This is a genomic window from Lentzea sp. NPDC051208 (assembly GCF_040682435.1).
Taxonomy (GTDB): domain Bacteria; phylum Actinomycetota; class Actinomycetes; order Mycobacteriales; family Pseudonocardiaceae; genus Lentzea; species Lentzea kristufekii.
On sequence record NZ_JBFBAW010000001.1, the window covers coordinates 863,590 to 975,558 of the forward strand.

The window sequence follows — 111,969 nt, forward strand, 5'->3', positions numbered from 1 at the left end:
CCACCGTTGGTGCCGAGTTCCTTGATGACCTCTTGGCTGGCGACGGGTGCGTTCGCCACGACCTGCCCGTCGACGTCCACTCCGGACCTGAGCGACATCGTGACACCGAACGCGACCAGCACGATCGCGCCGATGAACGCGATCGGCAGCAGGATCCGGAGGGTGCCGCGCACGAGGTCGACCCAGAAGTTGCCCAGCCGGTCGGTCTGGTGCCGCACGAATCCGCGGACGAGCGCGACGGCCACGGCCAGGCCGACCGCCGCCGACACGAAGTTCTGCACGGTCAGGCCGATCATCTGGACCGCGTGGCCCATCACGGCCTCCGGCACGTACGACTGCCAGTTCGTGTTGGCCACGAAGCTGATCGCCGTGTTGAACGCCATGCCGGGACCGACGTCGCCGCGGCCGAAGCCGAACGGCAGCAACGATTGTGCGCGCTGGAACACGTACAGGAACACGATGCCGACGAACGAGAAGCCCAGCACGCCGTACGCGTAGGTGCTCCACTTCTGCTCGGCGTCCGGGTTGATGCGTGCGAAGCGGTAGATGACTCGCTCGGCTTTTAAGTGGCCCTTGGCGGTGAAAACGCGGGCCATGTAGTCGCCGAGGGGCCGGTACACGACCGCCAGGGCCGTGACGAGGATGCCGGTCTGCAGGAGGCCGGCCACGAGGGGTGACATCAGAACTTCTCCGGCCTGACGAGTGCGATGAACAGGTAGACGACGAGCCCGAGTGCGATCACGCCGGCGACGGCGTTCGCGACGAGTCCCGTGCTCACAACTTCTCCAGTCCACGCACCGTCAGGCCCAGCACGACGAAACTCCCGATCAGCAGCAACGCATAGGCCAGGTCGGCCATGACGCCGCTCCCTTCAACGACAAGATGTTCTTGATGACGCTCGGCAGCGTGCATCAGGAAATGCCTGATCAGGGGGTGCCTGACAGCGTCCTTACGGGGGCGGGTCCGGCTTTTACGCGTTCTTGAGGCCGGAGAGACCTGGGTCTCAGCCGATCGGGCCTCACGCGGTCACGATGTGTGAAATCGTGCCGGGGTGTTGAACGAAGTCGCCGCTCTGCTGCCCGCACGTGGCCTGGTCGCGGTCGACGGCGTCGACGGGGCGGGCAAGACGACGTTCTGCGACGAGCTGGCCGGGGTGTTGCGTTCCGCGGGCCGCGAGGTCGTGCGGGCCTCCGTGGACGACTTCCACCACCCGCGGACGATTCGCTGGCAGCGCGGGAAGACCTCGCCCGAGGGGTTCTTCCTCGACAGCTTCGACTACCCGCGGTTCGTCGACCACCTGCTCACGCCGTTCGCCGAAGGGCGGCCGTTCCGGCGAGCGAGCCACGACCTGGAGACCGACGAGTACGTCGACCCGCCCGCCGAGGTCGCGTCACCGGACGCGCTCCTGCTGGTGGACGGGATCTTCCTGCACCGCGACGAGGTCGTGACGCACTGGGACTTCTCGGTGTTCCTCGACGTCGGCTTCGCGGTGTCGGTGGCGCGCATGGCCGGGCGCGACGGCAGCCCGTCCGATCCGGACGATCCCCGCAACCGCCGCTACGTCGAGGGCCAGCGGCTGTACCTGGCGACGTGCGACCCGGCGTCGCGGGCCAGCCTGGTGGTCGACCACTCCGCGCATCGACCCCCGAATCGTTACCGGACGTGATAACGCCTGGTGGCTTCAGGACGACGTATCGGCCACAGCGTCCGAACGGCGTAACGAGGAGGCCGCAATGGCGACCACGTTCTGGGCTTGGATCGTGTCCGCACTCGTCATCGTGCTGCTCGCGGTGGTGGTCCCGTCCCGTCTCAGTGCGCAGAACGTGCTCAGGGACGCCCGTGGCCGCTACAGCCTCTCGCGGGTGCAGGTGATGGTGTGGACGGTCGTGCTGCTCTCGCTGGTCAGCGGCATGGCCTTCGGCCGGTTCGCGGCCGGGCAGGTCGACGTGGCCGGGTTCCAGATCCCGGACCAGGTGCTCTGGCTGCTGGGCATCTCCGTCGGTTCCGGTGTCGTGGCGGTCGCCATCAAGGTCACGAAGAGCACGACCCGGCCCGACTCCGTGGCGGCCTACCCGCTGGGCGCGGAAGGCGGGCGGTTCTGGGAGATGCTGACCGTCGAGGAAGGTGCGTCGGCGGGCAAGTCGATCGACCTCGCGAAGTTCCAGAACTTCGTGGTCACCGTGCTGCTGGTGCTGATCTACGTCGCGCAGGCCGTCTCGGCGTTCAGGGCCGTGGACAACCCCGCCGGCATCGCCGGGCTGCCCGCGTTCTCCGGCGCGTTCCTGGTGCTGCTCGCGGTGAGCCACGCCGGGTACCTGCTGGGCAAGGTGCCGTCGCCGGTCGGGACCCCCGCGGGCGGCACGATGGCGCAGCGGCTCGCTTCCGTCGCATCGGAGAAGAAGGTGGCGAAGACCCTCCCGGAGGTGCACCCCGCGTGATGTCCCTCGCGGGTGATTCTCACAAGATGCGAACGTCGTGGGCCGGAAGGCCGTTCCACCACCGCGCATAACGCTTGTACACCTGCGGTTCCCGGTCGCCGAGGAGCTTGCGAAGCGACGTCGCCTCGTCGGCCAGCCCGGCCCAGTGCTCCTCGTCGAGGGCGTGAAAGGCAGTCGCCTCAACGCCTCCGTCCGCGGTCGGACGCCACACCCCGGCCACGTACCCGTCGACGAGCAGGGTGGGCAGGGTGTCCCCGTTGTTGCGGATGACGAGCTTGCGGTACTCGTCCGGAATGATCCGGCTGCGGTCGGCGTAGGCGAGCAACGTGCTGTCCCACATGGCCATCAGCCGCGGCGGCGCCACAACGTCCTCGTCCGGCACCGTCCGGCCAGGAACGTCGTAGTGGTCGCCGTCCCGGACGAGGTCCAGCGACGCCAGCGCCTCCCGGATCGCAGTGCGCGGCAGCATGCTGAACTGGTTCATGTCGAGGACGGTCGCCGGCCCGAAGCCGGTGAGGTAGCGGCGCAGCATCTCGGCGACGGCGGCCCGTTGGTCGCGCGGCTCGGTCGTCACGGCCTGATAGGACGGCCGCAGCCCGAACGACCAGGGCCCGCCCGTCGGCGCGTGCACGAGCCCGCCGTAGGTGCGCAGCGCCCACCAGACGCCGGGCTCACCGACGTCGCCGACGTGCGAGTGCAGCAGTTGCTCGATCTCCGCCTTCTGCCGGGGCGTCGCGGCGAACTCGAGCAGGTGCTCCAGCAGTGCGTCGGCCTGGTCGATCGTGACGTTCATCGACTTGAACCGCTTGTCGTACAGCCGTGACGCCCGCAACGCGGGCAGCATCGCGTGGTGGAACACCTCGTGGTCCGCGGACGTCACGGCGTGCAGGGTGATCCGCATCAGCGATGCCTTGCGGACCACCCCGTTCACGAACGCCTCGTCCAGGTCGGCGGGGTCGAAGCCCTCGATCCGGTTCCACAGCGCGATGTACGGCGAGGCGGGTTCCTGCGCCTGGATCGCCACGACCCGGTCCACGGCCGTCAGCACGTCTACCGGTTCGCGCCGCAGCAGCATCTGCCGGTCGAGCGTGGCGCGGTTGAGCTGACGTGCCGTGAAGGTCATGCCGAGATCCTGGCTCACCTCAGCTTCGACGGCCACCAGATTCGCCCGCCGACGTCCACGGACAGCGCCGGCACGAGCAGCGACCGCACCAGCAGCGTGTCCAGCAGGACACCGAACGCGACGATGAACGCGATCTGCGTGAGGAACAGGATCGGCAGCACGGCCAGCGCGGCGAACGTCGCCGCCAGCACCACGCCCGCCGACGTGATCACGCCACCGGTCAGGCTCAGGCCGCGCAGCGTCCCCTCGACCGTGCCGAGCCGCTGGGTCTCCTCGCGGACGCGGGTCATCAGGAAGATGTTGTAGTCGATCCCCAGCGCCACCAGGAACACGAACCCGAACAACGGCACCACGGGATCGGCACCGGGGAAGTCCAGGACGTGGTTGAACACCAGCGCCGACACTCCCATCGTGGCCGCGAACGACAGCACGACGGTCGCGATCAGCAGCAACGGCGCCAGCAACGACCGCAGCAGCAGCGCCAGGATCAGGAAGATCACGACCAGCACGATCGGGATGATCAGCATCCGGTCGTGCTCGGACGTCGTCCTGGTGTCGAGCAACGTCGCCGTCGGCCCGCCCACCAACGTCGCATCGACGCCGTCGACGGCCGCACGAAGCCGTTGCACGGTCTCGACCGCGGCATCGGAGTCCGGCGCGTCCTTCAGGGTGGCCTCGATGCGCACCAGGCCTTCGGCCGTTCCGGACGGCCGCACGTCCGCGACACCGTCCACCTTGGACTTCTGCACGACCTCGGCGGTCTTGTCCTCGGCGGCGATGATCACGATCGGCGAGCCGGTGCCGCCGGGGAAGTGCCGGGACAGCAGCTCCTGTCCCGCAACGGACTCGACCGGGGTCAGGAACACGTCGGACTGCGCGGTGCCGGACGCCTTGAGCTGCGGCAGGAACGCGGCGCCGGCGAGCAGCACGAGCGTGGTGACGATCCAGATCGCGCGCGGCTTGCGGCGCACCAGGTTCGCGACGCGGCCCCAGAGCCCGCTCGTCTCGGGGTGCTTCGAGCCGAACTTCGGGGCGAACGGCCAGAAAGCGCCGCGGCCGAGCAGTGCGAGGGTTGCGGGCAGGAAGGTCATCGTGGTCAGCAGCGCGGCGCCGATGCCGATGGCGGCGACCGGGCCGAGGCCCTTGTTCGAGTCGAGGTCGCTGAACAGCAGGCACAGCACGCCGAGGATCACCGTGCCGGCCGAGGCCGCGATGGGCTCGACCGTGCCGCGCCAGGCCGTCTTGACGGCCGCGAACTTGTCCTGGGTGTCGCGCAGTTCCTCGCGGAACCTCGACACCAGCAGCAACGCGTAGTCCGTCGCGGCGCCGAACACCAGGATCGAGAGGATGCCCTGACTCTGGCCGTTCAACGCCAGGACGTCGTTCTTCGCGAGCAGGTAGACGACGAAGCTGGCCAGCCCCAGCGCGAACACCGCCGACACCAGCACGACGACCGGCAGCAGCGGACTCCGGTAGACCACCAGCAGGATCAGCGCGACCACGGCGCCCGCGACGATCAGCAGCAGCCCGTCGATCCCGCCGAACGCCTCGACGAGGTCCGCGACCTGCGCCGCCGGGCCCGTGACCAGCACGGTCAGTCCCTGAGGCGCACCTCGCGTGCCGTCGCGGAGCTGGAAGACCGAGTCCTTGACGTCCTTGGCCGGGTCGAGCAGCAGGACGACCTGCGCGGCCTGGTCGTCGTTCGGCGAGGGGATGACCGGCGACGCCTGGAAGCCCTTGACCTGGTCGGCGAGGTACTTCTTGTCCTCTTCGGTCAGTCCGCTGGACCGTTCGACCACGACGATCGCCGGGATGGCGTTCTCGCGCTGGAACTTCTTTTGCAGCTCGGCGACCTGCGTGGACTCGGCGGAGTTGGGCAGGAACGCGCTGCTGTCGTTCTCCGCGACCTCCGACAGCTTGCCCGCGTACGGCCCGGTGAAGCCGCCCAAGGCCAGCCAGACGACGAGCAGGACCCCGGCAAGGACTCGCATCAGACATTCCTTCGATCGCCGAACGTTTCGATGGTCGAAACAGTAAGCTGTGCGCGTGAGCGATGCAACCGACTACGAGCTGAGCATGATGCTGCGCGCGCTGGTGATGGAGTCGAACCGGTTCCTGGAGATCTTCAGCGCCGCCCACGAGTTGCATCCCACGGACATGACAGCGCTGAACCTCATCATGACCGCCCCGATGACACCCGGCACGCTGGCGAAGGCGCTGAACCTCAGCGCGTCGGCGACGACGTCCGTCCTCGACCGCCTCGAGAGGGCAGGGCACGTCGTCCGCGACCGCGACCCCGGCGACCGTCGCCGTGTCGATCTCCGGGTGCTCGACACGGCGACGGAACTCGCCTCCACGTTCTTCCAGCCCCTGGCGCGCGGCTACGCGGCGGCGTGGGGGCGGATGAGCGCGGAGGAACGGCAGGTCGTCGCGCGCTTCCTCGCCGCGACGATCGAGGCGACGGCCCGGGTGCGCGAAGAGGTGGTCAGCTGAGCCTGCCGGCCGGCAGCGTCCGCCCGCAGACCAGCAGCAACAGGTCCTGGGCCAGTCCCCTGACCGGCTCGCCCTCACCGAACGTCCAGTCCAGGTCGGTGGCCTCCAGGCGTTTGCCGCCGAGGTCCGCCCCGAAGTACTTGACGTGGGCGGGCTTCATGCCGCCGAGGACGACGCGGAGCCGGTCGTGCGGGACCCTGCGGTCCAGTCCCAGTGCGACGGTGATGTCCAGGCCGTGGATGACGTCGTGCGAGAGCGCCCCTGCCGGGCCACCACCGGGCGGCGTCCACGGGTGGTCGATGTTGTTCTTCAGCTCGTTCAGCAGGTCGCTCACCGGGAGGCGGGCGTCCTTGCGGGCCATGCGGTCGGAGGCGTGGTTGAACCGGCCGGCTGATCTCAGCATCTCCAGGATCACCCTCGTTCCGGACGCACGGAACGGCAGCGTCGTGTGCGCGACGACGTGCTTCACGGTCCAGCCCTCGCACAGGCTCGGCGCGTGCCACTGTTCCGCGGTGAGGCCACTCAGGAGTTCTGCCTGGTCACGCCGTTCCGCCGCCACCGCGGCGCGGATGTCTTCGGTCATGTCTGGATGTACGAGCCGAGCGACGGGAACTTATCGGTCCGCGTAGGGTCTTGTGCGTGATCGAGACGCTGGAGCCGTTCCGGGTCGAGCTGACCGGCTACTGCTACCGCATGCTCGGCTCCGGCTTCGAGGCCGAGGACGCCGTGCAGGAAACACTCGTGCGCGCGTGGAAGGCGTTCGACAGCTACGACTCCGCGCGGGCGTCGCTGCGGACCTGGCTCTACCGGATCGCCACGAACATCTGCATCGACATGCAGCGCAGTGCTCAGCGGCGCGCCCTGGCCGTGGACCTGGGCCCGTCCGGCGGGGAACTGGGCGCTCCTCTGCTGGAGAACGCCTTCGTGCAACCCGTGCCGGACGCCTCCGTGCTGCCGGAGGACCAGACGATCCGCCGCGAGACCGTCCGCCTGGCGTTCGTGGCCGCCCTGCAACACCTGCCGCCCCGCCAGCGAGCCGTGCTGATCCTGCGCGACGTCCTGGCGTGGCAGGCCTCCGAGGTCGCCGCACTGCTGTCCGACTCGGTCGCGTCGGTGAACAGCGCGCTGCAACGAGCCCGCGCAACACTGCGGGTAGCCGACGTCGGCGCACCGCTGGACGTGTCCGATCCCGTGCAGAAGTCGCTCCTGCGCCGCTACTGCGAGGCGTTCGACCGCCATGACGTTCAGACGCTCGTGGCCTTGCTGCACGAGGACGCGACCATGTCGATGCCGCCGTTCAGCTGGTGGCTGCGGGGCCGCGAGTCGATCTCCCTCGCGTTGAGCGCTCCCGACTCGCCCTGTGACGGCGCCTGGCTGGTGCCGGTGCGGGCCAACGCCTCGCCCGCGTTCTGGCAGATGCGACCTGGTCTGGAGAAGCCGTTCGGGCTGGTGTTCCTCGACGTGCGGGACGGGCTGGTGACCGGCAGCACCACGTACCTGAACGTGGAGGAGTTCCTGCCTTTGTTCGCCTCGTCGTCGGCCACGCCGATCATTTCCGGGCGGCCGTCCCGTACGTATGTGGACGACTAGTTCTGGAGGAAGTCCATGGCTGTTCAGCCCATCATCGTGACGCCCGACCTGGACCGGGTGCAGGCGTTCTACTCGCAGGTGTTCGGCGCCGTCGAGGTGTTCCGCCACCCCGCCGACGGACCGGTCTTCTACAAGACGCTCAAGATCGGCGACGGGGAACTGGGGCTTGTGGCCGAGAAGGTGGACGTGTCGGCGCCCGCGCGCATCGTGCTGAGCATCGGCGTGGAGGACGTCGACGCGGCGCTGCCGCTGGTCGAGGCCGCCGGCGGACGGGTGCGGGGGCCCGCGAACGACATGCTCTGGGGACAGCGCGTGGCGCACGTCTTCGACCCGGACGGCAACCCGGTCAACCTGACCCAGGAACTCTAGCCAGGCACGGCTTCGGCGGGGCGGCGGGCACTTCCTACAGCTGGACCGCCCCGGCGAGGTCGCGCCGCCGGCGCTCGACCGGTTCCGCCGGCCTGCGGATCCGGCCCCACGGCTTGAAGACCGAGAGGAAGTAGGCGAACAGCAGCAGCGTCGGCGCGACCACCACCGGGTGCAGGACACCGGACGGGATCACCGCGGCCGGGTCACCCGCCAGCATCCGCTCGCCGATCTCGGCCGCCTGCGCGACGCCGGGCCGGAGCGCGAACGCGATCAGCAGCGACATGCCCGCGTTCAGGACGAGCTTGGTCGCGACCCACCAGTACCTCACGAGCCCGTACTTGCTGCCGAGACCGAGCACGACGCCGGAGATCATGCAGACGACGCTGGCACCGAACATCGGCCAGATCGCGAAGAGGTCGACGGCCTGGATCGCCACCCCGGCGGTAGCGCGGTCCTCAGTGGACAGTGCGACCACGACGAGGATCCCCAGCGCGAGGTCGATGCCGAGCCACGCCGCCGCCGACAGGACGTGCACGAGCAGCACTGCCTTGCGGGCGCGGCCGCTGAGCTTGCGGATGGTGGCCATCGCGATGCACTCCTTCTCTCGTGGTGTCGCGTCCTACTCTCGCCACCACGAGCGGCTGCATCATCCGCTCACGTTCTGATCTCGCGTACGTCAGATTGCGTACGGCCTAACCGCCTGGAGTGACGATCCCTCTCTCGTACGCGAACACCACGGCGTGCGTTCGGTCGCGCAGGCCCAGCTTGGTGAGCACGCGCGACACGTGCGTCTTCACGGTGGTCTCCCCCAGGAACAGCGTCGCGGCGATCTCCGCGTTCGACGCGCCCTTGGCCAGTTCCACCAGCACCTCGAACTCGCGATCGGTGAGCTCGGGCGGGCGGGTGCGTTCCCTAGGCGCCGTGCTGAAACGCGCGATCACCCGCCGGGTGACCTCGGGCGAGAGCAACGCGTCCCCGCGCGCGACGACCCGCACGGACTCCACGAGATCTTCTGGGGAGGCGTTCTTGAGCAGGAAGCCGCTCGCGCCCGCCTGCAGTGCCTCGAAGAGGTAGTCCTCGCGGTCGAACGTGGTCAAGATGACGACACGGGTGCCGTGGCCTGCGGAAAGGATGTGGCGGGTGGCTTGCAGGCCGTCCATGCGGGGCATCTGGACGTCCATCAGCACGACGTCGGGGCGCAGCTCGGCGACGAGTGCCACGGCCTCGGCGCCGTCGCCCGCCTCGCCGACCACCTCGATACCGGGCTCGGTGCCGAGGATGACCCGGAAGCCGGCGCGGACCAGGTCCTGGTCGTCGGCCAGCACTACTCGCAGACTCACGCCTTCTCCTCCAACACCGTCGGCAGCGACGCACGGACCAGGAAGCCCGCCTCGCGCCGCGGCCCTGCTTCCAGCGAACCTCCGTGCACGGCAAGACGTTCGCGCATCCCGACGAGACCGAAACCTGGGCTCGTGGAGGTGGAACGGCCGCGGCCGTCATCGGTGATCTCCAGCTCCAGCGCGCTGTCCAGGAACCGCATCCGCACGTCGACGTGCCGCGCGTCAGCGTGCTTCACCACGTTCGTAAGTGCTTCCTGCACGACCCGATACGCCGACAACGCGACGCCGGACGGCACCTCGCGCGCGTCGCCGTACACGCCGTGCGAGACCTCGAGGCCCGCCGCGCGGGCGCTCTCGAACAGCTCCGGCAGGTCATCGAGGCCGGGCGCCGCCTTCAGGTCGGTGTCCGCGTCCGCGCGCAGCACGCCCAGCAGGCCGCGCAACTCGCTGATCGCGGTGCGGGCGGTCTGCTCGACGGTCTGCAGGGCGTCGCGGGCCAGGCCGGGGTCGGAGTCGAGGACGCGGCGCGCGGCACCGGCCTGGATGCCCATGACGGACACGTGGTGCGCGACGACGTCGTGCAGGTCACGGGCGATGCGCATGCGTTCGGCCGCGATGGCGCCACGGGTGTTCTGCTCCTGCGAGCGGCGCAGTTCCTCGGCCTGGAACTCCAGCTGGGCCCGGCGCCGGGCACCCGACCAGGCCATCTCCCCCACCACGTAGGCGAACAGGAAGAAGAAGATGTTGAACTCCAGTCCGTAGAGGACAGAAGCGAGCACCGGGTCCATCGGCCCGGCCGCGTCCTTGAAGTCCCCCTTGGGTCCGAGCAGGGCACGCACGAGGCTGAACCCGAGCCACAGGAACATCGCGGTGATCACGCCGATGCGCGACCAGCGCGCGAAGCGGCGGTTCTGCTCCCAGGCGCCGACCGTGTAGATCGCGAGGAACAGGATCGCCGACGGCACCAGGCTGTCGGCGGCCCGGTTCACCTGCGCGGCGATGAACAGCGCGGACACCACGAGCATCACGGCGAGCGGGTAGCGGCGGCGCACCACCAGCGGCACGGACAGCACGAACATCCAGACGACCTGCTCCAGCAGTCCCGGAGGGTCCTGGAAGACGTAGGCGCCCATGCTGTTGACGAGCGTCGTGACCTCGATCGCGCACAGCAGCACGATCACGGCGATGCCGATGTCGCGCCGCCGTTGCGCGGCGGTCGGACCGGGCCGCCGCCACTCGTTCCACACGGGCTCTTCCACGCGGTCAAGGTACCCGTCGCGCGTTGTGCATCGGCGATCTGAACGCGCGCTCGTTGATCTACGGTAGAGCGATGGACCTCAGCCTGACCGTGCTCGGGTGCGCAACGCCGTACCCGAGCGTCGACAACCCGTGCTCCGGCTACCTGGTGTCGCACGGCGACACTCGCGTGTGGATGGACGCCGGCGCCGGCACGATCGGCCCGTTGCAGCGCCACACGCGGCTGGAGGACCTGGACGCGATCTGGATCTCGCACCTGCACGCCGACCACAGCGCGGACCTGCTGACCGCCTACTACGCCCTGTTGTTCGCGGACGTCTCACGCGACCCGGTCCCGCTGTACGGCCCGCCCGGCATCGCCGACCGCCTGGCCGGCTTCCTCACCAACGGCCCGGAGCGCAGCCCGGTCGAGTCGGCGTTCGCGATCACCGAACTGCACGACGGGCACGAGGCCGAGGTCGGCTCGATGCGGCTGACGTCGGCGGCGGTCGAGCACGGCATCCCGGCGTTCGGTGTGCGGATCGAGGCGGCGGGCCGCTCGCTGACCTACTCGGGCGACACCGCCCCGTGCCCGAGTCTGACGGCGCTGGCGAGCGGCACCGACGTGCTGCTGTGCGAGGCCGAGAGCGCGGTCAAGACGCCGGACATGGTCCACCACACGCCGGAGGACGCGGGCGAGACGGCTTCCAGCGCGGGCGCGGGACGGTTGGTCGTCACGCACGTGGGCCGCTTCCTGACCTCCCAGGAAGCGGTCGCCCGTGCTTCGGCCCGGTACTCGGGGACGGTCGCCTACGCCGCGCCCGGCAGCACGATCAGAGTTGGTTGATGCGGACCAGGTTGCCGGCCGGGTCGCGGAACGAGCAGTCGCGCACGCCCCACGGCTGGTCCTCGGGCTCCTGCAGCACCTCGCCCGCCCCGGACGACTCGACCCACGCCCGTGCGCGGTCGAACGTGCCCTGCAGGTCCTTGGAGGCCAGCGAGATGGCGGTGTAGACGCCCTTCGCCATGAGCACGGCGATCGTGCGGCGTTCCTCGTCGCTCACGCCGGGGTCGGCGGCGGGCGGGTGCAGCACGATGCCGGTCTCGGGCTGGCCGGGCGGGCCCACGGTGATCCAGCGCATGGCGCCCTGGCCGACGTCCTGGCGGACCTCGAAGCCGAGCGCGTCGCGGAAGAAGCCGAGGGACTTCTCGGGGTCGTCTGCCGGCAGGAACGCCGAGGCGATGATGACTGACATGGCGGTCAACCTAATCGGACGGGCCGGTCGCCGCTTCTCGATTCCTGATCGGCCGCATGACGGCCTTGGCCAGGCAGTTCGGGATGCCCTGGCCGTCCTCGGCGGCGACCTTGCGGTACTGGCTCGGGGACATGCCGACCAGTTCGGAGAAGCGGGTGCTGAAGGTGCCGAGCGAGGTGCAGCCGACCTCGAAGCACACGTCGGTGACGGACATGTCGCCCCGGCGCAGCAACGTCATGGCCCGCTCGATGCGGCGCGTCATGAGGTAGCTGTACGGCGACTCGCCGAAGGCGGCGCGGAACGCACGGCTCAGGTGCCCCGCGGACAGGTGCACGCCGCGGGCCAGCGCCGCGACGTCCAGCGGCTGGCGGTACTCGCGGTCGATCCGGTCGCGGACCTTGCGGAGCAGCACCAGTTCCTGCAGGCGCGGGTCTTGGGCGGTCACGATGGACAGCCTAAGCCCCGCGCCTGACAGAGTCCTGACTTCTACAGCGGACTAGCAGGCACCCTGGTCGCGCCAGACGCCCCACTCACCCGTGGTTCCGGGCTCCTCGTTGGTCGTCCACCACTGGGCCCGCCACTTGCGGCCCTTGTGAGACACCTCGTTGCCACCGTTGTAGACCTTGCCGGCCTCCCACGCGGGCAGCGCGCACGTCGGCGGCTTCGTCGTGGTGGTCGTCGTGGTCGTCGTCGTGGTGGTGGTCGTGGTCGAGGTGGTCGTGGACGTGGTGGTGGAGGTCGGCGGGTTGCCGCCACCGATGCGCGGGTGGTCCGCGCTGATCGCGTACGACTGACCACCGAACGTGAACACGAAGTTCGACGGCGTCGAGATCGGCAGCTGGTAGCTGACGGTCACCTCGATCGACGCGCCCGGCGCGAGCGACTGCCACGACGGCAGCGTGAGCTCCGCCTTCTGGAAGTCGCCCTTCAGGCCACCGACGTTGGGCCCGCTGTGTCCCTTCGAGACGACCTTGAGGCCGAAGCCCGACTGGTCGCCCATGCTGCCCGGCGCGCTGGTGCCGTAGTCGAACGCGATCTTCGTGCCACCGGGGATGGTGACGGTCGAGCGGTTCGTGAACTTGATCTTCGGCGTGATCGGGTAGTTGTTGTCGCCCAGCGCGAAGCCGTGGACGTCCACGTCGACCGCGAGGGACTGGGTCTGCTGCGTCGAAGCCTTCAGGTTGCCGTAGGGCGCGGCACCGTTCAGGCCGGTGTTGATGGTCGACAGCAGGGTGTCGCCGATGAAGTACTCGTTCTTCGCGGAGTCGTACCTGTAGTCGCCCGCGAGCTCCCAGATCATGATGCCGCCGAGGCCCTTGTCCTTGACGTACTTGGCCTTCTCGGCGATCGACTGCTCGGTCTCGTTGGAGAGGAACACCTTCTTGTCGTTGTTCCACAGCCACGGCGACTTCAGCGTCGAGTCGTAGTACGGCGTGTAGGTGCCGGTGAGGCGGTCGGTCGGGTCGTTGACCGGGTCGAGGCCGTACTGCGCCGCGTAGGAGCCGGTGATCTTGGCTTCCAGGTTCTTGGTGTGCCACAACGGGTTCACACCGGACGGAACCTCGGCGCCGCCCGCGGTGACGTCGTGCCAGATGTTGTCGATGCCGGCCGCGCCGTTACCGCACGGCGTGGTCGAGCCGACCGACGAACCGGTGCCGGGCGGGCACTGCGACTGGTTCGGCAGCGGGGCCTTGCCCCACAGGCCGTTCGTGCCGCCGGTGACGCCCTGCCAGCCGCGCGAGTAGAACGGCACGCCGATGTTGATGCGTCCGGCCTGCATGGCACCGCGGTAGTAGTGGTACGACCAGTCGGTGTTGAGGTACCCCATGCCCTCGTACTGGGGCGCCGTGTACACGCCACCGGCCGCGAGCTCGCCGTCCTTGCCGTCGTCGTAGAGCGCGGCGTTCGGTCCGACGAACTGGTTCCACGAACCGTGCAGGTCGTAGCTCATGACGTTCAGGTAGTCGAGGTACTTGACGACCTGGTACGCCTCCTGGCCGCGCAGCAGCCAGCCGGAGGCGGGCACGGCGGCGGTCAGCAGGTAGTGCTTGCCGTCGGCGGCACCGGCGCGGTCGAGCTTCTCGCGCAGCGTCTTCATGATCGCCTGGTAGCCGGCCCACAGCGTGCCGCGGTTGGCGTTGGAGATCCAGAAGTCGTCCGGGTTGCCGGCGTGGTTGTTCGACGTCGCGTACTCGTAGTCGATGTCAGCGCCGTTGAAGCCGTAATGGCGCAGGAAGGTCACGACGCTGTCCGCGAAGGTGTCGATCGCGGCCTGGTTCTGGCCGAGCTTGTAGAAGCCGCCCGACGCGTTGCGCGTGCCGTCGGCGTTGAAGAAGCCGCCGGTCTCCGCCCAGCCGCCGACCGAGATCAGCGTCTTGACGTTCGGGTTCTGCTTCTTGAACTTCGTGAGCTGGTTGAAGTGCCCCTTGTAGGGCAGCGACGGGTCCATCTCGGCGCCGGCGACGCCCGGCCACTCCATGCCGATGGACGAGTTGTTCGCGTCGTTCGCGCCGACCGAGATCTTGTTCTGGGCGTCGATGTGCGCGAACGCGTAGTTCAGGTGCGTGACCTTGTTCCAGGGGATGTCCTTGGCGAGGTACCCGGGCTGACCGTTCTTGCCGGTCCGCCAGCTGGTGAAGTACCCGATGACACGTCTGGACTTGTCCCCCATGATCTCGCGGCCGGCGGTGTCGTAGGCGGTGCAGTACGGCACCTCGACGCCCGGCGTCTTGTACAGCCCGTCCGGCCGGCAGTCCTCGTGGGCTGCGGCTGCGGTCGGCGCGTTGGTCACGGCTATCACGGTCCCGGCTAGCAGGGCTAGCACCGGGACCACTTTGGCGAGCAGGCGCAAGGGAAGGACCTCCTGGCTAGGGCGGCGGCCACTGCCGGGAACGGTAAAATGGTCCAGACCTTTAGGTCAATAGTCGATCACTGACAAAAGGTGTCAGTGAATCGGTTTAGCGTCTTTTGCATGAGTGAGAACGATTTCAACTTCCTCCACGGCAGCTGGCGGGTGGCCAACCGCAAGATCGCCGACATCGTCGGCCGCGGCACCGAGTGGGTCGAGTTCGAGACGCGGGCCGAAGCCAGACCCCTCCTGGGCGGCGCGGCGATCATCGACAGCGTCTTCGCGGAGGACTGGGAGGGCATGACGCTGCGCCAGTACGACCCCGCCGCCGACGTCTGGCGCATCTGGTGGGCCTCCACCCGCGCTCCCGGCCACCTCGACCCGCCGCTGGAGGGCCGGTTCACCGACGGGCACGGGGTGTTCTTCGGTGACGACGTGGTCGGCGGGCACGCGGTGAAGGTGCGGTTCGACTGGACGCCCGGCGACGAGCCCGTCTGGGAGCAGCGGTTCTCCTACGACGGCGGCGAGACCTGGGAACCGAACTGGGTCATGCGCTTCACCCGCGCCTGAGCGGATCAGCCGATCTGGGTCAGCGCGAGCCCGCCCGCCATCAGCAGGGCGCACGCCAGGCCGTGCACGACGGGGTTGCGCACCAGGAGCGCCACGAACTCCCGCAGGAACGCGCTGGGCACGAAGTACCAGGCCGTCGGCGCGCCGATGACCTGCAACCGCAGGCCCTGCTTGCGGGAGAGCACGGCGGTGCGGAACACGTGGTAGTTGTTCGTGACCGCGACGACCCGGCCGTTGAGGCCCCGCTCGGCGAGCAACGCCTTGCTGTAGCGGAGGTTCTCCTCGGTCGTGGTCGCCTGGTCCTCCAGCACGACGTCGTCCTCCGGCACACCGCGTTCGAGCAGGTACCGGCTCATGGCGAACGCCTCGGACACCTGTTCGTCCGAACCCTGCCCGCCCGACACCACGATCACCGGTGACCGGCCGGCCTCGCGGTCGCGGTGGTAGAGCCGCAGCGCGCGGTCGAGCCGGCTCGCCAGCAGCCGGGGCACGCGGTCCCCGATCAGCCCGGCGCCCAGCACCACGATGCCGTCGAACCCGTGGCGGCGGCCGGTGCGGCCGTAGATCACCGAGTACAGCAGCAGGCTCACGAACAGGAACGCGACGTACGCGGACACCAGGAACAACCCGAACGCGGAGCCGCGGATCCAGTCGTTGGGCTGGGTGATGCCCCACGCGAAGTAGGCCATCTCGCCGAGCAGGGCCAGGCCCGCGAGCAACGACAACAGGTTGCCCAGCGAGCGGCCCTCGCGGCGGACCATGACCACGCCGTTGGCGAGCAACGCGAGCGGGAGCAGCAGCAGGCCCAGCACCGCCAGCATGAACGCGAGCAGCAGCGGCATGTTCAGCACCGGGTTGTCCCGCCCGGCCTCCGCCAGCAGCAGGAGCAGCATCACCAGCGCGATGCCGAGCCAGACGGCGTTGCTCAGCCTTCGGCGGTCACGGATCACGCCGATGACGAAGAAGGTGGCGGGGATGAGGAAGAGCAGCCCGGCTAGCACCGGGCAAGGGTAGTACCGGTGATCACTCGGTGCCGTCGGTGCTCTCGGGTTGCGGGGCGGGCTTCGGGCGCGGCCTCAAGCGGACCGCGCCCGCCGTGAGGTCGAGCGGTCCGGTCTCCTCGTAGTCCTCGCCCGTGCCCGCGTCCGTCGCCTCGCGGCGGACCTTGGGGCCGGGGAACAACTCGCCCAACTGTCCCATGCACCCGACCCTACCCTCAGAACAGAGCGATGAGCAGCACGATCACGGCGATTGCCACCACGATCGGGATCCACATGGAACCCTGCGGCCTGCGGTAGTGGCTGCGGACCGTTGTGGTGCGGAACCAGCTGTACGGGGCGCTGCGGCGGTGGCGGCGAACCCAGGGCATCTCGTCCTCCTCGGCAGTGGCTGTCAGCCGTGGGTTACCCGGATTCCAAGCCGGTCCTGTACTCCAGCCAGCCCAACCTTCACCATCTCCTGGTCACCGATGTCGTTGCCGTACAGGACCTCGTGCCACGGTCCCAGCCGGTGCCAGATCAGGGCCCGCTCCCGCAGGTCGCGCGTGACCCCGTAGGTGTCGGCGAGAGCGTCGGCGAACTCGGGCGGCGTGCAGTGCAGCGCCCACGCGAGGTCGATGGCGGCGTCGCCTATGTGCAGGTCGCCGAAGTCGATCACGCCGGTCAGCACGCCGTCGCGGCCCAGCACGTGCTCGGGACCGAGGTCGCCGTGGACGAGCGTGTCGGCGGGCAGTCCGTCGAGCGCGGCGAGCAGGTCCTCGGCGCCCGGTACGCGCACCTCGGCTTGGAAGCGTTCGACCGGCAGCTCCCGGGGGCCGACGCCTCGTTCGACGGCCTCGGCGACGGGTGCGGCGTGCAGGGCACGCAGGAACTCGCCCAGCTGGCGGCCCTGAACGGCGTTGAGCGAGTGCTGCTCCTCCCCCGGCACCAGCTCGTGCCGCACCACCACCGGTGCCTCGGACACGACCACGGGAACCGGGACGGGCAGCGGCAACCGGGGCGCGAGCCACGGCATCACCACCGACTCGCGCACGAGCTGCGGCCCGATCTCCGGACGGCGCGGCCGCCGTTCCACCCAGCGTCCGCCGACCAGGACGGCCGTGCTGTCCCAGCCCTCACCCAGGTACGTCACCCGCCCAGTGTCACCGGTGACTCCCGTGCGTCCGAAACGACTTTCTCCCGGCCCTCGCCGCTCGGCGGTGCCGAGCGCCTCGTGTGCCGTGTGGACGGACCGGGCAGAATCCCCCTGGTGGCCGCCACCGTCTCCTCCAAGCTGCTGTCGCTGCTCGGCACCTTCGACAGCCGGCACCGCCGCCAGACGCTGAGCGGCATCGCGCGGCGCAGCGGGCTGCCGATCAGCACCACCCACCGGCTGCTCGCGGAGCTCGCGGAGTGGGGCGCGGTGCGGCGGCTGGACTCCGGCGAGTACGTGATCGGCCGGCGGATCTGGCGGCTCGGGCTGCTGGCCGCCGGGGAGGTGGAGCTGAGCCGGGTCGCGGAGCCGTTCCTGCACGACATCCACGCGGCGACCCGCGCCGTGGTGCACCTGGCCGTGCGGGAGGGGACCGAGGTGCTGTACCTGGACCGGGTCTCCGGGCACGCGTCGGTGCCGATCGTGAGCACCACCGGGAGCCGGTTGCCGTTGCACGCGACCGGGGTCGGGAAGGTGTTGCTGGCACACGCCCCGAAGGAAGTGCAGGAGGAGGTGCTCACGCACGGGCTGACGCGCATCACGGCGTTCACGGTCACGGAGCCCGGGCGGATGCGGGCTCAACTGCACCGGATCCGGCGGGACGGGTACGCGCAGACGTTCGAGGAGATGACGCTCGGGGCGTGCAGTGTGGGCGTGCCGGTCGAGGTGGACGGGCACGTCGTCGCGGCGCTCGGGATCGTGGTGCCCGATCTGCGCAACGTGCGGGCCCGGCTGGTCGCGGCGTTGCAGGTGGCGGCTCGGGGGATCGCGCGGATGCTGGAGCCGAGTTTCCACCCACCGGAAGCCGGGCTTGGATGATCAGGCGGTCTGCCGTTTGAATCCGTGACCGTGGCAAGCGAAAAACGTGAGCTCCTCATCGGCGGCGACAGCGTTCCGGCGCTGGACGGCCGCACCACCGACGACCTCAACCCCTTCACCGGCGAGGTCCACGCCGTCGTCGCGGCGGCCGGTCCCGCGGACGTCACGCGGGCAGTCGACGCCGCCGAGCAGGCGTTCGCCGGGTGGGCGGCGACGTCGCCGTCCGTGAAGCGCCGGATCCTGCTGCGGGCCGCGGACGGGCTGGAGGCCAGGACGGCCGAGGTCGTCGCCCTGATGGCCGCCGAGGTCGGCGGCGTCGGCGGGTGGGCGGGGTTCAACGTCGTGCTGGCGGCGAACGTTCTGCGCGAAGCCGCCGCGGCGGTCACCCAGCCCGTCGGCGAGGTGCTGACGACGGACGTGCCCGGTCAGCTGTCGCTCGCGGTGAGGGAGCCGCTCGGCGTCGTCGCGGCGTTCGCGCCGTGGAACGCGCCGGTCATCCTGAGCACGCGGGCCGTGGCGGCGCCGATCGCCGCCGGGAACACCGTCGTGCTCAAGCCCAGCGAGGACGCGCCGATCGCGGCCGGGCTGCTGATCGCCGACGTGCTGCGCGAGGCCGGGCTGCCGGACGGTGTGCTCAACGTCGTGACGAACGCCCCGGAGGACGCCGCCGCGGTCGCCGAGGCGCTGATCAGCGACCCGCGCGTGCGCGCCGTGAACTTCACCGGCTCCACCGAGGTCGGCCGGATCGTCGGAACCCTTGCCGCACAACACCTCAAGCCCGCTGTGCTGGAGCTCGGCGGCAAGAACTCGCTGCTGGTGCTCGACGACGCCGACCTCGACCACGCGGTGGACGCGGCGACGTTCGGCGCGTTCCACAACGCGGGCCAGATCTGCATGTCGACCGACCGCATCCTGGTGCACCGGGCCGTGGCCGAGGAGTTCACCGCGAAGCTCGCGGCCAAGGTCGCTTCGCTGCCGCACGGCGACCCCGCCGACCCCGGCACCGTGATCGGTCCCGTGATCAACCCGCGAGCGGCCGCACGAGTCGCCGCGCTGGTGGAGGACGCGGTCGCGAACGGCGCCACCGTCCGTGCGGGCGGCAACGGCGGCGCGACCGTGCTCGACGGCGTCACTCCGCAGATGCGGGTGTTCCAGGAGGAGATCTTCGGCCCGGCCGTCATCGTCGTGCCCGTCGCCGACGACGACGAGGCCGTGGCGATCGCGAACGACACCGAGCACGGCCTCACCGCGGGCATCCTCACCGAGGACTCGCGGCGCGGACTCGGCCTGGCGCAACGCATCCGCACCGGCATCGTGCACGTCGGCAACCAGACGGTGGACGACGAGCCGCAGGCGCCGTTCGGTGGCGTGAAGTCCAGCGGGTACGGCAGGTTCGGCGGCCGCTGGGGCATCGAGGCGTTCTCCGCGACGCGCTGGGTGACGATCGCGAGCGAGCACGGCCACTTCCCGTTCTGAGGGAGCTTCTCTAGCCGACCAGGCCCGCCTCGTGGGCCACGATGGCCGCCTGGACGCGGTTCTCCGCGCCCAGGCGGCTCAGGATCGCGCTCACGTGCCCCTTCACGGTGCCTTCGACCAGGTCGAGGCGCCGGGCGATCTGAGCGTTCGACAGGCCCTCGCCGAGCAGCGCCAGCACGTCGCGTTCGCGCGCGGTCAGCGACTCCACCTGCGACCGCGCCTGCCCGACCCGCCCGCCGCGGAACCGCGTGATCATCCGGGCCGCCACCTTGGGCGCCAGGTAGGCGCCGCCGGACGCGAGCGCGTGCACACCGGCGATGAGCTCGCGCGGATCTCCTGACTTCAGCAGGAACCCGCGCGCGCCGCCGTCCAGCGCCCGTTCGAGGTAGCCGTCGTCGTTGAACGTGGTCAGCATCGCCACGCCGAACCCGAGGCGGGCCAGTTCGCGTGCCGCCTCCAGGCCGTCGAGGCGAGGCATCCGGATGTCCATCAGCACGACGTCGGGCCGGTGCTTCAACGTCAGGTCGATCGCCTCGCGGCCGTCCGCCGCCTCCGCGACGACCGCGAGTTCGGGATCGGCGCCGAGGATGGCCCGCACACCCGCGCGCACCAGCACCTCGTCGTCCGCGAGCAGAACCCGGATCACAGCTCCCCCGTGTGCGGCACCGTCGCGACCAGCTCGAACCGGCCCTCGTCGCGGCTGACCCGGAGAGTACCGCCGGCGATCCGCACCCGTTCCCGCAACGCGACGAGCCCCAGCCGGCTGCCCGCGCCCCGGCGCAACCCGGCCTCGTTGCCCACCTCCACCACGGTGCTGCCCTCCCCCGACGTCACCTTCACCTCCACGACGGACTTCGGCGCGTGCTTGGCGGCGTTCGTCAGCGCTTCCTGCACCACCCGGTGCACCGTGCGTTCCACAGTGGACGGGATGTCACCCTCCACTGTGAACTCGACCTGCATCCCGGCCGCCACGGCGCGATCCACGAGGTCGCGCAGGTCGGCCACGGCGGGCGGTTCACCGTCGCGCAGCAGGAACACCAGGGCCGCCAGCCGTTCCGTGGCGGCGGAGGCGGTCACCCGGAGCTGGGCCGCGGCCTGCTGGTGCTCGGGAGGCAGGTTCAGCTCCAGCGCACCCGCCTGCAGGGCCAGCAGGCTGAGCTCGTGGCCCAGCGTGTCGTGGACCTCGTGCGCGATCCGGGTGCGTTCACGCAGGTGAGCGGCCTCCACCTCGGCGGCGGCCAACGCGGCCTGCTGCCCCGCGACGCGGCCGAGGAACCACGGCAGCGCCACCGACAGCCCGACGACGATCAGCTGGGTGAACCCGATGAAGCCCGCCGCGGCGAACATGATCGCGGGCCAGCCCGGCGCCATCCTCCTGCCGAGCAGGAAGGCGGCGACGAACAGCCCGGCGCACACCACGATCGTCCACGGCGGCACGTTCTCCTCCATGAAGAACGACGTGCCGAACGCGGCGGCCACGCAGACCCCGAGCGCCACGACCCTCATCGCACCCACCTCACGACCGCCAGAGTCAGGTTCATCGTGCTGGACACGCCCAACCACACCACAAGCGGCAGCGAGTAGTGCGCCAGCTGGACGAACGTGATGTCGCGCCCACCGCCGTACAGCAGCCCGAGCAACACCGGCAACGCCAGCAGCACGCCCAGCGGCACGAACCTCAAGACCTGCCACGCCTTGTGGAACCTCCGGGGCCGCCGCAACGCGCGAATCCCCAGCCCGACCGACAACAACGTCAGCCCGGCCAGCACGAGATCGGTCAGCAGCCGGTACGACTCCGGCTCCGGCGGTTGTTCGCCGTCGAGGACGCCGGCGATCGCGTTCTCCAGCACGTGCGTACCTTCGTTGCCGAGCGTGAACCCGCTGTTGGACATCACCGCGATGCCGTACCCGGACGACGTCAGCAGCTGCCCGGCCGTGCCCGTGAACCAGATGCCGCTGTGCCGCAACCGTCCCTCCGCGTCCGCTCCCCACCCCATGCCGTCACGCGGGCCGAGCTTCGGCTGCGCGGCCAGCCACTTCGCCATGTCCGCCGCCGTGCTGATCACCCCGTCCGAGCCCGTGACGAACCGGTCCGGCTCGGTCAGCGGCACCGAGAACCCGTAGGCGTAGCCGTACCCCTTGCGGAAGTCCGGCGGCAGATCCCGTGGTGTCACGTCGATCGCCACCGTGTCCTTCATGTCCAACGGCTCGAAGACGTGCTTCTTCAAGTACGCGTTGAAGTTCTCGCCCGAAGCCTGCTCGACCAGCCGCGCGAGCAGGTGGTAGTTCGTGTTGGTGTAGCGGAACTCGCCGTCGGGCACGGCCTCCCGCAGGGCCTCGCGGGCCCGTTCCACCGCCCCGGCCGCGTTGCCGGGCTGCGGCAGGCTCTTCTCCGGCAGCGTCCGGTCGCTGATCCCGGACTCGTGCGCCAGGAGCTGCCGCGGCGTGACCCGCGAGCCGAGGACCGGGCGGTCGAGATCGATCTTCCCGGCGTCCGCGAGCTGCCGGACCGCGAGCGCCGTGAACGACTTGCTGACGGAGGCGATCGCCATCCTGGAGTTCGCGGTGATCGGCGCGCCGGCCGAGTCGTGGCCGAAGCCCTGGACCGCGATCACCTGGTCTCCCTTGGTGATCGCGACGGCGACGCCCGGAAGGGACGCCTCTCCCATGTACGTGGACACCAGCAGCGTGAGTGCTGCACCCCAGAGAACCATGGGACAGAACGTAGGGATCAGCGCGGGGAGACACCCGACCTGAAAGACACGGTGGACCCCTGACGAAAGTCAGGGGTCCAGAACTTCTGGCAGGCTGCCGAAGAGGACCCCTGAAACGACTACGGTCCCGACGGCGAGGAGCGCGGCTCGACGCCGCCGAAGGCGTACGCGACTTCTCGCCTACCTCATCCGCCTGGAACAGGGCCGCTAGCCGCAGCCAGACGAACAGCTCCCGCGGCTCTGAACGCACCGAGGCCCCCGACCACGAAGGTCGAGGGCCTCGACGGAACGAACGGACTCAGTGACCCGCGGCCATCTCCGCCGCCAGCCGGTCGTCACCGCTCGTCTCCTTGAGCGGCTTCTCCTTGATGAACACCACCGCGAGCAGCGCCAGCACCGCGAACGGCGCGCCCACCAGGAAGATCTCCGCGGTCGCCGTCGCGTAGATGTCGGCGATAACGGCCTTGATCTCGGGCGGCAGCACCGAGATGTCCGGCACGGTGCCCTCGCCGCCGGTGAGACCGCCCATCGGGCCGAATTTCTCGGCCGCGAGCGACGAGACCTTGTTGGCCAGCACGGCACCGAGCGCCGAGACGCCGATCGCGCCGCCCAGCGAGCGGAAGAACGTCAGCGTGGACGTGGTGGCGCCGAGGTCCTTGGCCGGCACGTCGTTCTGCGCCGCGAGGACCAGGTTCTGCATCATCAGGCCGACGCCGACGCCGAGCACGAACATGTGCACGGACACCATGAACACGCTGGTCTGCGCGGTGATCGTGGACAGCAGCAGCATGCCGCCGACCATGAACACGCCACCGGCGACCAGGAACGCCTTCCACTTGCCGAACTTCGTGATCATCTGACCGGCCACGGTGGACGAGATGAGCAGGCCGAAGATCAGCGGCAGGCCCAGCAGACCGGCCTGGGTCGGCGTCTTGCCGAGCGAGAGCTGGAAGTACTGCGAGAGGAAGACCGTGCCGCCGAACATCGCGATGCCGACCAGGGCGCTCGCGATGGTCGCCAGTGAGACGGTGCGGTTGCGGAAGATCGACAGCGGCACGATCGGGTCGTGCGCGGTGGCCTCGACGCGGACGGCCGCCACGAGCAGCAGCACGCCGAGCGAGACGAGACCGGCGGTCCAGCCCGACGCCCACTCGAACTTCTGGCCGGCCAGCGACGACCAGATCAGCAGCGTCGAGACGCCGGACACGATCAGGAACGCGCCCAGGTAGTCGATCTTCGTCTTCTCGTTGCGCACGACCGGGAGGCGCAGCGTGCGCTGGAGCATGTAGATCGCGGCGAGGGTGAAAGGGATGCCGATGAAGAAGCACCAGCGCCAGCCGAGCCACGAGGTGTCGACCAGGACGCCGCCGATCAGCGGGCCCGCGACGGTGCCGACGCCGAACACCGCGCCGAACATGCCGGAGTACTTGCCGAGCTCACGCGGCGGGATCATCGCGGCCATCACGATCGTCGCGAGCGCCGTGACGCCACCGGCGCCCAGGCCCTGCACGACGCGGCTGACGATGAGCATCTCGACGTTCTGCGAGAAGCCCGCGATCAGCGAGCCGACGACGAACAGGCTCAGCGACGCCTGGATCAGCAGCTTGCGGCTGTAGAGGTCGGCGAGCTTGCCCCACAACGGCACGGTTGCGGTCATCGCGAGCAGCTCGGCCGTCACGATCCACGCGAAGATCGACTGCGAGCCCTTCAGCTCGGCGACGATGCGCGGCAGCGCGTTCGACACGACGGTGCCGGCGAGGATGGCCACGAACATGCCGAGCATCAGGCCCCACATGGCCTGGACGACTTCGCGTTTGCTGTGGACCGGTGTTGGTTCTGCCTCGATGCTCATGATCCCCCTTCGTGACGGCGTGGTGCGTGAGCCAGCCCGGTGCCGAACAGGTCGAGCGCCTCGCTGACGAGCTCGCCCAGCGCGACGCTGTCGTCGCGCGCCCAGCGCGTCACCGCGCAGCGGAACGCGGCGCTGCCGGCGGCGACCAGCAGCCGCGGGTACACGTGGGACTCGGGCAGCCCTGCCCGCTGTCCCACCGCGTCCGCGAGCAGCTGCTCGGACTCGGCGCTGTTCGCGAACGCGCGGACCAGCAGATCCGGCCGCTGCATGAGGACTTCCTTGCGCAGCAGCCACAGGTCGCGGGCGTTGTTCAGCTCGTCGGTGATCTCCGCGAGCACCGACGACCGGTACGCCTCGAACGGCGTGACGGCGTCGGGGAAGGCGAGGATCCGCTCGGCCATGCGCGGGCCCGCCTCGGGGTCCGCGCCGATGAGCGCCTCGTCCTTGCTCGCGAAGTAGTTGAAGAAGGTGCGCACCGAGACGTCGGCCTCGGCGGCGATCTCCTCCACGGTGACGTGGTCGTAGCCCCTCTCGGCGGCGAGACGCACGGTCGCCCGCTCGAGCGCGGCACGGGTGCGGCGCTTCTTGCGGTCGCGCAGGCTCTCCCCCGGCTGGTTCACGAGGCAAGAGTACAGGATCGTTTTGCAGTCACTGCAACTTTGCAGTGTGTGAACTACGACTCGCTCGCAGTGGCTATGACCAGGGAGTCTTCGGCTTCTCCTGGAGCTCGCCGTCGACGAAGAGGTCGACCTTCTCACTGAAGAAGCACGCCATTCCAGCGATTTTCTGGCTCTCGGGCAGAGGCGACCGGTAGATCCAGACGAGGTCGTCGTGGGTCACCCCGTTCACCTCGACCGACCAGTACGTGGCCGTGCCCTTGTACGGGCACTGCGTCTGCGTGTCCGACGGCCTGAGCAGATCGAACCGGACATCGCTCAACGGCAGGTAGTAGCGCGGTGGACACAGCGTCTCGAACAGGATCCGCGGCTGCGAGGACGCCGCCAGCGTCACACCGTCCAACGCCACTCGCACGTGCCGTGAGCTGCTCAGCACGTCGACGCGCGTGTACGGGTCACGCGGGTGCACGTAGATCGGTTCGTCCTCTTCGAGCCACTCGTCCATCGCCGAGAACTCGAACCGGACCAGGTCCCGCAGCTCCTCGAACGGGGAGTCGGGATAGGTCAGCGCCGCCCCTTGCGCGGTGCGCCCGTTCACGACGACGTCGTGCACCACGCCGTCGCCCCGGCTCGGCGAGCGCTTGGTCTCCCCCGTCGGCTTCAGCTCGGCGCGCACGGAGGACAGGGGCAGGTAGTAGGCCGGGTAGTAGGGGATCTCCCAGACCAGGCGCGGCGAGGTCGTGTCCACGACCAGCTCGCCACCGAAGTACGCACGGACCCGCTTCGCCGAGTGCTCGACCCGAACCCGGCCACGCTCGTTGTCGCCCATGCCCCATACCAACACGGAAGCGCCGCGCGGGCTTCCCGGACCGGTCAGGCGTTGCCGTCGAACAGGCTCGTCACCGAGCCGTCCTCGAAGACCTCCTGGATGGCGCGGGCCAGCAGCGGCGCGATGCTCAGCACGGTCAGGCCGGGGAACCGCTTCTCGGGCGGGATGGGCAGGGTGTCGGTGAGGATCACCTCGCGCGCCTTGCTCGCGACGAGCCGGTCGTGGGCGTCGCCGGACAGCACGCCGTGCGTCGCGACCAGCACCACGTCCTTCGCGCCCTGCTCCAGCAACTGCCGGGCCGCCGTCGTGCTCGTCAGCGCTGTGTCGATCATGTCGTCGACCACGACGCAGGTGCGGCCCTCGACGTCCCCGACGACGCGGTTGGCCAGGACCGCGTTGGGGCGCAACGGGTCGCGCGTCTTGTGGATGAACGCGATCGGGCAGCCGCCGAGCAGGTCGGCCCACTTCTCGGCGAGCCTGGTGCGGCCGGCGTCCGGGGAGACGATCGTGAGGTCCTCGCCCCGGTAGCGGCTGCCGACGTGGTCGCAGAGCAGCCACATCGCGTGCAGGTGGTCGACCGGCCCGTCGAAGAAGCCCTGGGCCTGCGCGGTGTGCAGGTCGACCGTGACGATCCGGTCGGCGCCGGCGGTCCGGAACATGTCCGCGACCAGGCGGGCCGACACGGGTTCGCGGCCGGCGTACTTGCGGTCCTGCCGTGCGTACGGATAGGACGGCACGACCGCGGTGATGCGCTTGGCCGAGGCGCGTTTCAGCGCGTCGACCATCAGCAGTTGCTCCATCAGCGAGTCGTTGACGGGTGCGATGTGGCTCTGCATGGCGAACGCGTCCGCGCCGCGCACCGACTCCTCGAAGCGGACGAAGATCTCGCCGTTCGCGAAGTCGTAGGCGGCCTGCGGGGTGATGGCGACGCCCAGGTCCTTGGCCACGGCCTCGGCCAGCTCGGGGTGCGCCCTGCCGGTGAGCAGGATGAGCTGCCGCTTGGCGATGCCCGGCTTGCCGCTGACCATCGTCACGCTCCACGCTCGTCCGCCCTCGATCCGATCGTTCAGCATGGCCGCGAGATCACGCAAGCGCGCGTCCGTCCGGTGAGATTCCACGTTGCCGGGCAATGCGCGTTAACTCCATCGGGGGCACCCACAGGGGGTCCGGTAGCAGGTCCGAGGTATCACGCTGGGTATAGACAGGGGGAACGCGCTTCACCTCTTGGGGTACGACTGGTGTGATTCCTCGATCAGCGTCCTGAGGGGTCGATGACCATCCCTACGCTCCCTTCATGCCTGACAACCAGGACACACCCGCGGCGACACCACAGACCCCGCCGGCGAGCCCGGTCGTGATGAGCACGCCCATCCACGACCAGATCGCGGATCATCTGGGAGTTCGCCAAAAGCATCGACGCTCCGACTGAGCGCGGCTATGAACTCCCCATGCGCTTCTTCGTGCTCGGAGTCGTGGTGGCGTTCCTGGTCACCCTCACACCGCCGGCCCACGCCGCACCTCCCGCTCCGCCGATCGCCTGGGCGGCGTGCGCGCCGGCACGCCCCGGTTTCGAGTGCGCCACGATCACGGTGCCGCTCGACCACGACGAGCCGCGCGGTGCGACCACGACGGTGGCGTTGACGCGCAAACCCGCCACCGATCGGGCAGGCCGCATCGGGTCGTTGCTCTTCAACCCCGGCGGCCCCGGTGCCTCGGGCATCGACTACGTGTGGGCGTGGGGCGAGAAGATGTCGGCCGGTGTGCGGGGCCGGTTCGACGTCGTGGGCTTCGACCCGCGTGGCATCGGCCGGTCGAACCCGTTGCGCTGCTTCGCGTCCGACCAGGAGCGGGCGGAGTTCCTGGCCGCGGGACCGATCTTCCCGTACGAGCCCGCGCAGGAGCGGCCGTTCTTCGACCGATACCGCTCGCTGGCGACCAAATGCGACCAGCCGATCGCACGGCACATGAGCACCGCCGACGTCGTGCGCGACCTTGACCTGCTGCGCCGCGCGCTGGGCGACCGCAAGCTCACCTACTTCGGCACCTCGTACGGCTCGTACATCGGCACGACCTACGCGAACATGTTCCCGGACACCATTCGCGCCCTCGCGATCGACGGCGTGCTGAACCCCGAGCTCTGGTCGAGCGGGCGTCAGATCGAGGCCGATCGGATCGCCACGAAAGAGGTGCTCGACGAGTTCTTCCGGCTCTGCGACGAGGCCTCGTGCGCCTTCGGGCCGAACTCGAAGCAGCGGTGGCACGCGTTGCTGGACTCGGTGCGCGCCCAGCCGATCACGCTCGGGACCGAGGTGTGGACCTACGACGCGGTGATCGCGTGGGCGCTGTTCGCCGGGTTCGCCTCGGAGAGCTGGACGGACGTCGCCGCGGTGCTGGACCAGCTCGCCGACGTCTCCGAAGCGGGACCCTCGGCGACGACGGCGGCGCCCGCCTACGACAACTTCTTCGACGCCAACCTGGGCACCACGTGCGCGGACACGGAGTTCCCGCGCACGTTCGGCGCGTTCCGGGCGGTGTCCCGCTACGCCGAGGCTGGGTCGGAGTTCGGTCCCTACTGGTGGTGGAGCACCAGCGCCTGCGCGGACTGGCCCGCCAGCCCCGACCGCTACACCGGGCCGTGGCGGGCCCGCACGTCCGCGCCGGTTCTGGTGGTGGGCAACCGGTTCGACGGCTCCACCGACTTCCGGGGCGCGCAGGCGGTCGCGCGGCAGCTGCCGAACAGTCGCCTGCTGGAGTACGCGGGCTGGGGGCACATCGCGTACCGGCGCAGTCAGTGCGCGATCGACCACATCCACTCCTACTTGCTCACCGGTTCGTTGCCCGCGGAGGGGACGGTGTGCCCGGCGAACCCGAACCCGTTCCTCGACAACGCGTCCCAACTGGCCGGTCACGACTTTCGGCGGTCGACGGGGCCGGTGGCGAGCCGGTAGGAAGAGCGCTTCTGCGGACGAGAGGGGAGCTTGTCTATGCGATTCACCGTGCTGGCCGCCGCGGCCGCGCTCATGATCACCGGCACACCCGCCGTACAGGCCTCGGGAGGTGGCGCGCAGGTCCCGAAGATCGACTGGGCGGCCTGCGGGCCCGAACACCCCGGCTTCGAGTGCGCCTCCGTGAAGGTGCCGCTCGACTACGACGACCCGCGCGGCGCCACGACCACCGTCGCGCTGGCGCGCAAGCCCGCGACGGACTCCGCGCGCCGGATCGGGTCGCTGTTCCTGAACCCCGGCGGGCCGGGCGGCTCGGGCGTGGACTTCGCGCTCGGCGCCGGCAACACCCTGTCGGCGAACCTCCAGGGCCGGTTCGACATCGTCGGGTTCGACCCGCGCGGCGTCGGCAGATCCGATCCGCTGCACTGCTTCCAGAGCGAGGAGGACCTCGGCAAGTTCTTCGAGGGCATCCCCGGCTTCCCGTACCAGGCGGCGCAGGAGCGGCCGTTCTTCGACCGCTACCGCTCGCTCGGCCCCGAATGCCGCGACGACCAGCGGATCGCCCGGCACATGAGCACCGCCGACGTCGCACGGGACATGGACCTGCTGCGCCGCGCCGTCGGTGACCGCAAGATCAGCTACCTGGGCTTCTCCTACGGCTCGTTCCTGGGCGCGACCTACGCGAACCTGTTCCCGGACAACATCCGCGCGCTCGTGATCGACGGCGTGCTCGATCCCGAGCTGTGGTCGAGCGGCCGGCAGATCGAGTCGGACCGCATCGCGACCAAGGAGGAGTTCCGCGAGTTCCTCCGCACCTGCGACGAGGCCGCGTGCGTCTTCGGGCCGCAGTCGGAGAAGCGCTGGGACGCGTTGCTGAAGTCGGTGCGCGCCAAGCCGATCGAGCTCGGTGGTCAGGTCTTCACCTACGACGCCGTGATCAACGCCGCGATCGGCGCCATGTACTCGCCGAGCGACTGGCCGGACGCCGCCGCGTTCTTCGACCAGCTGTCCGACGCGGCCGCCGGGTCGCTGTCCGCCGCGGCGGAACCGGACTACCCCAACGGGTTCGACGCCTACAACGGCAACGCGTGCGCGGACATCGAGTACCCGCGCGACTTCCACTCCTACAGGGCGATCTCCCGGTACGCCGAAGCGGGTTCGGAGTTCGGACCGGCGTGGTGGTGGGGCAACGCGGCGTGCGCGAACTGGCCGGCCAACCCCGACCGCTTCACCGGGCCGTGGCGCACCCGCACCAGCGCGCCGGTTCTGGTGGTGGGCAACTACTTCGACGGTGTGACGGACTTCCGCGGCGCGCAGGCCGCCAATCGTCAGCTCGCGGGTAGCCGTTTGCTCGCTTACGCGGGTTGGGGGCACACGGCGTACGGGGTCAGCAAGTGCGCGACCGACCACACGAACGCGTACCTGCTCAACGGCGCGTTGCCGCCCGTCGGCACGGTGTGCCCGGCGAACCCGAACCCGTTCCTGCCGTCGGTCGCCTCAGCCGAGCCGCTGTTCAAGCCCAGCCGCAGGTAGCTCCTGGGTCAGTTCCACGGCGGCACGCGCCGGGTCGTCGCCGAACCGGCTGCCGAACGCGTCGTGCACGCGCCACCCCGCGTGGGTGAGTGCACGCCAGCGAGCGAGATGCGCCCGCACTCCGGAAGGGTGCGGGCGCGTCTCCACCGCGACGGCGTCGTCCTTCTCCCCCACCACGAGATCCACTCGCCACTGCCCGACCGGATAGCCCGTGCGCACGGTCAGGCCCGCGGCCCGCAGTTCGTGCGCGAGGCGCGTAGTCCACTCGTCCTCGGGTTCGGCACCGGCGGTCTCGGTCGGCGCGACGTCGGCGTGGCGCAGGTACTCGCCGATCAGGCCCGGCGGTTCGGGCGCGGACGTGATGACGTGCACCTTCCGGCGCGCGCGGGTGGTCAGCACGGCGAGCAGGCTGGGGTCGTTGACGAACCGCCACGCGCCCGGCTTGGCGTCCGCGGCGAGGCTGATCACCACCTCGTCGAACTCGCTGCCCTGCACGCCGTGCACCGTGCCGACGCGCACGCCACCGGTGGTGATCTCGTCCAGCGTGAGCTCGCTGAGCAGCGCTTCCTCCAGCGCGTCGGCCTGCGCGCGGAACGGGGTCACGACGCCGATCGAGCGCACGCCCGCGGCCACGCGCTTGCGGACGTGGGCGAGCACGGCGTCGACCTCGGTCTGGTTGACGCCCTTCGCGGTGCGGTCGCCGTCGACGCGTTCGGTGTCGATGCAGTCGACGTCCGCGATCGACGGGTGCGTGGTGAGCAGCGCGATCTTGCCGTCGTAGAACTTCGCCGCCGCGAACCCGATCAGGTGCGGGGCGCAGCGGTGGTGCTCGTCGAGCCAGTGCACGCCCGCCGTCGCCGCGCCCGCGTCGAACAGGCTCACCTTCGGCACGTCCAGCCGGTCGCGCAGGTCCTGGGTGCCCTCCGCGTCGACCGCCGCCTGCACCGCCTGGTCGCTGACGAACGACACGTGCCGCAGCTGCCGGGGATCACCGCCGATCACCGCGGACCGGCCGCGCAGCAACGCGGGAGCGGCCAGCGGCTGGTCGACGTGGCTGGCCTCGTCGATGATCACCAGGTCGAACATGCCGGGCACGGGCGGCAGGATGTCCTCCACATCGGACAGCGTGCCGACCCACAACGGCAGTGCCGCCACCAGATCCGCGCTGTCGATCTCGGCGAGTCCGCGCCGCCGGGCCGCCCGCCCGGACCGCAACGCCTTCGCCAGCGCCGCCACCGCCCGGCGCGCACCCGCACCCCGGCTGCTCACCGAGTACTCCTTGAGCCACGTGGCCGTGGCCGTGCGGCTCGCGGCGTCCTGCTCGGCCAGCAACGGCCGCAGCTCCCCGAACGCCGTGCCGCCGTTCGCCCCGAGCCGGACGGACGCGGCGGTCTGCTCTGCCGCCTCGACCGCGGCGCGGAGGTCCTCGACCGAGACCTCGCCCGCACCGGCGAGACCGCGGGCCTTCCGCACCGCCCATCCGGTCCGCAGTCCACCGAGGAATCCCGTGCGCGGCTGGAGAAGTCCTTGCAGCGCGGTGAAATCCACGCCCGCGTCGAACGCTTTCGGCGCCACGGCCCGATGGGCCGGCATCAACGCCTGGTGCTTCTTGGCTTCAGCGGCCAGTTGTTCGTCGGTGAGCGAGCCGCCGGCCGTGCGCTCGACACGGGCGACAGCGGCGGCGGCCGCACGCCGGACGCGATCGAGTTCGTTCAGGCGCTCGGGATTGCTCGTGGCGGTCAGCCCGTCGCTCAGTTCGCGCGCCATCTCCTGCCGCAGTTCGGAGTCACCGAACAGCACCGGCACCGGCCCGCCCGCTTTCCTCAGCGCACCACCGAGCACGTCGGCGGCGTTGCGCGTGCGGCTGGCGAGGAGCACGGACTTCCCCGCTGCCACGGCGTCGAGCGCCAACGCCGCGAGAGTGTGCGTCTTGCCCGCACCGGGAGGCCCGCCCACGACCGTGATCCGGGCCCGGCGAGCGTGCTCGACCGCGCGCATCTGGCTGTGGCTGAGCGGCAACGCCGAACTGATCGGCTCGTCGTGGTGGTCCGGTTCGGCGGCGGCGCCGTACAGGGCCGCGAACGCCGTGCCGTCGATGCCCTTCTTGCCCGACCAGTCGTACAGCGCCGTGCCGTGCTCGGTGCTCACGACGGGCTCACCCGCGTGCAGCCCGGCTCCCATCGCGACGACGAGCTCGCTGCCGGAGATCAGCTTCTTGGGGTCGTCGTGCACGATCGGCACGTCCTCGAATCCCGCGAGCCGCAACGTCCGCGTGATCCACGCCTTGGTCGGCGCGAGCGCGGCCTCCCGCTCGGCGGTCGTGGCCCAGTCGTCGATCAGCGGGAACACCCCGGCGTCACCGGCGACGTGGTAGGCGTAGCCGAGGCCGAGCCCGTGGTGCAGGCGCACCGGCCGTGACACCAGCGGCAGGCACACACGGCGCCGTTGCCCGCCGATCTGCGCCGGCCCGGCGAGGAACGCCCAGCCCAGCCGCAGCAACCGGTCCTCCTGGTGCAGCGCGTCGTACGCGGCCAGGTGCTCGACCTCGGCGCGGGCCTGCTTCGGGGCGGTCCACGAGACCGGCGTCCAGTGCGGACCCTCCTGCACGAGCGTGATCGCCCGCCACGACGGCTCGTGGTCGCCGAGCCAGAGCAGCCCGGCCGCCTTGGTGAGGTCGAGGACGAGCTTCTGCGGCTGCTCAGCGGCACTCAACCGCGCCAGGGTGCGCAACACGGCAGAAACGTTCACGCGGGACATCGTGCCATTCGAGGCGCTAACTTCGTGCACCGTGGAGGATCTTCCGAGCGGCTTGCCCGAACACGAGCTGAAGGCCGGCCTGGCCAGGTACGGCATCACCGGGAAACCGGTCTTCGCCCCCGTCGGCTTCGGCGACTACCACTGGACCGTCTACGACCGGTGGTTCACCTCGGTGTCGGACCTGACGACCAAGCCGCTGGCCGGTCTGCGCCAAGCGATGGAGACCGCGGCGAGTCTGGGCGAGCAACTGCCGTTCGTCGTGGCACCGGTGCGATCGGACGACGGCGAGACCGTGGTCCTGCTCAACGACCGCTACGCGCTGAGCGTCTTCCCTTACGTCACGGGCAGATCCGGGTCGTTCGGCGATCCGGTCCACGCCGGGGTGACCGAGCTGCTGACGGCGCTGCACCGCTGTGAACCACCGGCGGACACCCCGGTAGCCCCGATCGACGTCCCGGCCGCGGCCGTGCTGGCGGCGTTGCTCGACGAGCCCGGCGAGTGGTTCTCGGAGCAGGCGCGCGAGATCTTCGTGGCCCACACCGGGATCGTCCGCGAGAAACTGGCCGAACTGGACCTGCTCGCCGGAGAACTCACGGACGAGCGGGTGGTCACGCACGGAGAACCCCACGCGGGCAACGTGATCCACACGCCGCAGGGCCTGGTCCTGGTCGACTGGGACACCGTCGGACTGGCCCCGCCGGAACGCGACCTCTGGCTGGCCGGCGGTGACAGCGCCTTCTACGCGCTGCGGTGGGCCGTCGACGACATCGCGGGCTTCGCGGAAAAGCTCCGCGCCCCGCACGAACAGTCGCGGGACGCGGAGCTCACGTTGCACTACTTCACAGAAACGCTCAAAAGCCTTTGAAGCGTCAGCCGGCGAGCGCGAAGAGATCGTCCCGGTCGCCCGACTGCTTGAGCTGGGCGAGCGACTGCTTCTCCAGCTGACGGATCCGCTCACGGGTCAGGCCGAGCTCCTCCGCGACCTCCTGCAGGGTGCGGGCACGCCCGTCCTCCAGTCCGTAGCGCAGGCGCATGATCCGGCCCTGCCGTTCGGGCAGGACGTTCAGGAGGGAGCGAACGCCCTCGATGAACTCCTGCTGCTCCACCAGGTCCGGCGCGGACACGCCGTCGGTGTCCTGGATCAGGTCGCCCAGCACCGAGTCGCCCTCGTCGCCGACCGGCGTCTCCAGCGACACGCAGGTGCGCGCCGCGTCCCGCATGTCCTGCACGCGCGACGGCGAGCACTTGGCCTCGGCGGCGATCTCCTCGACCGTCGCTTCGCGACCGAACGACGCGGACAGCTTCTGCCCGATCTTCTTGAGCTTGTTGACCTCTTCGACCACGTGCACCGGCAGGCGCACGGTGCGGGTCTGCTCGGCCAGGCCGCGTTCGATCGCCTGGCGGATCCACCACATCGCGTAGGTGGAGAACTTGTAGCCCTTGGCGTAGTCGAACTTCTCGACCGCGCGGATCAGGCCGAGGTTGCCCTCCTGGATCACGTCCCCGAACGGCAGGCCGCGGAACGAGTGCTTCTTCGCGACCGACACGACCAGGCGCAGGTTCGCGCGGATCATGTGGTCCTTGGCGCGCTCGCCCTCGGCGACGATCCGGCGCAGCAGCCGCGGCTCGCGCGTCTTGTCACCGGTCTGGAGCAGGTGGGCGGCGTACACGCCGGCCTCGATGCGCCGGGACAGGTCGACCTCCTCGGACGCGGTCAGCAGCGGCGTGCGCCCGACCTCGCGCAGGTACTGGCCGACCAGGTCCGCGTCCTGCTGCCCGGACGCGCGGTTCTTCAGATCTGCGGGCATGCCAAATCCCCCGTATCCGTTGGCAGGTGTGTCAGCCGGCGCGGGTTCGCGCCGGTCGTCCGGTTGCCTCTTCTGGTCAACCGCCGCAGGCGATTCGGCGAGTAGCGGTGACCGGATGACCGGCTACCAGGCGAACTCGCCGCCGTCTGCGGAGCAGCGGCCCCATACCACCGCTGCACTAGTGTGTAACGGTTCAGACGTCCACTTCATTCCGCGGTTTCGCCTGTGACCTCAGCCTCACCAGGGTGATCGCGTGGTGCTCGACCTGCCGCACCTCGATCTTCCAGCCGGAGAGCTCCACCACGTCACCGGGCTCTTCCGGGATGCGGCCGAGGATCAGCAGGACCAGCCCGGCGATGGTGGAGTACGGCCCGGACGGCGCGTCACGCAGTTCGACGCCGACGTCCACCAGGTCGTGGATCGGGAACGTGCCGGGCAGTTCGATCGACCCGTCGGGTCCGGTCTTGACCCCGACCACGTCGGAGTCGGTCTCGTCGTAGATCTCACCGACGATCTCCTCCAGCAGGTCTTCCAGGGTCACGATGCCGTCCACCGCGCCGTGCTCGTCCACGACCAGGGCCAGCTGCTCGTGCTCGGCCTTCATGCGCCTCAACGCGTCCGTGACGCGCACCGAGTCGGGCAGCACCATCGGCGCCCGTGCCACGTCCACGAGGGACACGGTGTCGTCGAGCAGGTCTCGCAGGTGCACCACGCCGACCACGTCGTCGAGGTGCCCGTTCCTGGTCACCGGGGCCCGAGAATGACCGGACCTCGCCAGGACTTCCCGAGCGGCGGGGGTGTCCAAACCTGATTCGACGATCGTCACCTGCCGCCGCGGCACCAGGACCTCGCGCAGCCGCCGTTCGTGGATCTCCAGCGCGCCCGTCATGATCGTGCGTTGTTCCTGGTTCAGATGCTGTTGCACCTCAACGAGATCCCTCAGCTCCTCGGCCGACATCTGCTCCTCGTCGGCGTTCGGGTCGCCGCCGAACACGCGCACCACGAGGTCGGTCGACTTGCTCAGCAGCCACACCGCGGGCCGGGAGATCGTCGACAGCAGGTCGAGCGCGCCGGCGACGATCTTCGACCAGCGCACGGCGTACTGCATCGCGAGGCGCTTGGGCGCCAGTTCCCCGAAGACCAGTGTGACGAACGTCAGGACCACGGTCACGAGCGCGATCGCGACCCCGTTCGCGGCGTCTCCGAGGAAGCTCAGCAGCGGCACGACCGGTGCCGCCAGCGAGACCGCGGCGGTCGCCGAGGCGAGGAAGCCCGACAGCGTGATGCCGATCTGAACCGTGGCGAAGTACCTGTTCGGATCGCGTGCGAGCCGGACGAGCCGGCGGTGCCCTTCGCGTTCCAGCGAGCGCAGCTGACCTTCGCGCAGCGACACGAACGCCATCTCACTGCCCGCGAAAGCCGCGTTGAGCAACACCAGAACCGCGACCAGCGCGAGGTTGAAGCCATAGCCGTCCACACGTTTGGGGTAGCACGCACGGTGGTATTTCGCACCCTGACGGCCGTCTTGAGCAACCAGGAGGGCTTGACCTGGACGAGGTGGGATGGATATGGACACCCCCGAGGTGCTGAGCGCCTCCGCGAGGACCTTGCACACCCTGCCGGAGGACGAGCCGGATCTCAGCGCGATGCGCGCGTGGATCGGAACCTTGTTGAGGGACCTGCCGGAGGACGTCAGGCTCGACGTGCTGCTCGTGTGCACGGAGCTCGCAAGCAACGCTTACGAGCACGCCGAAGGGCCGCGTGCCGTGCGCGTACAACGGCACACGGACTTCATCCGGGTGGAGGTCGACGACCACACACCGGCCGAACTTCCGCAGCTGGGGCGGTCGCGTCTCGGTGACACGCGAGGCCGTGGGCTGCTGTTGATCGCCCAGATCTCCCGCTGCTGGGGCACGCGGGAGTTCACGGGCGGGAAGACCCTCTGGGCCGAGGTGAACGCATAGTTCTTCTGTGCGTTTCGCACAGAGAAGTCATGACAACGCACGGATGGGTCTTGCGGCGGGTCTCTTCGATTCTCGAAGCATGACGACAACGGTTTCGCCGGCGGTTCGGCCGCTGGTGCGCCACGGGGCAGAGATGCTCGTGGCGATGCTCATCGGAATGGCCCTGCTCGGGCCCCTGTGGACGCCCGCACAGGTCGAGCTGGCCGCCCTGTGGATGGCGGTCTCGATGTCCGTGCCGATGGCGTTGTGGATGCGCTATCGCGGCCACGGCCGGGTCCTCGAAATGTGCGCGGCGATGGTCGTGCCGTACCTCGTGCTGCTGGTGCCGTACTGGCTCGGTGTGCTGGACGGGCACGCCGTCGAGATGGGCGGGCACCTGCTGATGGTGCCCGCGATGATCGCGGTGCTGGTCCTCTACCGCCACGAGCACGGGACGCCCAGCACGAACCCGGTGGTCCGGGCGCTGGGTGAGCGCTGGCCCGCGGTGATCGCGCTGGCGATCTCGTTCGACTTCTGGCAGGCGCCGGTGGTGCCTCCCGTGTGGACCCTGCTGGTGTGCCAGGCCGCCTACCTGTTCTGGGGACGGCGGGCGCCCCGGACGCAGCTCGCCGTGTTCGGCCTCTACGCGGTGCTGGCCGTGGCGGTGCTCCTCGTGTCGCCGCACAACGGCGTGCTGCTGATCGCGCTCGGGTGGGGCGCGCACGCCGTCTGGGACCTGGTGCACCACGTGCGCAACGCCGTCGTGCCGCGCTGGTGGTCGGAGTTCTGCGGCGTGTTCGACCTGGTCATCGCGGTCACGATCCTGATGGTGTGGTTCTAGGCTGATGGCGATGAACGATCTCCCGCACACCGCGCTGCGCGGCACCCTCCACGTGCTGTGGCTGAGCTCGCTCGCCGTGCCGCTGATCTCGGTGCTGCGCGAGCCGTCCGCGCTGCGCTGGCTCGGGGTGCTGGGACTGCTGGTGCTGGCCGTGGCGTACGCGGTGACGTTGCGGGGCGGGCCGCTGTGGGTGCTCGTGGCCGCGACGCTGGCGACGATTCCGCTCGTGGCGCCGGTGGGGCCGGAGGAGCTGTCGACGTGGGCGTGGATCGGCGGCGCCTCGGCCGGGTTCGCGCCGTTGCTGCTGACCGGCCCCTGGAGGTGGCTGGCGGCGATCGGCTCGGTCGTGGTCTCGGGCCTGGTCGGGTTCTTCGTCGGCCGCGACCACACGGCGTACCAGATGATCGCGGCGGCGGTCGGGCTGTCGATCATCGCTATGGCCGGGCTGCCGATGTGGTTCGCGGGACTGCTCGGGCAGGCCCGGGCCGGGCGCGAGGCGCAGGCGGAGCTCGCGGTGAGCGAGGAGCGGCTGCGGTTCGCGCGGGACGTCCACGACCTCCTGGGGCATCGGCTGACGGTGATCGCGCTGAAGTCCGAACTGGCCGGGCGGCTCGCCGCCACCGACCCGGAGCGGTCCGCGGCGGAGGCGTTCGAGGCGCAACGGCTGGCGTCCTCGGCGTTGGAAGAAGCGCGGGACGCGGTGCACGGCTATCGCGCCGTGAACCTGCCAGAGCAGCTTGAGGCCGTGCGGAACGTGCTGCAGGAGGCCGGTATCCGGTGCACCGTCTCGGAGGTGCCGGTGGACGGTGAGCGCGCCACGCAGCTCGCGCTGGCGTTGCGGGAGGCGTGCACCAACGTGCTGCGGCACAGCCACGCGACCTGGTGCATGATCGACGTCGCTGTCGCCGGCGAGGAGGTGCGGATGACCGTCACGAACGACGGCACCGAGAAGCCGTCAAGTGAGGGCAACGGGGTGCGCGGCCTTCGGGAGCGGCTCGCGGCCGTGGGTGGTCAGGTGTCCGTGGAGAAGTCCGGGGACGTGTTCACGCTGCAGGTCGTGGTGCCCGCGTGATCAGGGTCCTGCTGGCCGACGACGAGGAGCTGATCCGCGACGCGCTCGCGGCACTGCTCGGCCTGGAGCCGGATCTCGAGGTGGTGGCCCGCGCCGGCGACGGCCGGGCCGCCGTGGAGGCCGCGCGGGCACACCGCCCGGACGTGGCCGTGGTGGACCTGCAGATGCCGGTGCTGGACGGCCTGGAGGTCACCGAGGAGCTGGCGCGCGTGCTGCCGTCGTGCGCCGTGGTGATCCTGACCGGCCGGGGCCGCCCGCCGCACCTGCAGCAGGCCCTGCACGCGGGAGCGAAGGGCTTCCTGCCCAAGGGATCGCCCGGCGGCACGCTGGCCGACGTGATCCGCCGCGTGCACGCCGGTTCGCGCTGGGTGGACCCGGCTCTCGCCGCCGACGCGCTCGCCGCTCCCCCGTGCCCGCTGACGCAGCGCGAGCTGGAGGTGTTGCGGCTCAGCGAGTTCGGCACCCCGGTCGCCGAGATCGCCGCGCGCACGTCGTTGTCCGCCGGGACGGTGCGCAACCACCTGTCCGCCGCGGTCGCCAAGCTCGGTGTCGCGGGCCGTTCCGAGGCGTTCTCGGTCGCGCACGAGCACGGCTGGCTCTAAAGCACCTGGCCTGAGGACTTGTCCGGGCTACCCCCACATCCCAAGTTGAGCGAGCCCGACTCAAGTTTCCAAGCGTACACGGGGACCCTACGTACCCTAGGAGGACACGCGGGGTCCCCGCGTGCCGGCCGCGGTGGCGGGAGGGCTGGCGCGAGGTGGGTTGGACGCAGCTTTTGACGGGTGCTCAGCGGCGGAGGCAGGCCGGCACGACCAGGGTGGTCGACTGACCGTTGGTGAGGTTGCGGACGCTCGCGCCGAGCAACAGTTCGCCCGCCTTGTCGAGCACGGCTCGGGCGACCCGGCTGCGGTCCTCGCCGCGTTCGAACACGCCCATGACCTTCGCGCCCGTCCTCACCGCCGTGGTCCAGCCCCGCGAGCGCGGGACCTCCAGCCAGTCCGCGACCTCCTCGTCGACGACCTGCCGCACCATCGCCGCGACCACGCCGTCGAAAGCCTTGCCGGGGATGAACTTCTCGTACAGCTCGACGAGGTTCCTGGTGAGCTCGACGCCTTCCTTCGACGGCGCGTAGGACGCCCGCACCAGGGTGTTGCTGAGCTCTTCGGCCTCGGCCAGCGTGTCCGGCATCGCGTCCGGGCGGATGCCGAGCACGGCTCCCGCGACGCGCCAGACGTGGTAGTAGTCCTCGGCCTCGGTGTCGGTCACCGAGACGCCGATGCGGCGCATGCCGTCGATCACCTGCACCGAGAAGATCAGCAGCGCGCCGAGCAGGTCCTGCTGGCACACCGGGACGCCGTCCGCCTCGTGGTCCCACTCCGGTGAGCGGCCGACGAAGTAGCGGACCGCAGCGTGGATCAGCCGCGTCTTCTGGATGGTCGGCACGAACGAGCCGCCCGTGCCGAAAGCGTTGGGCTCCATCATGTTCAGCACGAACTGCGACGTCTCCGACAGCCTGCGGTGCGGCTGGTTGAGCCGGTGCGTGAGCGTGAGGACCCGGGACGGCCTGGGCTGCGCGTAGCAGTTGACCATCGCACCGAACGACAGCACCGAAGCCACGTGCACACCGTCGTCGACGAAGAACTCGTGTGCGCGGGCGACGCGGTCCTCGTCCATCCACTCGGGCGGGTCGTCGGTGGCGACGAGGTAGTCGCGGACCACGGGCGGCAGGTGCTCCGGGATGGGCTCGTCGTTGCCGCGGAACTCCGCGAGCACCTGGTTGACCTCGTCCAGATTGCCGCTGTCGATCAGGTGCGCGATCACGGCGTCAGCGAGCGGGTCGCCCTCGTACTTCAGTGCCTGCAGGTCCACGCCGCCGAGCGTAGGAGCGCCGACGTGCGGATGATCGTCGCGATCACCTTTTCGGCCCAGTGGATCCACGCGTTCGTGAGCGGCGATGAGCCCGTTCGGAGCAACCGCGGCCGGACTCAGGACCCAGAGGCGAGGACGTCGAACGCGTGCTTGCGGTGTTCCGCGAACAGCTTCAGCGCCCCCTCCGCGTTCCCCAGCCGCAGCGCGGCCACCAGGTCCCGGTGCTCGTCGCGGATCTGCTCCAGGTACCCGTCCGCGCTCAGTCGCACCCGCGTGATCAGGAACAGGTGCACCTGCGACCGGATCGCCTCCCAGGCCTGGGTCAGGCGCGAGTGGCCGGCGGCGGCGTACACGGCGTCGTGGAACGCGATGTCGCACCGCACCATCTCGTGCGGCGTCGAGGCGCGCTCCATCTCCAGCGCCGCCGAGGCGATCTTCTCCAGTGAGGCGCCCGTGGCCACCACGCGCTGGACGGCCAGCGTCTCCAGGGCGCCCCGCAGGCTGTCCAGCTCGGCAACGTCCTCGAGGGACAGCTCGGCCACCGTGGTGCCCCGGTGCCACTCGGTGCGCACCAGGCCCTCGTGTTCGAGCACGCGCAGCGCGTCCCGGACGGGACCGCGCGAGACCTGCAGGGCCGTGGACAGCTCGACCTCGCGCAGCGCGCTGCCCGGCGGGTAGCCGCCGTCGAAGATGGCCTCGCGGATCATGTCCGCGACCTCGCTGCCCAGACCTCGCCGTCGCGCCGGACCCACTGTCATGTGAGCAATGTTAACAAGACGACATCTTGTCAGAATGTTAACATTCCTACATGCCGAACATCCCCCGCTTCCACCTCGCCATGCCCGTCGACGACCTCTCCGCCGCCCGCGAGTTCTACGGCGAGACCCTCGGCCTCGAGCAGGGCCGCAGCTCCGACACCTGGATCGACTGGAACCTGCACGGCCACCAGTTCGTCACCCACCTCGCGCCGAGGACCGAGCGCGTCAGCAACCCGGTCGACGGCCACGACGTGCCGGTCCCCCACTTCGGCCTGGTCCTGGCCGTGGACGAGTTCCAGGCCCTGGCGGCCAAGCTGACCGCCGCCGGCACGAAGTTCGTCATCGAGCCGTACGTGCGGTTCAGGGGCGAGCCCGGTGAGCAGTGGACGATGTTCCTGCTGGACCCGGCGGGCAACGCGCTGGAGTTCAAGGCCTTCGCGGACGACGCGCAGGTGTTCGCGGTCTGAAGCCGCGTTGTCCCAAGCCGGGGTAAAAATCTTGCACAACGCGCAAGTATCGGTACCGTGGATGTAACGCCGAGCCACAGCCCGGTCACACCGGGTCAGACAGGGAGAGGCCATGTCCACGGCCGAGCGGCAGCGCAGCGCGCAGGAGCTCATCCGCCCGCAGTTGCCCGCTGAACTCATCAACCGCGGCAAGTGCCCGTTCGACCCGGCCACCGGGCTGGTCGAGCTGAGCGGGCACGGGCGGATCCACCGGATCGAGCACAACGGCGACACCGTCTGGCTCGTCACCGGGCACGACGAGGCACGGGCGGTGCTCGCCGCGCCGCAGATGAGCTCGGACCGGATAAACAGCCCGCGGGCGAGGGCGCTGATCTCCCCCGAGCTGCACGCGGAGCTGTTCCCGCCGGAGCGCCGGGCCGGGTCGTTCATCTTCATGGACGCCCCCGAGCACACCCGCTACCGCCGGCTGCTGACCGGGCAGTTCACCGTCCGCAGGATGCGGGACCTCACGCCGCGCGTGCACGAGATCGTCACCGCCCAGCTCGACGCGATGATCGAGAAGGGACCGCCGGCCGATCTCGTGCACGACTTCGCACTGCCCGTGCCGTCACTCGTGATCTGCGAGCTGCTCGGCGTCGACTACGGCGACCGCGACGAGTTCCAGCACCGCACGTCCAAGCTGCTCAGCCTGAACACGACGGTCGACGAGCAGATCAAGAACACCACCGAGCTGCGGAAGTTCATGTACGGGCTCGTGCGCGCCAAGCGGCAGAGCCCCGGCGACGACCTGCTGTCCGGGCTCGTGCGCGACACCGACCTCGACGACAACGAGCTCACCGGCATCGCGAACCTGCTGCTCATCGCGGGCCACGAGACGACGGCGAACATGCTGGCGCTCGGCACGTTCGCGCTGCTGGAGCACCCCGACCAGTTCGCGAAGCTCCGTGACGACCCGGAGCTGACCGAGAACGCGGTCGAGGAGCTGCTGCGGTACCTGTCGATCATCAGCTCGGGCGTCTCACGGCACGCCAAGGAGGACGTCGTGATCGGCGGCGCCACCATCCGCGCCGGCGAGACGGTCGTGGTGTCGGTGCCCGCGGTCAACCGCGACGACAGCCAGTACGACGACCCGCACGTGCTCCTGGTCGACCGGCCGCGCGGCCACCACGTGGCGTTCGGGCACGGCATCCACCAGTGCCTCGGCCAGCAGCTGGCACGCGTGGAGATGGCGGTCGGCTTCAGCGAGTTGCTGCGCCGGTTGCCGACGCTGAAGCTGGCCGTGCCCGCCGGCGAGGTGCCGTTGCGGACCGACATGTCGATCTACGGAGTGCACCGGCTCCCGGTCATTTGGTGAACGCGGTCACCTGGTGAAACCGTCACCAAGCTGGTCGATCATCCGGCCGACCAGCTCGGTGACGTCGAACCGGTCCGTGGCCTGGGGTGTGTCCAGCCACCACTGCACGACCGCGCGCATCGACGCGAGGATCGTCGACGCCGTCACGGCCGGATAGGGGTCCACCTCGGGGTCCGCGCCGCAGCGCACCGCGATCGCCGCCGCCAGCGCCTGCTCGCGGGCGGAGTAGGCGGCGAACACGTGCGGCAGCAGCGCGGGGTCGCGCCGGAGCCGGCGCAGCTGCCGGAGGCGGTCGAGGTCGACGTAGCGCGGGTAGATCGTCCGCAGGGCCTCGCGCAGCGCGACGAGCACCGGTTCGTCCGCGGGCCGTGCGGCGAACTCCTCCACGAACGCGAGCGCCGTGGCGGTGTCGCCGGCGACGACCGCTTCCTCCTTGGAGGAGAAGTAGTTGAAGAACGTCCGCAGCGACACCCCGGCCGCTCGCGCGATCTGGTCCACCGTCACCCGGTCGAGGCCGTGCTCCACGCACAGGCTCCAGGCGGCGTCACCCAGCGCTTCCCTGGTCGCCGCCTTCTTGCGTTCACGCAGGCCCGTCATGGCGCAAAGGTTAAAGCGTGCCGGAAATTGGTATAGACCTTGTCAGCGGGGTGAGCACCTCATTACGGTCTGTGAGAACGCTCTCACAGACCCCACGGAGGACCGGGTGCGCTTACTCGGAGTCGTCGTACTGGCCGGCGCACTGCTCACCGCCGGCCAGGCTCAAGCCTCTCCACCACCAGCCGCGGCACCGGCGCCCACCGTCACGCTGATCACCGGGGACCAGGTCCTCACCGGGCAGCGCGCGATCAAGCCCGCGCCCGGCCGTGAGCGCGTCCTGTTCTCGACGTACACCGTCGCGGGACACGAGTACGTGGTGCCGCACGACGCCATTCCGATGATCGCGGACGGACGGCTCGACGAGCGCCTCTTCGACGTCACCGAGCTCGCGACGTACGGCGGCGCCCTGCCGGTCATCGCCACCTACCCGGAAGGCACCCTGAGCGCGCAGTCCGGACTCCCGCTGCGCAGCATCAACGGCGTGGCGTTCGACGCGGCCAAGACCCCGCTCATCGGCACGCTGTCCACGTCGGGCGCGAAGAAGATCTGGCTCGACGCCAGGCGCAAGGCGAACCTCGACCGCAGCGTCGCCCAGATCAACGCCCCCGCCGCGTACGCCGCGGGCCTGACGGGCAAGGGCGTCACAGTCGCCGTCCTCGACACCGGCGTCGACGACACCCATCCGGACCTCGCGGACCGGGAAATCGGGGAGCGCAACTTCTCGAACTCCCCGGACAACGGCGACCACTACGGCCACGGCACGCACGTCGCGTCCATCGTCGCGGGCACCGGGGCGAAGAGCGGTGGCAAGTACCGCGGCGTCGCGCCGGACGCGCGCATCCTCGACGTGAAGGTGCTGGGCGACAACGGTTCCGGGCAGGACAGCGGGATCATCGCCGGCATGGAGTGGGCGGTCGAGCAGGGCGCGCAGATCATCAACATGAGCCTCGGCGGCTACGACACGCCCGAGGTCGAACCTCTCGAAGAGGCCGTGAACCGCCTCAGCGCCGAGAAGGGCGCGCTGTTCGTGATCGCCGCGGGCAACAGCGGTCCCAACGCGCGCACGGTCGGTTCACCCGGCACCGCCGACGCGGCGCTGACCGTCGGCGCGGTCGACGACCAGAACGGCATCGCGGAGTTCTCGAGCCGCGGCCCGACGCAGGCAGGCACGCTCAAGCCCGACCTCACCGCGCCCGGCGTCGGCATCGTCGCCGCCCTGCACTCCGACGGCAGGATCGGCGCGCCGGTCGCCGAGGGCTACACCTCGCTCGACGGCACCTCGATGGCGACCCCGCACGTCGCGGGCGCGGCGGCACTCCTGCGCCAGCAGCAGCCGGAACTGAACGGCGTCGCCCTCAAGGCGCGGCTCACGGGCACCACCACGCCGACGGAGAAGCTCACGCCGTTCGAGCAGGGCTCCGGCCGCGTTGACGTCGCCAAGCTGATCAAGCAGAACGTGACGTCCACCCCGACGAGCATCAGCTTCGGCACGCACCAGTGGCCGCACACCGGCGAACCCGCGCTGACCAAGGAGATCACCTACTCCAACGCGGGTTCCGAGGCCGTCACGCTCGACCTCACCGCGGAGACGAACGGCACCCTGTTCAGCGTCTCCCCCGCCGAGCTCACGGTTCCGGCGGGCGGCACCGCTACGGCCACGGTCACCGCGGACATCACCAAGCAGCCCGCGGGCGGCGTGTTCGGCGGTGCGATCGTCGCGAGCGGCCTGCGCACGGCCGTCGTCGCCGACCTGGAGGTGGAGAGCTACGACGTCGAGGTCACCGGTGTCGAACGGTCCGGCGTCACGACGGCGTCGACCTTCGCGTTCCTGATCAACGTCGACACCGGCGCCCGCATCTGGCCGAACAGCACGACCGGCGTCGCCCGCGTCGCCAAGGGCCGCTACCTCCTGACCGGCAGCGTGCTGTCGTCATCCGGCGCCTGGACCCACGACGTCATCAACTACCCGAACCTGACCGTCTCCGGCGCCACGACGATCAGCCTCGACGCCCGCCAGGCCAAGCCCGTCAAGGTGACGCTGCCCGTCACCGCGCAACTCTCGTTGCTGCAGACCGGTTTCGAACGCGTCGTCAACGGCACGAGCTACACCATCGGCAACTTCTCGGTCGGCGGTTCCATCGACCACCTCGGCGTCGCGAGCCTAGGCCCCGACTCGAACGAGGTCACCGGCAAGATCGCCACGTTCTGGACCGCGGGCCCGGACTTCTACGGACTCGCCTGGTACCAGAAGGGATCCGCGCCGAACGGCCTGACGAAGACCGTCGCGAAGAAGGACCTGGCGACGGTCAAGGTCGACATGCCCGCCCTCAAGCCGGGCCAGAGCGCGTCGATCGGCCACACCTCCTCGCCCGAGGGCCGCGCCGACTGGACCTACGGTTCGCTGGACAACTTCGTTCCCGGCCAACGCACCGAGTACTACGGCGGCGAGGGCGGTGACTGGTCGCGCAGGTTCAACCTGTTCGACGGGACCGGCTACGCCGGCGCGCTCGTCACCCCGCTGCGGCACTACAAGCCGGGCAGGTCGTACGTGGAACCGTTCCACCGCCCGGTGTTCGGTCCGGCGCTGCCCCCGGCCCGCGACGTCCCGCACTCGTTCCGCACCGGCGACTTCGTCCGGATCACCGTGCCGCTGTACGGCGACAACGCGGGCAACGAGGGCTACGGCCCCGTGACCGAGGCTCGCACGACCCTGTACCGCGACGGTGTGAAGGCCGTCGAGACCGCCGAACCGGGCTGGGCGATGCTCGACGTCCAGCCGGGCACCGCGCACTACCGCCTGGAAACGTCCGCCGTCCGGAACAACGCCCTCAGCTCCGAGGTGTCCGGCGTGTGGACGTTCCGCAGCGGCACGACGGCCCGGCAGACGGCGCTGCCGCTGTCCGTCATCCGCTTCACCCCGCAGCTGGACGACGACGGCTACGCCCGCGCCGGCCAGATGCTCTCGGTGCCGATCTCCACGCAGTCGCAGGTGGACTCGGTGCGCGTGACGTCCGTCGAGGTGTCCTACGACGGCGGCACGACGTGGAAGCGCACGCAGATCACGGCCGGCCGCGTGCTGCTCGCCCACCCGAAGGACGCCAAGTCGGTCTCCTTGCGCGCCAAGGCGTCCGGCAGCGGCCAGACCGTGGAGCAGACGATCGTCAACGCGTACCTGCTCCGCTAGAGAAAGCGCCCGCGTGCTCCCGAGCCCACGAGGCGAAGGAGCGCGCGGGCCTTCCCAGCACATCCTCGACGCTCCGCACCACCGTGTACCCCTCGCCGGGCATGTCCCGCTTCCACCCGAGCACCACGTCGACCGCTTCACACGCGCGGAGTGCGCTCGTGCACGAAGGCGACATCCGAGATCACCTGCGTCGAGCAGTCCGAAGAAGAGGCGCGCCGCGAACGGCTCGCGCACTACCCCCTGCCGGCGCACCGACTCGGCCCAGACCAGCGAGTTCGACGTGAGTCCATCGGCCGCAGCACGGTCCGTTCCAGCGAACGCGCCGGCCCAGTGCGAGGAGTTCGTTCACCACCTGGGCTCCGGCGTTCCCGGTCGCCCCGTCACGAGAATCGTCGTGGAACCGACGCAGGACCTGTAGTTGACTGGAGATCAACCGAAGGGGGCCCCGGTGCGGGAACTGACTGACGAGATCGCCGTCGCCCACGGCCCGCCACCCGCAAAACCCTCGCCGACCGGGGTGAGCATCCCCGGCCGCCACGTGGCCGAGGTCGCGCGGCACCCCGACGGCCGGCTCGCGGTGATCACCTGGTCGTCACCGAAGATCGACCCCGGCCTGCTCAACCCCGCGCTGCACGTCGTGGAGACCGACGGCACCGTCACCGACCTGGGCGCGACGCCCGCGGACGCCGGTTCGCCGGTGTGGTGGGGCGACGAGGTCTGCTACCTGGCGCTGACACCGCCGCACCTGCAGGGTGGCAACGCCGTCTTCGACCAGCGCCACCGCAACCTCACCGAAGGCATGCCCGCCTGCCCGGTCGATCTCGTCCAGGACGACGGCGAGGCACCGGTCGTGGTCGTCGCGACCGGCTTGGACACCGAGTTCCGCCGCCTCGACGGCAGGTTCCTCGCCCGCGTCAGGGGATCGCACCTGCCGTCCCGCTACCGCGACCTCGACGGCATCCCCTGGGGCACCCAGGAACGCCTCGGGTATCAGGCCCACGACGGGCTGGAACTCGACGGCCTCCTGGTGCTGCCACTGGGCAAGACCAGGCGGGACGGGCCGTTTCGCCTCGTCACGCTCGTCCACGGCGGACCCTACGACCGCTGGACCGACGACCTGCAGTTGCACTGGGTGCCGTCGGCTCAGTGGTTCGCGCACCAGGGGATCGCGACCTTCCTGCCCAACCCGCGCGGCGGGCAGGGGCGCGGCCACGAGTTCGCCGCGGCCGTCGCGCACAAGGTCGGGCAGGAGGAGTGGCACGACATTGAAACCGGCATCGACCTGCTCGTCGCGGAAGGAGTCGCGGACGAGAACAGGCTGGGCATCGCCGGGTGGAGTCACGGCGGGTTCATGGCCGCATGGGCGACGACCAGGACAGACCGGTTCAAGGCCGCGCTGGTGGGCGCGGGGATCTCGGACTGGCCGCGGCTGATCGCCACGGGTGAGTGGGGTGCGTTCGAGGCCGCGCTGGGCGACGGCCCCGAGCACAGTCCGCACACCTACACGGATCGGATCCGCACCGAGATGTTGATCGTGCACGGTGCGGAGGACACGAACGTGCCGGTGGAGCAAGCCGAACTCCTGCACGCCGCCGTGAAGCACTCCGAACTCGTCGTCTACCCCGGCGAGGGACACTCGCTGCGGACGCGTGAGCACAGGCTGGATCTGCTGAACCGAGCCAGAAGGTTGTTCGCCAAGCTCTGAAACTTGCGCAAACCTTACGCAAGATCGGCAAGCCCGGAGCAAGCGACCGCAAGCCGAATCAACGGGATCCCAGCAGTTTTCCCGCCAGGTTCGGACCCGAACCTTCCGCAATGCCGTCCGTCCAGCCGCTGGTGATCGCCCTTGCCCACGCTGCGACACTGGTCGGACACGCGAACGAACACCCGTCTTTCCTGTTCAGAGCACTATGTCGCAAATTTGCGCAATTACGTCGAGATATTGCGGTAATCTGCTAGTCACTTCTACGGTGAGGCGCGCCACACCCCCTCGCGTCCCCACCGAGAAGGGCCAAGCACGCCATGTCACCGACGACACGCGTCCGCTCCCTGCTAGCCCCGACAGCCGCACTGATCACCGCGGCGGCGACCCTGACCATCGTCCCCGCCGCCCAGGCCGCCCCTGTCAGCCTGGATCTGGCCGGACAGACCCGGATCGACCAGGTCACCCTCAGCGCCCCGAAGAACAGCACCGAGACGTTCGCCGTGCAGACGAGCCTGGACGGCAGAGGCTGGTCGACGCTGGTCGCGGAACGACCACACGACTTCAAGAACGGCAAGGTCACGTTCCAGGTCGATCCGACGCTGGTCCGGCACGTTCGTGCCACGAAGACCACGGCCAAGCTCGAGGTGCGCGGGGCCGCGGTGAGCGCGAACCTCCAGGCGGCGTACAGCGCGAGCAGCACCAACCAGAACTACGGGCCGGGCAACGCCGGCGACGGCAACCAGGGCACGTACTGGGAGAGCGCGAACAACGCGTTCCCGCAGTGGATCCAGGCCGATCTGGGCGCCGCCGTGAAGGCGGACCGGGTCGTGCTGAAGCTCCCGACCGGCGGCTGGGGCGCCCGCACCCAGACCCTCGCGGTCCAGAGCAGCACCGACGGCCAGAACTTCACGGACCTCGTCGCCTCCAGGGGCTACGAGTTCACCCCGTCCGCGAACAACACCGTCACCATCGACTTCACCGCCGCCACCACGCGGTACGTGCGGCTGCGGATCACCGCGAACACCGGCTGGCCGGCGGCCCAGCTCAGCGAGTTCGAGGTGCAGGGCCCCACCGGGGGTGACACGCAGGCACCGACCGCGCCGGGCAACCTCGCCCTCACCCAGCCGCACGCCGGGCAGATCCGGCTCACCTGGAACGCGAGCACGGACAACACGGGCGTCACCGCCTACGACGTCTACGCCAACGGCACGCTGCGGACCACGGTGACCGGCACGACCCACACCGACAGCCAGTCCGACGGCCTGCGCGTGAGCTACCACGTCGTCGCGAAGGACGCGGCCGGCAACCAGTCCCCCGCCAGCAACACCGTGACGCGCGAAGGCGCCACCGGCACGAACCTGGCGCAGGGCAAGCCCGTGACGGCGAACCACAACGTGCACGACTTCGTCGCCGCGAACGCCAACGACGGGAACGTGGGCTCCTACTGGGAGTCCAACGGGTTCCCCGGCACGCTGACCGTCCACCTGGGATCGAACGCGGACGTCGGCTCGGTCGTGGTCAAGCTCAACCCCGACTCGGCCTGGGGCGCCCGCACGCAGAACGTCGAGGTCCTCGGCCGCGAGCAGAACGCCACCGGCTTCACGAGCCTCGTCGCGGGCCGCGACCACCGCTTCGACCCGGCGGCCGGCAACACCGTCACGATCGGCGCGTCCGCGCGGGTGGCCGATCTCCAGCTGCGCGTCACGTCCAACACCGGTGCCCCCGGCGCGCAGGTGGCGGAGGTCCAGGTGGTCGGCACCCCTGCCCCGAATCCCGACCTCACCGTCACCACGACGTCGATCACGCCGGCCAGCCCCGTCGAGACCGACCAGATCACGCTGAACGCGACAGTCCGCAACGCGGGTTCAGCGGCGTCCGCCGCCACCGACGTGACGTTCTTCCTCGGCACCGCCAGTGTCGGCACGGCCCCGGTCGGTGCCCTGGCGGCAGGTGCGCAGGCCACCGTGAGCACCACGATCGCCGCCCGTCCCTCGGGCAGCTACGAGTACACGGCCAAGGTCGACGAGACCAAGAAGGTCGCGGAGCAGAACGAGACCAACAACGCCCGCATCCACCCGGACCCGCTGGTCGTGACGCCCGTCCCGAGCTCCGACCTGGTGGCCGTGCCGTCCTGGTCGCCGAGCAACCCGGCCGGCGGCCAGACCACGACGTTCAGCGTCGCGATCAAGAACCAGGGCACCATCGCCAGCGCGGCCGGCGCCCACGGCATCACGGTCACGATTCTCAACAGCAGCGGCCAGACCGTGCGCACGCTGACCGGCAGCCACACCGGCACGATCAACGCCGGCGCCACCACCGCCGCGGTCAACCTCGGCACGTGGCCCGCCGCCGACGGCCGTTACACGGTCCGCACGGTCATCGCCAACGACGGCAACGAGATCCCTGCCAAGCAGGGCAACAACACCAGTGAGCAGTCGCTGTTCATCGGCCGCGGTGCCAGCGTGCCGTGGCAGCACGTCGAGGCCGAGGACGCCACCGTCGGCGGTGGCGCGCAGGTCCTCAGTCCGAACAGGACGATCGGCGACCTCGCCGGTGAGGCGTCGGGCCGCCGTGCCGTCACGCTGAACGCCACCGGTCAGTCGGTCGAGTTCACGACGTCCGGCCCCACCAACACGCTCGTCACCCGGTTCTCCATCCCGGACAGCTCCGGGGGCGGCGGCATCACGTCGAACCTCAACGTCTACGTCAACGGCCAGTTCCACAAGGCCATCGACCTGACGTCGAAGTACATGTGGCAGTACGGCAACGAGGCCGAGCCCGGCAACTCGCCGGGAGCGGGCGGACCGCGCCACATCTACGACGAGGCGAACCTGATGCTCAACTCGACGTTCCCGGCGGGCACGAAGATCAAGCTGCAGAAGGACGCGGCCAACACCACGAACTACGCGATCGACTTCGTGAACTTCGAACAGGTGACGGCCGCCGCGAACCCTGATGCAGCGCGCTATGCCGTGCCCGCCGGGTTCACCCACCAGGACGTGCAGAACGCGCTCGACCGCGTCCGGATGGACACGACCGGCGCCCTGGTCGGCGTCTACCTGCCCGCGGGCACCTACCAGACGGCGCAGAAGTTCACCGTTTACGGCAAGGCCGTCCGGGTCGTCGGCGCGGGTCCCTGGTTCACGAGGTTCCAGGCCCCGCTCGCGCAGGAGAACACCGACATCGGCTTCAGCGCGCAGTCGTCCGCGAGCGGGTCGACGTTCAGCGGGTTCGCGGTGTTCGGCAACTACACCGCGCGCATCAACGGGCCGGGCAAGGTGTTCGACTTCGCCGGCGTGCAGAACATGACCATCGAGAACATCTGGGTCGAGCACATGATGTGCCTGTTCTGGGGCAACAACGTCGACAACAACGTCATCAGGGACAGCCGCATCCGCGACATGTACGCGGACGGCCTCAACCTGACCAACGGCTCGGCGGGCAACCGGATCTCCAACATCGAGGCCCGGTCGACCGGTGACGACGCGTTCGCGCTGTTCGCCGCCACCGACCGCGGTGGCAGCGGCCAGCAGAACAACGTCTTCGAGAACCTCTCGGTGCTGACCCCGTGGCGCGCGGCCGGTCTCGCGGTCTACGGCGGCAAGCTCAACACGTTCCGCAACATCTACGTGGCGGACACGCTCACCTACTCCGCCGTGACGATCAGCTCGCTCGACTTCGGGTACCCGATGGAGGACTTCGGGCCCGAGCCGACGACGTTCAGCGGGCTCACGCTCGTCCGGTCCGGCGGCCACTTCTGGGGCGCGCAGACGTTCGGCGCGATCTGGATGTTCTCCGCCTCCAAGAAGTACACCGGGATCCGGATGAACGACGTCGAGATCATCGATCCGACGTACAGCGGAATCATGTTCCAGACGAAGTACAACGGTGCCGCCGAGAACGTCTTCCAGGACACGGTGCTGTCCAACGTGAGCATCTCCGGTGCGCGCAAGAGCGGTGACGCCTTCGACGCCAAGTCCGGTTTCGGCCTGTGGGCCAACGAGATGCCGGAGCAGGGTCAGGGCCCGGCCGTCGGTGAGGTCACGTTCAACGACCTCAGGTTCAGCGACAACTACCAGGACATCAGGAACACGACGTCCACCTTCAAGATCACTATCAACTGATTTCCCTGCCGCGAAGGACAAGTCGATGAAAACCACGCTATTCAGGCGTGCGGTGAGCGCTGCCCTCGTCAGCGCCCTCGCACTGTTCGGATTGACACCCACGGCAGGAGCGGCGGTCGTCAGGCTGTCCGCGAACCTGACCGCGTCCAGCGCCAACGGCCCGTACGGCGCCGGCAACGCCGGTGACGGCAACCAGGGCAGCTACTGGGAGAGCGCGAACGGCGCGTTCCCCCAGTGGATCCAGGCCGACCTGGGCGCCGCGAAGAGCGTCAGCAAGGTCGTGCTGCGCCTGCCCTCGAACTGGGAGCAGCGCACGCAAACGCTTGCTGTGCAAGGAAGTTCCACCGGCTCGCAGTTCAGCGACATCGTCGGCTCCGGCGGGCGGGTCTTCTCCCCCGGCTCGGGCAACACGGTGACGCTGGACTTCCCGGCCACCAGCACCCGGTACGTGCGCGTCACGATCACCGCGAACACCGGCTGGGCCGCCGCCCAGCTCAGCGAGTTCGAGGTGCACGGCGAGTCAGGACCGGTCGACCCGCCGCCTCCCGGGGACAACCTCGCGGCGGGCAAGCCGGTCGAGGAGTCCGGGCACGTGCACACCTACGTGCCGGGCAACGCGGTCGACGGCAACACCGGCACGTACTGGGAGTCCAGCGGCCTGCCCGGTCACCTGACCGCGAAGCTGGGCTCGAACGCGGACGTCACCTCGGTCGTCGTCAAGCTCAACCCCGATGGCGCATGGGGTGCGCGCACGCAGAACTTCGAGGTGCTCGGCCGTGAGGCGAGCGCGTCGGCGTTCGGCACCCTGAAGGCACGCGCCGACTACCGGTTCGACCCGGCCACCGGCAACACCGTCACCATCCCGGTGAGCGGCAGGGCCTCGGACGTGCGACTGCACTTCTACTCGAACACCGGCGCGCCCGGCGGCCAGGTCGCCGAGTTCCAGGTGTTCGGTGCCTCCGCACCGGCGCCCGACCTGACCGTCACGAACCTGACGTGGACGCCGGCGAGCCCGAGCGAGGCCGATGCGATCAGGCTCACCGCCACCGTGCGCAACGGCGGCACCGTGGCGTCCGGCGCGACGACGCTGAACGTCACGCTCGGCGGCACCGCCGCGGGCGCCGCCCAGGTCGGCGGGCTCGCTCCCGGTGCCACGGCCACCGTCACCGTCGACGCCGGCCGGCGGGGCGCCGGGTCCTACGCGGCCGCGGCCACGGTCGACCCGGCCAACCAGGTCGCGGAGACCAACGAGGGCAACAACACCTTCACCGCCGGCTCTCCCCTGGTCGTCGGCCAGGCACCGGGACCGGACCTGCAGATCGCCGGTGTCACGCCGAACCCGTCGTCCCCGGCGGCGGGCCAGCAGGTGACGTTCGCGGTGCAGGTCACCAACCGCGGCACGTCGGCGGCGGGCGCTTCGGTGACCCGCGTGGCCGTCGGCGGCAGCACGCTCAACGCCAACACCGGAGCGATCAACGCCGGTCAGACCGTCACGGTCAACGTCGGCACCTGGACCGCCACCAACGGCGGTGCCACGGCCACCGCGACGGCGGACGCCACCGGCCAGGTCGCGGAGACCAACGAGAACAACAACACCGCGACCCAGTCCGTTGTGGTCGGACGGGGCGCGTCCGTGCCGTTCACGAGCTACGAGGCGGAAGCGGGCCGGTACCAGGGCACGCTGCTGCAGGCCGACGCGGAGCGCACGTTCGGGCACACCAACTTCGGGTCCGAGTCCTCGGGCCGCAAGTCGGTGCGCCTCGACGCGCAGGGCCAGTTCGTGGAGATCACCTCGACGGTCAGCACCAACTCGATCGTCGTGCGCAACTCGATCCCGGACGCCGCCGCGGGCGGTGGCCAGGAGGCGACGATCAGCCTCTACGCGAACGACCAGTTCGTGCAGAAGCTGACCCTGTCCTCGCGCCACAGCTGGCTCTACGGCACGACCGACGACCCCGAGGGCCTCACGAACCGTCCGGGTGGCGACGCCCGCAGGCTGTTCGACGAGACCTCCCAGCTGCTGGCCTCCAGCTACCCGGCGGGCACCAAGTTCAAGCTGCAGCGCGATTCCGGTGACAGCGCCCAGTTCTACGTCATCGACCTGATCGACCTGGAGCAGGTCGCGCCGGCCGCGCAGAAGCCCGCGGACTGCGTCTCGATCACGCAGTACGGCGCCACGCCGAACGACCAGACCGACGACGCCGACGCGATCCAGCGCGCGGTCACGGCCGACCAGACCGGCCAGATCCCGTGCGTCTGGATCCCGGAGGGCAGGTTCCGCCAGGAGAAGAAGATCCTGACCCAGTCCGGCAGCGGCGGCCACAACCAGGTCGGCATCCGCAACGCCACCATCCGCGGCGCGGGCATGTGGCACTCGCAGCTGTTCAGCCTGATCCAGCCGCAGGACGCGGGCACGATCAACCACCCGCACGAGGGCAACTTCGGGTTCGACATCGACGACAACACGCAGATCTCCGACATCGCGATCTTCGGCTCCGGCCGGATCCGCGGCGGTGACGGCAACGCGGAGGGCGGCGTCGGCCTCAACGGCCGGTTCGGCAAGAACACCAGGATCACCAACGTGTGGATCGAGCACGCCAACGTCGGTGTCTGGGTGGGCCGCGACTACAGCAACCTGCCCGAGCTCTGGAACCCCGGTGACGGCCTGCAGTTCAGCGGCATGCGCATCCGCGACACGTACGCCGACGGCATCAACTTCACCAACGGCACGCGCAACTCCACGGTGTTCAACTCGTCGTTCCGCACCACGGGCGACGACGCACTCGCGGTGTGGGCGTCGAAGTACGTGAAGGACCAGAACCTGGATGCCGGCAGCGGCAACGCCTTCCTCAACAACACGATCGCGTTGCCGTGGCGTGCCAACGGAATCGCGATCTACGGCGGGTCGAACAACCGAGCGGAGAACAACATCATCTCCGACACGGCCAACTACCCGGGCATCATGCTGGCGACCGACCACGACCCGCTGCCGTTCGGCGGGACGACGACGCTCGCCAACAACGCCCTGCACCGCACGGGTGGCGCGTTCTGGGGTGAGGCGCAGGAGTTCGGCGCCATCACGCTGTTCTCGCAGAACCTGCCGATCCCCGGCGTCGTCATCCGCGACACCGAGATCCTGGACTCCACCTACGACGGGATCCAGTTCAAGGGCGGCGGCAGCGGCATGCCGGACGTCCAGATCACCAACGTCCGCATCGACAAGTCCAACAACGGCTCCGGCATCCTCGCGATGGCCCAGGCCCGCGGCTCGGCGCGACTGACGAACGTCACCATCACCAACTCCCGGGACGGTGACATCACCATCGAACCGGGCTCGCAGTTCGTGATCAACTAGATCGCATTTGAAACCACCTCCGATCGGGTATGCCCCGGTCGGAGGTGGTCTCATGTCCACGGTCGTTGTGGGATTCGACGGTTCCGACCTTGCCCGGCGCGCGGTGCACTTCGGTGCCGAGGAAGCTTCCCGCCGTGGTGCGGCTCTGCAGGTCGTGCACGCCGTACGCGCTCCCCTGCCGGAGCCCGTCTTCACACCGATGTCCATCCCGGTGCCGGAGTTCGTCACCGAGGAGACGATGTCCAGGGCAGCCGAGGACCACCTCACCGAGCTCGCGGCCGAGATCAGGCAGAACTGGCCGGACCTCGCGGTGGCCACGCACGTGCGCATCGGCCGTCCGGCCGACGTTCTCGCCGCCGAACCCGGCGACCTGCTCGTGCTCGGCTCCTCGGGTCGCACGGGCATCGCGGAGATGTTCCTGGGCTCCACCGCCATCGAGCTCGTGGCGACGGGCGGGCGCCCGGTGATCGTGACCCGTTCCGGCCCCCGTGACGGCCGTGTGGTCGTCGGCGTCGACGGCTCCGAGACCTCCACGGACGCGATCGCGTTCGCCTTCGAGCACGCCGCCCACCACGGCCGCGACCTGCTCGCCATCCACGCGTGGAACGACGTCGGCTGGGCCGAACTGCCCGAGCAGGACTTCGACCACGTCCGCGTCGACCTGGCCAAGGTGCTGGACGAACACCTGGCCCCCCACGCCGCGCGCTGGCCTGATGTGCACGTGGCACAGGAGGTCGCGTTCGACGCTCCCGCCCGCGCATTGCTCCAGGCGGCCGATGGCGCGGCCCTGATCGCGGTCGGCAGTCACGGCCGTGGCGCGATGAGGCGTGCAATTCTGGGTTCAGTCAGCCACGCTGTGCTCCACCACGCGCCGTGCCCGGTCGCCGTGGTTCATCGGAGGTGACGTGACATGCGCCGGTTAGCGGCCGCGCTGCTGTGCCTGGTGCTGGCGTCGTGCGGCCAAGTGCCGCCGCCACAGACGCCTGCGTCGAGCACTCCCACCACCGACACGTCCACGCCGAGCATTCCCGCGCCGTTGCCACCGTCGTCGACTCCGCTGTCGGCCGCGACCACGCCGCCTCCGCTGCCCACGCCGTCGCGGGCGCTGGAGCCGGTCGTGACGACGCTGCGGGGCACCGTCTCGGGCGGCGTCGAGTCCGGCTGCACTCTTCTGACCAGCGGTGGCCAGCACTACCTGCTGCTCGGCGCCGACCCCGCGATCGCGGTGGCGGGCGCCGAGGTGGAGGTGACCGGGCGGGCTGATCCCGGTGGGATGACGACGTGCCAGCAGGGCACGCCGTTCCACGTCACCAGCACCCGGAGCGGCTGACCACCCGTTCGGGTCACGCTGCGCTGCGCCGATCGGCGGATGATGGGCCGGTGGAGAGCGGAGAGCCGGACAGACGGCTCGAACTGGTGTTCTCGGAGTCCCTGCGGGCGCTGAGCTACCAGCAGGGCGCCCTCGACAACCTCCGCTCGCGGGTCACGCTGCTGACCGCGGGCGCGGCTCTCGTCAGCTCCTCGTTCGTGGGCACGGCGTTGCAGTCCCCTCGCTGGGGCGCGGCCACGGTCGTCGCGATCACCGCGATGACCGGCGTCCTCGTCCTCGCACTGGTGATCTGCGCGCCGGTCTGGCGGTGGACGTTCCTGTCCAGCGCGTCACGGCTGCTGGGTGCGGTCGACCTCGGGCACGACCTCGACTCGATGCGACGGCATCTCGCGGCCGACTTCGAACAGTGGCTCGACGCCAACGAGAAGAAGCTCCGCAAGCTGCAGTGGTGCTTCGTGGCCGCCCTCGTGCTCCTGCTCGTCGAGGTGTCGGCGTGGTCTGTGCAGCTCGCTCAGATGAAGGGGTGGCCGTGATGGCCGAGAAACCCGATGAAACAGGTGGTTCCGCCGAGATCGGCCCGGCGCCGTGGCCGGTGGTGGGCCGAAGCATGATCAATTACGACGCCCCGGCAGCCCCCGGCCCGGCGACCGGCCAGTTCCCCGCCCAGGTGGGCAGTGCGCCCCACGAGGACGAACGAGCCGGCGTGCGGTGGCCTCGGGTCGCGCTCGTGCTGACCGGGCTGGTCCTGCTCGTCGCGGCGACTGCAGCGCTGGTGGTGCTCGTGGTCGTGCCGTGGTTCTCCTGACGCCGTTCGGCCCCGCTCCACTCGGGGAACGGGGCCGGGAACCGGTGCCTACTTCTGGAGCGCCTCGCGGAGGAACGCGACGGCCTGGTTGATCGCGGCCTCGGCGGCGTGCGTGCCGCGCAACGCGTTCAGCATCACGAAGTCGTGGATCGCACCGGCGTACCGGACGGCGGTGACGGGCACGCCGGCCTCGCGCAGCTTGTCGGCGTAGGCCTCGCCCTCGTCGCGCAGCACGTCGGCCTCCGCGGTGATCACGAGTGCCTGCGGCAGGCCGGCGAGCTGCTCCCTGGTGGCGCGCAACGGGGACGCGGTGATCTCGGCGCGCTCGACCGGGTTCGTCGTGTACTGGTCCCAGAACCACTGCATGCCGTCGCGGCGCAGGAAGTAGCCCTCGGCGAACTGCAGGTACGAGTCGGTGTCGAAGGACGCGTCGGTCACCGGGTAGAAGAGCACCTGGGCCTTCAGCGCGATGTCGCCGCGTTCCTTGGCCTGCAACGTCAGCGCGGCGGCCATGTTGCCGCCGACCGAGTCACCGGCCACCGCGACGCGGGAGATGTCGAGGCCGTGCTCGGCGCCGTTGCTCTGGATCCACTGCGCGGTGGCGTAGTTCTGGTTGATCGCGACCGGGTAGCGGGCCTCGGGCGAGAGCGAGTACTCGGGGAAGACGACGGCGGCGCCGGCACCGACGGCGAGCTCGCGGACCAGGCGGTCGTGGGTGTGGGCGTTGCCGAAGACCCAGCCGGCGCCGTGGATGTAGAGGATGACCGGGAGCTGACCTTCAACACCGGCGGGCTTGACCACGCGGACCTTGAAGCCGTCCAGCTCGACCCACTGCTCGTCGATCTCGGGCTTGTCCACCGCACCCGACTGCACCTCGTCGACGGCCTTGCGGCCCTCCTCCGGGGCGATCTCGAACAGGAACGGCGGCGTGGCGGTGGCGGCGGCGAACTCGGCGGCGGCGGGTTCGAGAACGGGGCGCTTCATGGCTTCCTCCTGGCGTTCCGGGGTGATGCCATAAAGCTAGTGCGCGATTAAATCGTGCACAACGTAATCACAACCTCATCGGCTTCGGGAATAAAGGACGGCCCCTGCCCGAACGGGGCAGGGGCCGTCACTCGGCCTAGCCGACGGTGAAGGTTGTCGTGGCGCCGGTGAAGCCGGTGATCTTGCCGGTCCAGCCGCTCTTCTCGTCGCCGTGGTGCACGATCCGGTAGGTGCCGGCGGGGGTGTCCGCCGGGATCTGCCAGGTGATCGTGGCGTTGGAGAAGGCGATGCCGACCCGTTCCCACTTGTAGCGCGTCGACCAGTCGCCGTCGTCGGCGACGCGCGTCCACTGGCCGTTCACCTGCCGCTGCACCTCCAGGAAGGTGTGGTTGCGGTGCAGGTTGTTCTTCGGGTGGCCGGTGACGAACACCGAGGTGACGGTCTCGCCGCGACCGTAGGACGCCTTGGGCGCGATCAGGACGTCGCCGTACCTCTTGTCCGCGGGCTTGTCGTCGAGCACGACACCGGTCTGCAGGTTGATGTCGGTGAACGGCGGCTTGCCGGGGTTCGGGCCGGCGGGCAGGGTGGTCCCCGCCCTCATCGACGCGGCGAGCTTGGCGAACTCCTGCTGGTAGGCCGGGGTCGTGTTGCGGCCGAACAGCGTCGAGCCGCCCTCGTACTGCTGCGAGTCGTACTCCTCCGGCGTGGTGACGTACTGGCTGTAGTCGTTGGCGTAGCCCTGGATCAGCACGTTCCGCAGCGGCACACCGGCCTCGGCGGCCACCGCCTTGCGGATGCGCAGGCCCGCGGTGATCGTGACCTCACCGGGCACCGCGACGAGGTGGAACTGTCCGATGCGGACGATCTGCAGCGGCACGATGTTCGGCGTGGCGCCGATCAGACCCGTCGGCACCAGGGACGCCTTGGGGAACTGGCAGTCCCGCAGCCACTGCGGAACCTCCATCTGCAACGGCTCGAAGAGCTTCTTCCACGGCGACTGCATGCCCTCGGAGAAGCCGGGGATCGCCGGGCCGTCCTCGATGCTGCCCGCGATCGTGGACGCGCCGACGACGCCGGAGCACGTCGTGCCGGGCTGACCGGTGTCGGTGTAGCGGCCCTCGACCCGCACGGCCGACATGTCCACGAACCGCATCCGCGAGTCGACGCCGCCCGTGATCGCGGACTGCGGGCCGCGGTAGACCTCCTGCGCCTTGCGGTTCTGGCGCTCGCCGATGATCCGGGCGTTCTCCCACTCGTTCTCGGTGGGGCCGGAGCCGGGCTTCAGGTTGAGGTTCGGCGACATGTCGCCGGCGTTGGTGTTCGGGAACGCCGCCACGAAGTCCGCGGTGTCGTCCAGGTACCGCACGCCTTCGTCGTCGTGCTCCCACTGGTACGCCGCGTATCCCTTGTTGTCCGGGCTGATCAGCGTGTTGGCGTTGGTGATCGACGTGTTGTGCGTGGCGAACCAGCTGATCGCGCCGACGTTCTCGGTGCCCTGCTTGAACTTCAGCACGGTCATCTGCGGGTCGATGCCGGCCGGGAAGGCACCCTTGTCGGGGTTGCGGTCGAACGCGACGCGCGAGCGGTTGACCGACGCGTTCGTGAGCTCGCCGATGCCGAGGCTGATCGAGCCGGGCTTCACGTCCTCGTGCGCCTCGACGACCGACTCGGCGATGCCGTCGACCACGGCGGCCAGCGCCTGCGGCTGCATGCCGAGGATCGACAGGTTGTAGGCGAGGTTGTGCGACTGCCCGCCGGGGCCGCTGTGCGTGTGCGTGGCGGAGAGCAGCAGGTTGTCGCGCGTGTAGGTGCTGCCGTACTTCGCCTGCAGCTTGGTGAGCACGCCCTCCTGGACCGCGCGGAAGATCATCGCGAGGTCGGCGTTGACGTACGCGACGCGCTTGTTCGTGGCGCGGTCGACCACGACGTAGGCCCGCGACCGCAGCCGCTGGTGGATGCCCGTCGTCTTCTGGTCGAACTTGGAGTAGCCCATCATGCCGTTCTCGGCGGCCGGGCCGGTGACGTCGGAGATGCCCCGGCCCACCAGGTACGGCTCGGGTTCGGCCCACGCGAACGGGCCGCTGACCAGCGCCGCACCGACGAGTGCGGCGACCACCGTCAAGACTTTCGTCCGCATGAGCACCCCGCTAAGTGAATTGGATTCACATTTCGGGTTTGACGGTAGGTGATCCAGACCACTTCGAGCAAGTCACCGCGAGTGCGTTGGCGGTGACCACGAGCAAGATTCCAGCCCAGTGGTGGAGCTCGAGCGTCTCCCCCAGCACCACGAGCCCCGCCAGTGCCGCCAGCACCGGGTGCACGCTCATCGCCAGCCCGAACAGGCGCGCGGGCACCTTCCGCAACGCGATCACGTCGACGGCGTAGGGCACGACGCTGCAGAACACGCCCGCGCCGACCGCGTACAGGATCGACATCCCGGTCAGCTTCCCGTGCACCACCAGCAGCACCGCGACCGGGACGTAGAGCGTCGCCGACATCGCGGTCGTGACGGCGGGCGCCTGCAGGCCGGGCAGCCGGGCGCCGACCAGGCGGTTGAGCAAAATGTACGCGGCCCAGCAGCCCGCGGCGAGCAGGCCGAGCCCGACCCCGAGGTAGTCACTGCTGGGACCCGGCAGCACCAGCACGTACACGCCGACGGCGGCGATCAGCACGAACAGGAAGTCCTGGCGCGTGCGTGAGCCGGCCAGCGCGACACCGAGCGGCCCGAGCACCTCCAGCGTGACGGCGAGGCCGAGGCCGATGCGGTCGATCGCCATGTAGAGGCTGAGGTTCATGGTGGCGAACACGAGACCGAGCGCGATCGTCGGCCACCACTGCGCCCAGGTGAATCTTCGCAGGTTCGGCCGGGCCATCGGGAGCAGCACCGCGGCGGCCACGAACTGGCGCACCGCCACGACACCGGCCGGACCGATGGTGGCGAACGCGTGCGCGCCCACGGCGGCGCCGATCTGGTTGCTGGCCGCGCTCGCGGTCATCGTGGCGAATCCACCGAGGCTCTTCATGCCACCCAGCCTGCGGTCCCGGCTTTGATGCGGGAAATGCATCAGCCGCGTCAGCTATACGCTGCACGTATGGATCTGCGGCACCTGCGGGCGTTCGTGGCGGTGGTCGACGCCGGCACGTTCACCGACGCGGCAAAGGAACTCGACCTGACCCAGGCGTCGGTGTCCCGTTCGGTCGCCGCACTGGAGACAGCGCTCGGCGTGCGGCTGCTGCAACGCTCCACCCGGCACGTCGCGCTCACCGCCGTGGGCACCCAGGTGCTCGACGGCGCCCGGCGCGTGCTGGACGAGGTCGCCCACCTGCACCGGATCGCGTCGCAGTCGCTGACCGAACTGCGGATCGGCTACGCCTGGTCGGCACTCGGCAAGCACACCCGGCGCGTGCAGAAGGCCTGGGCCGCAACGCATCCGGGGCTGCCGCTGGTGTTCGTGCAGTCGAACTCGCTGACCGCCGGGCTCGCGGAGGGCATGGCCGACGTCGCGGTCGTGCGCAAGGCACTCGACGACGCGCGGTTCGAGACGGCGCTGCTCGGCACCGAGCGGCGCTACGGCGTGGTCGCGACGGACAACCCGTTGGCGCGCAAGCGTTCGCTGAAGCTCGCCGACCTCGCCCGCTACTCGCTCGCGGTGGACGACCGGACCGGGACGACCACCCTGGACCTGTGGCAGCCCGGCAAGGCTCCCGCCGTCGTGCGCAGCACCCGCAGCGTCGACGAGTGGCTGACGTTGATCGCCGCCGGGCAGGCCGTCGGCATGACGTCGGAGGCGACCGCGAGCCTGAACCCCCGTCCCGGCGTGGCCTACCGGGCCGTGGTGGACGCGCCGCCGATCGCGGTGTGGCTGGCGTGGTGGAAGGACCAGCCGCCCCGCCACCTGACCGACCTGATCACGCTGGCGTGCGACGCCTATCGCGCGGTGTGAGGAAGCGCTGCCAGACCAGGGAAATGAGTGGAAGGTTCTGCCCTCTCGCCCGCCGGGAAGCTCACTTAGGGTGATCTTCCATGGACGGGCTGATGCAACCCCGGCCGCTCACCCTCGCGCACGTTCTGGAGCGCGCCGAGCGGCTGTACGCGCACAAGCAGGTCGTGACGGCCGGGGTCGAGCGCGTCACGTACGCCGAGGTGGCCGAGCAGACCCGGCGCCTCGCCACCGCACTCGACTCGCTCGGCGTGCCGGCCGGTGCCCGCGTCGCCACGTTCGCGACCAACACACGGCGCCACCTGGAGCTGTACCTCGCGGTGCCGATCACCAAGCGGGTGCTGCACTCCCTCAACATCCGGCTGTCGGCGGAGCACCTCGAGTACCCGGGCTGGCCCCGTTACCGCGCAGGCGATCCGGACAGCGCGTCGAGCTTCACCTGCACGCGCTAGCGGTCGAGGAACTCGTGCACCACAGCGATCAACGCCCTGGCCGCCGCGGCCGGGGCGCGGTCCGCCGGTCTCGCCAGCCCGATGGGCCAGCGCAGGTCGGCGCCCGTGACCTTGAGCGTGGTGACGCCCTGCGCGTCGCCGAGGACGTAGCTCGGCAGCAGCGCGATGCCCAGTCCGTTGCGGACGTAGTCGACGCCGGTGAAGATGTCGGACATCTCCAGGGTCACCCGCCGGGGCACGGCGCAGGCGGCGAACGCCCGGTCGGCCACCGCCCGGTTGCCGTAGCCCAGCGGTGAGTCGATGAAGTCCATGCCGGCGAGGTCTGCGATCGACACCCCGGCCCTGGCGGCGAGCGGGTGGTCGTCCGGCACGACCAGGTCCATGACCGAGTGGGCCAGCTCGTCGAGGACGATGCCGTCCGGCAACTCGCCCGGCAACGACACGAAGGCGAGGTCGAGCCTGCGGTCCAGCAACTGCTCGACCAGGCCCGCCGACCCCGCGGTCGCCGCACTCGTGCGCACCAGCACCCCGGGGTGGCGGCGGTGGAACTCGCCGAGGAGCCCGGGCAGGTCGATGAGGGTCATCGCGGTCAGCGTGCCGATCCGCACGGTGCCCTTCAACCCGCCCTTGACCTGGGCCACCGCGTCCCTCGCTTCGGTGGCGGCGTCCAGGACCGCCTGAGCCTTCGGCAGCAGCGCCTCCCCCGCGTCGGTGAGCAGGACGCGCTGGGAGTTGCGGTCGAGCAGCGCCGCGCCCAGCTCGCGTTCGAGGGTCTTGATCGCGGCCGAGACGGCGGACTGCACGACGTGCACGCGGGCGGCGGCACGGGTGAAGCTGCTCTCTTCCGCGACCGCGACGAAGTACTCGAGCTGACGAAGGTCCACACCAGCGAGTATCTCAGGAAGTGATGATGCCCAGCTCCAACTTTCGTTGGACGAGATGCTTGCTGGCCCGCAACGTGGTGGCATGTCGTTGCTCCTCGATTCGCCGGCCACCGAGCGCCCCGCCGCCAGCGTGCGGCACGCGCGCGGTTTCTGGGCCGTCGCCGGCACGTTCCTCGTCGCGATGGCGTACTCGACCGTCCCCGCGCCGCTGTTCCCGCTCTACGTCGCCCGCGAGGGCTTCTCGACGTTCGCGATCACCATCGTGTTCGCCGCCTTCGCCGTCGGTGTGGTGATCAGCCTCGTGCTGGCGGGGCACGTCTCGGACTGGGCCGGCCGCAAGACCGTCCTCATCCCCGCGCTGGGCCTGGAGATCGTCTCCGCGCTGCTCTTCCTGACCAGCACGTCGCTGCCGGTCCTGATCGTCGCCCGCGTGGTCAACGGCCTGGGCGTCGGCATGATCGCCGCGACCGCCACCGCGTACCTCTACGACCTGCACGCCCGGCACCGTCCCGGTGCCTCCCCACGCCGGTTCGAGATCGTGTCGACCGCCGCGAACATCGGCGGCCTCGGCGTCGGCGCACTGGTCGCGGGCGTGCTCGCGCAGTACGCGCCCTCACCGCTGAGCACCCCGTACGTCGTGCTGGCCGTGCTGCTCGTGGTGAGCATCGCCGCGGTCGCCCTCACGCCGGAAACAGTGGTGCGCAAGCAGGTCCCGTACCGTCCACAACGGATCAGCGCCGATCACGGCGACCGCACGGGCTATTTCGCCGCGGCACTGGGGGCGTTCGCCGCGTTCGCGGTGTTCGGTGTGTTCACGTCCGTCTCGCCGGGCTTCGTGGCGGGCGAGCTGCACCACCCGTCGCGCCTGCTGGCCGGGCTCGTGGTGTTCCTCGTGTTCGGTGGCGCGGCGCTCGCGCAGACCGTGACCGGTGGACTCACTCCGACCGCGAAGCGCACGCTCGGTCTGGGCGGACAGGCTCTCGGCATCCTGCTCGTCGTCGCCGGGATGTCCGCGACGAGCTTCCCGTTGTTCCTCGCCGGTGGCGCGATCGCGGGCGTGGGCGCGGGCGTGCAGTTCAAGGCGTCGATCGGCGCGGTCTCCTCGATGGCAGCACCGGAGAAGCGCGGGGAGGCGTTGGCGACGCTGTTCTTCATCGCCTATCTCGGCCTGAGCGTGCCGTCGCTGTCGATCGGGCTGGCGACGCGGTTCCTCGCCCCGACGACGGTGATGACGTGGTTCGCCGGTTTCCTGCTGGTGCTGCTGGCGGGCGTGGCTGCGCTCAGTCGACGTGCACTTCGATCGGGTGCCTGACGTCCTCGGTGCACGTGAGGACGTTCAGGTTGCCCTCGCGGCCGAACACCCACTCCACGTCGTCGCCGGACGGTTCGTGGGTCGCGAGCGACAGCGTCTGACGTTGTGCCGCACCGCATTCCGGGCACTTGAACTCAACAGGACCGCTCTGCCACCACGGCGTCCAGCCGCCGATCTTCGTGCCACCGGAGATCTTCGACTCGTGCTCGGTGAACCGGATCGGCTCGAGCACGTTGACCGTGGGGACGTAGTCCTCCTCCTGCACCGACGGCTCGGGCTCCTCCTCGACCAGCTCGAACACCGTCGTGGAGTCGCGCCACACCAGCCGCACGTCCGGGCCGTAGGCGTGCGGGAGGTCGTGGTGCAGCGTGCAGAGGAACACCTGGAGCACATCGGCGCCGTCCGGGAACGGCAGCTCCGGGAAGTCGCGCCGGTAGAGCTGCACGGCGCCGACGAACGGCTCGGCGCCGCTCGCGGGGTCGTGGGCGGTGCCGTCGCACACGGGCCACGGCTCGTCGATCGGCCACAGCATCGGGCCACCGATGTGGCTGTCGGCGTCCGTCGGGTCGCCTTCGAGCGGGTTCAGCAGCACGGCGGGCCTGGCCCGCTCAGCCTCGGTCGACACGAGCCGGAAGACTAGCGGGGTAACGACAACGAGCCCGGCACCGACCCCGCAGGCATGAGGTTCTCGATCACAGCCGTGCTCCTCGCCGTCCTCGCGGCGGGCTGCACCCCGGAAGTCACCGGGTCCGGTTCCCGTTCGGACTCCGAGTCGCCCACCACTCCGACGACCACGACGACTCAGCCGGCGACCACCACCACGTCCGCCGCGGCCACCGCCCTGAACGGGGTGCCGCCCGAGCAGTACGAGAGCCTGCCCTCGCGGTACTGCGACAAGCTGTTCCTCGGAGCCCTCAGCAAGCCGATGCTGGCCGTCGTGGTGGAGACCCCGAAGGGCAGGCTGAACTGCGACCAGGCCGGGGCGGTGCTGTTCGACTACTACGCCGAACGCCTGGAGCCGAAGACCGGACTGCCACCGATCAAGATCGGATCGATGTCGTGCAACCAGGTCGCTGAAGGACTCCTGCCCCAGGTCGTGTGCGCCGACGAGGACAACGTCATCTACTCGATGTGGCCGCAGACCTGACGCCGGCAGGGGTGGGCGGGCCGACCCCGCCCACCCCGTGCCGTCAGTCCGTGCCGAACTCCATGGCCGCCGCGTCGAGCAGCTCGTCGGCCTCCGAGACCTCACCGCGCGAGGCGATGGCCTCCGCGCCGCCGTCCGGCACGTCGCCGATCAGCTGGGTCGGCTCCGGCTGGGCCGAGATGAGCGCCGACTGGCGGGTGCCGACCATGCCGAGGCTCGCGAAGAGCTCCAGCTTGGCGCGCGAGTCCGCGATGTCGAGGTTGCGCATGGTCAGCTGGCCGATGCGGTCGACCGGGCCGAACGCCGAGTCCTCGGTGCGCTCCATCGACAGCTTGTCCGGGTGGTAGCTGAACGCCGGGCCGGACGTGTCGAGGATCGAGTAGTCGTCGCCCCTGCGCAGCCGCAGCGTGACCTCGCCGGTGACCGCGGCGCCGACCCAGCGCTGCAGCGACTCGCGCAGCATCAGCGACTGCGGGTCGAGCCAGCGGCCCTCGTACAGCAACCTGCCGAGCTTGCGGCCCTCGTTGTGGTACGCCGCGACGGTGTCCTCGTTGTGGATGGCGTTCACGAGGCGGTCGTAGGCGATGAAGAGCAACGCCATGCCCGGCGCCTCGTAGATGCCGCGGCTCTTGGCCTCGATGATGCGGTTCTCGATCTGGTCGGACATGCCGAGACCGTGGCGGCCGCCGATGGCGTTGGCCTCCAGCACGAGGTCGACGGCGTCGCCGAACTCCTTGCCGTTGATCGTGACCGGACGGCCCTGGTCGAAGCCGATGGTGACGTCCTCGGTCGCGATCTCGACCGACGGGTCCCAGAACTTGACGCCCATGATCGGCTCGACGATCTCGATGCCCTCGTTGAGCAGTTCGAGCGACTTGGCCTCGTGCGTCGCGCCCCAGATGTTCGCGTCGGTCGAGTACGCCTTCTCCACCGACGAGCGGTAGGGCAGGTCACGCTCCAGCAGCCACTCGGACATCTCCTTGCGGCCGCCGAGCTCCGTCACGAACGCGGCGTCGAGCCACGGCTTGTAGATCCGCAGCGACGGGTTCGCGAGCAGGCCGTAGCGGTAGAACCGCTCGATGTCGTTGCCCTTGTAGGTGGAGCCGTCACCCCAAATCTGCACGTCGTCGTCGAGCATGGCGCGCACGAGCATGGTGCCCGTGACGGCCCGCCCGAGCGGCGTCGTGTTGAAGTACGCGCGGCCACCGGACCGGATGTGGAACGCGCCGCAGGCCAGCGCCGCGAGACCTTCCTCGACGAGCGCGGAACGGCAGTCGACGAGACGCGCGATCTCGGCACCGTACGTGCCCGCGCGACCGGGGACGGTCTCGATCTCGGGCTCGTCGTACTGGCCGATGTCCGCGGTGTACGTGCAGGGCACAGCGCCCTTCTCACGCATCCACGCGACCGCGACGGAGGTGTCGAGACCACCTGAGAAGGCGATGCCGACGCGTTCGCCGGCCGGAAGTGAAGTGAGCACCTTGGACACGTAGGTAATTATGCACGACAATGTATGGACATGCACGCCGGGGTGGCTGTTAGTTCTGCCTCACGCGCGTTCTCGCTGGCAGTGAGGCTTTATCAGCCTGCCGCGACTAGGCCCGATCCAGCTCGTCGGCCTTGTCCTGCATCCGCCGGAAGCCGCCCTCGCGCTCAGCCGCGCGCACCGCTGTGATGGCCGCGTACAGGTGCGCACCCGCGTACGGATCCTCTGCTTTGCGCTCGTAGACCTCACCGAGCGTGGCGTTGTACATGGCGTGCGACATCGCCGCGAGCATCGCGCGCGTACGTGACACCATCCCCTTGGGCGCGGCGGCGTCGATGATCGGGGTGACCCGCTCCCACACCTCGTCCGGCGGGCCGGGCGGGTAGAGCTGGTTGAGCGCCAGCAGGCCGTTCTCCAGCGCGCCCATCACCAGCCAGACCTCATCCCGGTCCTGCCGCAGCAGCCGCTCGACGCGCTCGGCGTCCCGCTCGTGGTAGGCGATGGCGAGCCGCAGGCCGGTGGCCTGGCTGCGGTTCTTGCTCGCGGGCTCTTCGAACCACCATTGTTGTTGCGCGGTCCTGGGGAACATGTCCGCAGTGTGCGCTCTCGATCTCGATTTCGCCCAAGGGTTTAGGTAAGCCTAACCAAACGTGTACGTTGCGAAGCATGTCGCGTTACTCCGCCTTCGACCGGTTCACCCTCAAGGCCGCCACCAAGGCCGCCGAGATGATGATGGCCCCGGCGAACCGCCGCGAGGTCTTCGACCAGTTCGTCATGACCGTCACGGCGGTGACCGAGCTCAGTGACCACATGCGCCGCATCACCTTCCACGCGCCGGAGTTCGCGTCGTTCGCGGTGACCGGCCCCGACGAGTACTTCGGCCTGCTGATGGCGACCGGCCGCGAGCTCGTCATGCCGGCCGACGACCGCATCAACGTCCACAGTTCGTTGCGCGCGATGCCGGAGGACACGCGACCGGACCTGCGCTGGTACACGGTCCGCGCGCACCGGCCGGAGCTGGCCGAGATCGACGTCGACTTCGTCGTGCACGGCGACGCCGGCCCCGGCACGCGGTGGGCCCGGCGCGCGATCGCGGGCGACAAGGCCGGGTTCCGCGCGGGCGGCTCCGCCTACCGGCCGCCCGCCGGCGGGTCCGTGCTGCTCGTGGCCGACGAGACCGCGCTGCCCGCCCTAGCGGCGATCCTCGAGGCCGAGACGCGGCCGGTGCAGGTGTTCGCCGAGGTGCCGGACGAGTCCTACCGGGTCGACCTCGAGGCGGAGTGGGTGCTGCGCGGCGACGCCGAGCCGGGATCCGCCGTGCTGAAGGCGATCCAGGACAAGACGCTGTCCACTGTGGAGTACGCGTGGGCGTGCGGCGAGTCGGCGCTCGCGACCGGGGTGCGCCGGCACCTGGTCAAGGACCGCGGGGTGGACCGCAAGGCGATCATGTTCAGCGGGTACTGGAAGGTCGGCTCAGCCCGCATGTGAGACGCCGCTGAGCCACAACGTCCTCGTCACCACCGGATCGGACGGCGCGATGCCGTACCGGTGCTCGTACACGGCGATCACGATCCGCCCGACGTCCTCGGCGGCGGCCGGGGTCTGGGCGAAGTAGTCGGCGGCCATCAGCAGCATCGGGTGGCCGGCGCTGCCCTCGGGCGGCAGGTAGCCGCGGACGGGCAGCAGCACGGCGCCGAGGCGGCGGTAGAACGCGATGCGGCGGTGCCGGATCCGTTCCTCCGCCGGGCCGATACCGGGCTGGGCCGGGTCTTCCACGTCGTAGACGATCCGGGTGTGGCCGGCACCGGTCATCGCCACGCGCAGGTGCGTCCAGAGGTGTTCGCCGAGGCCCTGACCCTTCTCCCCCACGGTGAAGTAGCGCAGGTACACCCAGCCGGTGCCGCCGAGGATCCGCACCACGGCGAACCCCAACGGTCGGGAGTCCATCAAGACGAATGCGGTGTCGGCCAGCAGGTCGTCGAACGGCGCGCGCAGGTGCGGTGCGAAGCCGTCGAAGTAGATCTGTCGTACGTCAGCGAGTTCGTCCGGCGTGAGCGTCGAAGCGGCGACGAGCTTCATCGGAACCGTCCCCCCACCATGGTGCGCAGCACCTCGATGTCCTTGATCCGACCGGCTGTCGCCGGGTTGTCCGAGAGCACGACGAGGTCCGCGAGCTTGCCCGCGGTCAGCGTGCCCTTGAGATGTTCCTGTTTGGAGGCGTACGCGGATCCGCAGGTGAAGGCGCGCAACGCTTCCAGGCCCGTCACCGCCTCGCCCGGACTGAAGGGCGTGCCCGACGACGTGCGCTGCTCGACCATGTCGTGCATGCCCAGCAACGGGGCGCCGCGCACGACCGGGCGGTCGGAGCTGCCGGGGACGATCATGCCCGCGTCGAGCAAGGAGCGTTGGCGGTACGCCCACGCGGCGCGGTCCGGGCCCAGCGCTCGCAGCATGCCGTCGCCGATCTCGTTCACGAAACGGCCCTGGGGCACGGCGATCACGCCCAGGGCGACGGCGCGCTCGACCTGGTCGGGGCGGGCGACGCCGAAGTGTTCGACGCGGTGACGGACGTCCGGGCGCGGATCGAGGCGCTGGGCCTCCTCGACCGCGTCCAGGACCAGGTCGATGGCCGCGTCGCCGATCGCGTGCGTGGCGACGCGCCAGCCGCCCCGGTGGGCGGCGACGATCCGCTCCCGCAACGCGTCCGGGGTGTCCTGCAGGTAGCCGCGATTGCCCGGGGTGTCGGCGAAGTCGTGGCACAGGGCGGCGGTGTGGCCGATCAGCGAGCCGTCGGAGAAGATCTTGACCGGGCCGATCCGCAGCCAGTCGTCGCCGAAGCCGGTGCGGATGCCCAGGTCGAGCCCCAGGCCCAGTTCGGTCACGGGGTGCAGGGCGTCGGCGGCGATCATGAGCTCGACGCGGACGTGCAGCCTGCCCTGCTCGCGGGCGCGCTGGTAGGCCTCGAGTTCCACCGGGGACTTGCCGATCCAGCCGCCGCCGATGCCCGCCTCGACGCAACTCGTGATGCCCTCGCTCAGGTACACGCGGCCGGCCCGGTCGATCGCGTCGGCCAGCGTGTCCACCGGGTAGGGCAGCACGAGCGGGTTCACCAGTTGCTGGGCCTGTTCCTGCAGCAGGCCCGTCGGCCGGCCGTGGTCGGTGACCACGAGTCCGCCGGTCACCTCGACCGGCCTCTCCGAGATCCCCAGTTCCTTCAGCACGGGCGTGTTGACGACGCACATGTGGCCGGACGCGTGCTTGATCCACACCTTGCGGCCGCGGGCGACGCGGTCCAGGCCGTCCCGCGTCGGATGGCCGCCGCACTTGTTCTGGTCGTAGCCGAAGCCGACCACCCACTCACCGTCCGGCGCGGCCTCGACCGCCGCGTACAGGGCGTCCAGGCTCGTCACCGCGCAGTCCACTTCGGACAGCGTGAGACCGAACCACGCCATGTGGTTGTGGGCGTCGTGGAAGCCCGGCGTGACGGTGGCTCCGCCGAGGTCGACCACCTCGTGCGCCGGCACCTCCTCCAGCGCCACGATCCGGTCGCCGAGCACCGCGAGAGCGGATGCCGGGCCGTCCAGCGTCACGAACTCGGCGTTCGTGAGAAGCAGGTCCGCCTTGATCATGTGAGCCCCTCGAAAGCCACGCGGTGCCAGGTGAACGTTCGTCGATCAAACCCGACCACGGGGTGAGGACGCACGGTTACGCCGAAGTGGAGCCCGCGTTGCGGGACTTGGTCGCGCGGCCGACCGCACACAGCCCGACCTGCGGTGACGGGATCACGGCCCGCAGGCGTGATCGATTCCGTTCCGGGGCTGTGAAATTCCCGGTACGGCAAAGATTCGGCCAACCACCTAGACGTGAAGGCAGTTCATGTACCACCTTCTGCCTCGCAAGCCTCTCCGCTCTCCCCTGCTCCCCGGAGGCCTGAAGTTGAGGAAGAAACTCCTGTCCGCGCTCGCCGGCGCCCTGCTGATCACGGCACTGTTCCCCGGCATCGCACTCGCTGACCCGCCCCGGGCCATCCCCGCCAACCACGAGGCGGCCGACGGCAAGTGGCAGCCGGCGTTCGACTACGACGGTGACGGCTGCTACCCCACCCCGGCGATCTCGCCGACCGGCGACATCGCGCCGGGCCTGAAGAACTCGGGCGCCCTGAACGGCAACTGCCACGACAGGTCCGACCTGGACAACACCAACTCCTACAGCCGTTCCAAGTGCAACAACGGCTGGTGCGCCTACCTCTACGACCTGTACTTCGAGAAGGACCAGGCCGTTCCGCTGATCGACTGCTGCGGTCACCGCCACGACATCGAGCACGTGGTCGTCTGGGTGCAGAACGACGTGGCCCAGTACGTCTCGACGTCGGAGCACGGCAAGTACAAGACGCACCCGCGCGCCAACGTGCAGTGGGAAGGCACCCACCCGAAGATCATCTACCACAAGGACGGTGCCAGCACGCACTGCTTCCGCCTCGCGGGTGCGGGCGAGCAGGCGGAGAACCACTACGGGGTCTACCAGTACCCCGGCCTCGTCAGCTGGGACCGCTTCCCGGCCGGCGTGCGCGACAAGCTCGTGAACGCGAACTTCGGCAGCGCGTCCCTGGCGATCAAGGACAGCGCGTTCAACCACAACCTGAGCATCTCGAAGCCGGCCGGGATCGCGTTCGACCCGTACGCCTGACCTTCGGGTCGCGCGGCTACTTCGCGACCCGATCGAGCCACTCGGCCAGGAGGGCCCGTTCCGCTGGAGACAGCATCAGGGGCGGGTCCTCCGCCAGTGCCACCCTCAGCGCGATCGCCCGGCTCGGGATGTCCGTCGGCGCGTCCGGTGCGACGTCCGTCGTGATCGCCCTGATGACGTTCTCGCGTGAGAACGTGATGAGCCCCAGATCGCGCTCCTCCTCCGGCGTCGCGAGCAACGCCAGCACCACGCCCATGCCCGCCGCGTGCACGAACTGCGCCGCCTGCTCGACCGGGACCGTCAGGCGGCCCGCCGCCGCGATGCGGCTGATGATCTCGCGGAGCATCGCGTCCGCCTCCAGCCGCGCCGCACGCTTGCGCGGCTCGCCGTACATCAGCAGGTAGAACGCGGGCCGCGCCAGGCCGAAGCCGATGTGCAGGTCCCACCCGCTGCGCAGGTCGTCCACGGGGTCGTCGCCCACACCCATCGCGTGCTTGCTCGCGAGGTAGCCGGAGAAACCGAACCCCGCCACGGCGTCGAGCAGCCCCTCCTTGTCGCCGAACAGCCGGTACAGCGTCGGCGCCTGCACTCCCGCGGCCGCGGCGACCGCGCGCGTGGAGACCGCTTCCTTGCCGCCCTTGACGAGCAGGTCGGCCGCGGCTCTCACCAGACGCTCCCTCGTGTCCATGTATCAACGATAACACATCAGTGGTAGCGCTGATTTGATATCGGTGCTACGTTCTTCTGGGTAGCGACGGAAACAGCAGCTAGGAGCACTGACATGACTCGCGTTGCGATCGTCACCGGCGGATCGAGGGGCATCGGGCGGGCAGCCGCCGAACGCCTCGCCGCCGAGGGAACGGCCGTTGTCATCGTGTACGCCGGCAACAAGAGCGCCGCTGACGAGACCGTGGAGAAGATCAGGTCGAACGGCGGTCAGGCCGTCGCCGCGCGGGCCGACGTCGGCGACGAGGAGGCCGTCACCGCCGCCTTCGAGCTGGCCGGGGAGACCTTCGGCGGCGTCGACGTCGTGGTGAACTCGGCGGGCATCATGCCGCTCGGCACCGTGGCGGACATGGACCTCGACACGTTCGACCGCATCATGCGCACCAACGCCCGCGGCACGTTCATCGTGAACCAGCAGGCCGCCCGCAGGCTTCGCGACGGTGGCGCGATCATCAACATCTCGTCGTCCGTGGTGGGCCTGCGCTTCCCCCAGTACGGGGCCTACGCCATGTCCAAGGGCGGCGTCGAGGCGCTGACCCTGATCCTCGCCCGTGAGCTGCGCGGCCGCGACATCACCGTGAACACCGTCGCCCCCGGCCCCACGGCCACCGACCTGTTCCTCGACGGCAAGGACCAGGCGACCATCGACACCCTCGCGAAGCAGCCGCCGCTGGAACGTCTCGGCGAGACCGGCGACATCGCGGAGGTCATCTCGTTCCTGGCCGGTCCCGCGCGCTGGATCAACGGCCAGACCATCCGCGCGAACGGAGGCATCATCTGATGGGCGAGGTCATCGTCGTCACGGGAGCGTCCAGCGGCTTCGGCGCACTGACGGTCCGCAGGCTCGCTCTCGCCGGCCACACGGTGTACGCGGGCATGAGGGAAACCCTCGGGCGCAACGCCACCGCCGTCGCGGACCTGAAGGCCTTCGGGGCCGAGAACAAGGCCGACGTGCACGCCGTCGAACTCGACGTGCAGTCGCAGGAGTCCGCGGACACCGCGATCAGCTCGATCATCTCGGAGCAGGGCCGCCTGGACGTGGTCGTCCACAACGCGGGCCACATGGTCACCGGCCCGGCCGAGGCCTTCACGCCGGAGCAGTACGCCGACCTGTACGACGTCAACGTCCTGGGCACCCAGCGCGTGAACCGCGCCGCCCTGCCGCACCTGCGACGCCAGCGGTCCGGTCACGTCGTGTGGGTCGGATCGAGCTCGACGCGCGGCGGCACTCCCCCGTACCTGGCCCCGTACTTCGCGGCCAAGGCGGCGATGGACGCGGTCGCCGTCTCCTACCGCGCCGAACTGCTGCGGTTCGGCATCGAGACCACGGTCGTCGTGCCGGGCGCGTTCACGCACGGCACCAACCACTTCGCACACAGCGGCACGCCCGCCGACACCGCACGCGCCTCGGAGTACGAAGAGCTCTACCCCGGCCTGATGGACCAGGTGGGCAGTCGCCTCGCGGAGCTGGAGCCGTCGTGGGCGGACGTCGGTGCCGTGGCCGACGCGATCGTGGACGTGGTCGCCGCCGCGAAACCGCCGTTCCGGGTGCACGTCGACCCGTCCTCCGACGGTGCGGAGGTCGTGAACGCGGTGGCGGACCGGGTGCGCGGCGAGTTCCTGCGCCGGGTGGAACTGGCCGATCTCATCTAGTGGCGAGGAGCGCGGACACGGTGAGGAACCGGTAACCGCGCTCTTTGAGCCCGGTGATGACGGGCCTGAGCGCCTGCCGGGTCTGCTCTCTCGCCGCGTACATGGGGTGCAGCAGGATGATCGAGCCCGGCTTGGTCCGCGCCAGGGTCTGCTGGGCGATCTCCTGCGCGGTGGGCGTGCCCTCGGAGTCCGGTTCGACGTCCCACATGACCGTCGTGCGGCCGTGTTGCTTCAGGTAGTGCGGCAGAGCGAAGAGCTTCTTGCCGTTGGGCGGGCGGAAGTGGATTTCGCCGCTGTAGCCGGTCCTGCGGATCTGGGCGTCGGTGTCCTCGACCTCCCTGGCCACCGTGCTCGGCAGAACGCCGATCATGCGCTGGTGGTTGTAGGTGTGGTTGCCGATCTCGTGCTTCGCGTCCGCGATCCGCCTGCCGAGCTCGGGATGCTTCTCGAGGTCGCGGCCCATGAGGAAGAACGTGGCCGGGACGTCCTCGGCTTCGAGCACGTCCAGGACCTGCTGGGCGCCGGCGGGATCCGGCCCGTCGTCGAAGGTGAGGGCGACCACCTTCTCGCCGGTCTCGACGCGGTCGACCAGGTCACCGAAGAACTGGAACGTGCGGGCGCTGCTGACGTTCCACAGGGCGATCGCGGCGACGAGCACCAGGATGAGGCTGGCCGCCGTGATGATCGTCGGCTTGCGCCGCAACCACTTCATGCGTCCACTATGGCCGCAGTGGATCTCCCGGTGCGCAGCACCCCGCCGTCCAGCGGCACGCACCGGATTCCGCCCTTGCCCCGAAGCGGTTTGAAAGCGCCACATGATCCGGAATCGCGCCACTCGCGCGCGAAATAGGCAGCCCCCACCCACCACCGGGGGCACGGCCCTGCTCCAGCCTATCGGGCCACGAGCCCGAGGCGCCGCCGTCCGGCGATCTGTGGACAACTCGCCGCCGCATCAGCCGATCGAGGGCGGGTCGCGCGGTCTGCGTCGATCGGCACGGCCGAGGCCTGGCGAACCGCGTGGACGGGCAACGTGCCGACCACCGATCAGACCGGGCCGGGTGAAGCACCGTGGCAGCGAGAACCGGTGCCACGACGAAATGAGGGCCGTCCGCACGGACGGCCCTCGAAATGAGGGCCGTCCGCACGGACGGCCCTCATCAGCTGGCGCGCTTCAGGTGAGCAGCGCGACGATCTCGATCAACGCTCGCCGAGCTGCCACTCCGGCCGCACGTAGTGGCACGTGTAGCCGTTCGGGTAGCGCTCCAGGTAGTCCTGGTGCTCGGGCTCGGCCAGCCAGAAGTCCGACTCCTGGGTGACCTCGGTGACGACCTTGCCGGGCCACTTGCCGGAGGCGTCGACCGCGGCGATCGTCTCCTCCGCGATCTTCTTCTGGGTGTCGTCGGTGTAGAAGATCGCCGAGCGGTAGCCGGCGCCGATGTCGTTGCCCTGGCGGTTGCGGGTCGACGGGTCGTGGATCTGGAAGAAGAACTCCAGGACCTGCCGGTAGCTGAGCTGCTCGGGGTCGAACACGATCTCGATGGCCTCGGCGTGGTTGCCGTGGTTGCGGTACGTGGCGTTCGGCGTGCTGGGGTCGCCGGTGTAACCGACGCGCGTGGAGACGACGCCGGGGTGGCGGCGGAACAGGTCCTGCATGCCCCAGAAACAGCCGCCCGCGAGAACAGCCTTCTCCGTCACAGTGTCACTCCTCTTCTCGGTGTTCACTCAGGAGAACGTTCGGTCTCCCCTGGTTCATCCCCGTCAGGTTGTGACGTAACCATTACGGACCTCGCCTCGATGACTTCGCCCAGGTAGCGCATCACGACGGCCACGGCGGCGGCGACCGGCACGGAGAAGAACGCCCCCGCGATGCCGTAGAGCGACGTGCCGGCCGTGACGACGAGCAGGACGACCGCCGCGTGCAGGCGCAGGCTGCGCGACTGCAGGATGGGCTGCAGCACGTTGCCCTCGACCTGCTGCACCACGATGACGATGATCAGCATGATGATGGCCGTGGTCAGGCCGTTGCTGACGAGCGCGACGAGCACGGCCAGCGCACCGGCGATGAACGCGCCGATGATCGGGACGAAGCCGCCGAGGAACGTCAGCGCGGCCAGCGGCACCGCCAGCGGCACGCCCAGGACGAGCAGGCCCACCCCGATGAACACCGCGTCGATCAGCGACACGACTGCCTGGCTGCGGATGAAGCTGCCGAGCGTGACCCAGACCCGCTCCAGCACCGTCGTGACGTGCCCGCCGGCGCGCTCACCGATCAGCCCGCGCACCCACGGCGTGAACCGCATGCCGTCCTTGACGAAGAAGAAGGCCAGCAGCAACGCCACGACCCCGGTCACCAGGCCCGACGTCACCGCGCCCGCCCCGGTCAGCAGTCCGCCGGCGATCGACCCGATGCTGGACTTGATCTGCTCGACGCCCTGCGAGATGAGCCGGTCGAGATCCGTGTCGCGCAGGTTGAACGGTGGCCCGGCGGCCCAGTCCTGCAGCTGCGTGACGGCCTTCTGCGCGCTCTGCGCGATCTCCGGCACACCGGACGCGATCGACGTCGAGATCGCCGCGATGACTCCGCCCAGCACGCCGAGCCCGACGACCAGCACGATCGTCGCCGCCAGGGCCGAGTTGAGGCCCTTCGACATCATCCACCGCGCCGGCGGCCACAGCACCGTCGTGATCAGCAGTGCGAGCAGCACGGGCATGACGACCACCCAGAGCTTCCCGACCAGCCAGAAGACCATCCAGAAGCCCAGCGCGGCCAGCGCCGCCCGCAGACTCCACCGCGCGAGCCAGCTCACGCCGTGCCCGATGGCCTCACCCTTGTCCGCCCACCTGCGATCCCGTTCCACGCCCACAGTCTGTCGTTACCCACCCCGAACGGGTGGCAGACATGCCGTTTCGTTAGCTGCGCACCCGCAAGGTGTCCTCCTCCGCCGCGTCTGCGACGCGCATCGGGTCGATCCCCGTGCCGTCCATCTCCACCCCGGACCGCTTGGCGGAGGTGCTGGTCAACCGCGAGGCGCGCTGACGAGCACGCCGTCGACGTCCGGCGTGACCGAACCGCGGATCAGGTTCCGCACGACGGGCAGGCCGGAGAGCCGGAAAGCCATGTCGCGCAACGAGATCCGCCACGCGGACGAGGGCGCCATCCAGCCGATGAACCGCCGTCCGAACTCCTGGGTGTGCTCCACGGCGGGCTTCATCCGGCTCTGATAGCGCTCGAAGGCGCCATCGGCACCAGCGGCAAGCTCTTCCGCCAGCACGCAGGCGCCGGTCATCGCGAGCGAAGCCCCGTGGCCGGCGAACAGCGAGACCGCCCCGCACGCGTCGCCCACGAGCACGACCTTGCCGCGATGCCACGACGGCATGTCCACTTGGGACACTTCGTCGTAGTAGACGTCCTGCGGCACCACGGAGAGCAGCGAGGGCGCGACCCAGCCGAGGTCACCGAACCGCTCGCGCAGCGCCGAAGCCGGATCAGCGGGCAGCTCGGAAGAAGCGGACCGGTAGAGCATCAACGCGGCCATCGACCCGTCCCGCACGGCGTAGCAGCCGATCATCCTGTGCGGCACGGTCAGCATCTGGTAGCGATGACCGATCCGGGCACTCAACTCCACGTCCCGGAATGAGAACGCCGCTGTGTGATGCCCCAGATAACGCACGAAGGACGACGACGGCCCGAACACCAGCTCTCGCACCCGCGAGTGCACCCCGTCAGCCCCCACGACCAGGTCGAACTCGACCGAGGACCCGTCCGCGAACGTCACCCGCCCGTCATCTACAGACGAAACCGTTGTGCCGTAGCGGATCGAAGCGCGCAGGTCGTCACGGACCACCGAGGCCAGGTGGCCGCGCAACAGGCTGATCACCCCGTCCGCCACCGCCTCGTAGGCGGCGGTGGAGATCTCGGCGCGCCGGCGCCCCGAGGAGTCCACGCTCGTCACCGACGAGATCGGCGCCCGCCGCGCCTCCAGTGCCGGCAGCAGGCCCATCCGCCGCGCGACCTCGTGACCAGGCCCGAAGAAATCGATCATGTAGCCGCCCGCGCGGAACGACGGCGCCTTCTCCACCACCGAGACGTCCCATCCGGCGCGCTCCAGCCACCACGCGGAGGTGAGCCCGGCGATCCCAGCTCCGACGATCAGCGCACGTTGTTGGGCGCTCGACTTAGGCATATGCCCAATCTAGCACCACGGGTGCGATCAGCGACTGATGCCGCGCTGGTCAGCCCGCGACGAGACGCTGAAACGGACCCGCGACCACGCGGAAGTCGACTGACGCGTCCAACGCGCGGTGCAGCACCAACCCGTCGATGGCCGCGCCCAGCAACAACGCCACCGCGTCGGCGTCCTGAACGCCCGCGCCGCGCAACCACTCGGCGACCCGCGCCCGGAAGTCCGCGACCAGCGCCGAGAGCCCCGCCCGCAGCTCGGGCAACCGGTGCGCGGCCAGGAACGCCTCGGCCAGCAGCAACGACTCGGGATCCGTGCCCGTAAAGCGGGACAGGTCCTCGAAGATCCGCTCGACACCCTCGGCCGGCGACACCGCCTCCAGCGCCTGCGCCGACTCGGCCAGCACTCGCGAGGCGAACTGCAGCGCGGCCGCCGACAGCAGCTCCGGCACCGACGAGAAGTGGTAGTGCACGAGCGCCGCGTTGACGCCCGCCCGTTCGGCGACCAGCCGTGTGGTCACCGCACCCCAGCCGACCTCGCCCACGAGCTGGGCGGCGGCGTCGATCAGTTGCTCACGGGTGCGGCGACCGCGGTCGGCTGATTTGGGCACGTGCTCAACTTAGCTTTCGGCCTTCTTCGTGAACGCCTCCAGCACCTCGCCCCAACCGCCCGTGTTGTCCTGCAGTGCCTTCGCGCGCAGCTCCTCCGAGCCTGCGAGCTGCGAGAACCCGCTCTCCACGACCTTGAGCCGAGTCGCCGCGCCCTCGGGCGTGAGGGTGAACTCGACCAGCGTCGTGTTGTCCGCGCTCAGCTCCTGCCCGCCGAAGGCACTGGCCCAGCGGTAGGCCACGTACGTCTGCGGCGTCACGGTCTCGACCCTGACCGGGAAGTCGCCGTACTGCTCGTTCTTGCAGAGGGTCGTCTCTCCTTCGACCGCGGTGCCGGACGGCTGGGTGGCCACCCAGAACCCCGGCTCGGTCACCAGCTGCCAGACCCGTGCCAACGGTGCTTCGATCAGGGTCTCGCGTTCGATCCGGTCCACGCTCACGACAACTCCCAGGTCCGCCAATAAGTGCAACCCCAGAGTTGCACATCCCCCCGAGGATGCGCAACCCCAGGGTTGCATGTCTCTCCCGCGCCCCGAACGCGGGAGAAGGTCTAGGGGCGCCCGCCCAGCGAGTTCACCACCGCGGAGGTCACCGCGTAGGAGTCGCGGACGGTGCCCTTCTCCAGACCGCCCTCGTCCTCGGGCAGGTCCTCGGCGACGGTCGACCGGCCACCGATGAAGTCGCCGTTCGCCGGGTCGATGATGATCTCGCTGAAGTCGTCGCCCTGCTTGACGCCGAGCGCGACGCCTTCCTTGCCGTCGAGGTTGGCCTTCTTGTCCGTGACGACCAGCCCCGGCACCAGCGCGACCGCCCGGAAGATGTTCGCCCGCACGTCGGCGGGGTACACGCCCGACTGCAGAGCCGCGCGAGCCGACGCCAGCACGCCCGAGTCACCGGTCCCGTTCTCGGCCTCGAGCCTGGCGTAGAGCTCCTTCGGGTCCTTCGGCAACGACGCGATGAACTCCGGCGTGGGGCTGTGGAGCGAGCCGGCGGTGCACCGGTCCGGCTGCCCCTCGGCGAAGTAGGAGTAGTTGCCGCACTTGGCGCGGAACTCCTGGCCGTCCTTGAACGACGTACCGGCGTCCGGACGGCCGTCACCCTCGTGTCCGTCCAGCCACTTCACGGAGTTGATCTTGTTCCGGAACAGCCACTCGTCGCGGCGGTCGGCGGGAATCCACTGCTCCTGGACCAGGTCGGTGGTCGAGGCCTGCCCGGAACCGAGCTCCACGGTGATGCCCTCGGAGCGGGTGCGCACGTAGCGGAACTGGCCGGGCGCGAGAGGCCGTTCGACCACGCGGGAGGCCAGGTCGGCGGCCTTGGTCAGCTCCTCGGCGGCGCTCACCGGGTTGCTGCCGACGCCGGTGAGGTCGACGGTCGACGCGGCCAGGCCACCGCCGGTCAGCACGGCCACGGCGGCCGCGGCGGCGAGCCAGCGGGTACGGCGACGCGGCCGGGTCTCCGTGCCGGCGGCGATCGGCCCGGCCACCTCGGCGCGTGCTTTGAGAGCAACGGCCAGGGCGTTCCTCCCCGCGGCCACGTCGAACTGGACGGGCTCGTCACCGGCCCGCGAGAGGGCGGCGTCGAGCACTCGGTCGAGGGTCTCGGGCTTGGTGGGTTCAGACATGGCTGTCCTCGGTGAAGTCGTGGGCGGTTGCGGCGAGGCGGGTGCGCAGTCGTGCCCGGCCGCGGTGCAGGCGGGTGCGCACGGTGGCCACCGGGACGTCGAGCGCCACGGCGATCTCGGCGGGCGTGAAGTCCGCCCACGCGTGCAACAGCAGCACTTCGCGTTCCTCGACGCGCAGTTCGGCGAGCCAGGAGGTGAGCGGTCCGGCAAGCACGTCGGCGTCCGCCACGGCGCTCACCCGGTCGCCGATGTCGGCCTCGTCGGTGCGGGCCGCGTGCTCCTTGCTCCACGCCCGCAGCTTGCGTTCCTCGGCACGCACGTGGCCGCGCAACAGGTTCGTCGCCACCCCGTAGAGCCACGCCCGCACGGCGTCGGCGTCGTAGGCCTGCCCGGCGCGCTGGTCCCAGAGCACCAGGAACGCCTCCGACACCACGTCCTGCGCGGTGTCGGGACCGACCCGCCTGGCCACGTAGCGGTGCAACCGCTCGGCCGTCGATTCGTAGAGCTCCAGCAGCGCGGCCTCGTCCAGCAAGGCCGGCGCCACTTCTGGTGTCAGCGCCACGGGCGCCGCTTCGGTTCGCACAGACCTACCTGGCCGCAGGGCCCAGGAGCGTTCCCGACGTGTGCTCACCGCCACATCGTGGGGCAGCCGGTCAGATCTCGCGCGGGTACGGGTGCCGGGCGGCGAACTCGGCCGCGGTCATCCCGAACAGCACCACGTCGTGGTGGCGGCCGGCGAAGAACTCGTGGTCGCGCAGCCTGCCCTCCTCGGTGAAGCCGAGCTTGCGGTGCAACGCGATCGAGGCGTCGTTGAACTCCCAGACGCTGGCCTCGCACTTGTGGAACCGCCGCTCGCCGAACATGAAGTTCAGCAGCAGCCGCACGGCTTCCGTCGCGTAGCCGCGTCCTTTGTGCCCGGTGCCGATCGCGATCCCGTACATGAACCGGCCCGCGCGGTGGTCGATCTCGCTGGTCGTCATCATCCCGGCCAGCACCCCGCCGGCGAGCGACTCGACGGCGAGCACCACCCTGTCGTCCTCCGGCTTCCTCAGCGCGGTCGCCTGCGCCCACTCCCTTTGGGCGGCAGCGGATCGCGGCGGATGGACCCGATCAGCGCGCCGCATGTCGTCCGTGTTCTCGTCGAACCGCTGGAACGCGTCCCAGTCCTCCGGTTCGACGCCGCGCAGCCGGACGAGTTCTCCTACCCAGGCAGAGGTCATCGCATGATCGAACGACCACCCGATCGTGTCTGGCAAGCGCATTACTACTATCGACCGATGACCGCCTACGACGATCTCGAGCTCGACACGACGGTGCTGCCGGAGCGCCAGCAGGCGATCCTGGTCGCCATCCGCGACTGGGTCGTCGAGCACGGCTACTCCCCCAGCACGCGCGAGATCGGCGAGGCCGTCGGCCTGAAGTCGTCCTCCAGCGTCTCCCGGCACCTTGCGGCGTTGGAGGACAAGGGTTTCCTCAAGCGCGGCGGCTCGGTGACGCGGCCGATGGACGTGCGGGTCTTCCTGAGCGGTGCGCCGATGGCGCCGGGGACGCTCTCCGGGGACTCGATCTCGGTGCCGGTCGTCGGTGACATCGCCGCCGGTGCGCCCATCTCCGCCGTCGAGCACGTGGACGAGGTGCTGCACCTGCCGCGCGGCCTGGTCGGCCGGGGCAGCAACGTGTTCGCGCTGCGCGTGCGCGGCGACTCGATGATCGACGCCGCGATCTGCGACGGCGACACGGTCGTGGTGCGGCAGACGCACGAGGCGTACAACGGGCAGATCGTCGCCGCGATGATCGAGGAGGAGGCGACGGTCAAGGTGTACCAGCGCAAGGGCGGCCACGTGTACCTGGAGCCGCGCAACGCCGACTACCCCGTGATCGACGGCGACAAGGCCGTCATCCTCGGCATCGTCGTGTCGGTGCTCAGGAGCGTCTGATCTTTGGTCCACTGAGGACTGATCGCTCAGAGGACACCCCAGTCGCGTGACCGCAGGTGCTCGGCGACGGCGTCGGTGGCCGGCGTGGTCGTGCCGCGGGTGACGACGTAGAGGGTGTTGAGCGGGGGCACCTCCGGGTGGTGCAGCTGCTCGACGGAACCGGCGGCGAGCGCGGGTTCGGCGAGGTAGCGCGGCAGGGCGGACACGCCCGCCCCGGCGATCACCGCGGCCAGCACGGCGCGCAGGTCGGGCACGGTGACGGCGACGGTGTTCGCCGGGCGCGTGCCGAACTCGCTGCGCCAGTAGCGGCGGATGATCGGCAGGTCGCCGTCGTAGGCCACGAGCGGCAGGTGTTCGAGGGCTCGCGCGGGGTCCGTGGCCAGCACGTCCTGGTCCACAGTCCTGGCCAGCAGGGGTGGCCCGACCAGCAGGAACTCCTCGTCGGTGACCGGTGTGGCGGTGAATCCCGCAGCGGGGCGCACCGAGGACAGCACCACGTCGAGCTTCGCGGCCCGGAGTGCGGCGAGCAGATCGCCGGCCAGGCCGAACGTCACCTCGAACCGAAGGCCCCTGCGGGTCAGCGGGGCGAGTGCGGGCAGGCCGCGCACGGTCATGAACTCGGCCGCTCCCCCGATCCGGACCGCGCCTTCGAGGGTTCCGCCGGGGTCGAGCGCGGTGCGGAGCTGGTCGACGTGCTGGCCGACGCGGCGAGCGAGGTCGTCGGCGCGGGGTGTGGGTGTGACACCTCGGCTGCCCCGTACGAACAGCGGTTCGCCGAGCTCCTTCTCCAGCTTGGCGAGCTGGCCGCTGACCGCGGGCTGGGTGAGCCCCCGCCTGGTGGCCGCGCTGGTGAGCGAGCCGCCCCGGTAGATCTCCAGGAACGTCGCCAGCAGATCCAGGTCCGTCAACTTCGCAGCCATAAGTCATCTTATAGCTCATCCAACGCGTTCTCCGGATCTGTGATGTCCTGGTCGACATGAAGAAGCTACTGATGGTCGTGTCCGCCGCCGACTCGCTCACGCTGGCGGACGGCTCGGCCCACCCCACGGGGTTCTGGGCGGAGGAGGTCGTCGAGTCCGTGCGCGTGCTGCGGGAGGCCGGTGTCGAGGTCACGCTGGCGACACCGGGCGGCGTCGTGCCGACCGTGGACAAGGCGAGCCTCGACGGCACGTTCGACGAAGCCGTTGCCTCGCTGGAGGACCTGCGCGCCCCCGCCGTCTTGTCCGATGTGGACGCGAGCGGTTTCGACGCGATCTACCTGCCGGGCGGGCACGGTCCGATGGCGGACCTGGCGTCCGACAGGTCGCTGGGCGCGTTGCTGGCGGACTTCCACGACGGCGGCAAGCTCGTCGCGGCACTGTGCCACGGACCGGCCGGGCTGCTCAGCGCGGTCCGCGCGGACGGCACGTTCGTGTTCGCGGGCAAGGAGATGGCGGTGTTCAGCGACGAGGAGGAGCGCCAGGGAGGCCTGGCCGTCCCCTACTCGGTCGCCGGTCGGCTGACCGATCTGGGCGCGCGCCTCACGACGGGTGAGCCGTGGTCGAGCACGGTGGTCGTGGACGGCCGGCTCGTGACGGGCCAGAACCCGCAGTCCACCGTGGCCACCGCCACGCGGGTCGCCGAACTGCTCGTCTGACGCAGGAAGGCGCGGCTCGCCCGGAGGAGCCGCGCCTCCTACAGCGCCAGCTGCACCAGCCCGAGCACCGCCAGCAACGCCGGACCGCGGCTGAACTGCACCATCAGGCCGAGCGGCGTCGGCCCGAACACGCCGAAGTCGATGATCGCGGCGCCGTAGTCGATCGGCGGCCGCGTGGCGATCCGGTAGACGACGGCCACCGCACCCACCGCCGAGACCAGCGCGTTGACCGCCGACACGTGCGGGGTGAAGGCCGCGGTGACGGCGCACCACAGGATCGCGCCGGCCGCGGGGAACACGAGGTGCGCCAGCCTCAGCTGCCGGTCCGGCAGACCCAGGGCGCGCCGCATCGCGGGCGAGCGGCACACGAACTTCAGCCCCGCGGCCAGCCGGTCGGTGGCCAGGAACGCGGCCACGAGGTGGACAGCGGGAACGACAGCGCCCTCCCAGCCCACGGACACCAGAGCCGGGGCGGGAAGCAGCGCCGCCCAGACGAGCGCGGCGTTGGGGCTGCGACGCAGCCGGAGCGCATCGGTCCACGCGAGGACGACGAGCCGCGAACCCCTCAACCGCACCGACTTCACGCGCCCGAGCGCACGGGCACGGCGTTCGGCCAGCACCGCACCGAGAAGGGCGAGGTCGAACCAGCTCACCGAAGCCCGCGCCACACCCGCCACCGCGCCGGCCGCCGCGAGGTCGGACCGCCGCAGGGACCGCAGCGAGGTAGCTGCCACCACCGCCAGGCCGATCGCCACCACCCAGGCAGCGCCGACGACACCGGCCCACCCGCCCGGCAGATTCGGCTCACTCAGCAGCGCGTCCAACGAACCTGGCTGGCCGACCAGCGCGTCCAACGAACTTGGCTGGCCGACCAGCGCGTCCAACGAACTTGGCTGGCCTGCCTGCCCGACCGGAGAACCCGGCTGACTCGTCTGCCCGCCCAACGAATCCGGCTCACCCACCAGCGCGCCCAGCGAACCCGGCCGACTCGCCTGGTCCGTCAACAAACCCGGCTCACCCACCAGCCCACCCAGCGAACCCGGCCGACTCGCCCGGTCCTTCAACAAACCCGGCTCACCCACCAGCCCACCCAGCGAACCTGGATGGTCCACCTGCCCGCCCAGCAGACCCGGCTCAACCACCTGCCCGCCCAGCGAACCCGGCTCACCTACCAGCCCACTCGCCGAACGCGGCTCACCCACCCGCGTGCCGACGGAACCCGACCGCACCTCGAAGCCAGCCGGTCCCTGCCCACCACCGGAGCCCGCCCAAGACCCCGGCAGCCCGAACCGACCGCCCGGTACCAGCAGCGCCACCACCGCCAGCCCGACCAACCCGCTCAACCACCCCTGCGGCCGCACCCGAGCCCGCTGCAACACCACGGCACCGGCCACCACGGCCACCCCGCAGGCGGCCCCGCCCCCAGCCGCGACCAGCGGCGGAACCACAGCCCCCACGATCCCGGACACGACAGCGGCCCAGCCGACACCCACCCCCGCACCCACCGCGAGCAGCCAGAGAAACCGAGGCCGCAACAACACACCGCGCGGCACGGGCGAACTCAGCACCCAGAACATCCGGTCCGCGCCCGCGAAGACCGGCCCGGCCGCCAGAGCCACCTTCATCAGCACGGCGACACCCAGCACCGACAACCACAGCGCAGTCCACACGCCCCCGGGATAAGAGGACTTGGTCAGCCCGGCGTACGCCCAGCCGCAACCGACCAGCCCGACGATCGAGAAGTTGACGAACGGGGCGTACAGCCGCGCGACCTGCGAGCGCCACGGCACCGGGGGTCGCAACCGGCGCCGGACGGCCGCCGCGGTCACAGCGTGACGGTCCGGCACGCCACCGCCTCCACCAGCTCGTGGTCGTGCGACGCGAACACGACGGCCACCCCGGCTGCCTTCTCAGCCAACAGGCGGGACCGCAGCCAGGTGCGGCCTGCCGCGTCGAGGCGCTGTTCGGGTTCGTCCAGCACGAGCACCGAGCGCGGCCGCACGAAGCACGACGCCAGCCCGAGCCGGTGCCGCTGGCCCGAGGACAGGGTCGGGGGCAACTGGTCCGCCACCGGCGTCAGCCCGACCTCATCGAGCACAGCCACGACGTCGGCCGAGGATCCGTGCAGCCAGGCCAGCAGCCGCAGGTGCTCCACGACGGACAAGTCCGGGAAGTAGTCGGCGTCGTCGAGCAGCGACGCGACGGCGGACCGGACGGCGCCCGACGACTCGTCCATCTCGGCGCCGTCGAGCAGCACGCTGCCGGAGTCCAGCGCCTCGGCCCCGACCAGGCAGCGCAGCAGGGTGGACTTGCCCGAGCCGTTCGCGCCCACGACCGCAACGGCCTCACCAGGGCCGACGGTGAAGGACAGATCTGCGAAAACGGGGACCCCGCCGTAGTTGAAGCCGGCGTCCCCCACCCCCAGCGACATGTGATCAGGGTAGTGGGAATAGGTCAGGCACCCAGGCGTTAGAGTAGATGCAAACGCATAAGTCACTAAGTTTGAAGGAGGCGGGTGCCGTGCAGTTCGGAATCTTCTCGGTGAGCGACATCACCAGGGACCCGGTGAGCGGCGAGACCCCGAGCGAGGCCGAGCGCATCGACGCGATCGTGCAGATCGCGGAGAAGGCCGAAGAGGTCGGGCTCGACGTGTTCGCCATCGGCGAGCACCACAACCCGCCGTTCTTCTCGTCGGCGCCGACGACGCTGCTCAGTCACATCGCGGCGAAGACGCGGAAGCTCATCGTCAGTACCGCCACGACGCTGATCACCACGAACGACCCGGTGCGCATCGCCGAGGAGTACGCGATGCTGCAGCACCTGGCGAAGGGTCGCATGGACCTGATGCTGGGCCGCGGCAACACCGCGCCGGTCTACCCGTGGTTCGGTGCCGACATCCGGCAGAGCCTGCCGCTGGCGCTCGAGAACTACAACCTGCTGCACCGGTTGTGGCGCGAGGACGTCGTGGACTGGGAAGGCAAGTTCCGCACGCCGTTGCAGGGCTTCACCAGCACCCCGCGGCCGCTGGACGACCTGCCGCCGTTCGTGTGGCACGGGTCGATCCGCACGCCCGAGATCGCCGAGCAGGCCGCCTTCTACGGTGACGGCTTCTTCGCCAACAACATCTTCTGGCCGAAGGAGCACTACATCCGCCTGATCAAGTTCTACCGCCAGCGGTACGCGCACTACGGCCACGGCACGGAGAAGCAGGCCATCGTCGGCCTCGGCGGCCAGGCCTACATCGCGAAGCGGTCGCAGGACGCGATCAAGGAGTTCCGCCCGTACTTCAACGAGGCACCCGTCTACGGCCACGGGCCGCGGATGGAGGACTTCATGGAGCAGACGCCGCTGTCGGTCGGCAGCCCGCAGGAGGTCATCGACAAGACGCTGACCTTCCGCGAGCACTTCGGCGACTACCAGCGCCAGATGTTCCTGATGGACCACGCCGGCCTGCCGCTCAAGACCGTGCTCAACCAGCTCGACCTGCTCGGCGAGGAAGTCGTTCCGGTGCTGCGCAAGGAGATCGAGGCCCGCCAGGACCCCGAGACCGCCAAGCCACCGACGCACGCCGGGCGTGTCAAGGACAAGTACGGCGACGGTCCGGTCCGCCAGCCCAAGCCGAACGCCAACCGGGGTGACAACGTCACGGGTGGCTCGCCGTACCAGGACTCGAAGTGACCCGAGCCAACGAGGCGTGGGAGTCCCTGATGAAGGCGTACGCCGTGTTGATGAAGCAGTTCAACGCGGAGGACGTCTGGGGCGACCTGACCATGCGGGAGTACGACGTGCTGTACCAGCTGTCCAAGTGCGACAGTCCACTCAGGATGAGTGAGCTGAACCGCCACGTGCTGCTGAGCCAGCCCGCCCTGTCCCGCATGGTCGACCGCCTGGTCGAACGGGGCTACGTCGACCGTTGCCCCGATCCCGGTGACCGCAGGGGTGTGCGCCTGTCGCTCACCCCCGCGGGCCGGGAGACCCAGCGGGCCATCGGCCGCCCGCACGCACGCAGCGTCACGCGCGCCCTGAGCGTGCTGACGCCGGAAGAACTCGACCAGCTCGCCGCGATCACCGGCAAGCTCAGCCAGAGCGAGGAGTAATGGGCCAGAACTTCCAGCTGGTGGTGGCGTCCGCCGGCACGAGCGACCCGTCGTCCACCCGCCTGCTCGCCGACCGCGTCGCCGGACGGGTCACCGCGCTCGCCGGCAAGCGCGGGCAGACCGTCGCCACGAAGGTGATCGAGCTGCGCGAGCTCGCCACCGAGATCGCGAACGCCCTGGTGTCCAACCACGTCGGACCGAAGCTGCAGAACGCCGTCGCGACCCTGCAGCACGCCGACGGCATCGTCGCCAGCACCCCCGTCTACAAGGCGGGCGCGAGCGGCCTGCTCACGTCGTTCTTCCAGATCCTCGACAACGACCTGCTGATCGCGAAGCCCGTCGTGCTCGCCGCGACCGCCGGCACGGCGAGGCACGCGCTCGTGGTCGACGACCAGATGCGCGGACTGTTCGCCTACCTGCGGACCGTCGTGGTGCCGACGTCGCTGTTCGCCTCGACCGAGGACTGGCAGGACAACGGCCTCAACAAGCGCATCGACCGCGCGGCCCTCGAACTGGTGGCGCTCATGGCCTCGGGTTTCGAGAAGACCGTGCGCGACGAGTCGTGGGGCAGCTACCAGCACGAGTACGGCAGCGCGGGCGGCACGGAGCTGACGATCGACCTCGACTCCGACCTGATGCGCCTGGCCGCGGGCGGCGCAGCCAACTAGAAGTCCGCGCCGCGCGAGAGCTTCTCGTGCGCGCGCAGCTCCACCAGTGCGTCCTCATGCATCGCAACGGCGGCGTCGTACGCGGCGCCGCCGAGCACGATCCTCCGCGGCGGCACAGGTGCGTTCATCGCGCTGATCACGGCGCGCACACCCCGTTCGGGATCACCCGGCTGCTTGCCGTCCTGCTCCGCGAACGTCGCGCGAATGCCCTCGACCAGCGGCAGGTAGGCGTCCACCGTCTCGCGCACCGGCTCGTCCTGGAAACCCGCGTAAGCCTTGGTGCGAAACGATCCCGGCTCCACGACGAGCACGCGCACGCCGAACGGCTCGACCTCCTGGCGCAGCGTCTCCGACAGCCCTTCGAGCGCGAACTTCGCCGCCGAGTAGTAGCCGAACCCCTGCACGCCGACGAGTCCGGCCAGCGACGACATGTTGATGATCCAGCCGTCCCCGCGCGCCCGCATGCCCGGCAGCACGGCGCGCACCACTTCGACCACGGCGAACAGGTTGAGGTCGAACGTGCGACGGACCGTCTCGTCCCGCGTGCCCTCCACCGAGCCGTACCAGCCCCGGCCCGCGTTGTTGACGAGCACGTCGATCCCGCCGAACCGCTCCTCCGCCGCCCGCACCGCCGCGCGCACCTGCTCGGCGTCGGTGACGTCGAGCTCGAGAACCAGCACGCGGTCGCCGTGGGCAGCAGCCCATTCCCGCAGCTCAGCGGGCCGACGCACGGTCAGCACCACCTGATCGCCCTGTTCCAGTGCAGCCTCGGCGTAGGCCAGGCCGAACCCTCCGGGTGTCCCTCCGGTGATGAACCAGGTCTTCATCAGACTTCTCCTTCCGCTATAGCGCTCAATGTAGCGCTACATGAGATACTATAGCGACATGCAGAACGCACGGGATCGGCTCCTGCTCGCCGCGGCCGAAATGCTCGACGGCGGCGGCACGGTGTCCACGAGGGCGGTGTGCGAACGCGCCGGCGTGCAGGCACCGACGCTGTACCACCACTTCGGCAGCAAGCAGGGCCTGATCGACGCCGTGCTGAACCACGGCTTCACCCAGTACACCGCGGTCGAGAGCTCCGGCGACCCGCTCGGCGACCTGCGCGAGGGCTGGGACCGGCACGTGCGGTTCGGGCTGGAGCACCCGTCGTTCTACGGGCTGCTCTACGGCCGCGCCGAGCCCGGAAAGCCCTGTGCCGTCACCGCTCCCGCACACGCCGCACTGCGCGACCGGTTCACCGAAGCGGCCACCCGAGGTCTGCTGAAGGTGCCCGCGGACGACGCCGCAGAACAGGTGCTCGCCGCGAACGTCGGTGTCACGCTGACCCTGATCAGCCAGCCGGAGCCGGACTTCGCGCTGTCCGAACGCGTCCGCGAGGCCGCGCTGGCCGGTGTGCTGCGCACCGCCACCGAATCTCCGGCCGGCCGGGCGAACGCCGCGCTCACCCTGCGCGCGTTGGTGGCCGACGACCCCGGCGACCTCACGCCGGGAGAACGCGCGCTGCTCGGTGAGCTGCTGGACCGTCTGGCTCGCCAGTGTGCCGCGCCGCAAGTTCGCCGTTGACGTCGCTCCACCAGTCCACGCCACCTCATCCGCGCCGTGCTTCAACCGCACGCGGGGCGCTTTCGTACTCTCATGCAGTACGAAAGGGCCCCGCGTGCGGCGAAACAGCAGGGACTTCGGCGGCGGATTTCCGGCGCGGACACTAGAGCACCCGGTGCTCCTCCGACCAGGGCACGAGCTTCCGCTCGGCCCAGATCAGCAGGTAGAACAGCGCCACGCTGATGATCGCGAGCAACGCCATCGCCGCGAACGCCAGCGAGGTGTCGGCGCTGCCGCCGGACACCAGGATCACGTAGCCCAGTCCGGCGTGGGCGCCCACGAACTCACCGATCACCGCCCCGATGACGGCCAGCGTGATCGACACCTTCAACCCCACGAAGATCTGCGGCAGCGCGTGCCACAGGCGCAGCTTGAAGAACTCGTGCGTCCGCGTCGCGTCGAGCGACCGGAACAGCTCGACCAGTTCCCGGGGCGTCGACCTCATGCCGGACGCGGTCGAGATGACGATCGGGAAGAGGCACACGAGCACCACCATCAGCACCTTCGACTCGATGCCGAACCCGAACCACACCACCACGATCGGCGCGATCGCGACCTTCGGCACGGCGTTGAGCGCGACCAGCAGCGGGTAGAACATCCGCTCCAGCACGCTCGACCCGACGATCAGCAACGCCACCGGAACGCCGATCACAATGGACAGAGCGAAGCCGGACACGGCCTCCCACAACGTGATCAGCGTCTGTTCGAGCAGGTAACCGGGCAGCTCCAGGAACGACGTGACGACGTCGGCCGGCGACGGCACGAGCAGCGGCTGGATGCCGAACACGATCGTCGCGAGCCACCAGACGCCGATGATCGCCAGCAATCCCAGTACCGGCAGCACGGCCCTCATGCCGTCACCAGGAGCCCGCGCAACTCGCGGCTCACCTCGTCCAGTTCGACCTGGCCGAGCGCGCGCGGACGAGGCAGATCGACCTCGACGACCCGGTGGATCCGGCCGGGCCGCGGGCTGAGCACGACGATCCGGTCGGCGAGCAGCACGGCCTCGTCGATGGAGTGCGTCACGAACACGACCGCGCGCGGCCGGGCGAGCTGAACCCGTTGCAGCTCTTCGGAGAGCTCGGTGCGGGTGATCGCGTCCAGCGCGGAGAACGGCTCGTCCATCAGCATCACCCGCGGGCTCTGGATCAACGACCGGCACAGCGAGACCCGTTGCTGCATGCCACCGGACAGCTCGTGCGGCAGCCGTTTCTCGAACCCGCCGAGCCCGACGAGGTCCAGCAGCTCGTGCGCGCGGTCGCGGTGGTCGTCCAGGCCGAAGATCTCGATCGGCAGCAGGACGTTGGCCAGCACGGAACGCCACGGCAGCAACGCGGGCTGCTGGAACAGGACCGAGACGTCCCGCCGCGGCCTGGTGACCGGCGAACCGGCCACCAGGATCCGGCCTTCGGACGGCGTGAGCAGACCGGCGACGAGCCGCAGCAACGTCGACTTGCCGCAGCCCGACCGCCCGATCACCGCGACGAACTCGTGCTCGGCCACCTCCAGGTCGATGCCGTCGAGCGCGTGCACGCCGCCGAAGGAGTGCGAGACCCCGCTGGTCGTGATCACTTGGGTGAGGCCCCGAAGGACACGAAGTCGCCGGGCGCCAGCGATCCGGCCGGAATCGCACCGGCCTCGGTGAGCGTCCGGAGGATCTTGCCGACCCGCTCCTCGGTGATCCCGCCGACGCGGCCGCTGTAGCCGGACGGCTTGACGTACGGCGCCATCAGCCCGACCTCGGCGCCGGCCACGCCCGCGTCCTGCGTCGGCTGGTACTTCTTCAGGATCGGCCCGACCTCGTCCGGGTGCTCGATCGAGTACTCCAGGCCCTTGAGCAACGCCGTCATGAAGCCCTGCCCCTGTTTCGGGTCGTTCGCGCCGTCCTTCGACGCGATCAGCACGTTGCCGTAGAGGTCGGGAACGAGATCGCCGTAGGGCAGCACGACCGCCTTCCTGCCCTTGGCCGCCGCCTCGATCAACGGCTTGCCGACGACGAACTGGCCGATGCCGTCGACCTGCCCGGCCGCGAGCAGCTGCGGCAACGCGGGTGGCGCCGACGGCACGAACTGGACCTTCGCCGGATCGATGCCCGCGGCCTTGGCGTACACCGGGAACATCACCTGGTTCGTGGAGCCGGGCTGGTCGCCGATCTTCTTGCCCTCCAGGTCGGCCGGCCTGCTGATCCCGCCGCCCTCCAGCGCCACGATCGCGGCCAGCGACCGTTGCTGGATCGCCGCCATCACCGAGATCGGCAGCTTCTCCTTGGCGAGAGTGATCGCGGTGGCGGTGAAGTCGGCGATGCCGAAGTCGGCCCGGCCGGTCGCGACCAGCTTCAGGACGTCGACGCTGCCGGTGCCCGGCGTGATCGTGACGTCGAGACCGGCCTGCTCGAAGAACCCCTTCTCCTTGGCCACGTACACGTAGGCGTCACGTCCGAACGAACCGAACGACGTCAGATAGCTGACCTTGGCCGGAGCCGTGTGCTCGGCCGGCGACGCACAGGCCGTGACGGCCAGCGCGGCGGCGAGCAGGACTGAAAACGCTTTCCTCATGTTCCCTCCCCCGAAGGCACCCTGATGCACGAACATAGGGGTCGGGGAGGGTTCATGAACACGTCCGATGGTCCGGTGGCCGTGATCGGTGCCGGCCCGGTCGGCCTGATCACCGCGCTGGGCCTGGTCGCGCACGGTGTCCCGGTCGTCGTCTTCGAGGCTGGGAACGACCTGTCGAGCGAGACCAAGGCGGGCACGGTCCTGACCCGCACGCTGGAGGTGCTGGACCGGTACGACGCACTGGGGCCGGTGCTGGAGGCGTCGCTGCGGCTCGACGAGATCGGCGAGGTGGACCGGGCGACCGGGACGTCTACCGGGAGCGTGCTGACCTCCGCGCTGGCCGGCGAGACGCGGTTCCCGTTCGTCGTCAACGTTCCGCAGCACGAGCTGGAGCCGGTGCTCGCGTCGGTGCTGGAGGAACGCGCGCCGGGCACGCTGCGGATGGAGCACCGGCTGGTGGACTTCTCGCAGCACGACGACGGCGTCACCCTGCGACTGTCCACTCCGGATGGAATCGTCGCGTTCGAGGCGTCGCACGTGCTGGCCTGCGACGGCGGCCGGTCGACCGTGCGGGAACGGCTCGGCGTCACGGTCGAGGGGCACACGCTGGAGCAGCGGTACGCGCTGGTCGACCTGGTGTGCGATCTCGACGTCCGCAATCCGCGCGACTACCCGTACCTCGCCTACTTCGGCGACCGCGAGGAGTGGATGGTCCTCGTGCGGCAGCCGCACTGCTGGCGGTTCGTGTTCCCGCTGGCGCCCGGCCGGGACGCGCCGGCGCCGGACGAGCTGCGCGACAAGGCGAGGCACTTCATCGGTGAGGTGGACTCGGTGGAGGTGCTGGGCAGCAACGTCTACACCGTCCACCACCGGGTGGCGTCGCGGTGGCGTGACGGCCGGGTGTTCCTGCTGGGCGACGCGGCGCACCTGATCACGCCGATGTGGGCGCTGGGACTGAACACCGGTGTGCTGGACGCGTCCAACCTGCCGTGGCGCCTCGCGTGGGTGCTGCGCGGCTGGGCCGGCGAGAAGCTGCTGGAGGGCTACGAGGCCGAGCAGAAGCCGGTGGCCGTGCACGGATCCGGCGCGATGGCGGAGGCGGCCCGTGCCGTGATGGACCGGCGTTCGGACTCGGTCGCCGGATGGCGCGACGCGATGACCCGGACGTTGCTCGGCGTGCGGCTGGGCGCGGACTGGTCGATGACGCGCTCGGGCCCGCCACAGGCCGGCGACAGGATCCCGGACCTGCGGGTGTTCGGCCGGCGCGGCCCGGTCCACCTGCACGAGCTGTGCCGCGACTCGTTCGTCGCGCTGCACCTCACCGACGCGCGCCGCCGTCCGTTCCTGCCCGCTGACGGGCCTCCCGGCCTGAGGCAGGTGGTGGTGAGCCGGTGGGACGCGCCGGACCTGCGTTCCCGCGCCTACTTCGATCCCGGTGACACGGTGCGCGAGCGCTTCGGTGACACGGTGGTCCTGGTCAGGCCGGACGCGCACATCGCCCACGTCGAACCGTGGACCGCCGCGTCGTGGCGGTCGATCCAGGACCGCTATCTGCAGGAGGTGCACCTTGCGGGGTGACGTCGTGATCTCGCCGTCCGGTGAGGAGATCGTGCTCGTCGACGTCGGCCGGCGCGTGCTGCACGACGACCCGGTGGTCCGCGTGTGGGAGGTGACGCTCGAACCGGGCGAGACCCACCCGTGGCACCTGCACCACAACCCGTACGTCGTGCTCAGCATCGAGGGCTCGGAAGGCCGCATGGACTGGCTCGACGGCAGCGACCCGCGGTTCATCTCCGAGCACCGCGGCGGTTTCGTGTACCGGCCCGTGTCGCCCGTGCACCGGCTCACGAACATCGGCACGACCTTCTACCGCAACCGGCTGGTCGAGCTGAAAGACCTCGGCGAGAACCTGCCCGAGCCGCTGGACGTCCGACCCGACGACGTCAGTGTGCACACGGTCTCGGACGTGACGCTGGACCTGGAGGGGCCGCACGTTCTCGTCGCGTTGGACGGTGAGGACGTGCGGCTCCACCCAGGGGGACCGTGCCGGCTCGACGGCGAGTGGTTCGTCGTCGAACTGGCCTACTTGGCCAGGTAGGGCTCGATGTCCTCGGACTCGGCGACCCGCCGCACCTCGACCGACATCTCCTCGACGCCCGCGAAGCAGGTGATGTACTCCTCGGCGACGGCGGTGGCCTCCGCGAGGTCCTTCGCGCCGATCAGCAGGAACCCGCCGACGACCTCCTTGGCCTCGGCGAACGGCCCGTCGGTCGACTTGATCGCCGCACCGCGCCTGCGCACCACCGCGCCCTGCTGCTGCACGCCCTCGGCGCCGAGCAGGACGCCGTCCGCCGTCAGCTTCTCCACGAACGCGTTCATCCGCTCGATGAGCTCGGGATTCGGCTCCCACGAGGCCGGGTCGTCCTGCGGGACCCGGTGCATGAGCATGAACCGCATGTTTCTCTCCTCGTTGTCGACTGGCAGCGTCCGCTGCCACCCCTGCGTCGATCGGCGTCACGGAGCTTTCGACATCTTCGCCATGATGGCCCGGTGAGACTTTCGCGGCTGGTCGTCCCCCTGCTCTGCATGTGGCTGTTCGGCAACCTCTACGAGCAGATCGTGTGGAATCCTCAGCTGCTGGCGGACCCGCGGCCCGGCTCGCTCGTGGGCGTGTTCGCGGCGGGCAGCCCGGTCTACTACTACCTGCCGTGGGCGCCGCTGGCGGTGGTCCTGGCCGTCGTCACACGTGCGCCCAAGCCCGCGCTGGGCTGCCTCGCGGTCTCGGTCGCGATGAAGGTCCTGCTGATCACGCAGGTCAACCCGGTGTTCCGCGACCCGGCCGTCTCCCGTGACGTCGTCCACGACAACGCCGTGCTCTGGGCGTTCGGCAACGGCGTCGTCGTCATCGCGGTGGCGGCCGCGATCCTGCTGGTCCAGCGAGCGCGGCACCGGGTCCCGTCCGGCACGTAGCGACGAGGTGGTCCGCGGTGCGCAGGACCAGTGCGGCCATCGTCAGCGACGGGTTGGACGTGCCGAGCGACGGCATGCTGCCGCACCCCACCGCGTACAGGTTCGGGTGGTCCCAGCAGCGTTGCCACTGGTCCACGACGGAGTCGCGCGGCGAGGCGCCCATGACGTGCGTGCCGCCGCCGTGCCCGGCGCCCCAGTACCGCAGCGGTTCCCCGTCGTGCTCGAAGTACCGTTCCTCATCGGGCTTGTACGACGTGTAGTCGTCGGCGCCGAGCATCTCGAAGATCCGGTCCGAGACCCGTTTCGCGGCCAGCAGGCCGTCCTTCACGTAGTCGGACAGTCCGTAGTGGATCGACGGGCGCGGGTTGCCGAGCGGGTCTCGGTGCGCGTGATCGAGCGTCACGCGGTTCGCCGGGTCGGCCTCCTGCTCGATCTCGAACTGGAGCGTGAACTGGCGGCCGACCCGGTCCGCCACCGCCTCTCGCAGTGCCTTTCCGCGCAACCCCGCCGCGGCGAACTCCGCGGTGTCGGAGTCGGGACTGCCGGCCGACCAGCCCCAGCCCCAGTTGCCGATCTCGATGCGGAACGGTGCCCGCGCGGCGCGTTCGGGACCACCGCGGAACGCCTCGATGCCCGTCGTCGAGCCCGGTCCGCGGAACGGGCCGATCGCCTGCGGCATCAGCGCCCACGTCAGCAGCGCGGGGTGGTCCATCAGGTTGCGGCCGACCTGGTCGCTGCTGTTCGCGAGCCCGGACATGAGCAGCAGCTTGGCGTTCTCGATGGCGTGCGCGGCGAGGACGACGACGTCCGCCTCCTCGTCGTGCCGCGTGTGCCTGCCGGACGTGTCGTCCTCGTAGCGCTGGTAGCTGACCTTCGTGACGCGCCCGGACTCGTCGGCGTGCACCCGGTTCACCACGCAGCGCGTGCGCAGTTCGACGTTCGCGGACCACCGCTTCTGCGTCCGGTGCGGTGTGTACTTGGCGTTCTCCGGGCAGATCGGCACGCAGCTCGCGTAGCCGCTGCACCGGTGCCCGTCCGGCTGATAACCGCTCACGGGAACCCCGTTGCGCGCCTGCGGTGTGCCGACGACGAGCAACTCGCGGCCGTCGATGCTCGCACCGTCCACAACGGACGCGATGGCGTGGTCGAGGTACGTGCGGGGCAGGGCGTGCATGGGATAGCGGTAGCCCTCCGCGACGGGCAGGTGCTGCCGCTGTTCGTCGGCGTCGGCCGCGATCCCGATCTCCCACTCCGCGGCCCGGTAGGAGGGTTCCAGATCGGCGTAGCTCAGGGGCCAGCCGCGGCCGCGCCCGAGGTCGGCGGTGTGGAAGTCGTCGGGGTGCATCCGGGGTGTGATCCCGGTCCAGGCGGTGCCGGTGCCGCCGTTCATCCGCAGGTACGGGCTCGCGTAGGCGAACGGCCCGGTGTTGATCAGGTAGTCGCTGGACGGCGCCGCGGCGGTCCTGCGGTAGGGCTTCAGCGGTGACTTGACGAGCGCCGTGCGGAACCTGCCGACCGCGTCGGGGTTCACCTCCGCGCCCGCCTCCAGCACGAGCACGCGGAACCCGTTGTCGCCCAGCACCTTCGCGATGAGCGAGCCGGCGAACCCGGCGCCGACGACCACGGCCCTCACCGGGCGCCGCTCCGGGGTCTCTGCTCCCAGCTGCCGAACCCGGGACCCTGGGTGCCCGGCGGAGCGACCCCGACCGCCTTCCAGGCCAAGCCCTCGGCGTAGGCGCGCTCGTCCGGGATCACCCCTCGCCAGACCCCCGTGTACCAGAGCTGGATGATCTCGTTCTCCGGCGCGCCCTCGGCCAGCGCGCGGTACCGCTCGACCAGTCCGGTCGACCTCAGCTCCTCCGCCGAGAACCCGGTCAGCTCGGCGGACAACTCCACGAAGGCGTCCATGGCGCCATCCTGGGCGGAGGGGCCACCTGCGCCAAACGATCCGGGCAAGGCTCACCCGCGTGGCGCAACCTCCATCTCGCCGAGCTCCGACCAGCCGTCCTGCTCGACCATCTGGCTGACGACGCGCGGCGTCTCCGCGAGGTACCGCGGCAGTTCCGCCTGGGCGGCCTTGAAGTGGTCCGACTGCACGTGCGCGCCGCCCGCGTCGCCGTCGCGGAACGCCTCGACCAGCACGTACTCGTTCGGGTCGTCGAGGCTGCGCGACCAGTCGAACCACAGGCAGCCGGGTTCGGCGCGGGTGGCCTCGGTGAAGCTCCTGCTGATCTCGGGCCAGGCCTGCGCGTGCTCAGGCAGAACGCGGAACTTGGCGGTGATGAAGATCAAGACGGCCTCCTTCGGGTGATCGCCTCCGAGCCTAGGACGGCTCGGTGACCGGGACCAGCGAGCCGTCCGGCCCGGTCGTCGCCCGCCGCATGCAGCACGACGTCGTCCAGCGGGCTTTCCGCCGTGAAGCCGAACATCTCCAACGCCATCGAGTGCGCGAGCTCGCACTGGTCGTGCGACTCGGCGTGGTGCGACCTGAGCAGCGTGCCGTCCACCGACCACTCGGCGAACGCCGGCCATCCCGAACCGGAGTGCTGGGCGAACACCTGACCCCCATCGTGTTCCTCCCCCTGCGAGCCGACCGGACCTGCGCGATCATCGCCTGCGTGCCCGAGATGATCGACACTCGCAGGCGGAACCTGGTCGTCGCGGCCGTCCTGCTCGCCATGCTGCTGGCCGCTCTCGACCAGACCATCGTGTCCACCGCGCTGCCCACGATGGTGGCCGACCTGGGTGGCGGCGCGCACCTGTCGTGGGTGGTGACGTCGTACCTGCTCGCCGAGACGATCATGACGGTGCTGATCGGCAAGTTCGGTGACCTCTACGGGCGCAAGAAGACGTTCGTCATCAGCGTCGCGCTGTTCCTGGTCGGGTCGTTCTTCGCGGGCTGGTCGGAGTCGATGGGCATGCTCATCGCGTTCCGCGCGGTGCAGGGGCTGGGCGCCGGTGGGTTGATGGTCACCTCGACGGCGATCATCGCGGACGTCGTGCCGTTGAAGGAACGCGGCAAGTTCCAGGGGTACGCGGGCGCCGTGTTCGGCATCGCGACGGTCGCCGGGCCGCTGCTCGGCGGGCTGTTCGTCGACCACCTGAGCTGGCGCTGGGCGTTCTACGTGAACATCCCGCTCGGCATCGCGGTGGTGCTGGTGGCGATCGCCGCGCTGCCCACCACCAGGACGGAGGGCCGCCCGAAGATCGACTACGCCGGCATCGCGCTGATCGCGCTGGCGGCGACCGGGCTGACGCTGGTCACCAGCTGGGGCGGCACCGAGTACGCGTGGACGTCACCGACGATCCTGTGGATGGCGGCCGGCTCGATCGTGCTGCTGGTCGCGTTCGTGCTGGTGGAGCAGCGCGCGGCCGAGCCGATGCTGCCGATGAGGTTGTTCCGCAGCAGGGTGTTCACGGTGTCGGGCATCCTGAGCTTCGTCGTCGGGTTCGCGATGCTCGGCGGCATCACCTACCTGCCGATCTACCTGCAGTACGTGCGCGGTGAATCGGCCACGGCGTCAGGGCTGTGGATGCTGCCGCTGATCGCCGGGCTCATGGCCACCGCGCTGCTCACCGGCAACACGATCAGCCGCACCGGCAAGTACCGGATCTTCCCCTTGATCGGCTCGGTCGGGCTCACCACCGGCCTGTTCCTGCTGTCCCTGCTGGACGCGTCGACCAGCTACTGGGAGATGGGCGCGTTCATGATGGTGCTGGGCGCGGGCATCGGCCTGGTGATGCAGGTGCCGGTGATCGTCGTGCAGAGCACCACGAACTACACCGACCTCGGCGTCGCCACGTCCGGCATCAGCTTCCTGCGCACGATGGGCAGCTCGTTCGGCGTCGCGATCTTCGGCACGATCTACGCGAACCAGCTGCCGAAGCACCTGGTGGTGCCCCAGGGCGTCGACCCGCGCGCCATTGCGAGCCCCGCCGCCGTCCACGCGCTGCCGGACGCGCTGAGGGCGCCGATCGTCGCCGGGTACGCCGAGACCGTGCAGATGATGTTCCTGATCGCCGCGCCGATCGGGCTCGTGGCCCTGGCCGTCGCGTTCTTCCTGCCGCAGGTGCAGCTGCGCGACACGTCCCGTGCCGCCGCGGCCGGCAACAGCGGCGTGGGCGAGAGCTTCGCCGCGCCGCCGTCGAACTCCTACGACGAGCTGCGCACGCTGGTCTCCACCGTGGTGGCGAGGTCCGACGAGGACCCCGGCCCGGCCGTGCTGCGGCGGTCCGGCGTCGACCTGCCGCTGGAACAGGCGTGGCTGCTCGGCCGGGTGTACCGCGCGTCGACGGACGACGGCGTGGCCACGCTCGACGAGATCGCCGAGATGACGAAGGTGCCCGGCGGCATCTTCGAACCGACCGCGCAGGCCCTCGTGCGGTCGGGGCATCTGGCGTTCGGCGACGACGGCTACCGCTTCACCGACCGGGGTGCGGACGTCTTCGCCCAGCTCGTGCGGGCGTGGCGGTGCTGGCTGCTCGACCAGTTGGAGGACTGGCACGAGCCGGACCAGCGCGACTTCGGGCAGGCGCTCGACTCGTTCACCGACGAGCTGATCGAGAGCGGGCGCCAGATGAGCCGCGTCTAGAGACGTGCTTGCAGGGCCGCGGCCTGCGTGTCGCGGCCCTGTTCCCGGTACAGCTCCAACGCCCGGTTCCACTGCTCGCGCGCCTGCGCGGTCTCCCCCGCCGCCGCGTGCACGTCCCCCAGGTGTTCCAGCACGGTGGCCTGCTCGGCGGAGTTGTCCAGCGGCGCGCAACGCCGTCAGCCAGGCGTCGATGTCGTCGGAGGTGCGGCCCCGCCGGATGTGGTAGTTGCTCAGCGAGCGGCCGATCAGCCATGCGGCGTCGAAGTCCTCGCGCTCCAGGGCCTGGCGCTGTTCAGCCATCAGGCAGGCGTGCTCGGCGTCGAACCACGCCATCGCCGCCGCGTTGTTCTCGAAGGTGAGCACGTGGCCGCTTTCGCGCTCCGGCAACACCTTGTGCGGCTCCAGCGTGAGCGCACCGGCCCGTGCGGTGGCGGCGTAGAAGTCGGTGAGCCGCGTTCCCGGATCTGCGGGCAGGTCCGCCGCGTACAGGCCGACCAGGTCGTGCATCCGGTACCGGCCGGGCACGTGCTGCTGCACCAGGTGCGCGTTCTCCAGTTCCCGCAACACCATTCGCGTCCGCGTGACGGGGCGGTCGAGCAACGCCGCTGCCGCCGCGAGACTCACGTCCGCCGTGCCGACAGTACCGAGCAGGCCGAACGCGCGCGCCGCCTCGTCCGAGAGCGCCGCCACGGACCAGGAGAACACGGCCCGCAGGTTCGCACCGATCTCGCCCGCGTCCAGCGCGTCCAGGGGTTGCTCACGCAGTTCCGCGGCGAACGCGGCCAGGGGGAAGTCCGGTTCCATCGCGGCGCGGGCGGCGACGATCGACAGCGCCAGCGGCAGTCCGCCGCACCAGCTCACCAGGTCGGCGACCACGGCGGGTTCGGCCGCCACGCGCTCGGCGCCGAGCCTCGTCACGAGGAACTCGCGGGCGTCGGCCGGGTGCAGCACGTCCAGCGACACGGACCGCGCTCCGTGCACGGCCACCAGTCCTGCCAGCTTGAGGCGGCTCGTGACCAGCACCGTCGCGTCGGAGCCCGGCAGCAGCGGCACGACCTGCTCCGTCGAGCGGGCGTTGTCGAGCACCACCAGCAGGCGCCGCCCCGCGACCACGCTGCGGTAGCGCGCGGCCAGTGCGTCCAGGCCCACCGGGATGGTCTCCTCCCCCAGCGCCTCCAGGAACTCGCGCAGCACGGTCTCGGGCGACGTCGGCTCGGCGGACGGGTCGAAGCCGCGCAGGTTCACGTAGAGCTGGCCGTCCGGGAACTCGCCGAGGTGCCGATGCGCCCAGTGCAGTGCCAGCGCGGTCTTGCCGATGCCGCCCGTCCCGCCGATCACGGTGATCACGACCGTGCCGGGCGAATCCAGGGCGGCGAGCTCTTCGGTGCGACCGGTGAACCACGGGTGCGGCGCGGGCAGCTGGCGTGGACCGGCGGGGCGTTCCTCCACGCTGCCGGCGAGGATCCGCTGGTGCACCTCCTGCAACGGCCTGCTCGGGTCGGCGCCGAGCTCGTCGGCGAGGCGGCGGCGCACGATCTCGTAGTGCCGCAACGCCTCCGCGTCGTTGCCCGACCGGTGCAGTGCCAGCATCAGTTGCGCGGCAAGGCGTTCGTCGTGCGGCAGTGCGTCGGCGAGCTGCCGCAACGACGGCAGCAGCGCGGCGTGCCGGCCGTCCGCGAGCGCCACGTCGTTGCGGTCCAGTTCGGCGGCGAGGCGTTCGGCGTGCAGGCTCTCGCGCAGTGCGTCGAACCACGGCGACTCGAGTCCGTCGAGCGCCTCCCCGCGCCACAGCCCGAGTGCGGCGTCGAAGTCGCGATCACGCACGAACGCCCTGAAGCGGAACAGATCCACTCGTGACGGATCCACTGCGAGCCGATATCCCGCCGGTGAGCGCTCGATGTCGAGGTCGAGCAGCTTGCGGAGCTTCGACACGTACCCGTACAGCGTCTCGCGCGCTCGCAGCGGCGCCCGTTCACCCCAGACGCGGTCGAGCAGCCGGTCGACCGGAACCGGCCGTCCCTCCTCGACCAGCAGCGCGACCAGCACAGACCGCTGCCGGACGTGGCCGATCTCGATCACCTCACCCCGGTCGCGCGCCTCGACGGCACCGAGCAGCCCGAACTCCAAGATCACCCCTCAGCCAGTGGATTCAAGGTTCATCCTAGGTTCGTCCTTGATCAAAAGGGCAACGTCGTCGTCGCGGGCCGGACGGCTCGCAGGGACATCTCCCGAAATAGACAGAACGAGGGGTATTTCGTGAAGTCTCGCAATCTCGTACTGGCCGCCGCGGGTCTGGGGCTCGCACTGGCGGGGATCGCTCCCGTGACGGCCGTCGCGGCGACCTCCGGTGACGTGTCCGTCCAGGAGGTGCACCGCAAGTCGGCCAAGTGCGTCTCGCCGGCCGACCAGAAGATCAACATCTCCTGGGGCGACGGCAGCGTCACCACGACGGTCTACTACAACAACCACTGCAACCAGGCTCGCGCGATCGAGCTGGAGTTCGTGCGCGAGAACGGCGAGCGCTTCAACAAGTGCTTCGTGGCTCCCGCGAAGAAGAAGTCCAGCAAGGAGATCGACAACAGCAACCCGAACAAGGTGTCGATCCTGAACCGCGCCAGCTGCCCGTGATCGGGTAGCAGCCGATACCTGGAGGGCCCCACCACCTTCCGGCAGCCCAGCCGCGGGGCCCTCCACCATCGGCGCAGTGAAAGACCACCCGAGCGGACCAGGGCGGACACGTTCCTCCACATGCGACCCTGGGTGTGTGAGCACCACGCGAATCGGTTCGTTCAACGTGGAGAACATGTTCGAGCGCCCGAAGGTCATGGGCCGCAACGCCACCAAGCACGCGGCCCCGATCCTGGCCGCCCACGCCCGTTTCAACGAACTCATCGCCGCCGAGACCTACCTGCCGGAAGTCAAGGAAGAGCTCAAGGAACACCTGACGACACTGGAGTTGCTCAGGAGCGACCGCAGCAAGTACGCGATCCTGCGGCGCATCCGCGGCCGGTTCCTCGCGCGCCACCGCACCGGCGAAACCTCAGTCGTGGCAAGCGGTCGCGAGTCCTGGGTCGGCTGGGTGGAGCTCACCACCGAACCCATCAGCGAACTCGCCACGCGCCACACCGCACAGGTGATGCGCGACGTCGGCGCCCACGTCCTCGGCGTGGTCGAGGCCGAGTCGCGCGAACTGCTGCACATGTTCTCCGCCAGCATGCTCAAGCACGTCGGCTGGACCCCTTACGAGGAGGTCCACCTCATCGACGGCAACGACGAGCGCGGCATCAACGTCGGACTGCTCACACGAGACGAACATCAGGTCATCACGATCCGCACGCACGTGTACGCGAAGGACAACTCGGGCGTCATCTTCTCCCGCGACTGCGCCGAGTACCACGTCCGCACCCCCGCGGGCCCCGAGGTCGTCCTGCTCGTGAACCACCTGAAGTCCAAGGGCTACGGCACTCCCGGCGACCCGATCGGCGCCCGCCGCCGGTTCCGCCAGTCGGTCCGCATCGCCCGCATCGTGAACCGGCTGCGCGACGAGGGCCACGAGTACATCGCGGTCGTCGGCGACCTCAACGACACCGCGGACAGCGAAGCGCTGCGCCCCCTGTTCCAGCGCACGGGCCTGCGCGACATCAGCGAGCACGAGAACTTCGACTGGGACCACCGCAGGGGCACGTACCGCGGCGTGAACGAGAAGGGCAAGATCGACTACGTCCTGCTCACCCCCGAGCTGTTCGCGAAGGCCACCGGCGGCGGCATCTTCCGCAAGGGCGTGTGGCGCGGCCCGCGCACGAAAAACCGTTGGGACGTCTACGAAACCATGTCCAACGAGGTGCACGCGGCCAGCGACCACGCCGCGATCTACGCCGACATCGACTGGACCCTCTAGACGACCTCGACGGTCACCTCGACGACGTCGCCAGGCTCGACGCCGTTCTTCTTGCGCACCGCCGCCTTGATCGGCAGCACGTAGCACCCTGACTGCTTGTCCGGGAACACCGACGTCGACCAGTTGCTGGCGCCGACCCCTACGCGCACCTTGACCGCGCCGAAGCCCGCACCGGGCGGGGCGATGTCGCGGATCTGGTCCGAGACGTCCTCGGGCAGCGTCACGAACGTCCAGGTATCCGTGCGGCGGACGTCCCAGATCCAGAGTTCCGCGTCGAAGACGAACATCAGCCCATTCTCACAGCAGTGGACTCACAGGGGCGCGCTGACGTGGAAGTGCTCGTCGAACGCCGCGGCGAGTCGCTCGCCCAGCCCGTACGGTGCCCACTCCCGCACCAGCCCCAGGAATCCGGCCAGGTCCTGCCGCACGCCCTCCAGGTGCCCCCGCAGGTCCTCGGCCGGGATCTCGCACGCGGGCCCGTACCTGTGCTCCTCGTCCGGCCACAGCCTCACCACGCCTCGGGTGAACTCCGCCCCGGGAGTCGGCGAGTGCCCGAGCCACGGCACCTCGCCGTCGAGCAGGCCGGTCCAGTCCCGCCAGTTCTCCAGGCCGAAGCAGCAGCCCGGCTCGATCCGCGCGCCCGTCGCGGTGTCCGACACCCGCACCCCACCCGCCGCGATGATCATTTTCTTCTCCACCAGCGCGCGAAGCAGCTCTGGACCGAACACCGCGTCGTCGTCCGCGCCGTAGTCGGCGATGGCGGCGAGCGCGGCGTCGAACTCCTCACGGCTCATCCGTCCGGACAGCGCAACGACGTCACGGCCGGTCACCTCGACGACCGCCTGCATTCTGATCACTCACCCATTGTGGTGACGAACGCCACCGACCATTTCGGTCGGTAAACCTACCGAATCGGTCGGTGAACGCCGTAAAGTCGAGTGCATGCCACGACAGCCCAGGACCGGGGTCGACGAGAAGATCCTCGACGCCGCCGCCGCGCTCTTCGCGCGGCACGGCTTCGAGCAGACCTCGTTGAAGTCGCTCGCGGACGCTGTCGGCTTGTCCAAGGCCGGCCTGCTGCACCACTTCCCGAGCAAAGACGCTCTCTTCGAAGCGGCGTGGGCGCAGAGCCGCGTGCTCACGATGCACGTTCTCGACCAGGTCTCGCCGCTGCCCGCCGGGTCCGAGCGGGACCGGCGGGCGCTGGAACTGCTGACCGACCACGCGCTGGACCGGCCGGGACTGGTCTCGCTGTTGTTCCGGACGATGACGGCGCCGGGTGAGGACCCGCAGCAGGCGCAGGACGAGCTGCTCCTCAACGAGATGTTCGTCATCGACCCCGAGAAGGAACTGCCCCGCGCGATCCGGATCGTCGGCGCGCTGAGCGCCATGGCCGTGCTCACCCTTCTGGCCAACCAGGAGGGTGACAAGACGACCTGGCGTCCCTTGATCCTCGCTACCTGCTACGACGCACTCGGGCACCAGGAGGCCTGACCATCATGGCGAAACTGCTCTACAAACTGGGAATGGGCACCTACCGGCGCCGTCTCCCCGTCGTCCTGATCTGGCTGCTCGTGCTGATCGGCTCCGGTGTCGGCGCGTTCACCCTCGGCGGTGAGACGTCCAACTCGATGTCCATCCCCGGCCAGGAGTCGACCACCGCCCTGGAGCGCATCCAGGAGAAGTTCGGCTCCGGTGAGACCGCGTCGGCCAAGGTCGTCGTGCAGGCTCCGGACGGTCAGAAGCTGCCGCAGCACGTCAAGGCGATCACCGACCTGGTGGCCGACGAGTCCGCGCTGAAGGGCGTGCGGTCGGCGACGAACCCGCTCGACCCTGCGGCGCCCAGCGTCAACCGCGACCTCGACGTCGGCTACAGCACCGTCACCTACGACGTGAAGCCGGGTGAGGTCACCGCCGAGCAGCGCGCCGAGCTGACCAAGGCCGTCGACAAGGCGCGCGCGGCCGGACTGACCGTCGAGGTCACCGGCACCGCGATGCAGGAGACTCCGCACGTCGGCGGGCCCACCGAGGCCATCGGTGTCGTGCTGGCGCTGGTCGTGCTGGCCCTGACCTACGGCTCGCTCGTGACCGCGGGCATGAACCTGCTCAGCGCCGGCATCGGTGTCGGCATCGGCACGCTCGGCATCACGATCGCCACCGGGTTCATGGACCTGCAGTCGACCACGCCGATCCTCGCCTCGATGCTGGGCCTCGCGGTCGGCATCGACTACGCGTTGTTCATCATCAACCGCTACCGCCAGGAACTGCGCCGCGGCTCCGACGTCGGCCACGCCGTCGCGACCGCCGTCGGCACCGCTGGTTCCGCCGTCGTCACAGCCGGGCTCACCGTGGTGATCGCGCTCGTGGGTCTCGCGATCGCGGGCATCCCGTTCCTCACGCAGATGGGCGTCTCCGCCGCCGCCACGATCGTCGTCTCGGTCCTGATCGCCATCACGCTGGTGCCCGCGGTGCTGAGCCTGCTCGGCCGCCGCGTGCTGACCCGCAAGGAACGTGCGGCCGAGGCCTCGGAGCCCAAGGACCGCGGTGTCATCCGGGGCTGGGGCGGTGCGGTCACCCGCAACCGCGTCGTCGCGCTGCTGCTCTCGGTCGTCGCGCTCGGCATCGTCGCGATCCCGGTGGCGTCCATGGACACCACGCTGATCCAGAAGCCGCCGACCGGCTCCACCCAGGAACGCGCCGACCAGATCCTCGCCAAGGGCTTCGGCGAGGGCTTCAACGGCCCGATCATCGTCCTGTTCGAGGGCGACGGCGCCGCCGCGACGGCCACCGAGGCGTCCAAGCCGATCGAGAAGCTGTCCGACGTCGCCATGGTGACGCCGGCCCAGCCGAGCCAGGACGGCAAGTCCGCTCTGGTCACCGTGATCCCGAAGTCCGGCCCGGACACCGTGGAGACCGAGAAGCTCGTCGCCGACCTGCGCGCCGAACTGTCCGATGTGGAGGGTGGCAAGGCGTACGTCACCGGCGCCACCGCGGTCAGCGTCGACGTGGCCACGTCCCTGGACAAGGCCCTGCCGATCTACCTCGCGGTCGTCGTCGGCCTGGCGCTCGTGCTGCTGATCCTGGTCTTCCGCTCGCTGCTCGTGCCGCTGGTCGGCGTGCTCGGCTTCCTGCTCACCATCGGCGCGTCGCTCGGTGCCACCGTCGCGGTGTTCCAGTGGGGCTGGCTCGCCGGCGCGGTGAACCTCGACAGCACCGGCCCGCTGATCAGCCTCACGCCGATCCTGGTGATCGGCATCCTGTTCGGCCTCGCCATGGACTACCAGATCTTCCTGGTGTCCCGGATGCACGAGGCGCACCACCGCGGCGCCAAGCCCATCGAGGCCATCACCACGGGCTTCCGCCAGGCCGCCCCGGTCGTCGTGGCCGCCGCACTGATCATGTTCTCGGTGTTCGCGGGCTTCGTCCCCGCCGGCGAGGCGACCGTGAAGTCGATCGCCTTCGCCCTGGCCGTCGGCATCTTCGTGGACGCGTTCGTGGTCCGCATGGTGCTCGTGCCGGCCGCGCTCGCCCTGCTCGGTGAGCGCGCCTGGTGGCTGCCGAAGTTCCTGCGCTGGCTGCCGGAGCTCGACGTCGAGGGCACCGCGCTCGACGAGATCGAGAAGAAGGACAAGCAGGAGCCGGTCTCGGTCTGACCGAGCCCGCTCACGAAGGTCCGTCGTGCCCACCTGATCACGGGCGCGACGGACCTTTCGGCGTTCGGTCAGGCCACCTGATCGGCGTGCACCACCGGACTCACGACGTCCGATGAGCTGCCCTCGGCGAACTGACGCCGCACCCAGCGGGCGACCGTGCGAGGCGGCGGCTCCACGGCTCCGCCCAGATGGGCCACCACGGTCAGCTCGGCACCGTCCTCGACGGCGATCGCCCACCCGTGGCACTCGGTCCACAGCAGCGCGACATCGCGATCGGGATGTCCGGGCAACCGGCCGTCCACGGCTATGTACACCCGCAGCGGCTTGAGCTGGTCCACGCACGAGGACTCGCCGCTCAAGCCCAGTTCCCGCGTGACCCTCAGCGCGTAATCAAGCGCGATCACGTCGTCACCACCCTCCGTCCACCGGGGTAACAACGCCGACTGCTTGACGCAGGACGCGGTTACCCCGGGAGGAGGAACGCAAACGCAAACTCAGTCACTCACCGCCGAAGTCACTCGCCGCCGAAGTCGCCGAAGTCCTCGAACGCGTCATCCATCATCTCGCCGACCACCATGCCGCCGACGACACCGGCGGCACCGGCCGCGACGACCGTGCCCATGCCCATGCCGCCCCGGCCGTGGTGGCCGCCGTGGTGACCGTGCTGGCCGTAGCCGTGCATGCCGCCGCCACGCTGCGCCACCTGGGACAGCCACCCGTTGATGGACGAAGCCCAGTCGGCGACCTCCGCCTCCTGGTGCGAGAGCCGGAAGTGCCCGAACGCGTCACCACCGGAGGAGAACATGCCGCCGCGCTTGTCGGCCTCCAGGATGACGAACAGCTCGTGCGGCGACGCCACGAACGTCAGCTCGACCTGCTGGACGGCACCGGCGAACTGGGCCGGCGGGAAGAACTCGATCTCCTGGTAGAAACCGAGCTCCTGCGGCACGCCGTGCAGGCGACCGGCCTCCACGTCCGCGCTGCGGAACGAGAACCCGAGCTGCCCGAACGCGTTCAGCACCGCGTCCTGCGACGGCAGCGGGTGGACCAGGACCGGGTCGAGGTCGCCCTTGTCCGGCGCGCCCGCGATCACGAGCTCGGTCCGCACACCCACGGTCATGCCGGGCAGCTGCCCGCCGCCCACCGCGGTGATCGGGGTCTCCCAGGGGATCGGCAGCTGGAACGGGATCGCGACCAGCTGACCGGCCCCGACCCGCACGCCCTGCTGCACGACGACCCGCAGGAACTCCGACACGCCGCCGTACTCGTGGTCACCGTGCTCGACCTCGACGCGGGTGACGAGCGACAGCACGACCTGGCCGATCTCGGCGTCCGCACTGCCACCCTGGATGCGCACCTGCCCGGTGACGACCTGGCCGGGCGTGGCGTGCGGCGAGTCCAGCACGGTGTCGACCGACGGGCCGCCGACGCCGAAGGCGCTGAGCATCCGTTTGAACATGTGTGTTTCCTCCCTGGGAAACTCCGGTCAGCGGACGCCGACCGGACGGGTGTCGGTTTCGTCCTCGAAGTCGCCGATCAGCTCTTCGAGGAGGTCTTCCAATGCCGCGATGCCGAGGACTTCGCCATCTCCCACGAGCGCGAGTTGCGAACGTTCCGCCCGCATCGCAGTTACGGCCTGGGCCACTGGCATCGAGGCGGGCAGCGTCAGCACCGGGCCCATCAGCTCGCTGGCCGGTGGGTCCTCGCCGCGGGCCGTGGCGCGCATGGCCTCGCGGATGTGCACGAGTCCCACGTAGTCGCCGCGCGGGCCGGTGACCGGGAAGCGGGACCGTCCACACTGGAGGCTGCGGCGCTCGATCTCCCGCGCGGTGGTGTGCTCGGTCACCGTCGACGTCTCCGCCACCGGCACCATCACCTCGCTCACGGTCGTGCGCTGCACCTGCAGCATCCTCGTCAGCAACCGGTTCTGGGCCTCGGGGATCAGGCCGTGCTCGGCGGACTGGCGCAGTAGCATTCTCAGGTCGTCCGGCCGGTGCGCCTGCGCCAGCTCGTCCTGCGGCTCGACCTTCATGAGGCGCAGCAGCGAGTTCGTGACGCCGTTCAGTCCACTGAGGAGCCAGCGGACCGAGCGGGCGAACGCGCGGAACGGCAGCGCCAGGATCAGCGCGGACCGCTCGGGGTTCGCGATGGCCCACGACTTCGGGGCCATCTCGCCGACGACCATGTGCAGGAACACCACCAGCACCAAGCTGATCGCGAACGCGATGCCGTAGGCGAACGCCTCCGGCAGGCCGGTCAGGCGGAGCGCCGGTTCCAGCAGGTCGGCAACGGCCGGTTTGGCCAGCGCGCCCAGGCCCAAGGTGCACAGCGTGATTCCGAGCTGGGCACCCGCGAGCATCAGCGACAGCTCACGCACGCCCGCCACGGCGGCACGCGCCGCCCGTGACGTCTCGGCGGCCTGCTCCAGGCGGTGCCGCTTCGCCGCGATCAACGCGAACTCCGCGGC

Annotated in this window: 114 protein-coding genes and 1 pseudogene (2 of these 115 cut by a window edge); 48 read left to right on the forward strand and 67 right to left on the reverse strand. The window is 70.0% G+C overall.

Annotated elements, in window-relative coordinates; genetic code table 11:
• The 3 genes in view from kdpA to AB0M48_RS03640 are tightly spaced (each overlapping or abutting the next) and all read right to left on the reverse strand, a layout consistent with a single transcriptional unit that may run on beyond the window.
• Positions 1-680, reverse strand: partial view of a potassium-transporting ATPase subunit KdpA gene (kdpA, locus tag AB0M48_RS03630; RefSeq protein ID WP_363835731.1) — the start only. It extends 943 nt beyond the left edge of the window; only the first 680 of its 1,623 coding nucleotides appear in the window; the start codon lies at positions 678-680; its stop codon lies beyond the left edge, outside the window.
• The gene (kdpF, locus tag AB0M48_RS03635; RefSeq protein ID WP_319989549.1) at positions 680-778 is read right to left on the reverse strand and encodes a K(+)-transporting ATPase subunit F; all 99 of its coding nucleotides are present in this window, start codon (positions 776-778) and stop codon (positions 680-682) included. The genes kdpA and kdpF overlap by 1 nt, the downstream gene beginning before the upstream one ends.
• Positions 775-912, reverse strand: a complete 138-nt coding sequence (locus tag AB0M48_RS03640) for a hypothetical protein (RefSeq protein ID WP_363835732.1) — start codon at positions 910-912, stop codon at positions 775-777. The genes kdpF and AB0M48_RS03640 overlap by 4 nt, the downstream gene beginning before the upstream one ends.
• Before the next feature lie 139 nt (positions 913-1,051).
• Between AB0M48_RS03640 and AB0M48_RS03645 the strand changes: the two genes are divergently transcribed.
• Together AB0M48_RS03645 and AB0M48_RS03650 are read left to right on the forward strand one after the other, a co-directional pair.
• The gene (locus AB0M48_RS03645) at positions 1,052-1,666 is read left to right on the forward strand and encodes a uridine kinase (protein WP_363835733.1); all 615 of its coding nucleotides are present in this window, start codon (positions 1,052-1,054) and stop codon (positions 1,664-1,666) included.
• A gap of 67 nt (positions 1,667-1,733) precedes the next feature.
• On the forward strand, positions 1,734-2,438 hold the full coding sequence (locus tag AB0M48_RS03650) for a hypothetical protein (protein WP_363835734.1): 705 nt from the start codon (positions 1,734-1,736) through the stop codon (positions 2,436-2,438).
• A gap of 19 nt (positions 2,439-2,457) precedes the next feature.
• Here AB0M48_RS03650 and AB0M48_RS03655 read toward each other — a convergent pair whose 3' ends face one another.
• Together AB0M48_RS03655 and AB0M48_RS03660 are read right to left on the reverse strand one after the other, a co-directional pair.
• Complete coding sequence (locus AB0M48_RS03655; protein WP_363835735.1) at positions 2,458-3,561, reverse strand: winged helix DNA-binding domain-containing protein; 1,104 nt, start codon at positions 3,559-3,561, stop codon at positions 2,458-2,460.
• A 14-nt stretch (positions 3,562-3,575) separates the two neighbouring features.
• Positions 3,576-5,552 carry an MMPL family transporter gene (locus AB0M48_RS03660; protein WP_363835736.1) on the reverse strand — a complete coding sequence of 659 codons (1,977 nt, stop codon included), beginning with the start codon at positions 5,550-5,552 and terminating at the stop codon, positions 3,576-3,578.
• A 55-nt stretch (positions 5,553-5,607) separates the two neighbouring features.
• On the opposite strand from AB0M48_RS03660, the gene AB0M48_RS03665 reads away from it, so the two are divergent.
• On the forward strand, positions 5,608-6,054 hold the full coding sequence (locus AB0M48_RS03665; RefSeq protein ID WP_319989558.1) for a MarR family transcriptional regulator: 447 nt from the start codon (positions 5,608-5,610) through the stop codon (positions 6,052-6,054).
• Here AB0M48_RS03665 and AB0M48_RS03670 read toward each other — a convergent pair.
• Positions 6,047-6,637 (reverse strand): maleylpyruvate isomerase family mycothiol-dependent enzyme, encoded by a 591-nt coding sequence (locus tag AB0M48_RS03670; RefSeq protein ID WP_363835737.1) that lies wholly within the window; start codon positions 6,635-6,637, stop codon positions 6,047-6,049. The two genes, AB0M48_RS03665 and AB0M48_RS03670, sit on opposite strands and share 8 nt — an antisense overlap.
• Positions 6,638-6,693: 56 nt before the next feature.
• Between AB0M48_RS03670 and AB0M48_RS03675 the strand changes: the two genes are divergently transcribed.
• Positions 6,694-7,644 (forward strand): RNA polymerase subunit sigma-70, encoded by a 951-nt coding sequence (locus AB0M48_RS03675; RefSeq protein WP_363835738.1) that lies wholly within the window; start codon positions 6,694-6,696, stop codon positions 7,642-7,644.
• 15 nt (positions 7,645-7,659) lie between these two features.
• Positions 7,660-8,013, forward strand: a complete 354-nt coding sequence (locus AB0M48_RS03680; protein WP_363835739.1) for a VOC family protein — start codon at positions 7,660-7,662, stop codon at positions 8,011-8,013.
• A gap of 34 nt (positions 8,014-8,047) precedes the next feature.
• On the opposite strand, the gene AB0M48_RS03685 is transcribed toward AB0M48_RS03680, so the two are convergent.
• From AB0M48_RS03685 to AB0M48_RS03695, 3 genes are all read right to left on the reverse strand, one after another.
• Complete coding sequence (locus AB0M48_RS03685) at positions 8,048-8,599, reverse strand: hypothetical protein (protein ID WP_363835740.1); 552 nt, start codon at positions 8,597-8,599, stop codon at positions 8,048-8,050.
• 106 nt (positions 8,600-8,705) lie between these two features.
• A complete protein-coding gene (locus AB0M48_RS03690; protein ID WP_363835741.1) occupies positions 8,706-9,353 on the reverse strand; it encodes a response regulator transcription factor in 648 nt (215 codons plus the stop codon).
• The gene (locus AB0M48_RS03695; RefSeq protein ID WP_363835742.1) at positions 9,350-10,612 is read right to left on the reverse strand and encodes a sensor histidine kinase; all 1,263 of its coding nucleotides are present in this window, start codon (positions 10,610-10,612) and stop codon (positions 9,350-9,352) included. The genes AB0M48_RS03690 and AB0M48_RS03695 overlap by 4 nt, the downstream gene beginning before the upstream one ends.
• Before the next feature lie 71 nt (positions 10,613-10,683).
• On the opposite strand from AB0M48_RS03695, the gene AB0M48_RS03700 reads away from it, so the two are divergent.
• Entirely contained in the window at positions 10,684-11,436 is a 753-nt protein-coding gene (locus AB0M48_RS03700) for an MBL fold metallo-hydrolase (protein ID WP_363835743.1), read from the forward strand.
• Here the strand turns inward: AB0M48_RS03700 and AB0M48_RS03705 are convergent.
• Genes AB0M48_RS03705 through AB0M48_RS03715 form a run of 3 tightly spaced genes read right to left on the reverse strand, consistent with a single transcriptional unit; the run spans position 11,423 to position 14,636 of the window.
• Positions 11,423-11,845, reverse strand: a complete 423-nt coding sequence (locus AB0M48_RS03705; RefSeq protein ID WP_363835744.1) for a VOC family protein — start codon at positions 11,843-11,845, stop codon at positions 11,423-11,425. The two genes, AB0M48_RS03700 and AB0M48_RS03705, sit on opposite strands and share 14 nt — an antisense overlap.
• Before the next feature lie 10 nt (positions 11,846-11,855).
• Positions 11,856-12,299, reverse strand: a complete 444-nt coding sequence (locus AB0M48_RS03710) for a helix-turn-helix transcriptional regulator (RefSeq protein ID WP_363835907.1) — start codon at positions 12,297-12,299, stop codon at positions 11,856-11,858.
• A 42-nt stretch (positions 12,300-12,341) separates the two neighbouring features.
• On the reverse strand, positions 12,342-14,636 hold the full coding sequence (locus AB0M48_RS03715; protein WP_363835745.1) for a glycosyl hydrolase family 18 protein: 2,295 nt from the start codon (positions 14,634-14,636) through the stop codon (positions 12,342-12,344).
• Positions 14,637-14,816: 180 nt separating this feature from the next.
• Between AB0M48_RS03715 and AB0M48_RS03720 the strand changes: the two genes are divergently transcribed.
• Positions 14,817-15,263, forward strand: coding sequence for a hypothetical protein (locus AB0M48_RS03720; RefSeq protein ID WP_363835746.1), 447 nt, complete (start codon positions 14,817-14,819; stop codon positions 15,261-15,263).
• Positions 15,264-15,268: 5 nt separating this feature from the next.
• Here the strand turns inward: AB0M48_RS03720 and AB0M48_RS03725 are convergent, their stop codons facing one another.
• From AB0M48_RS03725 to AB0M48_RS03740, 4 genes are read right to left on the reverse strand one after another with little or no spacing between them, the layout of a single operon-like run.
• Positions 15,269-16,264, reverse strand: a complete 996-nt coding sequence (locus AB0M48_RS03725; RefSeq protein WP_363835747.1) for a YdcF family protein — start codon at positions 16,262-16,264, stop codon at positions 15,269-15,271.
• A 22-nt stretch (positions 16,265-16,286) separates the two neighbouring features.
• Positions 16,287-16,463, reverse strand: a complete 177-nt coding sequence (locus AB0M48_RS03730) for a hypothetical protein (RefSeq protein ID WP_319989568.1) — start codon at positions 16,461-16,463, stop codon at positions 16,287-16,289.
• 16 nt (positions 16,464-16,479) lie between these two features.
• On the reverse strand, positions 16,480-16,632 hold the full coding sequence (locus AB0M48_RS03735; RefSeq protein WP_363835748.1) for a hypothetical protein: 153 nt from the start codon (positions 16,630-16,632) through the stop codon (positions 16,480-16,482).
• 23 nt (positions 16,633-16,655) lie between these two features.
• Positions 16,656-17,393 (reverse strand): aminoglycoside phosphotransferase family protein, encoded by a 738-nt coding sequence (locus AB0M48_RS03740; RefSeq protein WP_363835749.1) that lies wholly within the window; start codon positions 17,391-17,393, stop codon positions 16,656-16,658.
• A gap of 117 nt (positions 17,394-17,510) precedes the next feature.
• Between AB0M48_RS03740 and AB0M48_RS03745 the strand changes: the two genes are divergently transcribed.
• Both AB0M48_RS03745 and AB0M48_RS03750 read left to right on the forward strand, forming a co-directional pair.
• Positions 17,511-18,272, forward strand: coding sequence for an IclR family transcriptional regulator (locus tag AB0M48_RS03745; RefSeq protein ID WP_319989572.1), 762 nt, complete (start codon positions 17,511-17,513; stop codon positions 18,270-18,272).
• 30 nt (positions 18,273-18,302) lie between these two features.
• Positions 18,303-19,748, forward strand: coding sequence for an aldehyde dehydrogenase family protein (locus AB0M48_RS03750; protein ID WP_363835750.1), 1,446 nt, complete (start codon positions 18,303-18,305; stop codon positions 19,746-19,748).
• Between the two features lie 10 nt (positions 19,749-19,758).
• Here the strand turns inward: AB0M48_RS03750 and AB0M48_RS03755 are convergent, their stop codons facing one another.
• The 7 genes from AB0M48_RS03755 to AB0M48_RS03785 form a co-directional block, all read right to left on the reverse strand.
• Entirely contained in the window at positions 19,759-20,394 is a 636-nt protein-coding gene (locus tag AB0M48_RS03755) for a response regulator transcription factor (protein WP_363835751.1), read from the reverse strand.
• The gene (locus tag AB0M48_RS03760) at positions 20,391-21,254 is read right to left on the reverse strand and encodes a histidine kinase (protein WP_363835752.1); all 864 of its coding nucleotides are present in this window, start codon (positions 21,252-21,254) and stop codon (positions 20,391-20,393) included. Before AB0M48_RS03760 ends, AB0M48_RS03755 begins: the two co-directional genes overlap by 4 nt.
• Positions 21,251-22,462 carry a serine hydrolase domain-containing protein gene (locus tag AB0M48_RS03765; protein WP_363835753.1) on the reverse strand — a complete coding sequence of 404 codons (1,212 nt, stop codon included), beginning with the start codon at positions 22,460-22,462 and terminating at the stop codon, positions 21,251-21,253. The genes AB0M48_RS03760 and AB0M48_RS03765 overlap by 4 nt, the downstream gene beginning before the upstream one ends.
• Before the next feature lie 298 nt (positions 22,463-22,760).
• Positions 22,761-24,314 (reverse strand): MDR family MFS transporter, encoded by a 1,554-nt coding sequence (locus AB0M48_RS03770; RefSeq protein ID WP_363835754.1) that lies wholly within the window; start codon positions 24,312-24,314, stop codon positions 22,761-22,763.
• Positions 24,311-24,934 carry a TetR family transcriptional regulator gene (locus AB0M48_RS03775; RefSeq protein WP_363835756.1) on the reverse strand — a complete coding sequence of 208 codons (624 nt, stop codon included), beginning with the start codon at positions 24,932-24,934 and terminating at the stop codon, positions 24,311-24,313. Before AB0M48_RS03775 ends, AB0M48_RS03770 begins: the two co-directional genes overlap by 4 nt.
• A 73-nt stretch (positions 24,935-25,007) precedes the next feature.
• Complete coding sequence (locus AB0M48_RS03780; protein ID WP_363835757.1) at positions 25,008-25,760, reverse strand: DUF427 domain-containing protein; 753 nt, start codon at positions 25,758-25,760, stop codon at positions 25,008-25,010.
• 44 nt (positions 25,761-25,804) lie between these two features.
• Entirely contained in the window at positions 25,805-26,788 is a 984-nt protein-coding gene (locus AB0M48_RS03785; protein WP_363835908.1) for a ribose-phosphate diphosphokinase, read from the reverse strand.
• Positions 26,789-27,208: 420 nt separating this feature from the next.
• Here AB0M48_RS03785 and AB0M48_RS03790 point away from each other — a divergent pair, with 420 nt between their 5' ends.
• A complete protein-coding gene (locus tag AB0M48_RS03790; RefSeq protein ID WP_363835758.1) occupies positions 27,209-28,708 on the forward strand; it encodes an alpha/beta hydrolase in 1,500 nt (499 codons plus the stop codon).
• Between the two features lie 36 nt (positions 28,709-28,744).
• Entirely contained in the window at positions 28,745-30,238 is a 1,494-nt protein-coding gene (locus AB0M48_RS03795) for an alpha/beta hydrolase (protein ID WP_363835759.1), read from the forward strand.
• Here the strand turns inward: AB0M48_RS03795 and AB0M48_RS03800 are convergent.
• Positions 30,203-32,986, reverse strand: a complete 2,784-nt coding sequence (locus AB0M48_RS03800) for an AAA domain-containing protein (RefSeq protein WP_363835760.1) — start codon at positions 32,984-32,986, stop codon at positions 30,203-30,205. The genes AB0M48_RS03795 and AB0M48_RS03800 overlap by 36 nt on opposite strands.
• A 40-nt stretch (positions 32,987-33,026) precedes the next feature.
• Here AB0M48_RS03800 and AB0M48_RS03805 point away from each other — a divergent pair, with 40 nt between their 5' ends.
• Positions 33,027-33,860 carry a phosphotransferase gene (locus AB0M48_RS03805; protein ID WP_363835761.1) on the forward strand — a complete coding sequence of 278 codons (834 nt, stop codon included), beginning with the start codon at positions 33,027-33,029 and terminating at the stop codon, positions 33,858-33,860.
• A 4-nt stretch (positions 33,861-33,864) separates the two neighbouring features.
• On the opposite strand, the gene AB0M48_RS03810 is transcribed toward AB0M48_RS03805, so the two are convergent.
• Both AB0M48_RS03810 and AB0M48_RS03815 read right to left on the reverse strand, forming a co-directional pair.
• Positions 33,865-34,803: a sigma-70 family RNA polymerase sigma factor gene (locus AB0M48_RS03810; protein WP_363835762.1), complete on the reverse strand. Its 939-nt coding sequence runs from the start codon at positions 34,801-34,803 to the stop codon at positions 33,865-33,867.
• Positions 34,804-34,996: 193 nt separating this feature from the next.
• Positions 34,997-36,280, reverse strand: a complete 1,284-nt coding sequence (locus AB0M48_RS03815) for a hemolysin family protein (protein WP_363835763.1) — start codon at positions 36,278-36,280, stop codon at positions 34,997-34,999.
• Positions 36,281-36,371: 91 nt separating this feature from the next.
• Between AB0M48_RS03815 and AB0M48_RS03820 the strand changes: the two genes are divergently transcribed.
• The 4 genes from AB0M48_RS03820 (at position 36,372) to AB0M48_RS03835 (ending at position 39,261) form a co-directional block, all read left to right on the forward strand.
• A complete protein-coding gene (locus tag AB0M48_RS03820; RefSeq protein WP_363835764.1) occupies positions 36,372-36,767 on the forward strand; it encodes an ATP-binding protein in 396 nt (131 codons plus the stop codon).
• A gap of 79 nt (positions 36,768-36,846) precedes the next feature.
• Positions 36,847-37,587 carry a hypothetical protein gene (locus tag AB0M48_RS03825; protein WP_363835765.1) on the forward strand — a complete coding sequence of 247 codons (741 nt, stop codon included), beginning with the start codon at positions 36,847-36,849 and terminating at the stop codon, positions 37,585-37,587.
• Positions 37,588-37,597: 10 nt separating this feature from the next.
• A complete protein-coding gene (locus AB0M48_RS03830) occupies positions 37,598-38,659 on the forward strand; it encodes a histidine kinase (RefSeq protein ID WP_363835766.1) in 1,062 nt (353 codons plus the stop codon).
• Complete coding sequence (locus AB0M48_RS03835; protein ID WP_363835767.1) at positions 38,656-39,261, forward strand: response regulator transcription factor; 606 nt, start codon at positions 38,656-38,658, stop codon at positions 39,259-39,261. The genes AB0M48_RS03830 and AB0M48_RS03835 overlap by 4 nt, the downstream gene beginning before the upstream one ends.
• A 184-nt stretch (positions 39,262-39,445) precedes the next feature.
• Here the strand turns inward: AB0M48_RS03835 and AB0M48_RS03840 are convergent, their stop codons facing one another.
• Positions 39,446-40,528: an oxygenase MpaB family protein gene (locus tag AB0M48_RS03840; RefSeq protein WP_363835768.1), complete on the reverse strand. Its 1,083-nt coding sequence runs from the start codon at positions 40,526-40,528 to the stop codon at positions 39,446-39,448.
• 116 nt (positions 40,529-40,644) lie between these two features.
• Entirely contained in the window at positions 40,645-41,286 is a 642-nt protein-coding gene (locus AB0M48_RS03845) for a GntR family transcriptional regulator (RefSeq protein ID WP_363835769.1), read from the reverse strand.
• 50 nt (positions 41,287-41,336) lie between these two features.
• Here AB0M48_RS03845 and AB0M48_RS03850 point away from each other — a divergent pair, with 50 nt between their 5' ends.
• Together AB0M48_RS03850 and AB0M48_RS03855 are read left to right on the forward strand one after the other, a co-directional pair.
• Positions 41,337-41,753 carry a VOC family protein gene (locus tag AB0M48_RS03850; protein ID WP_363835770.1) on the forward strand — a complete coding sequence of 139 codons (417 nt, stop codon included), beginning with the start codon at positions 41,337-41,339 and terminating at the stop codon, positions 41,751-41,753.
• Between the two features lie 112 nt (positions 41,754-41,865).
• The gene (locus tag AB0M48_RS03855; RefSeq protein ID WP_363835771.1) at positions 41,866-43,107 is read left to right on the forward strand and encodes a cytochrome P450; all 1,242 of its coding nucleotides are present in this window, start codon (positions 41,866-41,868) and stop codon (positions 43,105-43,107) included.
• A 6-nt stretch (positions 43,108-43,113) separates the two neighbouring features.
• Here the strand turns inward: AB0M48_RS03855 and AB0M48_RS03860 are convergent, their stop codons facing one another.
• Entirely contained in the window at positions 43,114-43,704 is a 591-nt protein-coding gene (locus AB0M48_RS03860) for a TetR/AcrR family transcriptional regulator (RefSeq protein WP_363835772.1), read from the reverse strand.
• Between the two features lie 106 nt (positions 43,705-43,810).
• On the opposite strand from AB0M48_RS03860, the gene AB0M48_RS03865 reads away from it, so the two are divergent.
• From AB0M48_RS03865 to AB0M48_RS03900, 8 genes are all read left to right on the forward strand, one after another.
• Positions 43,811-46,888 (forward strand): S8 family peptidase, encoded by a 3,078-nt coding sequence (locus tag AB0M48_RS03865; RefSeq protein WP_363835773.1) that lies wholly within the window; start codon positions 43,811-43,813, stop codon positions 46,886-46,888.
• A gap of 448 nt (positions 46,889-47,336) precedes the next feature.
• Positions 47,337-48,593, forward strand: a complete 1,257-nt coding sequence (locus tag AB0M48_RS03870; protein ID WP_363835774.1) for a prolyl oligopeptidase family serine peptidase — start codon at positions 47,337-47,339, stop codon at positions 48,591-48,593.
• Positions 48,594-48,910: 317 nt separating this feature from the next.
• Complete coding sequence (locus AB0M48_RS03875; RefSeq protein WP_363835775.1) at positions 48,911-52,717, forward strand: discoidin domain-containing protein; 3,807 nt, start codon at positions 48,911-48,913, stop codon at positions 52,715-52,717.
• Positions 52,718-52,742: 25 nt separating this feature from the next.
• Entirely contained in the window at positions 52,743-56,072 is a 3,330-nt protein-coding gene (locus tag AB0M48_RS03880) for a CARDB domain-containing protein (protein ID WP_363835776.1), read from the forward strand.
• A 52-nt stretch (positions 56,073-56,124) separates the two neighbouring features.
• Complete coding sequence (locus tag AB0M48_RS03885) at positions 56,125-56,976, forward strand: universal stress protein (RefSeq protein WP_363835777.1); 852 nt, start codon at positions 56,125-56,127, stop codon at positions 56,974-56,976.
• 6 nt (positions 56,977-56,982) lie between these two features.
• Positions 56,983-57,402, forward strand: coding sequence for a hypothetical protein (locus AB0M48_RS03890; RefSeq protein WP_363835778.1), 420 nt, complete (start codon positions 56,983-56,985; stop codon positions 57,400-57,402).
• 50 nt (positions 57,403-57,452) lie between these two features.
• The gene (locus tag AB0M48_RS03895; RefSeq protein ID WP_363835779.1) at positions 57,453-57,935 is read left to right on the forward strand and encodes a hypothetical protein; all 483 of its coding nucleotides are present in this window, start codon (positions 57,453-57,455) and stop codon (positions 57,933-57,935) included.
• Entirely contained in the window at positions 57,935-58,207 is a 273-nt protein-coding gene (locus AB0M48_RS03900) for a hypothetical protein (RefSeq protein WP_363835780.1), read from the forward strand. Before AB0M48_RS03895 ends, AB0M48_RS03900 begins: the two co-directional genes overlap by 1 nt.
• 48 nt (positions 58,208-58,255) lie before the next feature.
• Here AB0M48_RS03900 and AB0M48_RS03905 read toward each other — a convergent pair whose 3' ends face one another.
• From AB0M48_RS03905 to AB0M48_RS03915, 3 genes are all read right to left on the reverse strand, one after another.
• Positions 58,256-59,191 (reverse strand): alpha/beta hydrolase, encoded by a 936-nt coding sequence (locus AB0M48_RS03905; RefSeq protein ID WP_363835782.1) that lies wholly within the window; start codon positions 59,189-59,191, stop codon positions 58,256-58,258.
• A gap of 136 nt (positions 59,192-59,327) precedes the next feature.
• The gene (locus AB0M48_RS03910) at positions 59,328-61,328 is read right to left on the reverse strand and encodes a neutral/alkaline ceramidase (RefSeq protein WP_363835783.1); all 2,001 of its coding nucleotides are present in this window, start codon (positions 61,326-61,328) and stop codon (positions 59,328-59,330) included.
• 25 nt (positions 61,329-61,353) lie between these two features.
• Positions 61,354-62,214 carry an EamA family transporter gene (locus AB0M48_RS03915; RefSeq protein WP_363835784.1) on the reverse strand — a complete coding sequence of 287 codons (861 nt, stop codon included), beginning with the start codon at positions 62,212-62,214 and terminating at the stop codon, positions 61,354-61,356.
• Between the two features lie 69 nt (positions 62,215-62,283).
• On the opposite strand from AB0M48_RS03915, the gene AB0M48_RS03920 reads away from it, so the two are divergent.
• The gene (locus tag AB0M48_RS03920; protein ID WP_363835785.1) at positions 62,284-63,135 is read left to right on the forward strand and encodes a LysR family transcriptional regulator; all 852 of its coding nucleotides are present in this window, start codon (positions 62,284-62,286) and stop codon (positions 63,133-63,135) included.
• Between the two features lie 80 nt (positions 63,136-63,215).
• Positions 63,216-63,584, forward strand: a complete 369-nt coding sequence (locus AB0M48_RS03925; protein ID WP_363835786.1) for an AMP-binding protein — start codon at positions 63,216-63,218, stop codon at positions 63,582-63,584.
• Here the strand turns inward: AB0M48_RS03925 and AB0M48_RS03930 are convergent.
• Complete coding sequence (locus AB0M48_RS03930) at positions 63,581-64,468, reverse strand: LysR family transcriptional regulator (protein WP_363835787.1); 888 nt, start codon at positions 64,466-64,468, stop codon at positions 63,581-63,583. The two genes, AB0M48_RS03925 and AB0M48_RS03930, sit on opposite strands and share 4 nt — an antisense overlap.
• Positions 64,469-64,550: 82 nt before the next feature.
• Here AB0M48_RS03930 and AB0M48_RS03935 point away from each other — a divergent pair, with 82 nt between their 5' ends.
• Positions 64,551-65,780 (forward strand): MFS transporter, encoded by a 1,230-nt coding sequence (locus tag AB0M48_RS03935; RefSeq protein ID WP_363835788.1) that lies wholly within the window; start codon positions 64,551-64,553, stop codon positions 65,778-65,780.
• Here AB0M48_RS03935 and AB0M48_RS03940 read toward each other — a convergent pair.
• The gene (locus tag AB0M48_RS03940) at positions 65,749-66,405 is read right to left on the reverse strand and encodes a hypothetical protein (protein WP_363835789.1); all 657 of its coding nucleotides are present in this window, start codon (positions 66,403-66,405) and stop codon (positions 65,749-65,751) included. The two genes, AB0M48_RS03935 and AB0M48_RS03940, sit on opposite strands and share 32 nt — an antisense overlap.
• 54 nt (positions 66,406-66,459) lie before the next feature.
• Here AB0M48_RS03940 and AB0M48_RS03945 point away from each other — a divergent pair, with 54 nt between their 5' ends.
• Positions 66,460-66,927, forward strand: coding sequence for a hypothetical protein (locus AB0M48_RS03945; RefSeq protein WP_363835790.1), 468 nt, complete (start codon positions 66,460-66,462; stop codon positions 66,925-66,927).
• A gap of 43 nt (positions 66,928-66,970) precedes the next feature.
• On the opposite strand, the gene argG is transcribed toward AB0M48_RS03945, so the two are convergent.
• On the reverse strand, positions 66,971-68,416 hold the full coding sequence (gene argG / locus AB0M48_RS03950) for an argininosuccinate synthase (RefSeq protein ID WP_363835791.1): 1,446 nt from the start codon (positions 68,414-68,416) through the stop codon (positions 66,971-66,973).
• A gap of 106 nt (positions 68,417-68,522) precedes the next feature.
• Complete coding sequence (locus tag AB0M48_RS03955; RefSeq protein ID WP_363835792.1) at positions 68,523-69,002, reverse strand: hypothetical protein; 480 nt, start codon at positions 69,000-69,002, stop codon at positions 68,523-68,525.
• A gap of 77 nt (positions 69,003-69,079) precedes the next feature.
• Between AB0M48_RS03955 and AB0M48_RS03960 the strand changes: the two genes are divergently transcribed.
• Positions 69,080-69,901, forward strand: a complete 822-nt coding sequence (locus tag AB0M48_RS03960) for a siderophore-interacting protein (RefSeq protein ID WP_363835793.1) — start codon at positions 69,080-69,082, stop codon at positions 69,899-69,901.
• Here AB0M48_RS03960 and AB0M48_RS03965 read toward each other — a convergent pair.
• Complete coding sequence (locus tag AB0M48_RS03965; protein WP_363835794.1) at positions 69,887-70,492, reverse strand: hypothetical protein; 606 nt, start codon at positions 70,490-70,492, stop codon at positions 69,887-69,889. The two genes, AB0M48_RS03960 and AB0M48_RS03965, sit on opposite strands and share 15 nt — an antisense overlap.
• Entirely contained in the window at positions 70,489-72,042 is a 1,554-nt protein-coding gene (locus AB0M48_RS03970; RefSeq protein ID WP_363835795.1) for an amidohydrolase, read from the reverse strand. Before AB0M48_RS03970 ends, AB0M48_RS03965 begins: the two co-directional genes overlap by 4 nt.
• A gap of 307 nt (positions 72,043-72,349) precedes the next feature.
• Between AB0M48_RS03970 and AB0M48_RS03975 the strand changes: the two genes are divergently transcribed.
• Positions 72,350-73,099, forward strand: coding sequence for an NPP1 family protein (locus tag AB0M48_RS03975; protein WP_363835796.1), 750 nt, complete (start codon positions 72,350-72,352; stop codon positions 73,097-73,099).
• 16 nt (positions 73,100-73,115) lie between these two features.
• On the opposite strand, the gene AB0M48_RS03980 is transcribed toward AB0M48_RS03975, so the two are convergent.
• Positions 73,116-73,787 carry a TetR/AcrR family transcriptional regulator gene (locus AB0M48_RS03980; RefSeq protein ID WP_363835797.1) on the reverse strand — a complete coding sequence of 224 codons (672 nt, stop codon included), beginning with the start codon at positions 73,785-73,787 and terminating at the stop codon, positions 73,116-73,118.
• Positions 73,788-73,880: 93 nt separating this feature from the next.
• Here AB0M48_RS03980 and AB0M48_RS03985 point away from each other — a divergent pair, with 93 nt between their 5' ends.
• Together AB0M48_RS03985 and AB0M48_RS03990 are read left to right on the forward strand one after the other, a co-directional pair.
• Positions 73,881-74,606, forward strand: a complete 726-nt coding sequence (locus AB0M48_RS03985; RefSeq protein ID WP_363835798.1) for an SDR family oxidoreductase — start codon at positions 73,881-73,883, stop codon at positions 74,604-74,606.
• Positions 74,606-75,478: an SDR family oxidoreductase gene (locus AB0M48_RS03990; RefSeq protein ID WP_363835799.1), complete on the forward strand. Its 873-nt coding sequence runs from the start codon at positions 74,606-74,608 to the stop codon at positions 75,476-75,478. The genes AB0M48_RS03985 and AB0M48_RS03990 overlap by 1 nt, the downstream gene beginning before the upstream one ends.
• Here the strand turns inward: AB0M48_RS03990 and AB0M48_RS03995 are convergent.
• The 9 genes from AB0M48_RS03995 to AB0M48_RS04035 form a co-directional block, all read right to left on the reverse strand.
• Positions 75,471-76,190 (reverse strand): polysaccharide deacetylase family protein, encoded by a 720-nt coding sequence (locus AB0M48_RS03995; RefSeq protein WP_363835800.1) that lies wholly within the window; start codon positions 76,188-76,190, stop codon positions 75,471-75,473. The two genes, AB0M48_RS03990 and AB0M48_RS03995, sit on opposite strands and share 8 nt — an antisense overlap.
• 485 nt (positions 76,191-76,675) lie before the next feature.
• Complete coding sequence (gene msrA, locus AB0M48_RS04000; RefSeq protein WP_266033744.1) at positions 76,676-77,173, reverse strand: peptide-methionine (S)-S-oxide reductase MsrA; 498 nt, start codon at positions 77,171-77,173, stop codon at positions 76,676-76,678.
• A gap of 23 nt (positions 77,174-77,196) precedes the next feature.
• Positions 77,197-78,336 carry an AI-2E family transporter gene (locus tag AB0M48_RS04005; protein WP_363835801.1) on the reverse strand — a complete coding sequence of 380 codons (1,140 nt, stop codon included), beginning with the start codon at positions 78,334-78,336 and terminating at the stop codon, positions 77,197-77,199.
• Positions 78,337-78,495: 159 nt separating this feature from the next.
• Positions 78,496-79,662, reverse strand: a complete 1,167-nt coding sequence (locus AB0M48_RS04010; protein ID WP_363835802.1) for an FAD-dependent oxidoreductase — start codon at positions 79,660-79,662, stop codon at positions 78,496-78,498.
• 49 nt (positions 79,663-79,711) lie between these two features.
• Positions 79,712-80,269, reverse strand: a complete 558-nt coding sequence (locus tag AB0M48_RS04015) for a TetR/AcrR family transcriptional regulator (protein ID WP_363835803.1) — start codon at positions 80,267-80,269, stop codon at positions 79,712-79,714.
• Between the two features lie 9 nt (positions 80,270-80,278).
• The gene (locus AB0M48_RS04020; RefSeq protein ID WP_363835805.1) at positions 80,279-80,707 is read right to left on the reverse strand and encodes an SRPBCC domain-containing protein; all 429 of its coding nucleotides are present in this window, start codon (positions 80,705-80,707) and stop codon (positions 80,279-80,281) included.
• A gap of 110 nt (positions 80,708-80,817) precedes the next feature.
• Entirely contained in the window at positions 80,818-81,891 is a 1,074-nt protein-coding gene (locus AB0M48_RS04025; protein ID WP_363835806.1) for a CU044_5270 family protein, read from the reverse strand.
• Positions 81,884-82,474 carry an RNA polymerase sigma factor gene (locus tag AB0M48_RS04030; RefSeq protein ID WP_363835807.1) on the reverse strand — a complete coding sequence of 197 codons (591 nt, stop codon included), beginning with the start codon at positions 82,472-82,474 and terminating at the stop codon, positions 81,884-81,886. Before AB0M48_RS04030 ends, AB0M48_RS04025 begins: the two co-directional genes overlap by 8 nt.
• A 70-nt stretch (positions 82,475-82,544) precedes the next feature.
• A complete protein-coding gene (locus AB0M48_RS04035; protein ID WP_363835808.1) occupies positions 82,545-83,111 on the reverse strand; it encodes a GNAT family protein in 567 nt (188 codons plus the stop codon).
• Between the two features lie 57 nt (positions 83,112-83,168).
• On the opposite strand from AB0M48_RS04035, the gene lexA reads away from it, so the two are divergent.
• The gene (lexA, locus tag AB0M48_RS04040; RefSeq protein WP_363835809.1) at positions 83,169-83,828 is read left to right on the forward strand and encodes a transcriptional repressor LexA; all 660 of its coding nucleotides are present in this window, start codon (positions 83,169-83,171) and stop codon (positions 83,826-83,828) included.
• 26 nt (positions 83,829-83,854) lie between these two features.
• Here lexA and AB0M48_RS04045 read toward each other — a convergent pair whose 3' ends face one another.
• Entirely contained in the window at positions 83,855-84,748 is an 894-nt protein-coding gene (locus AB0M48_RS04045) for a LysR family transcriptional regulator (RefSeq protein WP_363835810.1), read from the reverse strand.
• Between the two features lie 56 nt (positions 84,749-84,804).
• On the opposite strand from AB0M48_RS04045, the gene AB0M48_RS04050 reads away from it, so the two are divergent.
• Entirely contained in the window at positions 84,805-85,464 is a 660-nt protein-coding gene (locus AB0M48_RS04050) for a type 1 glutamine amidotransferase domain-containing protein (RefSeq protein ID WP_363835812.1), read from the forward strand.
• A gap of 38 nt (positions 85,465-85,502) precedes the next feature.
• Here AB0M48_RS04050 and AB0M48_RS04055 read toward each other — a convergent pair whose 3' ends face one another.
• Both AB0M48_RS04055 and AB0M48_RS04060 read right to left on the reverse strand, forming a co-directional pair.
• On the reverse strand, positions 85,503-87,293 hold the full coding sequence (locus AB0M48_RS04055) for a DUF6297 family protein (protein ID WP_363835814.1): 1,791 nt from the start codon (positions 87,291-87,293) through the stop codon (positions 85,503-85,505).
• Complete coding sequence (locus AB0M48_RS04060; protein ID WP_363835815.1) at positions 87,290-87,895, reverse strand: ABC transporter ATP-binding protein; 606 nt, start codon at positions 87,893-87,895, stop codon at positions 87,290-87,292. Before AB0M48_RS04060 ends, AB0M48_RS04055 begins: the two co-directional genes overlap by 4 nt.
• A gap of 89 nt (positions 87,896-87,984) precedes the next feature.
• On the opposite strand from AB0M48_RS04060, the gene AB0M48_RS04065 reads away from it, so the two are divergent.
• The 3 genes from AB0M48_RS04065 to AB0M48_RS04075 are packed head-to-tail and all read left to right on the forward strand — an operon-like array spanning position 87,985 to position 90,229.
• A complete protein-coding gene (locus AB0M48_RS04065; RefSeq protein ID WP_363835816.1) occupies positions 87,985-89,142 on the forward strand; it encodes an LLM class flavin-dependent oxidoreductase in 1,158 nt (385 codons plus the stop codon).
• On the forward strand, positions 89,139-89,561 hold the full coding sequence (locus tag AB0M48_RS04070; protein WP_363835817.1) for a MarR family transcriptional regulator: 423 nt from the start codon (positions 89,139-89,141) through the stop codon (positions 89,559-89,561). The genes AB0M48_RS04065 and AB0M48_RS04070 overlap by 4 nt, the downstream gene beginning before the upstream one ends.
• Positions 89,561-90,229 carry a CE1759 family FMN reductase gene (locus tag AB0M48_RS04075; RefSeq protein WP_363835818.1) on the forward strand — a complete coding sequence of 223 codons (669 nt, stop codon included), beginning with the start codon at positions 89,561-89,563 and terminating at the stop codon, positions 90,227-90,229. Before AB0M48_RS04070 ends, AB0M48_RS04075 begins: the two co-directional genes overlap by 1 nt.
• Here the strand turns inward: AB0M48_RS04075 and AB0M48_RS04080 are convergent.
• Positions 90,226-91,056 (reverse strand): SDR family NAD(P)-dependent oxidoreductase, encoded by an 831-nt coding sequence (locus tag AB0M48_RS04080; RefSeq protein WP_363835819.1) that lies wholly within the window; start codon positions 91,054-91,056, stop codon positions 90,226-90,228. The genes AB0M48_RS04075 and AB0M48_RS04080 overlap by 4 nt on opposite strands.
• A 58-nt stretch (positions 91,057-91,114) precedes the next feature.
• Between AB0M48_RS04080 and AB0M48_RS04085 the strand changes: the two genes are divergently transcribed.
• Positions 91,115-91,795: a TetR/AcrR family transcriptional regulator gene (locus tag AB0M48_RS04085; protein ID WP_363835820.1), complete on the forward strand. Its 681-nt coding sequence runs from the start codon at positions 91,115-91,117 to the stop codon at positions 91,793-91,795.
• Between the two features lie 142 nt (positions 91,796-91,937).
• On the opposite strand, the gene AB0M48_RS04090 is transcribed toward AB0M48_RS04085, so the two are convergent.
• Genes AB0M48_RS04090 through AB0M48_RS04100 form a run of 3 tightly spaced genes read right to left on the reverse strand, consistent with a single transcriptional unit; the run spans position 91,938 to position 94,389 of the window.
• A complete protein-coding gene (locus AB0M48_RS04090) occupies positions 91,938-92,687 on the reverse strand; it encodes an ABC transporter permease (RefSeq protein WP_363835821.1) in 750 nt (249 codons plus the stop codon).
• Positions 92,684-93,406, reverse strand: a complete 723-nt coding sequence (locus AB0M48_RS04095) for an ABC transporter ATP-binding protein (protein WP_363835822.1) — start codon at positions 93,404-93,406, stop codon at positions 92,684-92,686. Before AB0M48_RS04095 ends, AB0M48_RS04090 begins: the two co-directional genes overlap by 4 nt.
• A complete protein-coding gene (locus tag AB0M48_RS04100) occupies positions 93,403-94,389 on the reverse strand; it encodes an ABC transporter substrate-binding protein (RefSeq protein ID WP_363835823.1) in 987 nt (328 codons plus the stop codon). The genes AB0M48_RS04095 and AB0M48_RS04100 overlap by 4 nt, the downstream gene beginning before the upstream one ends.
• 54 nt (positions 94,390-94,443) lie before the next feature.
• On the opposite strand from AB0M48_RS04100, the gene AB0M48_RS04105 reads away from it, so the two are divergent.
• Together AB0M48_RS04105 and AB0M48_RS04110 are read left to right on the forward strand one after the other, a co-directional pair.
• A complete protein-coding gene (locus AB0M48_RS04105) occupies positions 94,444-95,967 on the forward strand; it encodes an FAD-dependent monooxygenase (RefSeq protein WP_363835824.1) in 1,524 nt (507 codons plus the stop codon).
• Positions 95,957-96,487, forward strand: coding sequence for a hypothetical protein (locus AB0M48_RS04110; RefSeq protein WP_363835825.1), 531 nt, complete (start codon positions 95,957-95,959; stop codon positions 96,485-96,487). The genes AB0M48_RS04105 and AB0M48_RS04110 overlap by 11 nt, the downstream gene beginning before the upstream one ends.
• On the opposite strand, the gene AB0M48_RS04115 is transcribed toward AB0M48_RS04110, so the two are convergent.
• Positions 96,472-96,846, reverse strand: coding sequence for a YciI family protein (locus AB0M48_RS04115; RefSeq protein WP_363835827.1), 375 nt, complete (start codon positions 96,844-96,846; stop codon positions 96,472-96,474). The two genes, AB0M48_RS04110 and AB0M48_RS04115, sit on opposite strands and share 16 nt — an antisense overlap.
• Positions 96,847-96,939: 93 nt before the next feature.
• On the opposite strand from AB0M48_RS04115, the gene AB0M48_RS04120 reads away from it, so the two are divergent.
• A complete protein-coding gene (locus AB0M48_RS04120) occupies positions 96,940-97,359 on the forward strand; it encodes a hypothetical protein (RefSeq protein ID WP_363835828.1) in 420 nt (139 codons plus the stop codon).
• On the opposite strand, the gene AB0M48_RS04125 is transcribed toward AB0M48_RS04120, so the two are convergent.
• The 4 genes from AB0M48_RS04125 to AB0M48_RS04140 are packed head-to-tail and all read right to left on the reverse strand — an operon-like array spanning position 97,292 to position 99,917.
• Positions 97,292-98,992, reverse strand: a complete 1,701-nt coding sequence (locus AB0M48_RS04125) for a GMC family oxidoreductase (RefSeq protein ID WP_363835829.1) — start codon at positions 98,990-98,992, stop codon at positions 97,292-97,294. The genes AB0M48_RS04120 and AB0M48_RS04125 overlap by 68 nt on opposite strands.
• Entirely contained in the window at positions 98,989-99,267 is a 279-nt protein-coding gene (locus AB0M48_RS04130) for a hypothetical protein (protein WP_363835830.1), read from the reverse strand. The genes AB0M48_RS04125 and AB0M48_RS04130 overlap by 4 nt, the downstream gene beginning before the upstream one ends.
• A 51-nt stretch (positions 99,268-99,318) precedes the next feature.
• Positions 99,319-99,651, reverse strand: a complete 333-nt coding sequence (locus AB0M48_RS04135; RefSeq protein ID WP_363835831.1) for a putative quinol monooxygenase — start codon at positions 99,649-99,651, stop codon at positions 99,319-99,321.
• Positions 99,648-99,917 (reverse strand): hypothetical protein, encoded by a 270-nt coding sequence (locus tag AB0M48_RS04140; RefSeq protein WP_363835832.1) that lies wholly within the window; start codon positions 99,915-99,917, stop codon positions 99,648-99,650. Before AB0M48_RS04140 ends, AB0M48_RS04135 begins: the two co-directional genes overlap by 4 nt.
• A gap of 69 nt (positions 99,918-99,986) precedes the next feature.
• Here AB0M48_RS04140 and AB0M48_RS04145 point away from each other — a divergent pair, with 69 nt between their 5' ends.
• A complete protein-coding gene (locus AB0M48_RS04145) occupies positions 99,987-101,951 on the forward strand; it encodes an MDR family MFS transporter (protein WP_363835909.1) in 1,965 nt (654 codons plus the stop codon).
• Here the strand turns inward: AB0M48_RS04145 and AB0M48_RS04150 are convergent.
• Complete coding sequence (locus AB0M48_RS04150) at positions 101,948-102,085, reverse strand: hypothetical protein (protein WP_363835833.1); 138 nt, start codon at positions 102,083-102,085, stop codon at positions 101,948-101,950. The two genes, AB0M48_RS04145 and AB0M48_RS04150, sit on opposite strands and share 4 nt — an antisense overlap.
• Positions 102,086-102,815: 730 nt before the next feature.
• Positions 102,816-104,084 (reverse strand): annotated as a pseudogene (locus AB0M48_RS04155) (AfsR/SARP family transcriptional regulator); the annotation flags it as partial.
• A gap of 123 nt (positions 104,085-104,207) precedes the next feature.
• On the opposite strand from AB0M48_RS04155, the gene AB0M48_RS04160 reads away from it, so the two are divergent.
• Both AB0M48_RS04160 and AB0M48_RS04165 read left to right on the forward strand, forming a co-directional pair.
• Positions 104,208-104,579 (forward strand): hypothetical protein, encoded by a 372-nt coding sequence (locus AB0M48_RS04160; RefSeq protein WP_363835834.1) that lies wholly within the window; start codon positions 104,208-104,210, stop codon positions 104,577-104,579.
• A 136-nt stretch (positions 104,580-104,715) separates the two neighbouring features.
• Entirely contained in the window at positions 104,716-105,849 is a 1,134-nt protein-coding gene (locus tag AB0M48_RS04165; protein WP_363835835.1) for an endonuclease/exonuclease/phosphatase family protein, read from the forward strand.
• Here the strand turns inward: AB0M48_RS04165 and AB0M48_RS04170 are convergent.
• Together AB0M48_RS04170 and AB0M48_RS04175 are read right to left on the reverse strand one after the other, a co-directional pair.
• Positions 105,846-106,136 (reverse strand): DUF1905 domain-containing protein, encoded by a 291-nt coding sequence (locus AB0M48_RS04170; RefSeq protein WP_363835836.1) that lies wholly within the window; start codon positions 106,134-106,136, stop codon positions 105,846-105,848. The two genes, AB0M48_RS04165 and AB0M48_RS04170, sit on opposite strands and share 4 nt — an antisense overlap.
• 24 nt (positions 106,137-106,160) lie before the next feature.
• Positions 106,161-106,706, reverse strand: a complete 546-nt coding sequence (locus AB0M48_RS04175) for a hypothetical protein (RefSeq protein ID WP_363835837.1) — start codon at positions 106,704-106,706, stop codon at positions 106,161-106,163.
• Between the two features lie 85 nt (positions 106,707-106,791).
• On the opposite strand from AB0M48_RS04175, the gene AB0M48_RS04180 reads away from it, so the two are divergent.
• Both AB0M48_RS04180 and AB0M48_RS04185 read left to right on the forward strand, forming a co-directional pair.
• Positions 106,792-107,343: a helix-turn-helix domain-containing protein gene (locus tag AB0M48_RS04180; RefSeq protein ID WP_363835838.1), complete on the forward strand. Its 552-nt coding sequence runs from the start codon at positions 106,792-106,794 to the stop codon at positions 107,341-107,343.
• A gap of 5 nt (positions 107,344-107,348) precedes the next feature.
• A complete protein-coding gene (locus AB0M48_RS04185) occupies positions 107,349-109,502 on the forward strand; it encodes an MMPL family transporter (RefSeq protein WP_363835840.1) in 2,154 nt (717 codons plus the stop codon).
• Positions 109,503-109,570: 68 nt separating this feature from the next.
• On the opposite strand, the gene AB0M48_RS04190 is transcribed toward AB0M48_RS04185, so the two are convergent.
• The 3 genes from AB0M48_RS04190 to AB0M48_RS04200 form a co-directional block, all read right to left on the reverse strand.
• Positions 109,571-109,906: a DUF6292 family protein gene (locus AB0M48_RS04190; protein ID WP_363835842.1), complete on the reverse strand. Its 336-nt coding sequence runs from the start codon at positions 109,904-109,906 to the stop codon at positions 109,571-109,573.
• 110 nt (positions 109,907-110,016) lie between these two features.
• The gene (locus AB0M48_RS04195) at positions 110,017-110,961 is read right to left on the reverse strand and encodes a sporulation protein (protein WP_363835843.1); all 945 of its coding nucleotides are present in this window, start codon (positions 110,959-110,961) and stop codon (positions 110,017-110,019) included.
• A 27-nt stretch (positions 110,962-110,988) separates the two neighbouring features.
• Positions 110,989-111,969 carry the 3' portion of a hemolysin family protein gene (locus AB0M48_RS04200; RefSeq protein ID WP_363835844.1) on the reverse strand. The gene runs 51 nt beyond the window's last position, so only the last 981 of its 1,032 coding nucleotides appear in the window; the start codon falls outside the window, past its right edge — the gene reads right to left on this strand; the stop codon is at positions 110,989-110,991.

Excerpts from the sequence above, each read along its gene's own strand:
- AB0M48_RS03880 (WP_363835776.1), top strand. The coding sequence starts at position 52,743 with ATGAAAACCACGCTATTCAGGCGTGCGGTGAGCGCTGCCCTCGTCAGC.
- AB0M48_RS03855 (WP_363835771.1), top strand. The coding sequence starts at position 41,866 with ATGTCCACGGCCGAGCGGCAGCGCAGCGCGCAGGAGCTCATCCGCCCG.
- AB0M48_RS03780 (WP_363835757.1), bottom strand. The coding sequence starts at position 25,760 with ATGGGCGACAACGAGCGTGGCCGGGTTCGGGTCGAGCACTCGGCGAAG.
- AB0M48_RS03765 (WP_363835753.1), bottom strand. The coding sequence starts at position 22,462 with ATGGTTCTCTGGGGTGCAGCACTCACGCTGCTGGTGTCCACGTACATG.
- AB0M48_RS04085 (WP_363835820.1), top strand. The coding sequence starts at position 91,115 with ATGCAGAACGCACGGGATCGGCTCCTGCTCGCCGCGGCCGAAATGCTC.
- AB0M48_RS04105 (WP_363835824.1), top strand. The coding sequence starts at position 94,444 with ATGAACACGTCCGATGGTCCGGTGGCCGTGATCGGTGCCGGCCCGGTC.
- AB0M48_RS03985 (WP_363835798.1), top strand. The coding sequence starts at position 73,881 with ATGACTCGCGTTGCGATCGTCACCGGCGGATCGAGGGGCATCGGGCGG.
- AB0M48_RS04060 (WP_363835815.1), bottom strand. The coding sequence starts at position 87,895 with ATGTCGCTGGGGGTGGGGGACGCCGGCTTCAACTACGGCGGGGTCCCC.
- AB0M48_RS03905 (WP_363835782.1), bottom strand. The coding sequence starts at position 59,191 with ATGAAGCGCCCCGTTCTCGAACCCGCCGCCGCCGAGTTCGCCGCCGCC.
- AB0M48_RS03830 (WP_363835766.1), top strand. The coding sequence starts at position 37,598 with ATGAACGATCTCCCGCACACCGCGCTGCGCGGCACCCTCCACGTGCTG.
- AB0M48_RS03980 (WP_363835797.1), bottom strand. The coding sequence starts at position 73,787 with ATGGACACGAGGGAGCGTCTGGTGAGAGCCGCGGCCGACCTGCTCGTC.
- AB0M48_RS03925 (WP_363835786.1), top strand. The coding sequence starts at position 63,216 with ATGGACGGGCTGATGCAACCCCGGCCGCTCACCCTCGCGCACGTTCTG.
- AB0M48_RS03685 (WP_363835740.1), bottom strand. The coding sequence starts at position 8,599 with ATGGCCACCATCCGCAAGCTCAGCGGCCGCGCCCGCAAGGCAGTGCTG.
- lexA (WP_363835809.1), top strand. The coding sequence starts at position 83,169 with ATGACCGCCTACGACGATCTCGAGCTCGACACGACGGTGCTGCCGGAG.
- AB0M48_RS03660 (WP_363835736.1), bottom strand. The coding sequence starts at position 5,552 with ATGCGAGTCCTTGCCGGGGTCCTGCTCGTCGTCTGGCTGGCCTTGGGC.
- AB0M48_RS04045 (WP_363835810.1), bottom strand. The coding sequence starts at position 84,748 with ATGGCTGCGAAGTTGACGGACCTGGATCTGCTGGCGACGTTCCTGGAG.
- AB0M48_RS04075 (WP_363835818.1), top strand. The coding sequence starts at position 89,561 with ATGGGCCAGAACTTCCAGCTGGTGGTGGCGTCCGCCGGCACGAGCGAC.
- AB0M48_RS03995 (WP_363835800.1), bottom strand. The coding sequence starts at position 76,190 with ATGAAGTGGTTGCGGCGCAAGCCGACGATCATCACGGCGGCCAGCCTC.
- AB0M48_RS03735 (WP_363835748.1), bottom strand. The coding sequence starts at position 16,632 with ATGCCCTGGGTTCGCCGCCACCGCCGCAGCGCCCCGTACAGCTGGTTC.
- AB0M48_RS03860 (WP_363835772.1), bottom strand. The coding sequence starts at position 43,704 with ATGACGGGCCTGCGTGAACGCAAGAAGGCGGCGACCAGGGAAGCGCTG.
- AB0M48_RS03705 (WP_363835744.1), bottom strand. The coding sequence starts at position 11,845 with ATGTCAGTCATCATCGCCTCGGCGTTCCTGCCGGCAGACGACCCCGAG.
- AB0M48_RS03700 (WP_363835743.1), top strand. The coding sequence starts at position 10,684 with ATGGACCTCAGCCTGACCGTGCTCGGGTGCGCAACGCCGTACCCGAGC.
- AB0M48_RS03910 (WP_363835783.1), bottom strand. The coding sequence starts at position 61,328 with ATGCGGACGAAAGTCTTGACGGTGGTCGCCGCACTCGTCGGTGCGGCG.
- AB0M48_RS03730 (WP_319989568.1), bottom strand. The coding sequence starts at position 16,463 with ATGGGACAGTTGGGCGAGTTGTTCCCCGGCCCCAAGGTCCGCCGCGAG.
- AB0M48_RS04035 (WP_363835808.1), bottom strand. The coding sequence starts at position 83,111 with ATGACCTCTGCCTGGGTAGGAGAACTCGTCCGGCTGCGCGGCGTCGAA.
- AB0M48_RS03900 (WP_363835780.1), top strand. The coding sequence starts at position 57,935 with ATGGCCGAGAAACCCGATGAAACAGGTGGTTCCGCCGAGATCGGCCCG.
- AB0M48_RS03955 (WP_363835792.1), bottom strand. The coding sequence starts at position 69,002 with ATGTTCCCCAGGACCGCGCAACAACAATGGTGGTTCGAAGAGCCCGCG.
- AB0M48_RS04195 (WP_363835843.1), bottom strand. The coding sequence starts at position 110,961 with ATGTTCAAACGGATGCTCAGCGCCTTCGGCGTCGGCGGCCCGTCGGTC.
- AB0M48_RS03640 (WP_363835732.1), bottom strand. The coding sequence starts at position 912 with ATGCACGCTGCCGAGCGTCATCAAGAACATCTTGTCGTTGAAGGGAGC.
- AB0M48_RS03965 (WP_363835794.1), bottom strand. The coding sequence starts at position 70,492 with ATGAAGCTCGTCGCCGCTTCGACGCTCACGCCGGACGAACTCGCTGAC.
- AB0M48_RS03820 (WP_363835764.1), top strand. The coding sequence starts at position 36,372 with ATGGACACCCCCGAGGTGCTGAGCGCCTCCGCGAGGACCTTGCACACC.
- AB0M48_RS03945 (WP_363835790.1), top strand. The coding sequence starts at position 66,460 with ATGAGGTTCTCGATCACAGCCGTGCTCCTCGCCGTCCTCGCGGCGGGC.
- AB0M48_RS04050 (WP_363835812.1), top strand. The coding sequence starts at position 84,805 with ATGAAGAAGCTACTGATGGTCGTGTCCGCCGCCGACTCGCTCACGCTG.
- AB0M48_RS04090 (WP_363835821.1), bottom strand. The coding sequence starts at position 92,687 with ATGAGGGCCGTGCTGCCGGTACTGGGATTGCTGGCGATCATCGGCGTC.
- AB0M48_RS04010 (WP_363835802.1), bottom strand. The coding sequence starts at position 79,662 with ATGCCTAAGTCGAGCGCCCAACAACGTGCGCTGATCGTCGGAGCTGGG.
- AB0M48_RS03810 (WP_363835762.1), bottom strand. The coding sequence starts at position 34,803 with ATGCCCGCAGATCTGAAGAACCGCGCGTCCGGGCAGCAGGACGCGGAC.
- AB0M48_RS04100 (WP_363835823.1), bottom strand. The coding sequence starts at position 94,389 with ATGAGGAAAGCGTTTTCAGTCCTGCTCGCCGCCGCGCTGGCCGTCACG.
- AB0M48_RS03770 (WP_363835754.1), bottom strand. The coding sequence starts at position 24,314 with ATGAGCATCGAGGCAGAACCAACACCGGTCCACAGCAAACGCGAAGTC.
- AB0M48_RS03760 (WP_363835752.1), bottom strand. The coding sequence starts at position 21,254 with ATGAGGGTCGTGGCGCTCGGGGTCTGCGTGGCCGCCGCGTTCGGCACG.
- AB0M48_RS03790 (WP_363835758.1), top strand. The coding sequence starts at position 27,209 with ATGCGCTTCTTCGTGCTCGGAGTCGTGGTGGCGTTCCTGGTCACCCTC.
- AB0M48_RS03885 (WP_363835777.1), top strand. The coding sequence starts at position 56,125 with ATGTCCACGGTCGTTGTGGGATTCGACGGTTCCGACCTTGCCCGGCGC.
- AB0M48_RS03785 (WP_363835908.1), bottom strand. The coding sequence starts at position 26,788 with ATGGTCAGCGGCAAGCCGGGCATCGCCAAGCGGCAGCTCATCCTGCTC.
- AB0M48_RS03680 (WP_363835739.1), top strand. The coding sequence starts at position 7,660 with ATGGCTGTTCAGCCCATCATCGTGACGCCCGACCTGGACCGGGTGCAG.
- AB0M48_RS03990 (WP_363835799.1), top strand. The coding sequence starts at position 74,606 with ATGGGCGAGGTCATCGTCGTCACGGGAGCGTCCAGCGGCTTCGGCGCA.
- AB0M48_RS03670 (WP_363835737.1), bottom strand. The coding sequence starts at position 6,637 with ATGACCGAAGACATCCGCGCCGCGGTGGCGGCGGAACGGCGTGACCAG.
- AB0M48_RS03970 (WP_363835795.1), bottom strand. The coding sequence starts at position 72,042 with ATGATCAAGGCGGACCTGCTTCTCACGAACGCCGAGTTCGTGACGCTG.
- AB0M48_RS03825 (WP_363835765.1), top strand. The coding sequence starts at position 36,847 with ATGACGACAACGGTTTCGCCGGCGGTTCGGCCGCTGGTGCGCCACGGG.
- AB0M48_RS03920 (WP_363835785.1), top strand. The coding sequence starts at position 62,284 with ATGGATCTGCGGCACCTGCGGGCGTTCGTGGCGGTGGTCGACGCCGGC.
- AB0M48_RS03655 (WP_363835735.1), bottom strand. The coding sequence starts at position 3,561 with ATGACCTTCACGGCACGTCAGCTCAACCGCGCCACGCTCGACCGGCAG.
- AB0M48_RS03850 (WP_363835770.1), top strand. The coding sequence starts at position 41,337 with ATGCCGAACATCCCCCGCTTCCACCTCGCCATGCCCGTCGACGACCTC.
- AB0M48_RS03650 (WP_363835734.1), top strand. The coding sequence starts at position 1,734 with ATGGCGACCACGTTCTGGGCTTGGATCGTGTCCGCACTCGTCATCGTG.
- AB0M48_RS03935 (WP_363835788.1), top strand. The coding sequence starts at position 64,551 with ATGTCGTTGCTCCTCGATTCGCCGGCCACCGAGCGCCCCGCCGCCAGC.
- AB0M48_RS03875 (WP_363835775.1), top strand. The coding sequence starts at position 48,911 with ATGTCACCGACGACACGCGTCCGCTCCCTGCTAGCCCCGACAGCCGCA.
- AB0M48_RS03795 (WP_363835759.1), top strand. The coding sequence starts at position 28,745 with ATGCGATTCACCGTGCTGGCCGCCGCGGCCGCGCTCATGATCACCGGC.
- AB0M48_RS03960 (WP_363835793.1), top strand. The coding sequence starts at position 69,080 with ATGTCGCGTTACTCCGCCTTCGACCGGTTCACCCTCAAGGCCGCCACC.
- AB0M48_RS04080 (WP_363835819.1), bottom strand. The coding sequence starts at position 91,056 with ATGAAGACCTGGTTCATCACCGGAGGGACACCCGGAGGGTTCGGCCTG.
- AB0M48_RS04115 (WP_363835827.1), bottom strand. The coding sequence starts at position 96,846 with ATGCGGTTCATGCTCATGCACCGGGTCCCGCAGGACGACCCGGCCTCG.
- AB0M48_RS03720 (WP_363835746.1), top strand. The coding sequence starts at position 14,817 with ATGAGTGAGAACGATTTCAACTTCCTCCACGGCAGCTGGCGGGTGGCC.
- AB0M48_RS03890 (WP_363835778.1), top strand. The coding sequence starts at position 56,983 with ATGCGCCGGTTAGCGGCCGCGCTGCTGTGCCTGGTGCTGGCGTCGTGC.
- AB0M48_RS04130 (WP_363835830.1), bottom strand. The coding sequence starts at position 99,267 with ATGGACGCCTTCGTGGAGTTGTCCGCCGAGCTGACCGGGTTCTCGGCG.
- AB0M48_RS04185 (WP_363835840.1), top strand. The coding sequence starts at position 107,349 with ATGGCGAAACTGCTCTACAAACTGGGAATGGGCACCTACCGGCGCCGT.
- AB0M48_RS03915 (WP_363835784.1), bottom strand. The coding sequence starts at position 62,214 with ATGAAGAGCCTCGGTGGATTCGCCACGATGACCGCGAGCGCGGCCAGC.
- AB0M48_RS04025 (WP_363835806.1), bottom strand. The coding sequence starts at position 81,891 with ATGTCTGAACCCACCAAGCCCGAGACCCTCGACCGAGTGCTCGACGCC.
- AB0M48_RS03845 (WP_363835769.1), bottom strand. The coding sequence starts at position 41,286 with ATGACAGTGGGTCCGGCGCGACGGCGAGGTCTGGGCAGCGAGGTCGCG.
- AB0M48_RS04180 (WP_363835838.1), top strand. The coding sequence starts at position 106,792 with ATGCCACGACAGCCCAGGACCGGGGTCGACGAGAAGATCCTCGACGCC.
- AB0M48_RS04170 (WP_363835836.1), bottom strand. The coding sequence starts at position 106,136 with ATGTTCGTCTTCGACGCGGAACTCTGGATCTGGGACGTCCGCCGCACG.
- AB0M48_RS04145 (WP_363835909.1), top strand. The coding sequence starts at position 99,987 with ATGATCGACACTCGCAGGCGGAACCTGGTCGTCGCGGCCGTCCTGCTC.